The organism is Pseudomonas morbosilactucae (assembly GCF_023241715.1).
Taxonomy (GTDB): Bacteria; Pseudomonadota; Gammaproteobacteria; order Pseudomonadales; family Pseudomonadaceae; genus Aquipseudomonas; species Aquipseudomonas morbosilactucae.
In genome coordinates this window covers 1-94,617 of record NZ_JALQCW010000039.1, presented here as the reverse complement: position 1 = coordinate 94,617, position 94,617 = coordinate 1, and the positions used below count along the sequence as shown (strand labels likewise).

Annotated in this window: 84 protein-coding genes, 1 tRNA gene and 2 pseudogenes; 39 read left to right on the top strand and 48 right to left on the bottom strand. The window is 64.6% G+C overall.

All coding sequences use genetic code 11. From position 1 onward, the window contains the following. Window positions 1-112 precede the first annotated feature (112 nt). On the bottom strand, window positions 113-1,129 hold the full coding sequence (locus M1B34_RS17155; protein ID WP_123333676.1) for an ABC transporter substrate-binding protein: 1,017 nt from the start codon (window positions 1,127-1,129) through the stop codon (window positions 113-115). Between the two features lie 209 nt (window positions 1,130-1,338). Here M1B34_RS17155 and M1B34_RS17150 point away from each other — a divergent pair, with 209 nt between their 5' ends. After that, the gene (locus M1B34_RS17150; protein ID WP_268265723.1) at window positions 1,339-2,844 is read left to right on the top strand and encodes a PucR family transcriptional regulator; all 1,506 of its coding nucleotides are present in this window, start codon (window positions 1,339-1,341) and stop codon (window positions 2,842-2,844) included. On the opposite strand, the gene M1B34_RS17145 is transcribed toward M1B34_RS17150, so the two are convergent. The 3 genes from M1B34_RS17145 to M1B34_RS17135 form a co-directional block, all read right to left on the bottom strand. Continuing rightward, window positions 2,834-3,178, bottom strand: a complete 345-nt coding sequence (locus M1B34_RS17145; protein ID WP_268260939.1) for a cupin domain-containing protein — start codon at window positions 3,176-3,178, stop codon at window positions 2,834-2,836. The genes M1B34_RS17150 and M1B34_RS17145 overlap by 11 nt on opposite strands. Window positions 3,179-3,193: 15 nt before the next feature. Further along, window positions 3,194-4,579, bottom strand: coding sequence for an FAD-dependent oxidoreductase (locus tag M1B34_RS17140; RefSeq protein ID WP_268265722.1), 1,386 nt, complete (start codon window positions 4,577-4,579; stop codon window positions 3,194-3,196). 182 nt (window positions 4,580-4,761) lie between these two features. Then, on the bottom strand, window positions 4,762-5,700 hold the full coding sequence (locus tag M1B34_RS17135; RefSeq protein WP_268265721.1) for an alpha/beta hydrolase: 939 nt from the start codon (window positions 5,698-5,700) through the stop codon (window positions 4,762-4,764). Window positions 5,701-5,881: 181 nt separating this feature from the next. Here M1B34_RS17135 and M1B34_RS17130 point away from each other — a divergent pair, with 181 nt between their 5' ends. Beyond that, a complete protein-coding gene (locus M1B34_RS17130; RefSeq protein WP_268265720.1) occupies window positions 5,882-6,835 on the top strand; it encodes a bifunctional helix-turn-helix transcriptional regulator/GNAT family N-acetyltransferase in 954 nt (317 codons plus the stop codon). Between the two features lie 8 nt (window positions 6,836-6,843). On the opposite strand, the gene M1B34_RS17125 is transcribed toward M1B34_RS17130, so the two are convergent. Both M1B34_RS17125 and M1B34_RS17120 read right to left on the bottom strand, forming a co-directional pair. After that, window positions 6,844-8,097: a DUF4303 domain-containing protein gene (locus M1B34_RS17125; RefSeq protein WP_268265719.1), complete on the bottom strand. Its 1,254-nt coding sequence runs from the start codon at window positions 8,095-8,097 to the stop codon at window positions 6,844-6,846. Window positions 8,098-8,206: 109 nt separating this feature from the next. Further along, window positions 8,207-8,611 carry a winged helix-turn-helix transcriptional regulator gene (locus M1B34_RS17120; protein WP_123333662.1) on the bottom strand — a complete coding sequence of 135 codons (405 nt, stop codon included), beginning with the start codon at window positions 8,609-8,611 and terminating at the stop codon, window positions 8,207-8,209. 87 nt (window positions 8,612-8,698) lie between these two features. On the opposite strand from M1B34_RS17120, the gene M1B34_RS17115 reads away from it, so the two are divergent. Beyond that, window positions 8,699-9,553, top strand: a complete 855-nt coding sequence (locus tag M1B34_RS17115) for an SDR family oxidoreductase (RefSeq protein WP_268265718.1) — start codon at window positions 8,699-8,701, stop codon at window positions 9,551-9,553. Window positions 9,554-9,651: 98 nt separating this feature from the next. After that, window positions 9,652-10,659 (top strand): zinc-dependent alcohol dehydrogenase family protein, encoded by a 1,008-nt coding sequence (locus tag M1B34_RS17110; protein WP_268265717.1) that lies wholly within the window; start codon window positions 9,652-9,654, stop codon window positions 10,657-10,659. A gap of 39 nt (window positions 10,660-10,698) precedes the next feature. Here M1B34_RS17110 and M1B34_RS17105 read toward each other — a convergent pair whose 3' ends face one another. After that, on the bottom strand, window positions 10,699-12,462 hold the full coding sequence (locus M1B34_RS17105; RefSeq protein WP_268265716.1) for a sigma-54-dependent Fis family transcriptional regulator: 1,764 nt from the start codon (window positions 12,460-12,462) through the stop codon (window positions 10,699-10,701). Window positions 12,463-12,742: 280 nt separating this feature from the next. Between M1B34_RS17105 and M1B34_RS17100 the strand changes: the two genes are divergently transcribed. The 14 genes and pseudogenes from M1B34_RS17100 (at window position 12,743) to M1B34_RS17035 (ending at window position 28,607) form a co-directional block, all read left to right on the top strand. Next, complete coding sequence (locus M1B34_RS17100; protein WP_123333654.1) at window positions 12,743-14,218, top strand: benzaldehyde dehydrogenase; 1,476 nt, start codon at window positions 12,743-12,745, stop codon at window positions 14,216-14,218. A gap of 61 nt (window positions 14,219-14,279) precedes the next feature. Next, window positions 14,280-15,047, top strand: coding sequence for a coniferyl-alcohol dehydrogenase (locus tag M1B34_RS17095; protein WP_268265715.1), 768 nt, complete (start codon window positions 14,280-14,282; stop codon window positions 15,045-15,047). A gap of 82 nt (window positions 15,048-15,129) precedes the next feature. After that, window positions 15,130-16,077, top strand: coding sequence for a SphA family protein (locus M1B34_RS17090; RefSeq protein ID WP_268265714.1), 948 nt, complete (start codon window positions 15,130-15,132; stop codon window positions 16,075-16,077). Window positions 16,078-16,260: 183 nt separating this feature from the next. Next, window positions 16,261-17,196, top strand: a complete 936-nt coding sequence (locus M1B34_RS17085) for a helix-turn-helix domain-containing protein (RefSeq protein ID WP_268265725.1) — start codon at window positions 16,261-16,263, stop codon at window positions 17,194-17,196. 78 nt (window positions 17,197-17,274) lie between these two features. Further along, a pseudogene (locus tag M1B34_RS17080) lies at window positions 17,275-18,206 on the top strand (SphA family protein). Window positions 18,207-18,216: 10 nt separating this feature from the next. Further along, window positions 18,217-19,497, top strand: a complete 1,281-nt coding sequence (locus tag M1B34_RS17075) for an MFS transporter (protein WP_268265713.1) — start codon at window positions 18,217-18,219, stop codon at window positions 19,495-19,497. A gap of 16 nt (window positions 19,498-19,513) precedes the next feature. Then, window positions 19,514-20,974 carry an amidase gene (locus tag M1B34_RS17070; RefSeq protein ID WP_268265712.1) on the top strand — a complete coding sequence of 487 codons (1,461 nt, stop codon included), beginning with the start codon at window positions 19,514-19,516 and terminating at the stop codon, window positions 20,972-20,974. 416 nt (window positions 20,975-21,390) lie between these two features. Next, a complete protein-coding gene (locus M1B34_RS17065) occupies window positions 21,391-22,062 on the top strand; it encodes a GntR family transcriptional regulator (RefSeq protein ID WP_268265711.1) in 672 nt (223 codons plus the stop codon). 80 nt (window positions 22,063-22,142) lie between these two features. Beyond that, window positions 22,143-22,949 carry an ABC transporter substrate-binding protein gene (locus M1B34_RS17060; protein WP_268265710.1) on the top strand — a complete coding sequence of 269 codons (807 nt, stop codon included), beginning with the start codon at window positions 22,143-22,145 and terminating at the stop codon, window positions 22,947-22,949. Window positions 22,950-22,961: 12 nt separating this feature from the next. Beyond that, window positions 22,962-23,735: an amino acid ABC transporter permease gene (locus M1B34_RS17055; protein WP_268265709.1), complete on the top strand. Its 774-nt coding sequence runs from the start codon at window positions 22,962-22,964 to the stop codon at window positions 23,733-23,735. A gap of 2 nt (window positions 23,736-23,737) precedes the next feature. Continuing rightward, a complete protein-coding gene (locus M1B34_RS17050; protein WP_123333634.1) occupies window positions 23,738-24,517 on the top strand; it encodes an amino acid ABC transporter ATP-binding protein in 780 nt (259 codons plus the stop codon). Between the two features lie 20 nt (window positions 24,518-24,537). Beyond that, window positions 24,538-25,629 (top strand): polyamine ABC transporter substrate-binding protein, encoded by a 1,092-nt coding sequence (locus tag M1B34_RS17045; protein ID WP_279653343.1) that lies wholly within the window; start codon window positions 24,538-24,540, stop codon window positions 25,627-25,629. A 17-nt stretch (window positions 25,630-25,646) separates the two neighbouring features. After that, on the top strand, window positions 25,647-27,257 hold the full coding sequence (locus M1B34_RS17040) for a gamma-glutamyltransferase family protein (protein ID WP_268265708.1): 1,611 nt from the start codon (window positions 25,647-25,649) through the stop codon (window positions 27,255-27,257). Window positions 27,258-27,707: 450 nt separating this feature from the next. After that, on the top strand, window positions 27,708-28,607 hold the full coding sequence (locus M1B34_RS17035; RefSeq protein WP_268265707.1) for a polysaccharide deacetylase family protein: 900 nt from the start codon (window positions 27,708-27,710) through the stop codon (window positions 28,605-28,607). Between the two features lie 145 nt (window positions 28,608-28,752). Here the strand turns inward: M1B34_RS17035 and mhpT are convergent. Next, window positions 28,753-29,969: pseudogene (mhpT, locus tag M1B34_RS17030) on the bottom strand (3-(3-hydroxy-phenyl)propionate transporter MhpT). A 324-nt stretch (window positions 29,970-30,293) separates the two neighbouring features. Between mhpT and M1B34_RS17025 the strand changes: the two are divergent. Next, window positions 30,294-31,604: an OprD family porin gene (locus M1B34_RS17025; protein ID WP_268260921.1), complete on the top strand. Its 1,311-nt coding sequence runs from the start codon at window positions 30,294-30,296 to the stop codon at window positions 31,602-31,604. Between the two features lie 45 nt (window positions 31,605-31,649). On the opposite strand, the gene M1B34_RS17020 is transcribed toward M1B34_RS17025, so the two are convergent. Beyond that, a complete protein-coding gene (locus tag M1B34_RS17020; protein ID WP_123333625.1) occupies window positions 31,650-32,138 on the bottom strand; it encodes a MarR family winged helix-turn-helix transcriptional regulator in 489 nt (162 codons plus the stop codon). 213 nt (window positions 32,139-32,351) lie between these two features. Here M1B34_RS17020 and M1B34_RS17015 point away from each other — a divergent pair, with 213 nt between their 5' ends. From M1B34_RS17015 to M1B34_RS16995, 5 genes are all read left to right on the top strand, one after another. Continuing rightward, window positions 32,352-33,182: a p-hydroxycinnamoyl CoA hydratase/lyase gene (locus tag M1B34_RS17015; protein WP_123333623.1), complete on the top strand. Its 831-nt coding sequence runs from the start codon at window positions 32,352-32,354 to the stop codon at window positions 33,180-33,182. Between the two features lie 117 nt (window positions 33,183-33,299). After that, window positions 33,300-34,748: an aldehyde dehydrogenase gene (locus M1B34_RS17010; RefSeq protein ID WP_123333621.1), complete on the top strand. Its 1,449-nt coding sequence runs from the start codon at window positions 33,300-33,302 to the stop codon at window positions 34,746-34,748. 160 nt (window positions 34,749-34,908) lie between these two features. Beyond that, on the top strand, window positions 34,909-36,792 hold the full coding sequence (locus M1B34_RS17005; protein ID WP_268265706.1) for a feruloyl-CoA synthase: 1,884 nt from the start codon (window positions 34,909-34,911) through the stop codon (window positions 36,790-36,792). Further along, window positions 36,789-38,030, top strand: coding sequence for a thiolase family protein (locus M1B34_RS17000; protein WP_268265705.1), 1,242 nt, complete (start codon window positions 36,789-36,791; stop codon window positions 38,028-38,030). Before M1B34_RS17005 ends, M1B34_RS17000 begins: the two co-directional genes overlap by 4 nt. 72 nt (window positions 38,031-38,102) lie before the next feature. Beyond that, window positions 38,103-39,860, top strand: a complete 1,758-nt coding sequence (locus M1B34_RS16995; RefSeq protein ID WP_268265704.1) for an acyl-CoA dehydrogenase — start codon at window positions 38,103-38,105, stop codon at window positions 39,858-39,860. 6 nt (window positions 39,861-39,866) lie between these two features. Here M1B34_RS16995 and M1B34_RS16990 read toward each other — a convergent pair whose 3' ends face one another. The 24 genes from M1B34_RS16990 to M1B34_RS16875 form a co-directional block, all read right to left on the bottom strand. Further along, window positions 39,867-40,454, bottom strand: a complete 588-nt coding sequence (locus M1B34_RS16990) for a biliverdin-producing heme oxygenase (RefSeq protein ID WP_268265703.1) — start codon at window positions 40,452-40,454, stop codon at window positions 39,867-39,869. Between the two features lie 117 nt (window positions 40,455-40,571). Further along, window positions 40,572-42,689: an HlyD family efflux transporter periplasmic adaptor subunit gene (locus tag M1B34_RS33870; RefSeq protein WP_268265702.1), complete on the bottom strand. Its 2,118-nt coding sequence runs from the start codon at window positions 42,687-42,689 to the stop codon at window positions 40,572-40,574. Next, a complete protein-coding gene (locus M1B34_RS16980) occupies window positions 42,686-44,026 on the bottom strand; it encodes an efflux RND transporter periplasmic adaptor subunit (RefSeq protein WP_268260913.1) in 1,341 nt (446 codons plus the stop codon). The genes M1B34_RS33870 and M1B34_RS16980 overlap by 4 nt, the downstream gene beginning before the upstream one ends. After that, window positions 44,023-44,826 carry an efflux RND transporter periplasmic adaptor subunit gene (locus M1B34_RS16975; RefSeq protein WP_268265701.1) on the bottom strand — a complete coding sequence of 268 codons (804 nt, stop codon included), beginning with the start codon at window positions 44,824-44,826 and terminating at the stop codon, window positions 44,023-44,025. Before M1B34_RS16975 ends, M1B34_RS16980 begins: the two co-directional genes overlap by 4 nt. Window positions 44,827-44,889: 63 nt before the next feature. After that, on the bottom strand, window positions 44,890-46,578 hold the full coding sequence (locus tag M1B34_RS16970; protein ID WP_268265700.1) for a TolC family protein: 1,689 nt from the start codon (window positions 46,576-46,578) through the stop codon (window positions 44,890-44,892). 149 nt (window positions 46,579-46,727) lie between these two features. Beyond that, entirely contained in the window at window positions 46,728-55,046 is an 8,319-nt protein-coding gene (locus M1B34_RS16965; protein WP_268265699.1) for a beta-propeller fold lactonase family protein, read from the bottom strand. Continuing rightward, entirely contained in the window at window positions 55,004-56,188 is a 1,185-nt protein-coding gene (locus tag M1B34_RS16960; RefSeq protein WP_268265698.1) for a lactonase family protein, read from the bottom strand. Before M1B34_RS16960 ends, M1B34_RS16965 begins: the two co-directional genes overlap by 43 nt. Window positions 56,189-56,241: 53 nt before the next feature. Continuing rightward, window positions 56,242-57,831, bottom strand: coding sequence for a Tad domain-containing protein (locus M1B34_RS16955; RefSeq protein ID WP_123333605.1), 1,590 nt, complete (start codon window positions 57,829-57,831; stop codon window positions 56,242-56,244). After that, entirely contained in the window at window positions 57,828-57,992 is a 165-nt protein-coding gene (locus tag M1B34_RS16950; protein WP_185039256.1) for a hypothetical protein, read from the bottom strand. The genes M1B34_RS16955 and M1B34_RS16950 overlap by 4 nt, the downstream gene beginning before the upstream one ends. A gap of 131 nt (window positions 57,993-58,123) precedes the next feature. Then, entirely contained in the window at window positions 58,124-58,558 is a 435-nt protein-coding gene (locus tag M1B34_RS16945) for a YbaN family protein (protein ID WP_123333603.1), read from the bottom strand. Window positions 58,559-58,645: 87 nt separating this feature from the next. After that, window positions 58,646-59,119 carry a hypothetical protein gene (locus tag M1B34_RS16940; protein WP_268260905.1) on the bottom strand — a complete coding sequence of 158 codons (474 nt, stop codon included), beginning with the start codon at window positions 59,117-59,119 and terminating at the stop codon, window positions 58,646-58,648. A 124-nt stretch (window positions 59,120-59,243) separates the two neighbouring features. Next, the gene (locus tag M1B34_RS16935; protein ID WP_123333600.1) at window positions 59,244-59,789 is read right to left on the bottom strand and encodes a TadE/TadG family type IV pilus assembly protein; all 546 of its coding nucleotides are present in this window, start codon (window positions 59,787-59,789) and stop codon (window positions 59,244-59,246) included. 9 nt (window positions 59,790-59,798) lie between these two features. Next, window positions 59,799-60,662 (bottom strand): tetratricopeptide repeat protein, encoded by an 864-nt coding sequence (locus M1B34_RS16930; protein WP_123333598.1) that lies wholly within the window; start codon window positions 60,660-60,662, stop codon window positions 59,799-59,801. 34 nt (window positions 60,663-60,696) lie between these two features. Beyond that, window positions 60,697-61,656: a type II secretion system F family protein gene (locus M1B34_RS16925; RefSeq protein WP_123333596.1), complete on the bottom strand. Its 960-nt coding sequence runs from the start codon at window positions 61,654-61,656 to the stop codon at window positions 60,697-60,699. Further along, window positions 61,653-62,654, bottom strand: a complete 1,002-nt coding sequence (locus tag M1B34_RS16920) for a type II secretion system F family protein (RefSeq protein ID WP_221178425.1) — start codon at window positions 62,652-62,654, stop codon at window positions 61,653-61,655. The genes M1B34_RS16925 and M1B34_RS16920 overlap by 4 nt, the downstream gene beginning before the upstream one ends. Further along, window positions 62,654-64,018 (bottom strand): TadA family conjugal transfer-associated ATPase, encoded by a 1,365-nt coding sequence (locus M1B34_RS16915; RefSeq protein ID WP_123333594.1) that lies wholly within the window; start codon window positions 64,016-64,018, stop codon window positions 62,654-62,656. Before M1B34_RS16915 ends, M1B34_RS16920 begins: the two co-directional genes overlap by 1 nt. 15 nt (window positions 64,019-64,033) lie before the next feature. Further along, entirely contained in the window at window positions 64,034-65,266 is a 1,233-nt protein-coding gene (locus M1B34_RS16910; protein ID WP_268260900.1) for a CpaE/TadZ family protein, read from the bottom strand. A gap of 17 nt (window positions 65,267-65,283) precedes the next feature. Next, window positions 65,284-65,940 (bottom strand): CpaD family pilus assembly lipoprotein, encoded by a 657-nt coding sequence (locus M1B34_RS16905; protein ID WP_268260899.1) that lies wholly within the window; start codon window positions 65,938-65,940, stop codon window positions 65,284-65,286. A 17-nt stretch (window positions 65,941-65,957) separates the two neighbouring features. Continuing rightward, complete coding sequence (locus M1B34_RS16900) at window positions 65,958-67,466, bottom strand: type II and III secretion system protein family protein (protein WP_268260898.1); 1,509 nt, start codon at window positions 67,464-67,466, stop codon at window positions 65,958-65,960. Window positions 67,467-67,531: 65 nt separating this feature from the next. Then, window positions 67,532-68,437 (bottom strand): Flp pilus assembly protein CpaB, encoded by a 906-nt coding sequence (gene cpaB / locus M1B34_RS16895; protein WP_268265697.1) that lies wholly within the window; start codon window positions 68,435-68,437, stop codon window positions 67,532-67,534. Between the two features lie 15 nt (window positions 68,438-68,452). Then, a complete protein-coding gene (locus M1B34_RS16890) occupies window positions 68,453-69,013 on the bottom strand; it encodes an A24 family peptidase (RefSeq protein ID WP_268260897.1) in 561 nt (186 codons plus the stop codon). 23 nt (window positions 69,014-69,036) lie between these two features. Continuing rightward, window positions 69,037-69,237 (bottom strand): Flp family type IVb pilin, encoded by a 201-nt coding sequence (locus M1B34_RS16885; protein WP_123333582.1) that lies wholly within the window; start codon window positions 69,235-69,237, stop codon window positions 69,037-69,039. A gap of 137 nt (window positions 69,238-69,374) precedes the next feature. Next, window positions 69,375-70,766 carry a sensor histidine kinase gene (locus M1B34_RS16880; RefSeq protein WP_123333580.1) on the bottom strand — a complete coding sequence of 464 codons (1,392 nt, stop codon included), beginning with the start codon at window positions 70,764-70,766 and terminating at the stop codon, window positions 69,375-69,377. Next, window positions 70,753-71,418 (bottom strand): response regulator transcription factor, encoded by a 666-nt coding sequence (locus tag M1B34_RS16875; protein ID WP_123333578.1) that lies wholly within the window; start codon window positions 71,416-71,418, stop codon window positions 70,753-70,755. The genes M1B34_RS16880 and M1B34_RS16875 overlap by 14 nt, the downstream gene beginning before the upstream one ends. Before the next feature lie 448 nt (window positions 71,419-71,866). Between M1B34_RS16875 and M1B34_RS16870 the strand changes: the two genes are divergently transcribed. Further along, window positions 71,867-72,925 (top strand): aromatic ring-hydroxylating oxygenase subunit alpha, encoded by a 1,059-nt coding sequence (locus tag M1B34_RS16870; protein WP_268265696.1) that lies wholly within the window; start codon window positions 71,867-71,869, stop codon window positions 72,923-72,925. A gap of 86 nt (window positions 72,926-73,011) precedes the next feature. Then, a complete protein-coding gene (locus M1B34_RS16865) occupies window positions 73,012-73,962 on the top strand; it encodes a PDR/VanB family oxidoreductase (protein WP_268265695.1) in 951 nt (316 codons plus the stop codon). A 27-nt stretch (window positions 73,963-73,989) separates the two neighbouring features. Here the strand turns inward: M1B34_RS16865 and M1B34_RS16860 are convergent, their stop codons facing one another. Next, the gene (locus tag M1B34_RS16860) at window positions 73,990-74,703 is read right to left on the bottom strand and encodes a GntR family transcriptional regulator (protein WP_268265694.1); all 714 of its coding nucleotides are present in this window, start codon (window positions 74,701-74,703) and stop codon (window positions 73,990-73,992) included. A gap of 310 nt (window positions 74,704-75,013) precedes the next feature. Here M1B34_RS16860 and M1B34_RS16855 point away from each other — a divergent pair, with 310 nt between their 5' ends. The 3 genes from M1B34_RS16855 (at window position 75,014) to M1B34_RS16845 (ending at window position 78,951) form a co-directional block, all read left to right on the top strand. Beyond that, window positions 75,014-75,523: a sigma-70 family RNA polymerase sigma factor gene (locus M1B34_RS16855; RefSeq protein WP_268265693.1), complete on the top strand. Its 510-nt coding sequence runs from the start codon at window positions 75,014-75,016 to the stop codon at window positions 75,521-75,523. After that, window positions 75,520-76,470, top strand: a complete 951-nt coding sequence (locus M1B34_RS16850; protein ID WP_123333568.1) for a FecR domain-containing protein — start codon at window positions 75,520-75,522, stop codon at window positions 76,468-76,470. Before M1B34_RS16855 ends, M1B34_RS16850 begins: the two co-directional genes overlap by 4 nt. A gap of 69 nt (window positions 76,471-76,539) precedes the next feature. Further along, window positions 76,540-78,951 (top strand): TonB-dependent receptor, encoded by a 2,412-nt coding sequence (locus M1B34_RS16845; RefSeq protein WP_268265692.1) that lies wholly within the window; start codon window positions 76,540-76,542, stop codon window positions 78,949-78,951. 40 nt (window positions 78,952-78,991) lie between these two features. Here the strand turns inward: M1B34_RS16845 and M1B34_RS16840 are convergent, their stop codons facing one another. Then, window positions 78,992-80,140 (bottom strand): MalY/PatB family protein, encoded by a 1,149-nt coding sequence (locus M1B34_RS16840; RefSeq protein ID WP_268265691.1) that lies wholly within the window; start codon window positions 80,138-80,140, stop codon window positions 78,992-78,994. A gap of 449 nt (window positions 80,141-80,589) precedes the next feature. Between M1B34_RS16840 and M1B34_RS16835 the strand changes: the two genes are divergently transcribed. Continuing rightward, window positions 80,590-80,663: transfer RNA gene (locus tag M1B34_RS16835), tRNA-Cys, on the top strand. 100 nt (window positions 80,664-80,763) lie between these two features. On the opposite strand, the gene M1B34_RS16830 is transcribed toward M1B34_RS16835, so the two are convergent. The 13 genes from M1B34_RS16830 to M1B34_RS16770 form a co-directional block, all read right to left on the bottom strand. After that, window positions 80,764-81,831 (bottom strand): tyrosine-type recombinase/integrase, encoded by a 1,068-nt coding sequence (locus M1B34_RS16830; protein WP_268265690.1) that lies wholly within the window; start codon window positions 81,829-81,831, stop codon window positions 80,764-80,766. A 3-nt stretch (window positions 81,832-81,834) separates the two neighbouring features. Next, entirely contained in the window at window positions 81,835-82,071 is a 237-nt protein-coding gene (locus M1B34_RS16825) for a DUF4224 domain-containing protein (protein ID WP_268265689.1), read from the bottom strand. Beyond that, window positions 82,071-84,164 carry a DNA cytosine methyltransferase gene (locus M1B34_RS16820; protein ID WP_268265688.1) on the bottom strand — a complete coding sequence of 698 codons (2,094 nt, stop codon included), beginning with the start codon at window positions 84,162-84,164 and terminating at the stop codon, window positions 82,071-82,073. Before M1B34_RS16820 ends, M1B34_RS16825 begins: the two co-directional genes overlap by 1 nt. Continuing rightward, window positions 84,161-84,808 carry a hypothetical protein gene (locus M1B34_RS16815; protein WP_268265687.1) on the bottom strand — a complete coding sequence of 216 codons (648 nt, stop codon included), beginning with the start codon at window positions 84,806-84,808 and terminating at the stop codon, window positions 84,161-84,163. Before M1B34_RS16815 ends, M1B34_RS16820 begins: the two co-directional genes overlap by 4 nt. A gap of 71 nt (window positions 84,809-84,879) precedes the next feature. Next, window positions 84,880-85,692 (bottom strand): DUF2303 family protein, encoded by an 813-nt coding sequence (locus tag M1B34_RS16810; protein WP_268265686.1) that lies wholly within the window; start codon window positions 85,690-85,692, stop codon window positions 84,880-84,882. A gap of 39 nt (window positions 85,693-85,731) precedes the next feature. Beyond that, window positions 85,732-86,082, bottom strand: coding sequence for a hypothetical protein (locus M1B34_RS16805; RefSeq protein WP_258718218.1), 351 nt, complete (start codon window positions 86,080-86,082; stop codon window positions 85,732-85,734). 52 nt (window positions 86,083-86,134) lie between these two features. Beyond that, complete coding sequence (locus M1B34_RS16800) at window positions 86,135-86,377, bottom strand: pyocin activator PrtN family protein (protein WP_268265685.1); 243 nt, start codon at window positions 86,375-86,377, stop codon at window positions 86,135-86,137. Further along, window positions 86,374-86,748 carry a hypothetical protein gene (locus tag M1B34_RS16795; RefSeq protein ID WP_268265684.1) on the bottom strand — a complete coding sequence of 125 codons (375 nt, stop codon included), beginning with the start codon at window positions 86,746-86,748 and terminating at the stop codon, window positions 86,374-86,376. Before M1B34_RS16795 ends, M1B34_RS16800 begins: the two co-directional genes overlap by 4 nt. Continuing rightward, window positions 86,745-87,020, bottom strand: a complete 276-nt coding sequence (locus M1B34_RS16790; protein WP_268265683.1) for a hypothetical protein — start codon at window positions 87,018-87,020, stop codon at window positions 86,745-86,747. The genes M1B34_RS16795 and M1B34_RS16790 overlap by 4 nt, the downstream gene beginning before the upstream one ends. Window positions 87,021-87,030: 10 nt before the next feature. Further along, window positions 87,031-87,606, bottom strand: a complete 576-nt coding sequence (locus tag M1B34_RS16785; protein WP_268265682.1) for a deoxynucleotide monophosphate kinase family protein — start codon at window positions 87,604-87,606, stop codon at window positions 87,031-87,033. Further along, window positions 87,603-87,803 (bottom strand): hypothetical protein, encoded by a 201-nt coding sequence (locus M1B34_RS16780; RefSeq protein ID WP_268265681.1) that lies wholly within the window; start codon window positions 87,801-87,803, stop codon window positions 87,603-87,605. Before M1B34_RS16780 ends, M1B34_RS16785 begins: the two co-directional genes overlap by 4 nt. Window positions 87,804-87,946: 143 nt before the next feature. Further along, window positions 87,947-88,300 (bottom strand): hypothetical protein, encoded by a 354-nt coding sequence (locus M1B34_RS16775; RefSeq protein WP_268265680.1) that lies wholly within the window; start codon window positions 88,298-88,300, stop codon window positions 87,947-87,949. Beyond that, on the bottom strand, window positions 88,297-88,437 hold the full coding sequence (locus M1B34_RS16770; protein WP_268265724.1) for a helix-turn-helix domain-containing protein: 141 nt from the start codon (window positions 88,435-88,437) through the stop codon (window positions 88,297-88,299). Before M1B34_RS16770 ends, M1B34_RS16775 begins: the two co-directional genes overlap by 4 nt. Before the next feature lie 122 nt (window positions 88,438-88,559). Here M1B34_RS16770 and M1B34_RS16765 point away from each other — a divergent pair, with 122 nt between their 5' ends. The 9 genes from M1B34_RS16765 (at window position 88,560) to M1B34_RS16725 (ending at window position 94,566) form a co-directional block, all read left to right on the top strand. After that, window positions 88,560-88,754 (top strand): helix-turn-helix domain-containing protein, encoded by a 195-nt coding sequence (locus M1B34_RS16765; RefSeq protein WP_268265679.1) that lies wholly within the window; start codon window positions 88,560-88,562, stop codon window positions 88,752-88,754. 167 nt (window positions 88,755-88,921) lie between these two features. Further along, window positions 88,922-89,410, top strand: coding sequence for a phage regulatory CII family protein (locus M1B34_RS16760; RefSeq protein ID WP_268265678.1), 489 nt, complete (start codon window positions 88,922-88,924; stop codon window positions 89,408-89,410). Then, entirely contained in the window at window positions 89,403-89,609 is a 207-nt protein-coding gene (locus M1B34_RS34325) for a TraR/DksA C4-type zinc finger protein (protein WP_268265677.1), read from the top strand. The genes M1B34_RS16760 and M1B34_RS34325 overlap by 8 nt, the downstream gene beginning before the upstream one ends. Further along, window positions 89,606-90,643: a PriCT-2 domain-containing protein gene (locus tag M1B34_RS16750; RefSeq protein ID WP_268265676.1), complete on the top strand. Its 1,038-nt coding sequence runs from the start codon at window positions 89,606-89,608 to the stop codon at window positions 90,641-90,643. The genes M1B34_RS34325 and M1B34_RS16750 overlap by 4 nt, the downstream gene beginning before the upstream one ends. Continuing rightward, window positions 90,644-92,137 carry a primase-helicase family protein gene (locus tag M1B34_RS16745; protein WP_268265675.1) on the top strand — a complete coding sequence of 498 codons (1,494 nt, stop codon included), beginning with the start codon at window positions 90,644-90,646 and terminating at the stop codon, window positions 92,135-92,137. Window positions 92,138-92,384: 247 nt separating this feature from the next. Then, entirely contained in the window at window positions 92,385-92,768 is a 384-nt protein-coding gene (locus tag M1B34_RS16740; protein ID WP_268265674.1) for a hypothetical protein, read from the top strand. Next, window positions 92,765-93,247, top strand: coding sequence for a hypothetical protein (locus M1B34_RS16735; RefSeq protein ID WP_268265673.1), 483 nt, complete (start codon window positions 92,765-92,767; stop codon window positions 93,245-93,247). Before M1B34_RS16740 ends, M1B34_RS16735 begins: the two co-directional genes overlap by 4 nt. A 372-nt stretch (window positions 93,248-93,619) precedes the next feature. Next, on the top strand, window positions 93,620-94,111 hold the full coding sequence (locus M1B34_RS16730; protein WP_268265672.1) for a hypothetical protein: 492 nt from the start codon (window positions 93,620-93,622) through the stop codon (window positions 94,109-94,111). A 110-nt stretch (window positions 94,112-94,221) separates the two neighbouring features. Then, on the top strand, window positions 94,222-94,566 hold the full coding sequence (locus M1B34_RS16725) for a phage holin family protein (RefSeq protein ID WP_268265671.1): 345 nt from the start codon (window positions 94,222-94,224) through the stop codon (window positions 94,564-94,566). Window positions 94,567-94,617 lie beyond the last annotated feature (51 nt).

Sequence of the window (94,617 nt, the reverse complement as noted above, 5' to 3'; positions counted from 1 at the left end):
TAGGCGCTGGCGTGCCAGCGATGAGGCCTGCAAGACCGCCATCGCCGGCAAGCCGGCTCCTACAGGATTTCACGCGGCATCTTGCTGCTCGTAGGCGCTGGCAAGCCGGTTCCTAGCGGGCCGCCCAGGCGTTGAAGCGCTGTTCCAATTGTTCGCCATGGTCGGCCCAGAAGCCGGGGTTCATCGCCAGTTGGTGGGTCAGGTCGGGCAGTACGTTTAGCCGTTGTTCGCCCAACAGGGCGTTGGCCTGCTGGTTCACCGGGGCATAGGCGATGTGCTCGGCGTAGGCTTTCTGCTGTTGCGGCTGCAGGCTGTGGGTGATGAATTTCAGGCTCTCGGCGCGGTTCTTCGCGCCCCGGGGAATGGCCCAGGCGTCCATGTCATACAGGCCGCCGTCCCAGACGATGCGCAGGTTGCTCTGGGCTTGCACCGCGCTGATCCGGCCGCTGTAGGCGGAGCTCATGACCACGTCCCCGGAGGCCAGGTATTGCGGCGGCTGGGCGCCGGCTTCCCACCACTGGATGCTCGACTTGATCTGGTCCAGCTTGCGAAAGGCCCGGTCCTGGCCCTCGGGGGTGCCCAGCACCTGGTACACCTCCTGGCTGGGTACGCCGTCGGCCAACAGGGCGAACTCCATCGTGTACATCGCGCCTTTGCGCAGGCCGCGTTTGCCGGGGAATTTCTTCAGGTCCCAGAAATCCGCCCAGCCCTGGGGCGTGCCTTGCAGTTTGTCGGCGTTGTAGGCCAGCACCGTGGACCAGACGAAGAAGCCCACGCCGCAGGTCTGGGCCGCGCCGGGCAGCAACTGGGCGGCCAGTTGCGGGTCGACACTGAATTCTTCCAGCAAGCCTTCGTCGCAGGCCCGGGCCAGTTCCGGCAGCTCCATTTCCACCACGTCCCAGGAGACGCTGGCGGTGTCGACCATGACCTTGATCTTGGCCAGCTCGCCGTTGAATTCACCGGCGATGATCCGGGTGCCATGCTCGGCTTCGTAGCTCTTGTAGAAGGCCGCCACCTGGGCGTCCTTGTTGGCGCCGCCATGGGACACCACGGTGAGGTCGGCCAGGGCCGAGGTGCAGCCGAGGGCCGAGGCCAACAGCATGAGGGGCAGAGTCAGTTTCTTATTCATTATTGAGATCTCCAGAAGGGCGCGACGCAGGCCTGGCAGGCAGTGTGGTCCTGCGGCTTGGAGTCTCCGGGGTGTGGGGCTGGGGCGGCAATCAGACCAAGTTAAGATTCCGCAGGCGGCCTTAGTACCTCCGTATGAGGGGCTGTGCGGGCCGCTGCGGCGGTGGCATTCTGCTCGCCCCGGTACCCTGTCCACCCTGGAAACAGCCCATGCCCCTGACCATCAGCGACCTTGTCGAAACCCCCGAATTGCGCACGCGGCTGATCAGCGGCGCCGAGGGGCGCGGGCGTACTGCGCGCTGGGCCCATGTCTGCGAGTTGGCGGACCCGGCCCAGTGGCTCGGCCCGGGGGATTTACTGATGAGCACCGGTATCGGTATCCCGGTGGCGCTCGAGGAGCAGCGCCGTTATGTGCGCGACCTGCAGGAAGCGGGGCTGGCCGGGTTGATGATCGGCGAGGGCATGCAGGCCCCGGCCGACTTGCAGGGCTTGCAGGAGGCGGCCGAGGCCTTGGGCTTTCCCTTGCTGATGACCGAGTACGGCGTGCCGTTTTCTTCGGTGACCCGGGCCATCATCGAGGCCAACCAGCAGCAGGAAGCTGAGCGTCGGCAAGCCATCAGCCGGGTGTATGAAACGGCGCGCATGGGCATTCAGGGGCTGGGCCTGGAAGCACTGTTGCAACGCCTGGAAAAAGACCTGCGGGCGCGGCTGACACTGCTCGATCCGCTGACCCTGGAACCCTGGTTGCCCAGCCTGGAAGGATTGGCCACATCTGACCACGAGGCCTTGCGCGGGCGCCTGGACACGCCGGGCAGCGTGCCGGTGGTGCAACGCTGGCGCGGCGCCGAGGCTGAAGGTTTGTCGATGGCGGTGCCCAGCCGCCGTCCCTGTGTGCTGGTGGCCCAGGGCGCGGACCTGCCGGATTACGGCCTGTTGCACCATGTGGTGGCGGTACTCGGCATGGAGTTGGCGCGTTTGCAGGTGGAGCGCGAACGTCATCTGCGCCTGGCCTCGGAGTTGCTCGACGACCTGTTCCAGCAACGCTTGTCGGCGCGTCAGGTGAGCGAGCGCCTGGCGCCCTTTGGTGCCGAGTTGCAGAACCTGCGGGTGGCAGTGGCGCCGCGGGCCGGGCGCGAGCTTAGCGAATTGGATGATGGCCTGTGCCGCGACGGTGTGCAGGCGTTGTTGCGGGTCCAGGGTGAAGAATTGATGGTCTTGCTCTGGCAGGAATCGGCCCCGGCCCAGGTTCAGGCGCGGTTGCAGAGCTGGCTGGGGCTGAGTAATCCCCTGGGGCATGCCGAACGTTGCCTGGAGGCCCTGCGTGAGGCGCGTCTGGCGTTGGCCCATGCCTGTGCCGAGCAGCCCCTGGCACGTTACGAACACATGGGCGCCACGGCGCCGTGGCTGGCCCAAAGCCTGGACGGCGCGGTGCAGACTTTTCGCCGGGTCCTGGGGCGCCTGGCGGATTACGACCAGCAGCAAGGCGCGCCGTTATTGCGCACCTTGCGGGTGTTCCTGGAGCACAACCGCTCCTGGTTGAGCGCGGCCCGGGAGCTGCACGTGCACAAGCAGACTTTGGTTTATCGCATCCGCCGCATCGAGGAAATCACTGGGCGCTCCCTGGACACCACCGAGGACGTGGCGATTCTCTGGTTCGCCCTGCGCAGCGCCGAGGTCGCGGGCATCGAGCCGGGCGCCGTGACACTCAAGGAATGATCACAAAGCTCTTGCGCAGGGTTTCCCGCACCTCCCAGATGCCCTGGCAGTTGGCCGGAAACAGCACCGCGTCCCCGGCGCGCAGTTCCAGGGCCGGGCCGTCATCGGGAATGAACCGGCAATGACCGGCGATGATGTGGCTGAACTCGCGCTCCAGCACTTGGCGGCGCCAACGTCCGGGGGAGCACTCCCAGACCCCGGTCAGCAGTGACTGGCCGGCGTCTTGGGCCAGCAGGCGGGTTTCGGCAACGGGCGTGCCGAGGGGCTCCTTGACCGGTTCGGGCCGGCCCAGGGGCAGGTGCGCGGTGTCGCTGAACAGAATGGGTGAGGGCATGGTGTTTCTCCGGGGTCAGATGGCTTTGTCTTCGAGGCCCGAGGGGGCCAGGCTCGCCAGGCTGCGGTCGAGCCACGAGGGCGCGCGGCCTTGGGCTTCGGCCCGCTCCTTGCGTTGCACTGCGTTGCGCACCAGTTGCCCGCCGCAGTAGCGCAGGGGCTCCGGGGGGAAGTGGCGCACCGGGCGATTGACCAGGCCGCAGTGGCTCCAGGCATCGTCCAGGCCCAGGGCCAGGCTGGCCAGGATGCGCCCGCCGAGGCGGCTGGGGCCGACACCGTTGCCACTCCAGCCCAGGCCGTAGACCACTCCCGGGCAGCTTTTCAACTGGCCGAAGATCGGCAGGCTGTCGTAGGTGCGGTCGATCGGCCCCGACCAGCTGTGCTCGATGGCCACGTCCGCCAGTTGCGGGTAGGTGCGGCGAAAGTCGGCTTCGACCTCGGCGTGCAGTTGCGGCAATTGGTCATAGCGCTGGCCGACCCGGCTGGCAAAGGACATCAGCCCGGTGCCCTTGCCGAAGACGATGCGCCCGTCGCGGGTGGTGCGGTAATAGTCGACCATCAGTTGCGAGTCGGTGATCGCCTCGCCACCGGTCCAGCCAATCTCCTGCAGACGCTGGGGGATGGGCGCCGTGGCGATGATGGTGCTGCTCACCGGCAACAGGCTGCGGCGCAGTTCCGGCAGCTCGGCGGCCCAGGCATTGGTGGCCAGGACCACGCGCTGCGCCTGTAACTGGCCGTGCTCGGTGTGCAGCCGGGTGGGTTGGCCGGGTTCCATCTTGCTGACCCGGCTGTTCTCGAAAATCCGAACCCCTTGTTCCAGGGCCACTCGCCGCAGGCCGCGGACCAGGCGCGCCGGCTGCACCGTGGCGTTGCTGGCTTCCAGCACACCCTCCAGATGCCGGGACGAACCGCTGCGGCGAGCCACGTCGGCGCTGTCCAGGGGGCTGAACACCTGTTCACCCAGTTGCCCGCAGGTGCGCCGCACACCTTCCCAGGCGCCGCGCTGGGCCTCGCTGGTGGCGGTCCAGAGCCAACCGGCGCGGCGAAAGTGCGCGTCGATGCCATGGGCCTGGCAAAACCCTTCGATCTCATCGATCGCCTGCACCGACGCCCGGGCCAGGCGCAGGGCTTCTTCGCGCCCGCAGAGGGCCGTGAGGGAGCTGATCTTCGGCCACCAGGACATGACAAAGCCGCCGTTGCGCCCCGAGGCCCCGCCACCGCAGATGTCCTGTTCGAGGATCGCCACGGTCTTTTCCGGGGCCAGCTCACGGATGCGCAAGGCGGTCCACAGCCCGACAAAACCGCCGCCGAGAATGGCGATGTCGACCGAGTGCCGACCCTCAAGTGCCGGTGCCGGCGTCAGTTCATCGGCTATTTCCTGGAGCCAGAGTGACCGCTTCATCGTCGTGCCCATTGCTGTTGATCGAAGGCTGACTGTGCGCGGGCAGGGCGCGGCCGGGCAATTGTGCTTAGCGCAGAATCCGCCGGGGTGGCTTGTGCGAAGGTACGAACGCTTAAGCGCGCGCCCGGTCGCGTGACCGGGGCGAGGCGCCTGGGTGGGATGGCGTCGGGGCGGCTGACGCCTTAGCCGGTTGGAGCCAGCACCGCAGAGGGGCCCGCGACTTTAGCGGGGCGTGCCCGCAACAGAGCGTCGATGGCCTGGCGATAACTGCTGCCCGCCAGGTTCATGCTGTTGTTGTGGGTGGCGCCGGGCACCAGCAGGAGTTTTTTCGGTTCCAGGGCGGCGTTGAACAGTTGCTGGCTGAAGCGCGAGGGCACGTAGCGGTCGTCCAGGCCGTGGACCACCAGCAGCGGCATGCCGATGTCGCGGATCTTGTCCAGGGAGTCGAATTTCTGCGACAGCAGCCAGCGCACCGGCAGCGACGTCTTGGCCACGGCTGCGGCGGCGTCCCCCAGGGAGGTGAAGGTGGATTCAATGATCAGCCCGCGGGCCGGGATGGGTGTGCCTTGCTGGCGCGCCTTGTTGCCCAGTTCGGCGGCCAGGTCCACGGCCACGGCGCCGCCCAGGGAGTGGCCGTAGATCAGGCGTTTCTCCGGGTTGGGCTGCAGTTGCTGGAAGCGTTCCCAGGCGATGCGTGCGTCTTCGTAGACGGTGCGTTCCGAGGGCAGGTCGCCGTGGCTCTTGCCAAAGCCGCGGTAATCGATGGCCAGTACCGAGTAGCCCAGGGCATGCAGTTGTTCGATGCGAAACAGCTGCCCGGTGAGGTTCCAGCGCACCCCGTGCAGGTAGAGGATGGCCGGCGCGTCGGCGCGGGCGGCGGGCCACCACCAGGCGTGAATGTTCTGCCCGGCCTTGAGGCTTTTCGGCGTCAGCTCCAGTTCCTGGACGCTCTTGGGCAGGCCGCGGTACCAGCTGGCGGTGCCGGGCTCGATGCGAAACAGCAGTTCGCGCTCCTTGTGTTGCAGCACCGCGCAACCCACGGGCAGGCCGACCAGCAAGGCGGCCATGCATAACAGGGAGAGCCAGCGCCGGCCGGCACGCTTGAGCAGGGAGGCAGTCATGAAGGTGCAGCCATGAAGAGGGTCACCACCGGGGATCAATGTCGCGTTTTAACAGAACTGTCAGCGTCGCGCGTATGGATTTCGTCGGTGGGCGGGCGCGGATGTTTTACAAAATGCTGGGCGGTTGACGGATATATAGTTGCACAGTACAACTAGTCATCATTTTTACGAGGTCTCCGCCATGCCCAGTCATCCCTACGCTGTGATCGACCAACTGCGTTCGGCGTCGCGTTTGATGGTGCGCGAGCTGGGGTTTATGCGCAGCACCCTGGCAGCCACCGACTACCCGCCGTCGGCGGTGCATGCCCTGGTGGAGATAGGCGAGCGCGGCACCTTGACCGGCGGCGAGTTGGCCCAATTGCTGGGGCTGGAAAAATCCAGCGTCAGCCGCCTGCTGCGCAAGCTGGTGGAGGCCGGTGAAATCGAGGAAATCCCCCACCCGGATGACGCCCGCTCCAAGACCTTGCGCCTGACGCCGAGTGGTCGTGGCACCCTGGACGGGATCCAGGCTTTTGCCCGGGCCCAGGTCGGCGCCGCTCTGGAACACCTGACCACCGAGCAACAACACCGGGTGCGCACGGGCATCGCCGATTACGCCGAGGCGTTGCAGGCCCAGCGCCTGGGGCAAGGCCTGCCGGTTACCGAGACCGCGCAGATCGTTGCCGGTTATCGACCGGGCATCGTCGGCCACATCACCCAGATGCATGCCGTGTACTACGCCCGCAAGGCCGGTTTCGGACAGCCTTTTGAAAGCCTGGTGGCAACAGGCCTGGCGCATTTGACGGGGCGCCTCGACAACCCGCGCAACCAGGTGTGGTTGGCCCTGGACGGCGAGCAGGTGCTGGGGGCGATTGCCATTGACGGTGAAGGCGAGGGTGGGGAGGCGACGCTGCGCTTCTTTATTCTCGATGAGTCGGCCCACGGCCGGGGGCTGGGTAAGCGTCTGTTGGCCGAGGCGCTGGCGTTCTGTGACCAACAGGGTTTTGTGGCAACGCGTTTGTGGACCTTCAAGGGCCTGGACGTGGCGCGTCGGTTGTATGAAGCCAATGGCTTCGGCCTGGTGCAGGAACAGCCCGGGGAGCAGTGGGGCGCACCGGTGATCGAGCAGTGCTTTGTGCGCCCCGGCCCCGTTTGAGCAGCCGTTCAGCAGTGACGCAAGCCGTCGAGGCTCAACTGCGCCAGTTCGCGAACCCGCACGTCTTCATCCTGCAAGGCCCGTAGCAAGCCCTGGATGGCCTCGGCCTGGGCAGCCTCGCTGAGCCAGCGGTTATCCAGCACGCAGGCGGCGTGGCGCCGGATCACCCGGTGCGGTGATGTCAGGCCGAGCAGGGCCTGGGGCAGGTCCTGATCGTTGAGGGTGATGAACGAACGGCCGGGCTTGAGTGCTTCCTCCACGTCAGCGGTGAGGCCCGGGCGTTGTTCGAGCAGGGTGATCAGCGCGGAGTAGTCCAGGGGCGCCGGCTGGGCACGCTGATCACTGAGGGCGCTCAGGGGCGCACACAGCCCTTGGACCGCGATGTCATCGGCTTGCTCCAGCAACCACGCCACATCACCCAGACAGGCCAGGGCCCGGGCGCACCAATGGCGGGTCGGTTGTTCCTTGGCGTTGCCCAGGCGCTGGCGCAGCGCCTCGATCACTGCTGCGTCGGCATGCCCGGCCAGGCCGAGGATGCGTGCGATAGCGTAGGCGTCCTTGACCGTGTGCAGCCGTTCGATCAAGGCGCTGCTGGCGGCGGCGCCCTGGGCGATCAACCAGGCCTCGGCTTCTTCGGAGCTGATGCTGTGCACACGTTGCAGGCGGTCCAGGTAAAAGCTCACCTGCTCGGCGTGGGGCAAGGCGGCGATCTCTTCGCGCAGGCGGTCTTTGGCGACTTCTTCGGGGAAGTGCCAGGCAAAGAGTTCAGCGGTCAGGCTGGCCCGGGCCAGGCCCACCTCATCATTGAAGTCATGGAACAAGGCCACAAAGTGTGGATCCACCCGGGGATCGTCCTTGTAGTGCTCGCGCAAGGCCCGTGCGGCCTGGACCACGCAATCGACGAACTGCGCTTCGACCGCCTGCCAATGCTGCGGGCCGGCGCGGTTGGCCTCGTTCTGCAAAGGCAAGTCCCAGGCCTGTAGCGCCGGGTTGGCGTAGTCATCCAGTTCCCAGTCCCAGCGCCAATCGGCAGGGTTCCAGCGTACGCCGCTGATGTCCCCGGGCTGTTCCGGGCCGTGATCGTCCTCCAGGGTCGCGGCGCTGCTGACGGCGAGGGAGGGCAGGTCGATCACCCGCTCTTCTTCGCGGTAGCTGGCATGGAACGCGATGGCGTAGGGGGCAGGGATGCCCTGCTCCAGCAGGGTGTCGAGGGCCGCTCGGGCGCTGTCGAACAGGGCGTTTTGCAGGTCGTTCCAGTCCATGGGGGCATCCTTGGCAAGCAGGGGGCAGGCGCTGCGTCGCGCGCGGTGGCGAACTTTGGCTCAGGCGCCCGGCCCTGTAAAGCCGGTGTTTGAGCCCTGGGCGGGGTGCCTACGACTGAACCAGGGCCTTGTCGCGGCGGATCTGCATGATGGCCGGCAGTTGTTCTTCGATCCAGTCCACCAGGGCTTCGACCCGCACCGCGGCTTCCCGGCCCAGGGGCGTGAGGCTGTACTGCACGTGGGGCGGCACCACCGGCAGCGACTCGCGATGGATCAGCCCATCCCCTTCCAGGCCTTGCAGGGTCTGGGCGAGCATTTTCTCGCTGACGCCGCCGATCTTGCGCCGCAGGTCGCTGAAACGCTGGGTGCCGCTGATGAGGATGACCAGCACCAGCACGCCCCAGCGATTGGTCATGTGCTTGAGCACTTCACGGGAGGGGCAGTGCGCATCCAGCAGCTCGCCGCGGCGCAATTTGGCGGACAAGGGCGAGGCAGGGGCTTGGGGGAGGGTCATGACACTTACCTTTTTGTACGTACTTACTAAAAGTTAGTTAGGGCGCTAGGGTGAGCGCTCATTCTTTTACAGGCAAGGATTTTTCCGATGATTGCGATAACAGGTGCAACCGGCCAATTGGGCCGTCTGGTGGTCGAGGCGCTGCTGCAACGGGTGCCGGCCAGTGAGCTGTTGGCCCTGGTGCGTGACCCGTTGAAGGCCCAGGACCTGCAAGCCAAGGGCGTGACCGTGCGCCAGGCCGATTACGACCAGCCACAGAGTTGGGCCAGTGCCTTGCAGGGGGTTGAGCGCTTGCTGCTGATTTCCTCCAATGCCATCGGCCAGCGCTTGGCCCAGCACCAGGTGGTGATCGACGCCGCCAAGGCGGCCGGGGTGCAACTGCTGGCCTACACCAGCGTGCTGCGCGCCGACACCTCGAGCCTGGGCCTGGCCGCCGAACACGTGCAGACCGAACAGGCCCTGGTGGCGTCGGGCCTGGATTACGTGCTGCTGCGCAATGGCTGGTACCACGAGAACTACACCGCGGGGGTAGGCCCGGCGGTGGAGCATGGCGCGCTGATGGGCAGTGCCGGCAACGGGCGCATTGCTTCGGCCAGCCGCGCCGATTACGCCGAGGCCGCCGCCGTGGCCCTGACCCGCGACGACCAGGCCGGGCAGGTCCATGAGTTGGCCGGTGACAGCGCCTACACCCTCAGCGAACTGGCCGCCGAAGTGGCCCGTCAATCAGGCCGGCCGGTGGTTTACCAGGACCTGCCAAAGGATGATTTCCAGGCTGCGCTGCTGGGCCTAGGATTGCCTGGGTTCGTGGCCGAGTTGCTGGCCGATTCGGATGCCGCTGCCGCCCAGGGCGCCTTGTTCGACGAAGGCCGGCACCTGAGCCGCTTGATCGGTCGTGCGACCACACCGATCGCCGACGCGGTGGCCGTTGCCCTGCGCGGTTGATGGCCTGACCCGCCTTCAAGGCCGGCGTCTTTGCACTGGAGCGGACGCGCTCTTATGCTGGACGCCGGTTTTATTTCAGCCTGCCGGAGAACCTTCGTATGAAAGCCATCAAGCTCAGCTTGCCCGCGACCCTGGACAACCTGCACAGCGTCGAGCTGCCCGACCCGGGCCAACCCGGTGCCGGGCAGATCCGTGTGCGCCTGCATGCCTGTTCGCTGAACTTCCACGATTACGCGGTGGTGACCGGGGCCCTGCCCACCGCTGATGGCCGCATTCCCATGGCGGATGGCGCCGGGGTGGTGGAAGCCGTGGGCACGGGTGTCAGCGAGTTTCAGGTGGGTGACCACGTGGTGTCGTGTTTCTTCCCGCATTGGCATGACGGCGGTGCGGCCATTGCCGACTTCAGCACCACTCCGGGCGACGGCGTTGACGGTTACGCCCGGGAAGTGGTGGTGCAGGCCAGCCACTGGTTCACCCGCGCGCCGGCCGGCTACAGCCACGCCGAGGCCGCGACCCTGACCACCGCCGGGCTGACCGCTTGGCGCGCTTTGGTGGTGGACGGCGGCCTCAAGGCCGGGGACAGCGTGTTGGTGCTGGGCACCGGCGGGGTGTCGATCTTCGCCCTGCAATTGGCCAAGGCCATGGGGGCGACGGTGATCGCGACCTCATCCTCCGATGAGAAGCTGGCGCGGGTGCGTGAGTTGGGCGCTGACCACACGATCAATTACCGCCAGCAGCCGGAGTGGGGCGCCGAAGTGCTGAAACTCACAGGTGGTCGAGGCGTCGATCATGTGGTGGAAGTCGGTGGCCCGGGCACCTTGCCGCAGTCCATCACGGCATGCCGCATCGGCGGGCATATTGCCCTGATTGGCGTGCTCACCGGCTGGGCCGGTCCGGTGCCCACCGCAGCGCTGATGGCCAAGCAACAACGCCTGCAAGGGCTGATTGTCGGCAGCCGCCAGCACCAGTTGGAGATGATTCGTGGGCTGGAAGCCACCGGCATCAAGCCGGTGATCGACAGCACCTTTACCCTCGACGACATCGCCAAGGCCTTCGCCCATGAAGCCTCGGGGGCGCACCTGGGGAAAATTTGCCTGAGTTTCTAAACCCTGCTTCACGGCCGGGCGCCAGGCCCGGCCAACGCTTCAGGCTTCGGCGCGCTGGTGCTTCTTCAAGCGGTAGGCAAACTGCGCCCGGCTCAGCCCCAGCAAACGGGCGGCAGCGGCCAGGTTGCCGGCGCTTTTTTCCAGGGCCTCGTTGATCAGCCGTGACTCCAGGCCGTCGATGGAGAAGTCCGGGTCGCGCTGATTCAGGCTGTCGAGCAGCGTCGCCTGGGCCTGATCGCTTGCCCCTTGGGTCAGGGACAGACCGCCATGGCCATCCAGGGAGTAGACCTCTTCGGGCAAGGGCTCATTGCGAAACAGGTGCACCAGATCTATCGCCTGGCCGTCTTCGCTGGCGATCAGGCCACGTTCGATCAGGTTCTGCAGTTCCCGCACGTTGCCGGCAAAGTCATAACGCAGCAGCACCTTCAGGGCACGCATGGTCAGCCCGGCCGGGGTGCGCGCGTACTCGTGGCAATAGCGCTGCAGAAAGGCGTTGATCAGCAGCGGAATGTCATCGCGGCGCTCGCGCAGGGGCGGCAGGGCGATGGGGTAGACATTGAGGCGGTAGAACAGGTCGGCGCGAAACTCGCCGTCGGCCACCGCTTTACGCAAATCAATGTTGGTGGCCGCCACCACCCGTACGTCCACGGCAATCCCGTGGCCGCCGCCGACCCGTTCGATTTCCCGCTCTTGCAGGGCACGCAGCAGCTTGCCTTGACCGGCCAGGCTCAGGCAGGTGATTTCATCCAGGAACAGGGTGCCGCCCTGGGCCCGTTCAAAGCGTCCGGGCCGCGAGTGGGTGGCGCCGGTGAAGGCGCCGCGCTCGACGCCGAACAGTTCGGCTTCCATCAGGTTGTCGGGGATCGCCGCACAGTTAAGGGCGATAAAGGGCCCGGCCCGGCGCTGACTGAGTTGGTGCAGTTGGCGGGCGAAGAGTTCCTTGCCCACGCCGGATTCGCCGCTGATCAGCACCGTGGCCGGGGTCGCCGCCACGCGCTGCAGGGCTTGGGTGGCGGCATTGAACGCTGCGCTGGTGCCGATCAGCGGCTGCTGGCTGGAGGCCGGGGCGATGACGGCGGACGGTTTGGCCGCTGGGACCGGGGCGGCCAGCGCCGGCAGCGGCGAGACATTCAGGTAGCCGAGGTCCTGCTCGACATCGCCCCACTGGGCGGCGGTCTTGCCCAGCACCCGGCAGTTGGCGTGGCCCATGCCGCGGCATTCCACCTCGCGGAAAATCACCATCTGGCCAAACAGGCAACTGACGAAACCGATGGCGTAGCCCAGCTCGGTCCAGCACACCGGGTCCTGGCCGATGCCGTAGGCGGCCACGTGTTCGTCGGCTTCGCAGGAGTGATGCCAGAGAAACTCGCCTTCGTAGAAGCCCGAGTCGGCGTCGAACTTGAAGTGCAGCGGCTCGACCTTGGTCATGCCTTCCAGGCTGTGCAGGTGGGTGCCGGCGCGAAACACCGCCGCCGCATCGGCCTGGGGCCAGCGCTCACGGATCAGCCGCGCATCCCGCGCCCCGGAAGCATAACCGGTGCGGGTGAACAGCCCGCGCGCCTGCTCCAAGCCTTGGCGCTCGATGATCTCCCGGCGCAGGGCGCCAAAGGAGGAGCTGTGCAGCAACAGCATGCGCTGGTCGTTGAGCCAGATGCGCCCGTCGTCGGGGGAGAAAAACAGGCAGTCATTGAGTTCGGCCGGTGTCGGTGAGCTGCTGGCGCTGAGTTCGCTGCTGTCGCCCCGTGGGCGGTAGGGTTCGCTGGCCACCTGGTGGTCGGGCAGCGGGCAGTGGGGAGTTGTCATTGTGATGCCCCTGAAACGGAGTGATCGATATGAGCAATTGGCGAGATAGTTATTAAACATAACTTTATCAATTGAACAAGCGCAGCCAACGCACGAGCCACCCGGGACGGGCGATGAGTCACTGGCTCCATCGTGCAAAGGCTTGAGCTAGAGCGGTCGGCGTGTCATCTGCAAGCGCCGTGGCGAAACCGGCACAGCCCTTGCTCAAGGCCTGGTACGGCGTTGTGTGAGCCCTTGGGGCCGCGACGACGAAGACAATTACAAGAACCGGGAGTGTGCAATGTCTGTGTCTGAAACCCCTCAATTTCTGCGGCGGGCCCTTGAGTCCCAATGCCTGTTCAATGGTGACTGGGTGCCCGGGTCGGCCCCGGTGCAAGCGGTGATCGAGCCGGCGACCGGCGAGGTGCTGATGCACAGCGCCATGGCCGACCCGGCCGATATCGCTGCCGCTTGCCGTGCAGCATCCCTGGCTCAGCCGGCCTGGGCGGCCCTGGGCCCACGCCAGCGTGCCGAGGTGTTCCGCAAAGCAGCTGGCTGGGCCCAGCAATCCTTCGACGAACTGGCCCTGTATGTCGCCCGGGAAACCGGCGGCGCGCTGTTCAAGGGTGAGCACGAAGTGCGCGAAGCCATTGTGTTGCTGCACCAGGCGGCAGGGTTGCTGTCCCAGCCCCACGGCTTGGTCTTGCCCAGCGAAGCGGGGCGTTTGTCCTATGCGCGGCGCCAGCCCCACGGCGTGGTCGGGGTGATCTCGCCGTTCAATTTCCCGCTGATCCTGTCCTTGCGTTCGGTGGCCCCGGCCCTGGCGGCGGGCAATGCGGTGGTGCTCAAACCCGACCCGCAGACCCCCATCAGCGGCGGCTTGCTGATTGCCCGTTTGTTCGAGGCCGCCGGCTTGCCCAAGGGCCTGTTGCAGGTGTTGCCGGGGGCCGCGGATGCCGGCGAGGCGCTGTGCCGTGACCCCAATGTGCGGATGATCGCCTTTACCGGCTCCACCGGCGCCGGGCGCAAAGTGGCCGAGGTGGCCGGGCGGCACCTGAAAAAGGTCGCCCTGGAGCTGGGAGGCAAGAACCCACTGATCATTCTCGAAGACGCCGATCTGGACCTGGCCGCCAGCAATGCCGCCTGGGGCGCCTGGCTGCACCAGGGGCAGATCTGCATGGCCAGTGGCTTGATCCTGGTGCATGAATCCATCGCCGCCGCCCTGACGCGCAAGCTGGTGGACAAGGCCCGGGCCCTGACCGTGGGCAATGCCGCCCGGGGCGAGGCGGCGCTGGGGCCGTTGATCAACGCCCGGCAGTTGCAGCGGGTGGAGCAGATTGTCAGGGACACCCTGGACGCCGGCGCGCGCCTGGAAGCGGGGGGCGAGTCCCACGGCCTGTTCTATCAGCCGACGGTGCTCAGCGGTGTGCGCCCGGGCATGCGCGCCTTCGAAGACGAAGTGTTCGGCCCGGTGGCCACGGTGGTGAGTTTTGCCAGCGATGAAGAAGCCATCGAGTTGGCCAACCGCACTGAATACGGCCTGGCTGCCGCGGTGATTTCGCCGTCGGTGGGTCGCGCCATGGCCATCGGCGAACGCCTGCAGTGCGGGTTGCTGCACATCAACGACCAGACCGTGGCTGATGAGTGCGTCAACCCCTTTGGCGGGCGCGGCGCCTCGGGCAATGGCGGCAGCGTCGGCGGCCCGGCGGACTGGGACGAGTACAGCCAATGGCAATGGGTCACGGTGAAAAACACCCCGCCGGCCTATCCGTTCTGACGTTCACCGTCGCGCATGCCTGCACCACACCCTGCCTAGACAAGAATAAGAGGGCTTGAACATGAACCTGCATAACAAAACCCTGGTGGTCACTGGTGCCGCTTCCGGTATCGGCGCTGAACTGGCGCGCCTGGCGCAGTTCCAGGGGGCGAGGGTGATCGGCATCGATCGCCACGAACCGCAACTGACCCTGGACGGCTTCTTCCAGGCTGACCTGGGCGACCCGGCCAGCATCGATGATTTGGTGGCACGCCTGCCGGAGCGTATCGACGCCCTGTGCAACGTCGCCGGCGTACCCGGCACCGCGCCGGTGCAGGCGGTGGCCCAGGTCAATTACCTGGGCCTGCGCCACCTCAGCGAGGGATTGCTGCCGCGCATGACTCCGGGGGGCAGCATCGTCAACGTGGCGTCGATCCTGGGTGCCCAGTGGCCGGAACGACTGGCGCTGCACAAGGCCCTGGCGGCCACTGAGTCCTACGCGGCGGGGCAACAGTGGCTGGCGGCCAACCCGGTGCCCCAGGGCAGTTGCTACCAGTACTTCAAGGAGGCGCTGATCGTCTGGAGTTACCAGCAATCCCACAGCTGGTTCCGTGACCATTCGGTGCGAGTCAACTGCGTGGCGCCGGGGCCGGTGCTGACGCCGATCCTCGGGGATTTCGTGAGCATGCTGGGGGAGGAGCGGGTGGCCCGCGACAGCGTGCGCATGAAGCGTCCGGCCCTGGCCGACGAGGTGGCGGCGGTGATTGCCTTCCTCTGCTCGGATGCAGCGCGCTGGGTCAACGGCGTCAACCTGCCGGTGGATGGCGGCCTGGCCGCGACCTACGTGTAAAGGTCGCACTGGCGTTAAACCCCGGTCGCGGGCTCACCGCGCCGGGGGTCTTGAACAACAACAAAAATACAGGACTTTCACGATGCTCAAGCCATGCTTGCGGACCGCTGCGGCCGCGATTTCCGTTGCCCTGTGCGCCAACGCCCAGGCCTATGACCTGCCGGGCCTGAACCTGGGCACTACCAGCTTCTATGACGGCTCACCGGCACCGGCCGGGCCGGGCTGGTACCTGGAGGAATACCTGACCTATTCCCGGGCCAACCGTTTCAACGACGCCAACGGCAACAAACTGGCGTTGCCCAAGCAGCAACTGGAAGTGGTGGCGCCCACCACCCAGATCATTTACGTCGGCCAGCCCCTGGCCAATGGCGCCATGCCCGGCGTCACCCTGATCAACACCTCCCTGGCCCATGTCGATGTCGACGATGGCCTGAACAACGCCGCCTTGAGTTCACGCGCCGGGTTTGGCGACGTGATCCTTGGCGCTTTCCTGCAACTGCCAACCCTGACCCGCGCCGATGGCAGCCCGCTGCTGACCCAGCGCGTCGAGGCCGATCTCTCGGTGCCGGTTGGCGCCTACGACCGCAACCGCTCGATCAACCCCGGCAGCAACTTCTGGTCGTTCAACCCCTATTACGCCGCCACCTACTGGTTCAGCCCGAAGTGGTCGGCCAGCGGCCGCTTCATGTACCTGTGGAACGGCAAGAACGACGACCCGGCCGCCGGTTTTGGTGACGTCAGCGACACCCAGGCCGGCCAGGCCCTGCACGCCAACCTGACCCTGCAATACGCCTTCAGCGAGCAATTCAGCGCCGGGCTCAACGGCTACTGGCTCAAGCAGATCACCGACACCGAAGTCGACGGCCACGCCGTCAGCGGCCGCCGGGAAAAAGTCTGGGCCATCGGCCCGGGCGTGCTCTACGCCTTCAGCAAAGAAAACGTACTGTCGGTCAACGCCTACTTCGAACAGCAGGCCGAGAACCGCACCGAGGGCAACAAACTGGTGTTTAACCTGTTGCACAAGTTCTAAGGCGCAACGGCCGGGCAGCGTGGCATGGCTGCCCGACTAGCCGTTTTCGGCACAACTGCGCCTGCACCGGGCGCGGCGGAATGGAATTTGCGTCGTGTAGCCCCAGTCAGCCTTGCGGGCCTTACAGGACAGCTTGATGAACCGTTCTTTTTGCGCCGTTGCGGCGCCCGTCGCGCGGCGTTGATGACCGCGCCGTTGCAGCGTTTCCACACCAGCGACATCGACCAGCACGCGCAGAACATGGGTGGCTGGCAGGTGCGTTATGACCAACTCAGCCCCGGGCGTTTCGACGGTGAGCTGATCGAACTGCGGGCCGATTGGATGCAATTGGTCCGCGACCGCTCTAATCAGGCCATGCTCAAGAGTGGCGCCGCCTGGGAGGGCGCCATTACCTTCAGCGTGCCCTTGAGCGCCCAGGGCCCGGTGTTCTGTTCCGGGCACCCGATTCATGAGCCCAGCCTGCTCGTAGCTCACGGCAGTAACCTGCCGGATCTGCGCACGCCCGAGCACCTGGACTTGCTGGGTGTGGCAGTGGAGGAGCAGGCCCTGGCCCATTTGTTGGAGCGCCAGGGCGCGGCGTTTCGAATTACCGATCTTCCCAAGTGTTACCGCCTTGCGGGCTCCTCGGTGCAAGCCGAGCTGAGCGCGCTGTTCGATGAACTGGCCGGCGCCGACCAGGACCGGGCCAACCTCCTGGGTTACGAGGCGATCCGCCACGGCATTCGTGATGCGGTGATGGTGCAGTTGCTGGAGCTGGTGGCGCCGGACCAGGCGCCGCCGCTGAACCCCACGGCGCGCAAACGCATGGTCGACCGTGCCCGGGAATACGCCTTGGGGCACCTGGACCAGCCGCTGTCGATCCTTGACCTGTGCAACCACATCGGCGCCAGCCGGCGCAAACTCCAGTACTGCTTCCAGGAAACCCTGGGCATCAACCCGGTGGCGTATTTGCGGGCGCTGCGCCTCAATGCAGTGCGTCGTGAACTGCGCGACAGCACCCGCGAACACGGGGTGCAAGAGGTGGCGGCACGCTGGGGGTTCTGGCATTTGAGCCGTTTTGCCAGCGATTACCGCACCCTGTTTGGCGAGACCCCGTCGCAGACCCTGCACCGTCGCTAACTGTGCTGAAAACGGATAACCCGCCGACCGGGGGCGTTACTAGGATGGCCCACACCACTTGATTGGGAGGGGCCTTCGATGAACGACAAGAATAATTCCAAGCTGAGCCGCATCGGCTGTTTCAGCCTGCTGTGCCTGGGCCTGTGCGCCACGGCGCAGGCCACTGAAAATGGCGCGCCGACCACCGCCGTCGGGGTCTACGACTTCGGCGCCGGGATGATGCCGCCGGCCACGCCATTCGGCACCCTGGGCCTGCGCACGGCGTTCTACTCGGCCAACGTGCAGAAGGACCGCCACGGGCGGTCCCTGGACAACCATTTCTCCCTGGACGTGCTGTCCATCGGCCTGGCCTACATGCGCATGACCGACCACGAAATCTTCGGCGCCAAGTACGGCTTCGGCACCGTGGTGCCGTTCTTCAAGATGGACGCCTCGGTGGAGGTGCCGACCCCGGGCGGGCCGCTCAAGCTGGAGGCGACCCGTTCCGCCTGGCCGACGTGCAGTTGTTGCCGGTGATCCTGCAATGGACCCTGTCGCCCAACCTGTTCGTCAACACCCAGTTGCAGATCCAGGCGCCAACCGGCGACTACGACAAGAACCGGCTGATTTCCCCGGGGCTCAACCACTGGACCTTCTCGCCCATCGTCAACGCCACCTGGATCAGCGACAGCGGTTTCGAGGTGTCGTCGAGCTTTGAAGTGGACATCAACACCCGCAACCCGGACACCGACTACAAGAATGGCGTGGAGTATCGCCACGAGTTCGCCGTGGGCCAGCACTTCGGCCCCTGGACGGCGGGCATCGGCGGCTACTACTACCGCCAGTTCAGTGACGATGACGCGCCGGGGCTGACCAGCGGCAACCGCGCCCGGGTGTTGGCGGTGGGCCCGGCCCTGAGCTACTTCAAGCCGGGGCTGCCACCGATCTGGCTGCATGCCTACAAAGAGACCGACGCCAGTAACCGGGCCGAGGGCTACACCGTGGCCTTGCGCGTCTCGCAAAGTTTCTGAGGAGCTCACCATGACTTCTGTGCATTCCACTGCCCATGTGGCGCCGGCGGCTGCGCGCCAGGCGACCGGACGTCGAGAGGGGCTGGTGCTGATGCTGGGCAGCAGCCTGACCATCATGGGCTCGGTGATGATCGCGCCGATCCTGCCCAAGCTCGGCGCCGAGTTCGGCCCGATCACGCCCCAGGCCGACCTGCTGGTGCCCCTGGCGGTCACCGGCCCGGCCCTGGCCATTGCCCTGTGCGCACCGTTGGCCGGCTGGCTGGCCGACCGGGTCGGGCGCAAGGCGCTGCTGGTGATCGCCACGGTGCTGTATGCCTTGCTCGGCGCGGTGCCGGCGCTGCTGGGTGATTTGTCGTCGATCGTCTTGGTGCGTTTGCTGTTCGGGGTGGCGGAGGCGGCGGTAATGACCAGCTGCGCCACCTTGATCGCCGACTACTGGCAGGGCGAGGAACGCTTGCGCTACATCAACCGGCAGGTGGTGACCATCGGCCTGGTGGGCGCGTTGTTTTTCATCATCGGCGGGGCCCTGGGCGAGCAGTCCTGGCGCTTGCCGTTCTTCCTCTACCTGCTGCCGCTGCTGTTGGTGCCGGCGATGATCAAGGTGCTGTGGGAACCCCAGCGCGACCCACCCCAGGTCGCGGAACAGGGGGCTGGACAGGCATCTGCACAGGTGTATGAACAGAGTCCGGAGCGGGTGGCGCTGCTGCCCTTGCTGCTGGGCTATGGGTTGATCCTCGGCGGCATGGTTTTGAGCTTTGTGGTGCCGGTGCAGACGCCGATCCTGTTGGTCAGCCTGGGCGTCACCTCCAGCACCCTGATCGGCTTGTCCGCCGGCCTCAGCCTGCTGGCGACACTGGGCGGCTCCCTGGCCTGGCCCTTATTGCGCCGACGCCTGGGCGGCGCCGGCACCAACGCGCTGCTGTTGTTTCTGCTGGGCCTGGGCCTGTGGTTGCTGATGCGCGGGCAGAGCTACGCCGAGGTGTTGCCCGCGGTGCTGATCCACGGCCTGGGCGCCGGGCTGCTGGTGCCCAACGTCATGGCCCCTGTGATGGAGGCCTTGACCGCCCGCACCCGGGGTCGCGGCCTGGGCGGGTTTACCGCCTGCCTGTATTTCGGCCAGTTCGTCAGCCCCTTGGTGGTGGCCGCCGCCACCGCGCTGGCCGGTGACTTGCGCCACGCCATTGCCTGGCTGGCCCTGGCCAGTGTCGGTGCCGGGCTGCTGTGGGTCCTGGCCGCGGTGCAGCGTCGGTTCAAACCCGGTGCGCCATCCCCTTATTCGTCGTTGAAGTAGCGTTGGAGAAATCGCCATGCAAGACATCCAGCACCTGTTGGATCAACAAGACGCCACCGGCCTGGCCGGGTTTGTCCGCCGGGGTGAGGTGCAGCCGGTGGAACTGCTGGACGGGGTCATCGCTCGCCTGGAACAGGTCGAACCGCAACTCAATGCGCTGGCCGAGCGCCTGTATGCACCGGCCCGCGCAGCCGCCCTCGATCCGCAAGCACGCAGCGGCGTGTTTGCCGGGGTGCCGACCCTGATCAAGGACTTGTTTTCCCCGGTCCAGGGCGCGGCCATGACTAATGGTTCGTTGGCCCTGGGGCCGTTCCGCGCGGATTTTGAATGCGAAGTGGTGAGCCGCCTGCGCCGCGCCGGCTGCCTGATTCTCGGCACCAGCACGTCGCCGGAGTTCGGCACCTCGTACTCCACCGAGTCGCGGCGTTTCGGCGCCACCCGCAACCCCTGGAACACCGCGCACAGCGCCGGCGGTTCCAGCGGTGGCGCGGCGTCCCTGGTGGCGGCGCGAGTGATGCCCTTTGCCCACGGCAATGACGGTGGCGGCTCGTTGCGGGTGCCGGCGTCCTGCTGCGGGGTGTTCGGTCTCAAGCCCAGCCGTGGCCTGTTGCCGTCCGGGCCGATGGTGGGCGAGGGCTGGGCCGGCATGGGCACGCCCCACGCCATCACCTTGTCGGTGCGTGACAGCGCCGGCTTGCTCGACGCCACCGCTGGCATCGACCTCGGCGCGCCCTATGCCGCGCCGCTGGCGGCCACGTCTTACAGCAGCGCTGTGCAACGCCCGCCCAAACCCCTGCGCATCGCCCTGGTGGAGCAACTGGGCCCTTGGCCCACCTCCGGGCAAGCCCTGGAGTCGGTGCGCGATGCCGCACGGCTGTGCGAAAGCCTGGGGCACCGGGTCGAGCCGGCGCAGTTGCCGGTGCACTTGCCGGCGTTTCTCGACCAGGTGTTCACCATCATCGGCGCCAGCACCCGCCACTACCTGGACTTGCTGGGGCAGATGCGCGGCGTTGCGGTCCAGCCCGAGGAGCTGGAAGCCCGCACCCGCATCATCCTGCGCGACAAGGGCCAGGTCAGTGGCGCGCAGTACGCGGCGGCGGTGGAGTGGATCCATGCCCTGGGGCGTCAACTGGCGGTGTTTATGCAGGATTACGACCTGATCCTGACCCCCACCCTGGCCCGAGAACCGGTGGCCATTGGCGAGCTGGACCTGCAAGACGACAGCCTGAGCCTTGAGCAACTGATTGAGTGCTTCCACAGCTACTCGCCCTTTACCGCCTTATTCAACGCCAGCGGCCAACCGGCGATGTCTGTGCCTCTGTATTGGAGCGATAACGGCCTGCCCATGGGCGCGCACTTTGCCGGGCGGTTTGGCGAGGAACACACGTTGCTGGCCCTGGCCGCGCAACTGGAACAAGCCCGGCCCTGGCGCCACCGGCTACCCCCGGTGAATGCCTGCCTACCTTCCCACCTCTAGCTCCCCACCCGGGCGCCGCCACCCACGGCGCCGATCACCCCGTTGCGCCCCATAGACGCTGGCTTCTGTAGGCGCTGGCTTGCCAGCGATCACGCTGGCACCTGCGTTGAAAATAATGGCTGGTGTCCATATCCATTGCTGCGGCAACCGCTGCCCAGGGTGTCGGCCTTACGGCGAGCCCCTGTGATCACCCACTGTTACCCAACCCCCATGCTGCACCGTTATGGGCCTTCCACTGAGCCATTTGGTAGCAGTCCCCCCAGCCTTCACGCACCCGCTTTCAGGCGACCTCGCCTGGGTTTGAGTGGTTGTTCGTTCTGAATCAGTCACTTGAGTGTGAGTGCGCAAACCTGGCACGGCTTCTGCATTTTTGAATTTATGGATAATTGGATACAAAAATTCAAAAGGTGCTGCCCATGCAATTCGCTCCCGCTTACGTTGAACGTCAGCCTCTGACGGCCGAGGAGGAGGCTTACAACTTTCTGTTGGAAGCCATTTGCTGCGGCCGTTATTGCAAGGGCGATCGGCTGATTGCCGAAGACATTGCCGGGGAAATCGGCATGAGCCGGATGCCGGTGCGTGAAGCCTTTCGCCGTCTTGATGCCCAGGGCCTGGTGACGCTGCGGCCCAACCGCGGGGTGATTGTCAGTGGCTTGGACATCGACGAATTGCACGAAGTGTTCGAGATGCGCAGCGCCCTGGAAGGGCTGGCGGTGCGGGTGGCGGTGGCCCACATCGGCGAGCGCCAGTTGGCGGCCCTGGAGCGCTTGCTCGACGAAATGGATGACTACCGCGACGAAAGCGCCGAGTGGGTCAGCCGCCACCGCAAGTTCCACGAATACCTGTGCAGCCTCAGCGGCCGGCCACGGTTGCTCAAGCAGATCTCGGCCCTGTACTCGCTGATCGAGGCGCCCATGCGCCTGTGGCTGCAACACGTCGACAAGCCCATGAGCGCGCGCCAGGAGCACGCGGTGATCCTCGACGCGATCCGCGCCGGCCATGCCGAGCGGGCCGAGGCGGTGGTGCGTGAGCACATCGAAGGCACGGTGCCGGAGCTGATCAAGTTTCTGCAAAGCGAAAAAAAGTAGACCCAGAAGCGGGCCCGAGCCCGACGGTGTTGTGACTTTGAGTACTGCCCCCGTTAATCAACGAACTGGAGTGTCTGGTCATGCATAAACCAAGCGCCTTGCTGGCTGCGCTATCCCTAGGCCTTTGCGCACAGTGGGCGCTTGCCGCGCCCGTGGTGCCGGAGCGGCTGCAAAAGGTCGACAAGCTCACCTATTGCTCGGGCATGGATTCACCGCCCCTGGTGTCCTTTGACGAGGCGCAGAAACCCAAGGGCCTGACCGTCGACCTGGGCCTGGAAATCGCCAAGCGCCTGGGCAACAAACAGGTGCAGTGGCGGGTGATTCCGTTCTCCGGGTTGCTGCCGGCGTTGCTCGCCCAGCAGTGCGACATGATCGTCGACCAACTGTTTGACAAGCCCGAGCGCCGCGAGGTGATCGACATCGTCAATTACATGTATTCCAGCCAGTCGGTGGTGGTGCCCAAGGGCAACCCGAAAGGCATCAAGACCCTGGACAGCCTCTCCGGGCACAAGGTCGCGGTGCTCAACGGTTCGACCATCAAAACCTTGCTCGATGCGCAGAACGAAACCCTGGCCAAAGCCGGCAAGCCCCCCATGAAGCTGGTGGTCTACAACACCGACACCGACGCCTTTCAGGCCCTGCGCATCAGCCAGGTTGACGCCTACGGCACCACGGTGGAAACCGCCGGCTATTACGCGGCCATGGCCCCCGAGTTGTTCGAAGAAGGGGTGCCAGCCTTCAGTCGGATTCTCACCGGGCTGGGCATTCGCAAGGACGACCCACAACTAACGGAGGCTGTGCAGCAGATTGTCAGCGACATGCGCGGCGACGGCAGCTATGCCCAGTTGCTCGCCAAATGGCACGTGGCCAGCGACACACTCGACTGAGGCGGGCCCCTGATGAACTTCAATTGGGATGTGTTCTGGCAGTACCTGTTGCAGCCCAGCGGCGTGTACCTCACCGGGCTCTGGCTGACTTGCCTGATCAGTGTGCTGGCGATGTTGATGGGCTGCGCCCTGGGTCTGGCGGCGGCGCTTATGCGCCTGTCGCGCAACCCTTTGCTCAACTGGCCGGTGCGTTTTTATGTGTGGCTGATGCGCGGCACGCCGCTGCTGGTGCAGATCGTCTTTCTCTACACCGCCCTGGCGGCCGGGGGGATTTTCCGCTTCGAAGACCTGGAGCTGTTCGGGCTGGTGGTGCCGGGCAATATCCAGGCGGCGATCATCGCCCTGGGCCTGAATGAAGGCGCCTACATGTCGGAGATTATCCGCGCCGGCATTGGCGCCGTGGACAAGGGCCAGTACGAGGCCGGGCGTTCCCTGGGCATGACCTTCGGCAAGCTGATGCGGCGCATCGTGCTGCCCCAGGCCTTCCGTGTGATCGTTCCGCCCCTGGGCAATGAATTCAACGTGATGCTCAAGAACACCACCTTGGTCAGCGTGATCGGCGTGCAGGAGTTGCTGCTGAGCACGCAGATGGTGACCTCGGCGACCTTCCGTGTGTTCGAGTTGTACCTGGTGGTGGCGCTCTATTTTCTGTTGTTGACCACGCTCTGGGGCTTCTTCCAGCGCTGGCTGGAACAGCGCTTCGGCCAGTCGGACCGGCCCACGCCACCGCCGGCCAGCAGCCGCATGTTCGGCCGCCACACCCTGAAACTGCTGCGGGGACGCTAAGCATGGCGCACAAGAGTGAAGAGCTGATCATTGATGCCCAGGACATTCACAAGTCCTTCGGCGACTTGCAGATTCTCAAGGGCATATCCCTGCAAGTGCGGCGCGGTGAAGTGGTGGTGCTGATCGGTGCCTCGGGCTCGGGCAAGACCACCTTTATCCGCTGCATCAACCTGCTGGAAGACATCCAGGGCGGACGCATCCGCGTCAACGGCCGGGCCATGGGCTACCGCGAGCGCGCCGACGGTCGTCTGGTGCGCGACTCGGAACGCAACATCGCCCGCCAGCGCCGGGACATCGGCATGGTGTTCCAGCGCTTCAACCTGTTCCCCCACATGACCGCCCTGGAAAACATCATCGAAGCGCCGATCCAGGTGCTCGGTGTGCCCCGGGCCGAGGCCCTGGAGCAGGCCCGGGGCTTGCTGGCGCGGGTGGGTCTGGCGGACAAGGCCGGGCATTACCCGTCGATGCTTTCCGGCGGCCAGCAGCAACGGGTGGCGATTGCCCGGGCGTTGGCGATGAAGCCGCAAGCCATGTTGTTCGACGAACCCACCAGCGCCCTGGACCCGGAAACCGTGGGCGAGGTGCTGCAGGTCATGAAAGAACTGGCCGAGGAGGGCATGACCATGGTCGTGGTCACCCACGAAATGGGCTTTGCCCGGGAAGTGGCGGACCGCGTGGTGGTGCTCGACCAGGGCGAGTTGATCGAACAGGGGCCGCCGGAGCAGATCTTCAGCCGCCCCAGCCATCCCCGTACTCAAGCCTTTCTCAGCCGTGTGCTGTGATTGTTATCAGGGAGTTGACCATGCGTGTATCCAGTCTTACCGCGGCCTTGTGCATGGCCGCCGTGTTGCCCCAGGTGCAGGCCGCCGACGCGGTGGTGAAAATGTACAACTGGTCCGACTACATCGCCCCGGATACCTTGAAAAACTTTGAGCAAGACAGCGCGATCAAGGTCCAGTACGACATCTTCGACACCAATGAAATGCTTGAGGCCAAGTTGCTCTCCGGGCACTCGGGGTATGACCTAGTGGTGCCCTCTAGCCAGTTTCTGTCGAAGCAGATCCGCGCCGGCGCCTACCAACCGTTGCAGCGCAACCTACTGGGCAACTGGCAGCACCTGGACCCGCGACTGATGCAGCGCCTGGAAGCCGCCGACCCGGGCAATCGGTACGCCGTGCCCTACATGTGGGGCACCGTGGGCATCGGCTACAACGAGGCTAAAGTCCGCGCGGTGCTGGGCAAGGATGCGCTGCTCGATTCCTGGTCCATGGTCTTCGACCCAGCCAACCTGGCCAAGCTCAAGGGCTGCGGCGTGGCGTTTCTCGATGCGCCGGTGAAGATCATTCCCCAGGCCTTGCTCTACCTCGGGCTGGACCCCAACAGCACCCGTCCCGAGGACTATAAAAAAGCCTCGGCGCTGCTGACCCAGCTCAAGCCTTCGGTGACCTACTTCAACTCGTCGAAATACACCGCCGACCTGGCCAACGGTGATATTTGCGTGGCCATCGGTTACTCCGGCGACGTGATGCAGGCCCAGACCCGGGCGCGGGAAGCCGGAAAGAACATCGACATCCGCTACCTGATTCCCAAGGAGGGGGTGAACCTGTGGTTCGACATGCTGGCCATCCCCAAGGACGCCGGCAACGCGGCCAATGCCCATAAGCTGATCGACTACCTGCTGCGCCCCGAGGTGATTGCCCCGGTCAGCGACTACGTGGGCTACGCCAACCCGAATAAGGATGCCACCGCGCTGATGGACCCCAAGGTCAGCGGCAACCCAGGCATCTACCCCAGCGACGAGGTGATCAGCCACACCTTTGTGTCCGCCGATTTGCCGGACAACATCCAGCGCCTGATCACCCGCGAGTGGAATCGCATTAAATCTGGCCAATGAATGGACGAGTGTTTGCCATGTTGAAATTTTCTGCCCACGAATACCCCTATCCGTCCCAGCGCCAGAGCGTGTTCGCGCGCCGTGGCATGGTCGCCGCGTCCCAGCCCCTGGCGGCCGAGGCCGGCATTGAAATCATGCGCCAGGGCGGCAATGCCATCGACGCGGCAATTGCCACGGCGGCGGCCCTGACCGTGGTCGAACCCACCGGCTGCGGTCTGGGCGGTGATGCCTTTGCCCTGGTCTGGAGCCAAGGCCGTTTGCACGGTTTGAACGCCAATGGCCAGGCGCCGGCGGCCCTGAGCATCGAGGCGGTCAAGGCTGCCGGGCATGAACAGATGCCGCTCTACGGTTGGACCCCGGTCACCGTGCCGGGCTGTCCATCGGCCTGGGCCGAGTTGTCCCGGCGCTTTGGCAGGTTGCCGTTTGCCGACCTGTTGCAACCGGCCATCAGCCTGGCCCGGGACGGTTTTCCGCTGTCGCCGGTGGTCGCCCATCAATGGCAGATCGCCCTGGATGAATTCAGCCCCCACCGTGACCCGGTGCTGGAGGCCTGGTTCGAGACCTTTCTGATCGACGGCCGTGCGCCTAAGGCCGGTGAGCTGTTTCGCAACCCGGCCCAGGCCCGGACCCTGGAAGAACTGGCCGCCACCGCTTGCGAAAGCCTGTATCGCGGCGCCCTGGCCCAGCGCCTGGACGCCCACTCCCGAGCCACTGGCGGTTACCTGCGGGCCAGCGATTTGCAGGATTATCGCGCCCAGTGGGTGGACCCCATCAGCATCAATTACCGGGGCTACGACGTCTGGGAAATTCCCCCGAGCGGGCAGGGGCTGGTGGCGCTGATGACCTTGCAGATTCTTCAGGGCTTCGACTTCGACCACCGTGACAGCCAACAAACCTGGCACCGCCAACTGGAGGCCATGAAGCTGGCCTACAGCGACGGCCTGCACCACATCACCGACCCGCAGCACATGCGGGTGGCCGTGGCCGACTTGCTCAGCGAGGCCTACAGCACCCGGCGTCGCGAGCAGATCGGTGAACAGGCGCAAGCGCCGCAACCCGGCGACCCCCACGCCAGTGGCACGGTGTACCTGGCCACTGCCGACGCCGAGGGCAATATGGTGTCGTTTATCCAGAGCAACTATCACGGCTTCGGTTCCGGCGTGGTGCTGCCCGACAGCGGTATCGCCTTGCAGAACCGCGGCCAGGAATTCAGCCTCGACCCGGCCCACGCCAATTGCCTGGCCCCGGGTAAAAAGACCTTTCACACCATCATTCCCGGGTTCCTCAGCCAAGGCGGCGAGCCCCTCGGGCCGTTCGGGGTCATGGGCGGCTACATGCAGCCCCAGGGCCACGTGCAGATGGTGATGAACCTGGTGGACTTCGGCCTGAACCCGCAAGCGGCGCTGGATGCGCCACGCTGGCAATGGCTGGGGGGGATGAAAGTCGGGATCGAGCAGGGGGCTTCCCGGGACTTGGCCAACGCCCTGGCACGGCGTGGGCATCAAGTGGAGATCGCCAGCGACTTGACCGACTACGGTCGAGGGCAGATTATCCTGCGCGACCCGGTCAGCGGGGTGCTGTGCGGCGGCACCGAACCGCGAGCGGACTCCCATATCGCGGTGTGGTGAAGCTGTAGGGTGGCGCTGTACGCAGGTAGGCGAACCGCCTCGCCTAGCCACCTGGGCAGATCCGAGGATCCCCCGCGTACAGCCGCCATTGAGGCCCGCGAGACTATGTCGTTGAGGGGCTGGAGAGGCAAGTCAGATGATTCTGTAAGCCTTGTAGGAAATTTATACAGCCGGGCCTGCCGGCCGGGTTTGAATGAGTGCCCGGGCCCGTTGAACTCCGGGCCCGGGCGCCAGTCCTATCGGTCGCGCAGGGCTTGCTCATTGGGCCCTGGGGCTCAAGCGTCATTGCACACATACACTGTTGGCCCCGCTCAAGGAGAGAGTGATACCGCACCTTGAGTGACCGTCGCGAGCGACGGAGCAGGGTGCCGACCTGGCACCCGTCCGGGCCACAACGCCACGCCGGCGTTGCATCGGGTGTCGTACTCGCTCCGGATTGACGCCACCACCATGAAACACCTTGTCGCCCTGTTAGGGGCATTGGCCATCGCCGTGGGCCTGGGCGGTTGCATCAGCGCGCCGATCGAGTTGACCGCGCAAACCCAGCAACGCTTGCAGGCGCAACCGCCGATCCGTTTTTTGCTGACCTTCGATGATGGCCCCAGCGCCTCCAGCCTGTTCAACCCGACCGAGTCGGTTCTCAACGACCTGGCGCACAACCCCTTGTTGCCGGGGATCAAGGCGGTGTTTTTCCTCCAGACCCGCGCCCCGCGTGCCGGTGGCAGCGAAATCGGGCGGGCACTGATGGCCCGGGAACATGCGGACGGGCACCTGTTGGGGTTCCACACCGCCACCCCGTGGCACAGCAACCACCGCTCCCTGAACCCGCAGCAACTCGAACAGTCGCTGAGCGATGGCACTGGCGACCTTGCAGCGATCACCGGCGCGCCGCCGAGCCTGCTGCGCCCGCCGTTCTGGAATTACGACAAGCGCACCTTTGCCGCCTACCAGCGCCATGGGCTGCACGTGTTGCTGACCGACTTGAGTGCCAATGACGGCAAGGTCTGGGGCATCACCGCCAGCCCGCGCCGCCGCGCCAACCTGCTGCGGCAGTTGTCCGAGGTGCGCGAGCAGATCGCTGTCGGCGCCTTGCCGGAGGTGGACGGGGTGATTCCAGTGGTGGTGACCTTTCATGACCTGAACCGCTACACCGCCCGGCATCTGCAGGAGTATTTGCAGATCCTTATGGACAGTGCCCGCGCCACCGGCGTGACCACCGCCGCCATGCCCTTCTACGACGACACCGCCCAACTGCAACGCGCCGCCATGGCCCGCACCGTGCGCAGCAGTGGGCAAAGTGTGCACCTGCCGGGGCTGTGGAACTGGCTGTGGGCGGGTGATTCCCAGTAACTCGCCCTTGCATAACGCCAGCGCTGCTCCTCGTTCCCACGCTCCGCGTGGTCACGCCACCAAGGACGCTCCGCGCTCCGCCTATACCGCCGGGGACACCGCCGCTCAGCCCTCGCCGGCAGCGGTGCTGGCACTAGGCAGAGAATCAGCCGGTGGTGTTGGCGTTGGCCGGACGACTGGCCTGTGGCTGGGCAATCACGGTGATCACGGCCAGGGCGGCGATGACCAGGCCGGGGGAGGTGGCCAGCAGCACGCCGGTGGTGCCGGCGCCCGCCGCGAGGATTTGCCCGGCCGCCAGGGGCCCGGCCACCGAACCCAGGCGGCCGATGGCGACTGCCGCGCCCACCCCGGTAGCCCGCACAGCGGTGGGGTAGGACGGTGGTGCCAGGGCGTACAGCACCAGTTGCGCGGCCATGACGAACAGGCCGGCGGCAAAGCCTGCGCTGGCCATCGGCACAATACCCACCGACAGCCCGACCCCGGCCAGGGCGGCGAGCAGGCCGGCGTAGACGAACAGCACCACCTTGATGGCGTTGCAGCGGTCCAGCAGCAGGCCGCCCAGCAATGAGCCCAGGGTGCCGCCGATGTTGAACAGCATCTGCACCATGCCCGCCTGGGGCTTGCTGAAGCCTTGCTCCAGCAGCAGCGACGGCAGCCAGTTGAGCAGCATGTACATCACGGTCAGGGTGAAGAAGTAGCTCATCCACAACGCCAGGGTGGTGCGCGCCCGGCCTTCGCCGAACAGCGCCTGGCCGGTGGAGCTGCGGGCCACGCCGGGGTTGCCCTGTTGCTGGCGAAAGGCGCTGGACTCGGGCAGCAGCAGGATCATCAGCGGCGCCACCAGCAGGGGCGCGAGGCCGCCGATGATGAAGGTCGCTTGCCAATGATCGGTGAACAGCATGGCCACCACGGCAGCCAGGGCACCGCCCAAGGGCACCCCGGCGTACATGATGCTGATGGCAGTGCCGCGGCGTTGCTCGCCCACCGCTTCGGCGCACAGGGCGATCAGGTTGGGCAGGGCGGCGCCCAGGCCCAGGCCGGTCATGAAACGCACCAGCAGCAGGCCCGAGTAACTGCCGACATAGGCGGTGCACAGCGAGAACACGCCGAACAGCAGTACCGCGCCCACGAGGATTTTCTTGCGTCCGATACGGTCGGCGATCCAGCCGCCGAAGAAGGCCCCGGGGAGCAGGCCGATGATCCCGGCGCTGAACACCCAGCCCATCATTTTCGGGTCCAGGGCAAAGGTCTGGCGCAGGCCCGCGGCGCCGTGCCGGCGGCTTGCAGGTCAAAACCTTCGATCAGCGCTACGATAAAACACAAAGCGATAGTCAGCGTCGTACGACGTGATGGGTGATCCATGGCGGAACCTCGTTATTGTTTTTGTTGTGGTGCTGGGCCTGGGGCGAACGGGCGCCGTGACAGGTCGAAATTAAGATTAACAAAGATAACTAAAAAAAGAACAGAATCTATTTTATGTCTAATATTGCGTGTTAAACCTATGTAAATCAGTAGGTTGAGTATCTGTATGAAATATATTTGTTAAATAGATAACAATATTAATGTTCGATTATCGGCTACTGGCGATTGACGACATCCCCCGGCTGTTTCCATTCTCTGTCCACGGATCGGCCCGACCCAGGCCGGGACCGAGCGAAAAACAACAACAATAAATGGACATCGAACATGCCAAGACTCCCTCAGGACGCCCTCGCGGCGCCCTTCGCCATACCTCTACGCGCCCCTTGCCTGGCCTTGCTCGGCTTGAGCCTGTGTTCCCCGCAGTTGCTGGCCGCCGGCTTTATCGATGACAGCCACGGCACCCTGACGCTGCGCAATTACTACCTGGACCGTGACTACAAGGACGATGGCGCCAAGACCGCCGCCCGGGAATGGGCCCAGGGTTTTATCTTCAACATGGAATCGGGCTACACCGAGGGCACCCTGGGGTTCGGTCTTGATGCCCGGGGGCTGATGGGGCTCAAGCTGGACTCCTCGCCGGACCGCAGCGGCACCGAGTTGCTGCCGGTGGGCAAGAGCGATAAGCGCGCCGCCGACGAATACTCGCGCCTGGGCCTGACCGCCAAGGTGCGCCTGGCCCAGACCACGGTAAAGACCGGCGACGTGTCGATCTTCCTGCCGTTTGCCTTTGCCAGCCCCTCACGCCTGCTGCCCCAGACCTTTCGCGGGACCATCCTCAGTTCCAAGGACATCGAAGGGCTGACCCTCAACGCCGGCTACATCGACCGCATCAACAAGCGCGATTCCACCGACTACCAGCCCATGAGCATTGCCTCGCCCAACGGGCGTTTCAAGGCCACGGCGACCACCTCGCACATGGCCTACCTGGGGGGTGATTACCAGGTCAATCCGGACCTCAGCCTGCGCGCCTACCACGCTGAAGTGGCGGATCTGTACCAGCAGAACACCCTGGCCCTGCTGCACAACCTCAAGCTCGGCGACGGCGTGCTGACCACCGACCTGCGCAGCTTTTTCAGTGACGAGGACGGCAGCGCCAAGGCCGGCAAGGTGGACAACCGCAACCTCTCGGCGCTGTTCGGCTACCGTTTCGGGGGCCACCGGCTGAGCCTGGGCTACATGCACGCCAGCGGTGACACGGCCACGCCTTATGTGTCCGGCACCGAGTTGATGGGCATGAGCGAACTGACCATGAGTTCGGACTTTCTCAACGCCAAGGAGCGCACCTGGCAGGCCATCTACGACTACGACTTTGCCGCCGCCGGGGTGCCCGGGCTCAAGAGCCGCCTGCGCTATGTGCGCGGCGACCACATCGAGCTGGCGTCGTTGAACGCCGAGGACCGCAAGGAGCGGGAGTTCCAGATGGAGTTGGGGTATGTGGTGCAGAGTGGCCCGCTGAAAAACGTCGGGCTGGTGGCGCGCAAGTCGATCTACCGCAATGACTTCCCGGCCGGTGCGGCCTTTCGCGATGAAAACCAGACCCGTTTCCTGGTGACCTACAGCCTGCCGATCTGGTAAGGCAGGGGGCCGGCCGCTCCGTCAGGGGCGTGCCGGCCTCGCGCTTCAGTCCTGATAGACCTTCTTCAACAGCCGCAGCAGTTGCTCGCGCTCTTGCTCGTCGAGGGCGGCCGTGGCGTCCAGGTCGCTCTGGGCGGCGATCTGTTTGAGTTCCTTGAGCAGGGTCTCGCCGGTCTTGCTGAGGAAAATCCCGTAGGAGCGTTTGTCCGGCTTGCAGCGCACGCGGACCGCCAGCGCCCGTTCTTCCAGTTTGTTCAGCAGCGGCACCACCTGGGGCGGCTCGATAGCCAGCGCCCGGGCCAGGTCCGCCTGCATCAGCCCCGGGTTCTGCTCGATGATCGCCAGGGCCGAGAACTGTGCGGGGCGCAGGTCGTGGGCAGACAGGCGGCTGATGAGGTTCTGGAACAGCTTCAACTGGGCCCGGCGCATGGCGTAGCCGATCAGGTCGTCCAGCGCGGAGTCCAGCGGCGCCTGGGTGTCGGCGGCGACGGCGAGGGCTTCGGTGGGGGCGACGAGCTTGGACGACTTGGCCATTGCGGGGGTAATCCTCAGGTGGGCGGTTAACAAGGCTATCTAGTTTGCCGAGGTTGCTCGGCGATAGCTACGGCTTGTCGCACATCCATCTGCCCTTGCCGTGATCCGGGTGCTGAAAATATTTGGTTAATTTGATTAATAGTTAATTGACATAACTAATTCGCCGGTTTAGTTTTTACCCATCGTCAAGCCAAGAACAAGAGAGCACACACCATGAGCAAATACGAAGGCCGCTGGAGCACCGTCAAAGTCGAACTCGAGGAAGGCATTGCCTGGGTGATCCTCAATCGCCCGGAAAAACGCAACGCCATGAGCCCGACCCTGAATCGGGAAATGATCGATGTGCTGGAAACCCTGGAGCAGGACGCGGACGCCGGCGTGCTGGTGCTGACCGGTGCCGGTGAATCCTGGACCGCGGGCATGGACCTCAAGGAATACTTCCGTGAAGTCGACGCCGGCCCGGAAATCCTCCAGGAAAAAATCCGCCGCGAAGCCTCCCAATGGCAGTGGAAACTGCTGCGCATGTACGCCAAGCCCACCATCGCCATGGTCAACGGCTGGTGCTTCGGTGGCGGTTTCAGCCCGCTGGTGGCTTGCGACCTGGCGATCTGCGCCGACGAGGCCACCTTCGGCCTGTCGGAAATCAACTGGGGCATCCCGCCGGGCAACCTGGTGAGCAAGGCCATGGCCGACACCGTGGGCCACCGCCAGTCGCTGTACTACATCATGACCGGCAAAACCTTCGGCGGGCAGAAAGCCGCCGAGATGGGCCTGGTCAACGAAAGCGTGCCCCTGGCCCAGCTGCGGGAAGTGACCATCGACCTGGCGCGCAACCTGCTGGAGAAAAACCCGGTGGTGCTGCGTGCTGCCAAGCACGGCTTCAAGCGCTGCCGCGAGCTGACCTGGGAGCAGAACGAAGACTACCTGTACGCCAAGCTCGATCAGTCGCGTCTGCTGGACACCGAAGGCGGTCGTGAACAGGGCATGAAGCAGTTCCTCGACGACAAGAGCATCAAGCCCGGCTTGCAGGCCTACAAGCGCTGAGACCGAGCGGGGCGCGCCGGTGAACCTCGAGGGGCGCCGGCTGTTCGCCCCCGTGCCTTGGCGCTACTGTGAGCCCCTCGAACGAATTCCCGATAAAGACAATAAAGAGGAATCACCATGCTGGACGTGCCCCTGTTGATCGGCGGCCAGTCGTGCCCCGCCCGCGACGGTCGAACCTTTGAACGGCGTAACCCGGTGACCGGTGAAGTGGTGTCGCGGGTCGCCGCGGCCACCCTGGACGATGCCGACGCCGCCGTGGCCGCTGCGCAAGCGGCGTTCCCCGCCTGGGCCGCCCTGGCGCCCAATGAGCGGCGCACCCGTTTGTTGCGTGCCGCCGAACAATTGCAGGCCCGCAGCGGCGAATTCATCGCCGCCGCCGGCGAGACCGGCGCCATGGCCAATTGGTATGGCTTCAACGTGCATTTGGCGGCCAACATGCTGCGTGAAGCGGCCTCCATGACCACCCAGATCAATGGCGAAGTCATTCCTTCCGATGTGCCGGGCAGCTTTGCCATGGCCCTGCGCCAACCCTGCGGCGTGGTGCTGGGTATCGCCCCGTGGAACGCCCCGGTGATCCTTGCCACCCGTGCCATCGCCATGCCCCTGGCCTGTGGCAATACGGTGGTGCTCAAGGCGTCGGAATTGAGCCCTGCGGTGCACCGCTTGATCGGCCAGGTGCTGCAAGACGCCGGCCTGGGTGACGGCGTGGTCAACGTCATCAGCAACGACCCCAAGGACGCCCCGGCGATTGTCGAGCGACTGATCGCCAACCCGGCAGTGCGCCGGGTCAACTTCACCGGCTCGACCCATGTCGGGCGGATTGTCGGTGAACTCTCGGCCCGCCACTTGAAACCGGCGTTGCTGGAGCTGGGGGGCAAGGCGCCGTTCCTGGTGCTGGCGGACGCCGACTTGGACGCGGCAGTGGAGGCCGCGGCCTTTGGCGCCTACTTCAACCAGGGGCAGATTTGCATGTCCACCGAGCGCCTGATCGTCGATGCCCAGGTGGCCGATGCCTTTGTCGCCAAGCTGACGGCGAAGATCGCCACCTTGCCCGCCGGTAACCCCAACGCCGAAGGCTCGGTGCTCGGCTCCCTGGTGGACAGCCACGCCGGTGAGCGGATCAAGTTGCTGATCGACGATGCCGTCGGCAAAGGCGCAACCCTGGTGGCTGGCGGGCAGTTGGCCGGCAGCATCCTGCAAGCGACCCTGCTGGACGGCGTGACCCCAGAGATGCGCCTGTACCGCGAAGAGTCCTTCGGCCCGGTGGCAGTGGTGCTGCGTGGCGAGGGTGATGAAGAGCTGCTGCGCCTGGCCAACGATTCCGAGTTCGGCCTGTCGGCGGCGATCTTCAGCCGTGACACCGGGCGGGCCCTGGCGTTGGCGCAGCGGGTCGAGTCGGGCATCTGCCACATCAACGGCCCCACCGTGCACGACGAGGCGCAAATGCCCTTTGGCGGCGTCAAGTCCAGTGGTTACGGCAGTTTTGGTGGCAAGGCGTCCATCGAGCATTTCACTCAGTTGCGCTGGGTGACGTTGCAGAACGGCCCACGGCATTACCCGATCTGAGCAGGCGTCGCCGCGTTGGGCGCGGGCTGGCTAAAAAGCCCGTCGCCCCCGTGCAAGGCAGAAATAACAATAACAAGGCTGCAGCCACCGGCTGCCACGCCAGGACAGCCCGTCGCCCCGTGCGGCTTGGCGCCGGCGTGCCTTGATGGAGGACAAGCACGTGAGTTCCGAATTCAGATCGCCATCCCACACCCCGGCCAGCGCCCCGCGCTATCGCCAGGTGTCCATCGGTCGCGCGGCGGTCGAGGTCACCGAAGAGCAGGGCGTGCTGCACATGCGCTCCCAGGAAGCCTTGGGCGAATTGCCCAAGCGCCTGCTGGACCGCTTGCTGCATTGGGCCCTGGTGCGCCCGCAACAGACTTTTATTGCTGCCCGCCAGGCCGACGGTGACTGGCGTCGGGTCAGTTACGCCGAGATGCTCGACAGCGTCCGCGCCATTGCCCAAAGCCTGTTGAGTTACGGCTTGTCCGCAGAACGGCCCCTGGCCTTGCTCTCGGGCAATGACATCGAACACCTGCAGATGGCCCTGGGCGCTATGTATGCTGGGATTCCCTATTGCCCGGTGTCGCCGGCCTATTCGCTGCTGTCCCAGGACTTCGCCAAGCTGCGCCATGTCTGCGACCTGTTGCAGCCGGGGCTGGTCTACGTCAGCGAGGCGGCCGCCTTCGAGCGGGCGATCAACGCAGTGCTGCCGCCTGAGACGCCGTTGATTACCCTGCGCGGGCAGATCGCCGGGCGCACCCAGGCCAGTTTCGCCAGCCTGCTCGAACAACCCGGTGCGGCCGAGGCGGAAGCGGCCTTTGCCGCCACCGGACCGGACAGCATCGCCAAGTTCCTCTTCACCTCAGGTTCGACCAAGCTGCCCAAGGCGGTGGTCACCACCCAACGCATGCTCTGCGCCAACCAGCAGATGCTGTTGCAGACCTTCCCGGTGTTCGGTGAAGAACCGCCGGTGCTGGTGGACTGGCTACCGTGGAACCACACCTTTGGCGGCAGCCACAACGTCGGCATCGTGCTCTACAACGGCGGGACCTTTTACCTGGACGACGGCAAGCCCACCGCCCAGGGCTTTGCCGAAACCCTGCGCAACCTCAAGGAGGTGTCGCCCACCGCGTACCTCACCGTGCCCAAGGGCTGGGAAGAGTTGGTCAATGCCCTGGAGCAGGATGCCGAACTGCGGGAGCGCTTTTTCGCCCGCATCAGCCTGTTCTTTTTCGCTGCCGCCGGCCTGTCCCAGAGCATCTGGGACCGCCTCGATCGGGTCGCCGAACAGCATTGTGGCGAACGCATCCGCATGATGGCCGGGCTGGGCATGACCGAAGCCTCGCCGTCGTGCACTTTCACCACGGGGCCGTTGTCCATGGCCGGTTACATCGGCCTGCCTGCACCGGGCTGTGAAGTGCGCCTGGTGCCGGTGGACGGCAAGCTCGAAGGGCGTTTTCGTGGGCCGCACATCATGCCCTGCTACTGGCGTGCGCCGCAGCAAACCGCCGAGGTGTTCGACGAACAAGGCTTCTACTGCTCCGGCGATGCCCTGAAGCTCGCCGACCCCCGGGACCCACAACTGGGCCTGATGTTCGACGGGCGCATTGCCGAGGACTTCAAGCTGTCTTCCGGGGTGTTTGTCAGCGTCGGCCCGCTGCGCAATCGCGCGGTGCTGGAAGGCTCGCCCTATGTGCAGGACCTGGTGGTCGCGGCGCCGGACCGTGAATGCCTGGGCGCCCTGGTGTTCCCACGGCTGTTCGAGTGCCGACGCCTGTCGGGCCTTGGAGCCGAGGCCAGCGATGCCCAGGTTCTGGCCAGCGTGCCGGTGCGCCAGTGGTTCGCCGAGTGGCTGCAACGCCTGAATCGCGATGCCAATGGCAACGCCAGCCGCCTGGAATGGATTGCCTTGCTCGACGAGCCGGCGTCCATCGACCGTGGCGAGATCACCGACAAGGGTTCGATCAACCAGCGGGCGGTGTTGCAGTGGCGCGCGGACAAAGTCGAGGCGCTGTATCGCGGCCTGGAGCCGTCGATCCTGCGTGCCGGGCCGCGGCCATGAGCCCGGGCGGCCAGTACTCGGCCTTCGCCGATGCCGCACTGCTGGACGCCGTGCGCACGCCCTGGGTCGACCTGGGCGGGGCGCTGGCCCAGGTGTCGCCCATCGACCTGGGGATCAAGGTCGGGCGCGAGGTCCTGGCCCGGGCCGCCCTGGACCCGGCCGGCGTGGACAGCGTGCTCGCCGGCTCCATGGCCCAGGCCAGTTTCGACGCTTACCTGCTACCGCGGCATATCGGCCTTTACAGTGGCGTGGCGCAGGGGGTTCCGGCATTGGGGGTGCAGCGCATCTGCGCCACCGGTTTCGAACTCCTGCGCCAGGCCGCCAGGCAACTGGATGACGGCGTGCAACTGGCGCTGTGTGTGGCTGCCGAGTCGATGTCGCGCAACCCGATTGCCGCCTACACCCACCGCGGCGGTTTTCGCCTGGGGGCGGGTGTGGAGTTCAAGGACTTTCTCTGGGAGGCGCTCTACGATCCGGCGCCTGCCGTGGACATGATCACCACCGCCGACAACCTGGCGCGGCGCCACGGCCTGAGCCGCGAGGCGGTGGACCAATACGCCCTGGACAGTCATCAGCGGGCCCTCAAGGCCCAGGCCGACGGCTGGTTCGCCCCGGAACTGGTGGCGGTCAAGGCGCAGACATTCGAGTTGCCGGGCTATGCCTCGCGGGGTATTCGCCTGCCACGGGGCGTGGACGCGGTGAGTGTCGACAGCCACCCCCGGCCCACGGACATGGCCGCCCTGGCGCGCCTGCGGGCGGTGCATGAGGGCGGGGTGCAGACCGCCGGCAACAGCTGCGCGGTGGTCGATGGTGCGGCGGCGGCCCTGGTCGGGCGTGCGTCTTCAGCCCGCCGCCCGGTGTTGGCGCATCTGCTGGCCAGCGCTGTAGTGGGCGTGGCACCGGAGTTCATGGGCATCGGCCCGGCCCCGGCGATCCAGTTGCTGTTGCAGCGCAGCGGCCTGAGCCTGGGCGATATCGGCCGGGTGGAAATCAACGAGGCGCAATCCGCCCAGGTGCTGGCCGTGGCCCAGGCCCTGGAATTGGACCTCGATCGGCTTAACCCGCGTGGCGGTTCCATCGCCCTCGGCCATCCCTTGGCCGCCAGCGGCCTGCGCCTGGTGCTGACCCTGGCCCGGCAGTTGCGCGAGGACAACCTGCGCTACGGCATCGCCGCTGCCTGTGTCGGCGGCGGCCAGGGCATGGCCCTGTTGATCGAGAACCCGGCCTGGCGCGGCTGAAGGTTCGGGCCCGTCCCACGTGGCGGGCCCGGCGCTGTTTCATTCCCTATCTACCCGTCGATGAGGTTGCCCATGTGGAGCTATCAGGCGCCCCTGCGCGATATGCAATTTGTCCTTGAACACTGGTTGCAGGCCCCCGAGGCCTGGGGCCGCAGCCCGGCCTTCGAGAGCCTGGACCTGCCCCTGGCGCTGCAGGTGCTGGAGGAGGCCGGGCGTTTCAGCAGCGGCGTGCTGGCGCCCTTGAACGCTAGCGGCGACCGCCAGGGTTGCCGCTTGAGCGAGGGCCGGGTCAGCACCCCGGACGGTTTTGTCGAGGCCTATCGGGCCTATGTCGAGGGCGGCTGGCCGGCCCTGGCCTGTGCCGAAGCCCTGGGTGGCCAGGGCCTGCCCCAGGTGTTGGACGCGGCGCTGCAAGAAATGCTCTACGCCAGCAACCACGGCTGGGCCATGTACACCGGCATAGCCCACGGCGCCTACCTGTGCCTCAAGAGCCACGGTGCGCCGTGGCTGCAAGCGCGTTATCTGCCGGGGATCGTCAGCGGCGAAACCCTGCCCACCATGTGCCTGACCGAGCCCCAGGCCGGCAGTGATGTCGGCCTGCTGCGTTGCCGTGCCGAACCCCAGAACGATGGCAGTTACCGGCTTACGGGCAACAAGCTGTTTATCTCCGGCGGCGAGCACGACCTGACGGCGAATATTGTCCATCTGGTGCTGGCTCGGGTACCGGGGGCGCCCGCTGGCAGCCGGGGTATTTCCCTGTTCCTGGTGCCCAAGCTCGGGGAGCAGGGCGAGGCCAACGGGGTGACCTGCGACGGCCTCGAACACAAGCTGGGGATCAAGGGCAGCGCCACCTGTTCCCTGGTGTTCGAAGGGGCCCGGGGCTGGTTGATCGGCGAGGTCAATCGCGGTTTGGCGGCGATGTTCGTGATGATGAATTCGGCGCGTTTGCATGTCGGCCTACAAGGCCTGGGGCATGCCGAGGCGGCTTGGCAAAACGCTGCCAGCTATGCCCGGGAACGCCGGCAGATGCGTGCGCCGCTCCGTCCTTCAGGGGTGGCGGCCGAGGCGGCCGACCCGATCCACTTTCACCCGGCCATGCGCCGCACCTTGCTGGAGTTGCGCGCCCTCAGCGAAGGCATGCGCGCAATCGGCTATTGGGCCGCGCACCTGCTGGATGAGGCCGAGCACGGTGCCGAGGCGCAAGCCCGTGAGCGTGCCGGGCAGTTGAGTGAACTGCTGACTCCGGTGATCAAGGCGTTTTTCACCGAGCAGGGCTTTGTCCTGGCGAGCAAGGCCTTGCAGGTCTTTGGTGGTTACGGCTACGTCAGCGAGTTCGCCATCGAACAGACCTTGCGTGATAGCCGCATCGCCATGATTTACGAAGGCAGCAACGAAATTCAGGCCAATGACTTGCTGCTGCGCAAGGTTTTGGGGGACCAGGGCCGGGCCTTTGGGCTGTTGCTGGAGGTGTTGCAGCAGGAAGCTGTGGAGGGCCGTGACTGGCCCGAGTGTGCAGGCTTTGCCGGGCAGTTGGCTGAGCTTTGTGGGCAGTTGCGGCCACTGTACGCCGAGGTCGCCGAATACACCCGGCAAGACCCCGAGTACCCCTATCGGGCGGCGGGCGACTTTCTCGGCCTGTGTGCCCAGGCCTTGCTCGCCTTTGCCTGGGCCCGCAGTGCGCGGGTGGCCGGGGCGCTGGCGGCGGATGATCCGCAACGGTCGCTGAAGCGGGAAACGGCAGGGTTCTTCTTCAGCTACCTGCTGCCCCGGGCCGGGCAGGCCTTGCAGGGCGTGCGCGGAGCCCGGGCGAGCCTGGCCTTTGTCGACTGACAGGCGTCAGTAGAAGATCCGACGCAGGGTGTCACGGTAGAAATCGAAGGCGTCGATGGCGCCCTGGATGGCCTGGCGTTCCTGCTGTTCGTTCAGCTCCTGGCTGTCGAGCAGGGCGACGAATTGCCGCCAGTGCAGGCCACGGCCGTCCGGGTGGGCGGCGAGGTGGCTGGCGCCCTGGTCCTGGTCCAGGCCCAGTTGCTGGGTTTCCTTGAACAGGAAGGCCGCACCGAGGTTCGAGCCTTCGCTGCAGTACAGCCAGCCAAGGGCTTCGAAGGGGCCGTTGACCGGTGCCGGAGTCGGGTTGGCCGGCACCTCGAGGCCGAGGTCGCCGAGGTCGCGCTTGACCGCTTCGAAGCGCGGCAGTTGTGCCAGGCCTGGCAGTCGGCGGTTCAGCTCGGGGTCGTGGTACAGGGCATCGATGGCGCCATGGAAACCGTGCTGCAAACGCAGGAACTGGGCGTAGCGTTCACGGCTTTCAAAGGGCCGGGCTTGCATCACCAGGCTGTCGACGCTGTCGTGGTCGCGACGGGTGGCGGCTTTCAGGCGTTTGGCCCGGGACAGTTCAGGGGCCTCAAGGGTGGGCGTGGTCATGGAAAACGGCTCCGCAGCGCTGATCAAAAAGAGGGGTTCATGATGGCGACAGCCGCGCCTTGCGGACAATCGCCAAACCATTAAGAAGGCTTCATGTTGGCGTGAGGGTCGCGCCGCTCAAAACGCCGATTCGCGAATCAGGATGGCCAGCACACTGCGCCAGACGCGCATCGCCAGGCTTTGTGCCTGCCCCTCCAGCAGCACGGTGCCGCGCAGGCTGAGGGTCGGGCTCGGGGTGTTCGGGTCCGGGCGTAGCAGAGCACGGTACAGGGCTTTCTCCGGTTGCGGCACCCGTTCGTGATCCAGGGTCGCGGCAATCGCCCCCTGGTACACCGACGCCAGCTCCGGGGTCGAGGTCAGGCGTCGCACGGCGGTTTGCCCGAGGCTTTCCAGGTGCAGGTCGACGGGCGCGCGGGACAGGCTTTCCGGGTAGAAGCGCGCGCGGCTGCCGGGCTCCAGACGCGCCAGGTCCTGCTCTTCGACAAAGGCTTCGACCCGCGCTCCTTGCGTGCCGACCAAGGTGCCCAGCCATTCACCGGCGGCCAGCCATTCGCCGGGCTCCAGGGGTTCGGCCAGGTCCGCCAGCACCCCGTCGAAGGCCGCGTACACCGTGAGTTGCTGCATCTGCTGGCGCAACAGGCGCTGGCGTTCCTGGGCGGCGGCCAGTTCCTGGCGCACCACCAGCAGGTTGGCGGCGGTTTCCCGGTTGAGCACCTGGAAGCTGTTCTGCCATTGCAGGGTCAGGATCCGCCGGTCGAGGCTTTGCAGTTCCTGGCGCAGGTCCGGGGCGTCGAGGCGGAACAACGCCTGGCCGGCCTTGACCGATTGCCCTGGCGTCACCTCGATGCGCTCCAGGCGTGCCGCCACCGGCACATACAGCACGGCCTGCTGTTCGGCCCGCAGCAACGCCGGGGCATGCACGCTGCCGCTCCAGGGAATGCACGCCAGCAACAGCAGGCCGGCGACGACGAGCAGGGTGCTCAGGCTATGGCGATTCATTCGGTAGTCCTTGCGCCGGGCGTACCACTCGCGCAGTTCGTTGACGATGGGCATCAGCAGGAAGTAGAGGATTTCCACCACGAACAGGGCGATGCCCAGCAGCTTGAAGGCGAAGTGGTAGACCAGCAGGGCGATCCCCAGGAACAGGAAGAAACGGTAGATCCAGGTGCCGATGGAGTAGGCCACCAATGTCCGTTCCAGCCAGGGTTCGAAGCGTTCCGGGCGTGGCTCGTCAAAGGCGAACAGCCATTCGCGCACACGCCAGCGGGTCAGGCGGAAGGCCCGTTGTTGCAGGTTCGGCACCTCCAGAAGGTCCGACAGCAGGAAGTAGCCGTCAAAGCGCATGAAGGGGCTGAGGTTGATCGCCAGGGTGAGGATCCAGGTGGTGGTGGCGAGCATGAACGCTGCGCTGCGCAACATGCCGTCCGGCAAGAAACTCCAGAGCAGGGTGGCCCAGGCCGCCAGTGCCAGTTCAGTGAGCATGCCGGCGGCGCCGATGGCCAGGCGCTGCTGCTGTCGGCGCAGGCGCCAGGCCCCTGAAGTGTCGGTGTAGAGCACCGGCCACATCACCAGCAGGGCCACGCCCATGGTCGCCACCCGCCCGCCAAAACGCTTGCAGGTGTAGGCGTGCCCCAGCTCGTGCAGGACCTTGGTCAGGAACAGGGTCAGGCCGGCCAGGGCCGCGCCTTCCAGGGTGAAGAAGTGCAGGAAAGTGTGGAGGAAACTGTCCCATTGCCGGGCCACCAGGAACAGGCCCAGCAGGCCGGCGCCCAGGGTCAGCTGGAGAAAGCGCCGGCTGTAGAAGGGCTCGACCCAGGGCAGGCTGCGCTCCAGAAAACGGTCTGGGCGCAGCAGTGGGATGCGCACGAACAGGTAGTTTTTCAGTAGCCAGCGGCCCCAGCCGGTTTTCTGCCCGGCGGCCATCCGCGCCAGTCGGGCGTTGTCCTCCTGGCCCTGGCACTGCAACAGCTGGTTGTTGTGCAGGAAGCCCTTGAACTGCTCGACGTCGTCCTTCTCCACCTCCAGGGTGGTGGACTGGCTGATGGCCTGGGCAATCGCCTCGGGCTGGCCCAGGCCCCAGCGGCCGAGGATCTCCACCTCGACCCAACCCAGGCGAAAAAACTGCCCCCGGGCCGGGTCTTCCAGGGTCCAGGAGGGCGAGCCGTCGCGGTGTTGCGGGCCTTCGTGCAGCAGCAGTTCCTGACGCAGGGCCGGCAGGCTTGGCGCTGCGCTCACAGGGCCAGCCAGATGCGCGCGGTGGCCAGGGGCCGGCGCAGCAGGTAGTAGATCAGGCTGGCGCGACCGGCATAGACCTTGGCCGTGCCCTTGAGGCCGACGCGGATCCGTGGGTCGGTTTCATCGAACTCGGCCTTGAGGCGATAGGCCATGCTGCCGTCGGCGCTGGGGCTGGCGCGATAGGACAGGCGCTGCAAGGTCGCCGGCAGCGGCGCCGAAGGGTCGGTGTTGAGAAACAGCAAAGTCTGGGCACCGGGCGCCAGCTCGATGGCGTCGCCCACCGGCAATTGGATTTCCAGCTGCGCCTGCTGCGGTTCGGCCACCGACATGATGCGCTCGCCCAGGGACACCGGGCGGCCGATCCAATCGCTGGGGTCGTCGAACACCGCGACCCCGGCGCGGGGCGCCGTGATCAGGGTGCGTTTGAGGTTTTCCTGCAGGTAGGCGACGTCGCTCAGGGCCTGTTCGCGACGGCCTTGCAACACCGCCAGGCTGGCCTTGCTGCGCTCGTCGCTGAGGGCTTGCTGCTGGGCCTGGCGGAACTCGGCGTCGCTGATGGACAACGCCTGGCGCGAGGCCTCCAGGCGGCTTTGCAGTTCGCGGGCGTCCAGTTGCACCAGGGCCTGGCCTGCGCTGACCGCCTGGTTGGGCTGCACCAGGATGCGCTCCACCACCCCTTGCATGGGCGCGCGCAGCACGCTGGGGTGCAGGGCGACGATCTCCGCCGGGGCCAGCACCGACTGGCGAATCGGCACCAGCAGCAGGGCCAGGAGCAGGCCCAGGCCGATCAGCAGGTTGCGCCGGTTCAGGGCGGGTCTCCCCAGGGCGCCGCTGGCCGGTTTGAGCAAGGCCTGCCAGGCATGCCCGGCAGCGTCCAGCCACAACGTCAGCAACTGCTGCTGGGCATTGCTCAGGGCTTGCTCCCGGGCCAGCAGCAAGGCCCCCAGCAATTGGCCGTCGCGGCCCTTGATCGGTAACCACAGCAGCAGCCGGGGAAAGTGTTCGGCCCACAGCGGCGCGTCGGCGGCGGCCAGGTCGCGGCTGTCGATGGCGTTGATCGACTGCGCGTTATCCGCCGCCTGCCATTGCCGGCACAGGCCGTTGAGCCAGGTGCTGAAGGGCGCATCGCGCTCCACCAGGGCCAGGCCGGACAGGGCTTGCAGGCGCTGTTCGTCGCAGCGCCAGAGCAGCGCCTGGCGATAGTCCAGCAGCAGGCGGCTGTCGTTGACCAGGATAAAACCCAGCTCTTCGAAGCTGGCGGCGGCCCGTAGGCGCTGCTCCAGTTGCAGCAGCTCGGCCAGCACATTGTTGGCCGGCAGGGGCTGGGCGGCACTCATGATTGGGGGGCGTCGGGTGGCGTCAACAGGGCGTTGCCGCTCATGCCCGGCAGCAGGTGCGGGTCGTTGTTGGTGATGCGCGCGAAGACCTTGATCGACTGGCTGATGGGGTCGATCACCGAGCCCAGGCGGGTGACTTCGGCGGGGTATTCACCGGCGGTTTCTTCCAGGCGCACCTTGAACGGGTGGCCGGGCTTGAGCCAGGCCATCCAGCGCGAGGGCACGATCAGTTCCACTTCAAAGGCGCTGTCGTCATAGATCGCCAGCAGCTCCTTGCCTTCGGCCACGTATTCCCCGGGCTGCGCCTTGCGTTCGGCCACCCGCCCGGAAAACGGTGCGTTGATCGCGCAGCGCTGCACCATGACCTGGCCCACGCCACTTTGGGCCCGGGCCATGTTGGCTTCGGCCTGGGCCTGGGACAGGTCGGAAACGCTGATCGATTGCAGCTTGTCGAGGCGCTTGGCGACCTCGAGCTTTTTGCTCGCGGCGGCTTCGGCGGCCACCGAGTGGGTCAATTGCGCGCGGTGCACGGCGCAGTCGAAGGTCACCAGGCGCTGCCCCTTGGTGAAGCTCGCGCCTTCCTTGACGTTAAGTTCGAGAATCTTCCCCGACAGTTCGCTGGACAGCACCGTGCGCCGGCTGGCGCTGAGCTGCACCCGCAGTTGCGGCTGGCTGTCCACCAGGCTGCTGCCCAGGCTGGGCGGTGGCGCCAGGGGCGCGGGTTCTTCGGCCCGGGCCGTGGCGCTGGCGACGGCCAGCAACAGGCACAGGGGCGGGGCGATAAGGCGAAGGCTAGGCATGCTGGAGTGGATCTCGGGAATAACGGCAGAACCCCGGCCGTTCAGGGCCGGCCGGGGTGAAGGTCAACGTTGGCGGGTCGGTGCAGCCACCGGCAGCAGAGGCGCGCCTTGCAGGGAACCGAGGCTGTTCCACAGGTCCACCTGTTGCACCGGGGCGCTCACCGGACGCGACGGCTGGGCCACGGGGAACACACTGGCGACAGGGCTCGGCTGGCTGGCGGGCAGGGACGGCACCGGTGCCTTGCCTTGGGCCAGGGCCAGGCTGTTGTCGAGGATCGCCTGGCTCAGGCTGGCGATGCTGTCGCCACTCAGGCGCTCGGGCAGCGGGTCGAGGCCGGCGGCCTGGTACACCGCGCCGTAGGCGCTTTGCAGTTGGGCATAGCTGCGGTCGCGAATGCGTGTGGCGAGCACGGTCTCGGTGCGCGTACGCACCCGTTCCACCAGGGTTTGGGCGTCGCTTTGCACCGCGCTTTCGGTCTGGGTCAGGATGCCGCGCTGGATGCGTTGCAACTCATTAGAACGGTCGAACAGCACGCTGGCTTGTTGGTACTGCTGCCAGGCCACGTTGACCTGGGTCAGCACCGCCATACGCAGGGCCTGGCGGCGCATATCGGCGACGGCCGAGCGGGCTTCGCCAGCGCGGACGATGGCCGGGTAGGAGAGCACGCTCATCAGGTTCCAGCTGACCTGGACCCCGGCGTCGGCCCAGTGGTTGTTCACCGTGTAGCTGTTGCTGTCGTAATTGGTGCCGACGAACAGCGAAGCCCCGGGCAACAGGCGCAGCAGGGCGGAGCGGGTTTCCAGCACGGCGTTGCGCGCCAGGTAACTCTCTTCACGCACTTCCGGGCGCTTGACCATGGCCATGGCTTCCAGGTCATCCAGGCGGTAAGCCAGGGTCGGCTGGTTCAACTGCTGCTCGCTGGGCAGGACCAGGCGATAGTCGCTGGCCGGTGGCAGGTTCATCAGCGCCGCCAGGCGGGATTTGGCATTGGCCAGTTCACCGTCCACGGCCTCCAGTTGGCGGACCATTTCCAGCAGGCCTTTCTGGAAACGCAGGGCGTCCAGCGGCGCCAGCAGGCGTTGCTGCTCGGTCTGCCGGGCATGGGCCAGCGCCCCGCGGGCTTCCACCAGGGCCCGTTGCACGTCCGGCTTCAGGCGTTCGGCGGTGGCGGCTTCCCAGTAGGCGCTGCGTACCTGGGCAATGATGTCGGCGACGATCCGCCGACGACGCTCCTCGGCGGCCAGGCTCTTGTTGGCCTGGGCCTTGGCACTGAAGTAGCCGAGGCCGAAGTCCAGCACGTTCCAGGACATTTGCAGGTCGGCGCTGCGGGTGCCGCGGTCCTGGCTGGTGGACGGCTCCAGGGACTGGTTGCCGGTGCGGATCGACTGGCTGGAGGACGCCGAGATGTTGTCCCGGCCACGCCAGCCGGCGCGGGCGGCGAGCTTGGGCAGCATGTCGAGGTTCTGCACGTCCAGCAGGTTATCTTCCAGGGCGCGTTCCATCAGCCCCAGGCGTTGTTGCAGGTTGTACTTGACCGCCCGGGCCATGGCTTCTTCGAGGCTGATGGGGCGGGTCACCGGCTCCTGGCCGTCGAACATCGAGGCCCGGTCGGCGCTGGCCTGGGCTATCTGCTGGTCCAGGCTCACCGGTTCCGGCTTCACCGCGCAGGCACTCAAGGTGAACGCGGCCAGGCCGACGGCAAGGCGCAGCGGCAGGCGTTTGGCGGTGGCGGGCGGTTGCTGCTTGATCACATGTATTCCCCTGAAAAAAGGCTGGAGCGGGCCGCCCTCTTGGCGTGGCTGGGCCGAGTGGTGGCAAAGATAAGAATAATTCTCACTATCGGGCAATCCCGGGTTCATTAAGAATCCTTAATGAACCCGGGCGTAGGCGGGGCGGGGGCTCAGGCGGCGTTTTTATCGTCGCCCGGGGCCGTGCCGAACAGTGCTTGCAACAGTGCCTGGCCGCGCGCCAACACGCCGCTCTGGCCACTGGCTTGCAGATGGCTGTCGAGGGGCGCCTGGCTCGCGGCCTGGCTCTCGCTGGCCGGCGCTTCGGCGGGGCTGGCCTGGAGGGTGGCGGCGCCATCCTCGCTGACCTGCAGGCGCACCGGGATTTCCACCCGATGCCCGGCGGCATCACGGGCCACCAGCCGCAGCTGCAAGCGTTGCAGTTCCGCCAGTTGCCGGCTTTCGACCTGGATCAGGCCACTGCGCCCATCGAAGCGAATCCAGCCGGGCAGGGGCTGGCCGTTGGCCTGGTGCAGGCTGATTTCCAGTGGTCCGCCGGCGTGGCTGAACAAGCCGTCGGGCAACTGGAAACGGGTCAGCAGGCTGCCTTGCTCGACGCTCAGCAGGGCGCCGAGGCTGCTGCGGGTGGCGCTCAGGCTACTGCTTGAATCATCGCTCAGGCGAACCAGGCGACCGCTGTAGTCCTCCAGTGACGACAGGCCGCGATTGAGGCCGCTCAGGTCCTTATCGTCCGGCAGGCCATTGAGGCTGCCCAGGCCCAACCAGTTGGCGCTGGTACTGGCGCTGCTGCTGGACAGCGGGCTGCTCCACACCGGGGTCGGGGCAAAGCCGCCCATCGGTTGGTCGCGCCCGGCCACAGGGGCTGGGGCGCTCCAACCCTGGCCGTCGCGCGGTACCACCGGGGTGGTGCTGTCGACCGCGCGGCTGGTCACGGCGACAGCCTTGACGTTGAGGCTCAGCTCGCGGGACACGCTGTCCCCCGACGGATCCGTGGCCACCAGGGTCAGGGTCAGGCGGCCGACGCTCTCCAGGGTGCCGGACAGGGTGCGGGTGGCCGGGTCGAAGCTCAGGCCGTCGGGCAGGTTGTCCAGGCTCAGGGTCAGCGGGTCGCCATTGGGGTCGCTGAACAGGTTGGCCGGCAGTACCACCTGATACGGCTGGCCGACCACCGCGCTCGGCGGCACATAGCTGCCGGGGTTGACCACCGGTGGCAGGTTGGGTTCGACGCCGCGCACGTCCAGGGCCACGGCCTGGGCCGGGCTGTCGGCCTGGCCGTCATTGAGCACCACGCTCAGGCTCAGGCTGACGCTGGGTACATCCTCGGCGCTGTTGGCGTAGGTCAGTTGGCGCAGGATCGTGCGGGCTTCCAGGGTGCTGACGCTGGCGCTGAAGGTCAGGGTCAGTTGGCCGCCGTTGTCGACGAAGGTGCCGATCACCTCATTGCCGCGCAGCAACTGGCCGTCCACCAGGCGAATGCCGTTGCCATCGACAAAACCGAAGTGGTCGTCGCTGGAAGGCACCGGGCTGCGGCTGACGCTGATGCTCGCCCCCTGATAGTCGCCGGCGCCGTTGTTGGCGGCGTCCAACTCGGCGTCGGACAGGGTCAGGTGGTCGGCAAAGGGCACCGGCTCGGCGCCCAATTCGTACTGCACCGGGTCCATGGCCTCGGCTTGCAGCACGGCCAGGCCGCTGCCCAGCACCACCACGCCGCCGTCGTTGCTGAGGCTGATCTGCCCGGCGTTGACCAGGGCCGCTGCATCGCTGCCGCGCAGGGTGTCCACCAGGGTCAGTTGCTGGTTGGCGGTGCTGTAGCGCTGCAAGCTGCCGTCGCTGCTGCTGACGTAGAGCAACTGGCCGTCGGCCGACAGGGCCATGTCGCTGACGTTGCCCAGGCCGCTGGCGAGGATCCCCAGGTCGGTGAAGCTGCCGTCGGCAGCGTTGAAGCGCAGCACCTGCACCGAATTCGTCCCGGCCACGTAGATCAGTTGCCCGTCGGCGGAGGCCGCCAGGTGTTTCGGATCGGCCATGGACACGGTCTTGCCGCCGCTGTCGGTTTGCGTGTCGCGCACATAGCCGGCCACGCTCAGGCTGCCATCAGCCCCGCGCTTGTAGGCGATCAGGGTGTTGGCGAAGTTGCTCGAGGCCGGGTCGGTGACCACGAACACATAGTCGCCGGCCACCACCAGGGCCACCGGTTGGTGCTGGTAAGGCGCGGACCAGGCGTCGTTGCCCAGGTTCTCCAGGTAGCTCAACTGGCCGTTGCTGCGGTTGAGCACGGTGATGCCGTTGTCGGTGAGCAGGTACAGGTGCTTGCCGTCTGCCGACTCCTGCAGGCTGATGGGGTTGAACAGCGAATAGTTGTTGCTGTCCTCGTTGACCAGGCTCTGGCCGACACTCAAGGCTCCGGTGGCCGGGTCGCGCTGCAGCACCACAATGACGTTCTCGCCACTGCCGCCCACGGCGTAGACCTGGCTGCCGTCCTGGGACACCAGCAGTTGCTGGATCGACTCCAGGCCGGTGGCAGCCAGGGTTTTCACGTAGCTCAGTTGGCCGGTCAGCGGGTCCCGGGACAGTTGGGCGATGGCGCCGCTGCCATCGCTGACGTAGACGCTGCGCCCGTCCGTGGAGAAGCTGACCTGGGTCAGGGCTCCCAGCCCCGGGACCTGGGTCAGGTTCTGCAGGATCGCCAGGTCGCCCTGGGACAGCAGTGGGTCCTGGGTCAGCACAGGCAGATCGTTGATCGCGGTGATGGCGATGGTCAGGTTGAGGGTGCTGGAGGCCAGGCTGCGGTCGGCGAGGATCACGCTGATGGCGACGCTGGCCACCGGGGTGTGGCTGTCGTTGGCGTAGGTGATCTGGCGCAGGGCGTTCTGCACGTCGGCGGTGGTGGGAATGGTCCCGGCGTCGTCGTTGAAGCGAATGCTCAGCACGCCGTCTGCGTTGCTCAACTGGCCGATGGTCACGCCGTCTTTCTGCAGCGCGGTGCCATTGAGGGTCAGGCCGTTGCCGGCGTTGAAGCCCAGGTGGTCGAGGTTGGTGCTGCCGCTGCCCAGGGTGATGGTCAGGGTGGCGCCGTTGTAGTTGCCCAGGCCGTTGTTGAAACGGTCCATCTGCGCGTCCTGGACCACGACGCCCGGGGCGATCAGCACCGGTTCGCTGCGCTCGGTGTAGTCCACAGTGGCGCCGCCGCCCAGCACCGGTGGGCTGTTGGGCTCGCTGGGGCCGGTCAGGGTGACCTTGACCGACTCGGCCAGGGTGGTGCGGGTCTCGCCGCTCTGGCCATCGGTGTATTCATTGATGCTCAGGCCGATGGTGCGGGTGCCGCTCAGGCCGCTGCCGCTGTTGTTGTAGCCGATGCCGTCGATCAGGGCCGCGGTCTGCTCGGCGGAACGCATCAGGTACAGGGTCACGGTGGTCACGCCGCCGCTGATGGACACGCTGTAGCTCAGGCCGCTGGCGGTCTGGGCGGTGCCGCTGGTGGCACTGTCGAGGACGATCTTGTCGCCGCCGACCCGCAGCAAGTCGTGGGCGTTGGCGGCGTCCAGGGTCAGCACCACGTGCCAGATTTTCTGTTCGGCCTCGATGGTGTCGATCTGCGTGTCCTTGAACAGGCTGACGAACTCGTTGTCCTCGGCCAGGGTCGGGTCGAGCACGGTGCTGTCGAGGATCGCCGGGTCGTTGACCCCCACCAGGTTGACCTTGACCCGCACGCTGGCGCTGTTGTTGTCGCCGTCGTTGAGCTGGATCGCGAACTTCGGCCCGGCGCCCTGGGCGGTGGGGTCCTGGCTGCTGTTGCGGTAAGCAATCTGGCGCAGCACGTTGCGCGCATCCGCCGGGCTGGTGGCGGCAATAAAGGTCACCGTCAGCACACCGTTGTTGTCCACGAAGTCGGCGATCGTCACACCGTTCTTGAAGATCTGCCCGTTGCTCAGGGTCAGGCCGTTGTCGTCGATGAACCCGTAGGTGTCGGCGGCGTTGCTGCCGCCGTCGCGACCGATGGTCAGGCTGGCGCCGTTATAGTCGCCGGCCGCATCCAGTTGCGGGTCGCTCAGGGTGCCGCTGGGCAACAGGGCGATGGCGGCGTCGCCTTCGGTGTAGGTGACTTCCGGCAGGCCGATGTTGAGCACCAGCAAGGTTTCGTTCCAGTCCACCGAGCCGCTGATGTACAGCTGCTTGCCGTCCGGGCTCAGGGACACGCTGGTGAGGTCGGCAAAGCCGATGCCCCAGGGGTTGTCCCAGCGGTCGAAGCTGCCTTGCAGGGTCAGTTGGCCGCCGCTGTCGCGTTTGAACACCTGAATCTCGCTGCCGATCACGAACACCGCGCTGCCGTCGGCGGCCACCTGGATGTCGGTGACGCTGCCGTCCAGCGCCAGGCTGCTGACCAGGCTCAAGCGCCCGTCGGCGCCGATGGCGAGGATTTCCAGGGTCTGCTGGGTATCGTTGTTCAGGGCGTAGAGGGTCTTGCCGTCGGCCGATACGCTCAAGGCCTGGATGAAGAAAGTGCTGTCGGCGCTGCCGCCCACCAGGGTGTTGATCAGGGTCAGGCTGCCGTCGTTGTTGATGGCCATGGCCGTGGCGATGCTGTTGTCGCCCGAGGCGCCGATAAACAGGAAGCGACCGTCGGCGGACACCAGCAGGTGCTGCACCCCTTGCAGGCCGTCGATGCCGCCGACGCCGTCCTGATAGGTGCGCAGCAGGGTCAGTTGGCCGTCGCTCTGTTGCTGGTAGACCCGCACGCTGTCGCCGCTGGCCACATAGACCTGGTCGCCGTGGCTGGCGACGGCGGTGATGCTGCTGTCGGCCGGGCCGGCCAGTGTCGAGCGCAGGGTCAGTTGGCCGCTGTCGCTGTCACGGCTGAATACCAGCAGGCTGTTGGCGTCGCTGCCGATCACATAGAGGGATTTCTGGTCGGCGCTGACCACGACTTTCAGGGCGCCGGCCAGGCCGGCGATGGCACTGTCGGACAGGCTCTGGACCCAGGTCAGGCTGCCGTCGGCGGCGCGGCTGAAGACGCTCACCGAGGACGGGCCGTCCGGCGAAATGCTCACCACGTAGAGGTACTTGCCGTCCCCGGACACCACCGTGTCCTTGGCCCCGGCCAGCACGCTGCCGTCGCTGCCGGGGACGTTGCCATCGGTGTTGCCGCCGTACTCCAGGGAACTGGAGTCGCCACCCAGGCTCGGCACCTGGCTGGGGTCGGCGGTGACCTGCAGGCTGATCTGTCGTTCGGTGGCATTGCCCAGGCTGTCGACCACGCTCAGGGTCAGCAGATGCTCGCCCACACCCAACCCTGATGGGGTGCCGGACAGGGTCAGGGTGGCGGCGTCGAAGCTCAGCCCGGTGGGCAGGCCGCTGAGGTCCCAGGTCAGGCTGTCGCCCTCGGCGTCGCTGAACAGGTCGCTGGGCAGGGTCACGGTGTAGGGGCTGTTGCCGGTGGCGGCCGGCAGGCTGTAGCCCGGGTTGCCAACCTCCGGGGCTTGGTTGAGCAGCAGGGTCAGGCCGCTGCTGACGCTTTTGCTGCCGTCGCTGAAGCTGATTTGCAGGTCGACCCGGGCCGGCTGGCTGTCGGCGCCGTTGGCGTAGGTGAGCTGATGCAGGACCTGGTTGACCTGCTCCTGTGTGACCTCGGCGCTGAAGGTCACCTTGAGGGTGCCGCCGCTGTTGCTGACCTCGGCGATCGGCTGGTTGTCGAGGAGGATCTGGCCGCCTTCCAGGCTCAGGCCATTGCCGGTGCTGAAGCCGAACAGGTCGTTGCTGTTGGCGCCGCCGTTGCGCACCACGGTGATGCTCGCGCCCTGGTAGTTGTCGAGGGCATCGAGGTCGATGTCGGAAAAGTCCAGGTGTTCGGCGAAGACCGTCGGCTGTTGTTCGCTGTAGTCGCCGTTGGCCTTGGCCGAGAAGATGTCCAGGCCGCTGATGAAGCTGGAGGTGCCGGTGTACAGGTTGAGGCCGTCGCTGCTGACCGTCAGGTGGTTGTAGTTCTTGTTGCCCTTGAGGTTCTCGACGAAGGTCAGCTTGCCGGTGCTGAGGTCGCGGCTGAACACCAACAGCGACTGGCCGCCGTAGGTGCTGACGTACAGGGTCTTACCGTCGGCAGACAGGGCCATTTCCCGCAGGGCCAGGGAGTTGGAGTATTTAGTGTTGTAGGTGTCCACCGAGCCGACGTAGCTGAGGCTGCCGTCGGCCTGGCGTTGGAAGATCGAGACAAAGGCGTAGCTGCCCGAGGACACGTAGACGAAGTTGTTGTCGGGCGAAATCACGATGTCTTGCAGGTTCTGCAGGTAGCGCAGGTCGGTGGGCTGGTTGGCCGCGTCGGCGCTGGCGGCGATGCTGGCCTGGGTGATCGCGCTGACGTAGGTCAGGACGCCGCTGGCCGGGTCCCGGGAGAGCACGGTGATCATGGCGCTGCTGGCGTTGCTGATGTACACCGACCGGCCATCGCCGGACACCACGATGCCGGTGGGCACGTTGAGCCCCAGGGCCGCGCTGCCGCCGACATAGGAGCCGATAAAGGTCAGGGCGCCGCTGTTCGGGTCGCGGCTGAACATCGCCACTTCGCTCTTGCCGGTGCTGACGTCGTGGGGGTTGACGCCGTTGATGGTGTACAGCGATTGACCGTCGGCGGACAGCACGATTTCGCTGATCGGTGCATTGAGGCCGCTGGTGCCGCTGGCCGCCACCGAATCGAAGGTCAGGGTGCCGTTGGCGTCACGCTTGAACAGCAGCAGGCTGGCGCTGGTCACCGAGTTGGCGGTGCTGTAGCCGGCCACGTAGACCAGGCTGCCGTCCGCGGAAACCGTGACGGTGCTGATGGTGTTCAGGCCGTTGACTTCGATGGCCACCGTGTCCGGGTTGTCCACGCTGCCTTGGGTAAAACTCTGGGTCAGGCTCAGGGCGCCGGTCAGCGGGTCGCGGCTGTAGACCCGCAGGTAGCTGATGCCGCTGGTGTTGCTGCCGCTGTTGCCGATCACCAGCAGGGTCTTGCCGTCGCTGGACAGGGTCACGCCGCTGACGTAGTCGGTGTAGCCGCTGAGGCTGCCGTTGAAGTAGTAGAGGTTGGTGTCCACGCTGACGTCGACCTGGGCCTGGGGCGCGTTGTTCACGGCGATGGCCAGGGTGGTGCTGATGTTCAGGTCGCGGCTGTCGCTGCTGCCGTTGGCGGTGCCGCCGTCGTCGCGCAGGGTGGCCAGGGTGAAGGTGCGGCTGCCGCTGACCGCGCTGGCGCTGTCATTGACGTAGGCGATGCCGTTGACCAGGTTCTGCACGGCGGTGCTGCTGATGCCGCTGTCGCGGCTGATGTGCAGGGTGGCAGTGCTGCCGTCGCGCACATAGCTGTAGCTGTAACCGCTGGCCGTGGTGCCGCTGCCGGACTGGGACAGGTCGATGCGGGTGCCGTCGACTATCAGGAATTCGTTGGCCGGGTTTACCAGGCCGCTGACCTTGAGGTCCAGGGACAGGATGGTTTGCCCGACTTCACCGGTGTTCACCGCGGTGTCGCTGAACAGTGGGGTCTGTACCGTGGCGGTGTCGTAGGGGGTGTGGCTGACCACGGTGGTGGTCAGGGTCGGCGCACTGTTATTGCTCAGCAGCAAGGTCAGGACCAGGGCCTGGCTGTTCAGTTCGCCGTCGTTGGCCACCAGGTTCAGGCTGATCAGGGTGCCGTCGGGCGAGGTGCTGTTGTGGTAGGTCACCTGGTGCAGCACGGCATTGGCCTCGGCGCTGGTGAGCTGGGTGCTGAAGGTGATCGTGAGGGTGCCGCCACTCTGGTTGAAGGTGCCGATTTCCACGCCGTTCTTCAGCACCTTGTCGCCGGACAGGCTCAGGCCGCTGCCGGTCTTGAAACCAAAGCTGTCGTCGCTGGAGGCACCACCGGTACGTTCGAGGGTGACGCTGGCGCCCTGGTAGTTGCCCTGGCCGGCGTTGAGTTTGTCGAGGTTGACGTCGCTCAGGGTCACGCCGCTGGCGACTGTGCTGTCACTGCCGCTGATGTAGGTCTGCACGTCGCTGAAGCGGTTCAGGCCGGTGCCGCCTACCACCACCGACTGGCCATCGGGGGAGGTACTGACGGTGACGGCGCCGGGCACGTCGCTGAGGGTGCCGGTGAGGGTCAGGCGGCCGTCGCTGCCGACCCGGTACACGCTCAGGGTGCCGCCGCTGCTGGACGTGGCGAACAAGCGCTGGCCGTCGCTGGACAGGGCCAGGCTGCTGACCCCGCCGAGCAGGGTGCTGTCCACCAGCACCAGTTCCTTGCCGTCGCTGCTGTCACGCAATTCGAGCACCTTGATCACGCCGTTGCTGGCGTCACTGAGGTAGACGAAACGGCCGTCGGCGGAGGCGGTCAGGGTGGTCGGCGTACTGCTGCTGATGCCCACGCTGAGGGTGCCGTCGAGGAGCTTGGTGAGCTTGCCGTCGCTGCCCCGTTCCAGGGTCACCACGCTGGTGTTGGAGACCACGTACACGTAGTCGCCCACGGTGAGCACGGTGCGCGAACGGCCCCCCCAGCGCCTTCATTGAGGCGCTGCACGGCGGTGGTGCCCAGGGCCCCGGTCTCGGTGTTGCGTTCGAACACCGCCAGGCCGTCGTACTGGTTGGTGACATAGAGCTGCTTGCCGTCCTCGGACAGTGCCAGGCTGATCAGGTTGCCACCGGCGGAGGTGCTGGCGGCGTAGCTGAGCTGGCCGTCGCCGGCGACATTGAGGGTGATGATCTTGCTGCCGGACAAGGCGTACAGCGACTTGCCGTCGGCGCTCAGGGTCAGGTCGTTGAGGGTGCCCAGGTCGGTGACGTTCTTCAGCACCTGTTCGGTGGTCAGGTTGCCGTGTTCGTCCACGGCGAAGGTCACCAGGGTGCCGTTGGCGCCGGCGGCATACAGGTGCTTGCCGTCGGCGGAGTACACCACTTCCTTGCTGGTGCCCAGGTCCTTGATGTTTTGCGCCTGGGCCAGGTCGGGCACCCCGGCGTCCACCAGCACCGGCGGGCGGTTGGTGTCGTTGACCAGGTTGATGCTGGAGCTGAGGTTGAGCGCGGTGGTGTCTGTACCGCCATCGGCGGTGCCGCCGTCGTCCTTGAGGCTGCTCAGGGTGATGGTCCGCGCGCCGCTGTCGATGCTGGTGTCCAGGGCCTTGTAGCGGATGCCGTCGACCAGCGTCTTGAGGTCGGCGGCGCTGTTGGCGTCGGACGAGGAGAGGAAGAGCGACACCGTGGTCTGGCCGCCCGACGTGCTGACCTGATAGGAGTAAGCGTTATTTTCGGTGACGCCACTGAGTTCGCTGGTCAGCTGGATGGTCTTGCCATCAATCACCAGGGCTTCCTGGCTGTTGCTGCTGTCCACGGTGATCACCAGGGTGTCGAAGGCCTGGCCGCTGTCCACGGTCGAGGCGCTGGTGTTCTTGAACACCTCGACCCCGGTGGCGTCCGACTGGCCCACCGTATAGGTGGCGTGGCTGGCGTCGGCGCTGAGGGTCGGCGCCTGGTTGCCGGTTTGCTGGGCTTCGGCCTGGGCCGCGGTTTCGGCGCCGGTGGCGACTGCCGCCGCATCGAACATCATCCGTGGTTCGAGGGCCAGGGCCAGGGTCGAAAGGCGCGGGCGGTTGGAGCGAGTGGGCGCAGTCATGGCGGAATCCTTTGTTGAAGGGGGCGGGCAGGCGAATGGAAGAAGCGGGGCAATCACTCGATCAGGCGGGCGTAGCGCTCGTGTTTGATCTTGTCGGCGATGTCCTGGAGCAAACCGTTGATCTCGCGTTCGCCGTCGGCGAAGTTCTCGGCGTCGGCGAAGACCATGTTCTGTTCACCGTTGGTGCAGATGCGCAGGCCGGGGCTGGCGACCTTGTCGAACAGCTGGCGGCCGAAATCCTTGGGGTCGCCGGGGCGCACGCCGATGAAATAGAACTTCAGGTTGCGCGCGCGAAAGCTGTCGCACAGCCGCTGGAAGCGCCGACCGGCCACATCGTTGGCCGAGGTGGTGTTGCTCTGGCCGTCGATGGCCTGGCCGACTTCGCTGTTGTACGCGTCGGTGTCGAACCAGTTACCGGTGGTGTTGGCCAGCATGACAATGATCTTGACGTTGTCGGCGTTGCCGTCCTGGTTGAAATCCAGGGGCCGCTCGCTGTCGCCCCAGCCATTGAGGCCGCGCATGTTCGGTGACAGGGACATGGCGGCCCAGCCCATGGCGATCGCGTAGTTGGTGTTGAAGCGGGTGGAGAGTTGATCCAGGCGCTGGTCGATTTTCTCCCGGTCCTGGGTCAGGGGCAGCAGGGCGGCATTCGGGCAACCTTTGTCGGCGACCATCCAGCGGGTGTCCACCACGCCGTCGGCCTGGCCGAAGTCCGGATTGGGCCCGCGCCAGGAAATGGCCGGCGCACCGGGGCTGCCGTTCTCTGGCAGGTCGTGGCGGTAGTAGACCTTGAATTGGCCTTCGGGCGGTTGGTCCCAGTAGTAGTTCTGACCCAGGCCCAGGCCGCGGTACATGCACAGCAGGTTGGCCCGGCGATCGGGTATGCGCCGGTCGGCCAGGCTGGCGTAGCCGGTACGGAACAGGCTGCGCAGTTCCACCGGGTTCAACGCCCCGGGGGCGGCCCAGCGGTTGATCCGCTGCGGGTCCTTGGCGTCGTAGACATTCACCGCCTGGCTGTAGGGGATCAGTGACAGCCAGACTTTGTTGCTCTCGTCCTGCTCGCCGTCTTCCCCCAGCAGGTTGTCCGCCAGGGACTTGCCCAGGCGGCGCAGGGCGGCGAGGTCGGGTTCGGTTTCGGAGAGGGTGGTGGGCAGGATCAGCGCCACTTCGGTGGGCCGTGACAGCACTTCAGAGGTCGAATGCACCTGCTGTTGCACGGCACCGCCGCCGATCAGCGCGGCTTGGGCCTGGAGGTTGATGTCCACGCGCAGAGTCACCGGGCTGTCACCGCCACCACCGCGGGTGACTTTCATCGAGTCGTAGGTGATCTGTTCAAACAGGTCGCTGTCCATGCCCAGGTTGTTCTGCACATAACCCCAGGCCATTTTGCTCAGTTGCTCGGGGGTGCTGCGGCTGTCCATCAGCAATTGGTTGCCGATGGCGATGGCGGCGGCGTCGGTGGCACGCTTGATTTGCGCAGCATTGTTGGTCATGCGCGCCAGGTCGATGGCGTAGGCGGTGGCGAGCAGGGCGCCGCCAATGGCCAGGACCATGAACGGTGCCACGCCGCCGTGCTCTTCGACCGCCAGGCGCGCGGCCTGGCGGCGCAGGCCGGCCACCAGACGCTGGTAGCGGCGCGTCATGGCTGTTTGCTCGGCAGCAGCGTGTCGTAGGGGATGTACAGGCCCTCGTAGGCCAGGCCCGCGTTGACCAGCAACAGCAGCAGCGGCACCCGTTGCTGGCCGGCGCAGGCGTGCAGCTGGCGCAGCAGTTGGACGGGTAACCGGGAAAGCGGGAATGTCATGACGGGGCTCATCGTTGCCGGGGGATCAGGCCGAGCGGGAGGGGCATCCGCTGCTCGGCAGGTGGCGGCAAAGATAAGAATAATTCCCAATATCAGGCAATCGCCGGTTCATTAAGAATGCTTAATACGCCTCAGCAGCCGGCCCGGCGCTCCGGGCGCGACCAGATCCAGCCCGCACCCACCGCCATGCCGCTGCCGGCCAGGAGCAACAGCCACAAAGGCGGTGCGTGCCACAGCAGCAGGCCGAGGCACAGCAGCATGCTGAGGCTGGCGTAGAGTTTGTTCTTGCGCTCGATGACCCCGCCGTCGCGCCAGTTGCGCAGCAATGTGCCGAACACCCGGTGTTGCAGCAGCCAGCGATTCAGGCGCGGTGAACCGCGACTGGCGGCCCAGGCGCTGAGCAGGATGAATTCGGTGGTGGGCAGCCCCGGGACGAACAGCCCGAGGATGCCGCAGCCCAGGCTGGCGTAGGCCAGCACGACATAGGCCAGGCGTTTCAGGCCGCGACTGGGGGCGGCGGGCAGGGGTTCGGCGGGGACAGGGGCAACCACGGGTTTGGCGGGCATGACAGGCTCTGGCGGCAACGGCGGCGAGGGTCCGCAGTAAAAGTCAGATGCCGCCCGCGCACCAGTTAAGAAGCCTTAATAAAGGCCTTAACCGGCGTCGTCCTTTTCTTCGGCCTCAATGCCGGCTTCCCGGGACAGCTGTTTATCCAGTTCGGGCTCGTCATAGAGCATGCGGCTGAAGGCCAGGGCCTCCATCTCTTTATCCATCAGCAAGGCGCTGCCCAGCAGCAGCGCGCTGCTGTTGCGGCACAGTTGCACGACGATCACCGAACGCTGGCTGACGCCGTCTTCGTCTTTGTCGGCGTCCTGGGTCTCTTCCTCGGGCAGGCCGCCGACGTACTGCCGGCCCTGGCTGTAGCTGGGACAGATGCCGGTGACGCTGCCCCGTTGCAGGGGCTTCCAGGTCATGCTGCGGTCCAGGGAGACCTTGCTGATGACCATCTCGTAGTCCCCCAGGACCTTGGGCGAAGCGGCCTGGCGCACCAGGGCGTCGAGGCCGTCGGCGTCCAGGGTCGGCTGGGCGGCCAGCACCGAGGCGACGTTGTGGGCCGACTGCTCCATGTAGCCCGGGCCTGACTGACGTTGTACAGGTCGGCGCTGACCAGGGCGGTGCCCACCAGCAGGGGCATGACCAGCGCCGTTTCCAGCAGGGCGTTGCCGCGTTGGCGGCGGGGCAGGTTGCGCATCAGGCGTCGTCCTCGCTGGGGTCTTCGCTGGGCAGGTTGCCGAGCAGGTGGCGGTATTGGTACTGGAAGCCGTTGCCCAGGCCGAACAGGGCTGGCAACGGGGTGATAAAGGTCTGGGTCAGGTCCACGGTCACGCTGAGGATCGGCGGCGACTTGAAACTCTGGGCTTGCTGCTCCTTCTCCGCGGGCGTGGCCTCTTTACGGTCCTGGCCGAACAGGTGCAGGTTGTCGAACGGCAGGACATCGATCTCCAGGTTGTCCTCGGTCAGAAAGCCGTAGCTGTACTCCAGCATGCGGGTCTCGATGTCGGCCTGCAGGAGGTCGGGACTCTTCTGGTAGAAGCTTTTTTCACGGCGAAAATCCTGCACCGCGTGTTCCAGGGCCAGGCTGCCGATACCGATCATCATGGCGATGCGCGCCAGCTCGAAAAGGATCATCACCGCGAACAGCAGCACCGGCAGGATGAACGCGGTTTCGGTGGCGGTGACGGCCTGCTGGTCGCGACACAGGCGACGCAGGGGTGAAAGGCTTGAAGTTGCGGGCATGGGCGGGGCTCAGTTGTGCTCGGCCAGGGCCAGCGGGCGCTGGCTGGCGGCCAGCAGCTCACTGGCCAGGGGCGCGCCGTTGGCAATGCGTTCACGGGTGGCCTGGAAGTCCCGCAGGATCGGCTCGGCGTAGCTCGGGTCGAGGGTTTGCAGGAGCACCCGGCGCGCGGTGTCGTCGTGGCCGTCGAGCACGTAGGCCAGGGCCAGGTTCAACTGCAGCGAGGCTTCGCGGTCTTCCCGGGGCTGGTTGAGCAGGCCGATGGCCCGGGCGCTGTCGCCGCTGGCCAGCCAGCTCAAGGCCAGGTTGTTGGTGGCGGCGGCATTGGCCGGGTCGATGGCCAGGGCTTTTTCAAAGGCTTCGCGGGCGGCCTGGTTCTGCCCCTGGATGTTCAGGGCAACCCCCAGGCCGTTCAGGTTCTGCGGGTTGTTCGGCTCGACGTCCAGGGCGCACTGGAAGTCCCGCGCGGCCAGTTCCGCGCCGCCCATGGCCAGGCGTGATCGGGCCAGGCCGCTGCACAGGGCCAGGCGCTGGGGGGCGGCCATGGCTTGCAGGTTGCCGCCCAGTTCTTCGCGGGCGCGGTTGTACAGGGCGAAGGTTTCCCGGGGCGAGCGGACCTGGGCCGCGACGCTGGCGAACTCAATCAGGTACACGCCCTTGAGTTGCTGACGCTGGTCCATGCGCTCGTAGATTTCATAGGCCCCGCTGAGGCGCCCGTTGTCCCGCAGGACCCGGGCCAGGCGCAGGGCTTCCTTGGCTTCTTTGCCGGTGAGGGCGGCAACGCCGTTGTCCGCTGGGCCGAGGGCCGGCAGGCTGCTGCAACCGCCGAGGGTGAGCAGGCCAAGCAAGAGCAGGGAGGGCAGGTAACGAGGCATGGTATTCGGGCTCCGAAAAAGGAAAAAAAGGGGGTCAACTGCCCAGCAGGCGGACAATCCGCACCATGGCCGGGGCGCCCATCATCGCGATGATCGGCGGCAGGATCAGGGTCATCAGCGGCACGCTGAGTTGGGCCGGCAGCTTGCCGGCCTTTTCTTCGAGATTGAGGATCAGGGTCTTGCGGCTTTCATCCGCGATGGTGCGCAGGGCCTGGGACAGGGGCGTACCGTAGCGCTCGGCCTGGATCAGGGTCGCGACCATGGTTTCAATGCTGCGCACCCCGGTGCGTTCGGCCAGGTTGAGCAGGGCCTTGGGGCGGTCGCTGAGGATCTGCAATTCGGCCTGGGTGTAGCGCAGCTCGTCGGCCATCTCCACGGCGGACAGGCTCATTTCCTTGGCCACCACTTGCAGCACCCGGCCCAGTGGCAGGCCGGCCTCGGCGCAGATCACCATCAGGTCGAGGGCGTCCGGCAGGCTACGGTCCAGGCGGCCGCCGCGCTTGGCGGCACGCACCTTGAGCCAGAGCTCCGGCAGGGTGGTGCCGACAAACAATGCGATCAGGCCGCCGGCAATGCCGTTGAGGCTCATGCGCGAACCCGGCTCCAGGACCCCGAACAGCACCCCCAGCAGCAACGACAGGCCCAGGGCGTACTTGCCGCTCATCAGCAGGCCGAGGGCTTCGCGGCTGCGAAAGCCGGCCATGGACAGCAGGCGCTGCAACTGCGCACGGTCGCTGGCGGTGCCGGCCAGGCCATTGCCCAGTTGGGCGATGGGCAGCAGCAGCGCTTGCAGGCGCGGCGAGAGTTGCAAGCCCTGGCCGCGGAGGATGTTGTCGTCGCCCTTGGCCTGGGCTTCGGCGGCGGGTTTGCCGCCCAGGCGCAGGGCCAGGCCCGCCGGGCGCTGGCGCTGGTACAGGCCGATCAGGGCTATGCCCAGGCCGCACAACAGCAGGCCGAGGGCGGCCTGGGCCAGGGGATCGTCCAGCAGGCTCATAGCACTCTCCTTACCATCAGGTGGGTGATCAGCAGGCCCAGAGTGACGCTGCCAAAGGCGTAGAACAGCACGCTGTTGCCGGTGGGATCGTTGAGCAGGAAGTGAAAGTCCTTGGGCGAGTTGAGGTACATGTAGCCCAGGGACAGCGGCACCAGGGCACCGACGATTTTCGCCGAGGCGCGGGCTTCCGAGGTCTTGGCCTGGATCTTCAGTTGCAGCTCGTGGCGCTCACGCAGGGTTGCGGACAAGCGGTCGAGGGTTTCCCCGAGGCGCCCACCGGCTTCCTGGTTGATGATCAGGATCACCGCGAAGAAGCGGTACTCGTTGAGCGGTACGCGCAGGGTCGAGTCCTGCATCACCTGGCGCAGCGGCACCCCCAGGCGCAGCCAGTTGTCGATCAGGGCGAACTCCACGGCCAGGGGCCCGGGAATGTTTTCCGCCACCAGGGTAAAGGCGTTACTGATGGGCACCCCGGCACGTGCGGTGCGGGTGATGGCATCGATGGCCTGGGGCAGGCTCAGCTTGAGCTCCTTGAGGTGCTTGGCCAGGGCACTGCGGTACAGCAGGTTGCCGATGCCGAAGAACGCCAGCAGACCGAACAGGCTGCCGAACAGCAACGGCATCGGCGTGTCGCGGCCCAGCAGCACGGCAATCATCAGGCTGGCCATGACCAGCAGGGTCAGGCGCATGCGCAGGGTCTTGTGCCAGCCCAGCACCCGCAGGTTGAGCCACAGACGGGCAAAGGCCGGGCCCACCAGCGGCAGCGTGCCCAGGGGCGGGTTTTCCAGTTGGCGCAGCACGTCCTGGGCGTCGCCCAGCGCGCCGCTCGGCTTGGCGCTGGTGGTGTCGCGGTTTTCCAGCAGGGTCTTGAGCTGGCTCATGCGCAGCGCCGTGTCCTGCTCGCGTCGGCGCCGGCCGTTGAGGCTGCGGGCGATGAAGAACACCAGCAGCACCAGGGCAAACACCAGCAGGGTGAACAGATCGAGAAGGGCGTCCATCAGTGCTGCCCTTCGAACAGGTGAGCGTGGCTGGTGTAGAACTGCGGGCGCTGGCCGCTGGCGACGAACTGGCCGATCAGGTGGCCCTTGGCGTCGACGCTGCTGGTCTTGAAACCGAACAGTTCCTGGGTCTGGATCACGTCGTTTTCCATGCCGCAGATCTCGGTGATGGAGACCACGCGCCGGGCGCCGTCACGCATCCGCTCGATCTGCACGATGAGGTTCACCGCACTGGCGATCTGTCGGCGGATGGCTTCCAGGGGCAGTTGCATGCTGGCCATCATCACCATGTTCTCCATCCGCATGATGGCGTCACGCGGGGTGTTGGAGTGCACGGTGCACAGGGAGCCGTCGTGGCCGGTGTTCATGGCCTGGAGCATGTCGAAGCTTTCACCGCCCCGCACCTCGCCGAGGATGATGCGGTCCGGGCGCATCCGCAGGGCGTTGCGCACCAGGTCGCGCTGGTCGACCTTGCCGGTGCCTTCGGCGCTGACGGGGCGGGTTTCCAGGCGTACCACGTGGACTTGTTGCAGTTGCAGTTCGGCGGCGTCTTCGATGGTGATGATGCGGTCGGCGTCGCTGATCTTTTGCGACAGGGCGTTGAGCAGGGTGGTCTTGCCCGCGCCGGTGCCGCCGGACACGATGATGTTGAGCTTGGCCAGCATGGCCCGTTGCAGCACCTCGGCCATTTCCATGGACATGGCCCCGCGCTCGGCGAGGATTTCCAGGGACATGTTGCGGCGCATGAACTTACGGATCGAGATGGTGGTGCCGTCGATGGCCAGCGGGTAGGTGATGACGTTGACCCGGCTGCCGTCGGCCAGGCGCGCATCGACCATCGGGTGGCTTTCGTCGATGCGCCGGCCCACGGCCGCTGCAATGCGCTGGGCGGTGTTGAACACATGCTCTTCATCGATAAAGGTGATCGGCGACAGCTCCAGCTTGCCGAAGCGCTCGACGAACACCTGTCCGGCACCATTGACCAGGATGTCGTTCACCGAGTCGTCGGCCAACAGCGGCTGGATCGGCCCGATGCCGACCATTTCGTTGAGCATCTCCTCGGCGATGCTTTCTTCTTCCTGGCGCGACAGCTGCAGGCGGCTGTCGTCGCAGATGCGGCGGATCACCGACTCGATCTGTATCCGCAGTTTGTCGCGGCCCAGGCTGGCGGCTTTCAGCGGGTCGATCTGATCGTACAGCTGGCTGCGGATCAGCCGCCGATTGTGCGCGGCGGCGGGGTCCATGGCCTTGCTCGTCGGGTTGCGCTGGACGCTGGTGGCGCGCACTTCCTGCTGGCTTGGGGCTTGTGCCGCCGGGCTTGGCGCGGGCCGTGCCTGGGGCTTTTTCGGTTGACGGATGAGCATGCTGGTTTCCTTGACTCAGGCCGCTGAACGGCTGCGCCCCAGGGCGTGCTTCAAGCGGTTGATGATGCTCAGGGGCGCGGTGCCCCGCTTGTCGGGCTGGCGCCCGCAGGCCAGGTCGGCCAGCTCCAGCAGGGCGACCTGGAACCCCGGCGTGCTGTCCAGGCGCAAGGGCCCGCGCAGCAGGCTCTGGCTCAAGGCGTTGCCCGCATGGGGCAGGACCAGGTCGAAGGGGCGGCCGACGAAATCTTCGAATTGCCGACGCTCGACGATGCCGGCCTGGGGCTGACGCGACGGGTTGGCCACCAGCAGCAATTGCTGGCCGGAACTCTCGTCGCCGATCTCCCGCAGCAGGCGCAGGGTGTTGCGCGCGTCCTGCACGTTGAGGTCGGTGAGGATGATCCGCGTCTGGGCATTGGCCAGCACTTCCAGGGCACCTTGCGGGCGCCCGGCGGGCAAGTCCCAGAGCACCTGGTTGAACATGTGGCAGAGGTTGCCCCCCAGGTTCAGCAACTGCTCGATGGACAGTTCCGGCTGGGCGTGCAGTTGGGCTTCCTGGGCCAGCAGGAACAGGCGTTCGTTGATCTGGCCCATGGAGCGTTGCAGGAAGCGCGTGTCGATTTCCTCGCTGCCCAGCACCGCGGCCAGGCCGGCTTCGCCTTCGTAGCCCAGAAGCAAGGCCTGGTCGCCGTTGCCCCGGTCGAAGTCCACCACCGCGCAATGGGTGTGGCGCTGTTCCGAGAGCAGCCGGGCCAGGCCGCTGACCACGGTGCTGGTGCCGCTGCCGCCAGCGGCGCCGGTGACGGCGATGGTGCGCCCGGTGCGGGCAGGCATTTCCTGTTCGCTTCCGGCGGCACGGGTCAGGGTGTCGGCCAATTGATCCAGAGGCACGGGCTTGATCAGGTAGTCGAACAGGCCGTGGTGCAGCAGGGTGCGGTACAGGTTGACGTCCTGGCGGCTGCCCAGGGCGATGATCTGGCACGCCGGATCACAGCTCTGGTTGAGCTCATTGATGGCCTGCAAGGGCAGGGCTTCGCCGTCCAGATCCACCAGCAACAGCGCCGGCACCGGGTGCGTGCGGGTCCACTGGATGGCCGCGGCAATGCCACCGGGCAGGGCCCGTTCGGCCAGGTAGCCGAGGCGCGCCAGGTGCTCGCCGTAGAGTTTGGCTTGCTCGGCGGTGGAGGCGAACAGCATCAGTTCCGGCAGCTGGCCGGGGGTCTTCGACAGGGGTACCGAATGGTCGTTCATGGCGAGGCTCCCGGGGGTCAGTTTTTGCTGAAGTCGATGTCGAGCAGCTCGCGCGGCTCGTCGTCGTAGTAGCGGGTCACGCTGTTGACCGCGGCGGTGCCGTCGCCGCTGTCCAGGGCCTGGGCCCGGGTCAGGTCGCGTGGGTCGGCGACCATGCGCGCGATGTTGGCGCGGTTGGCGCAGCCCAGGGTGCCGGTGGCCTGGAACGGCTTGACCGTCCAGTTGCCGCCATCGGCGACCGCGCAGTCGGGCACGCTGACCACCATGGCTTCGGAGACCACCTGCAGGTCTTCGTTGTTGCCCCCGGCGGCGCTCAGTTGCACCGGCGCCAGGATCACCTGGTGGGCCGGGGTGCCGAGTTCCTGCAGCACACTGGCCAGGCGCCGGGCCAGGGTTTCCCCGGCGGGGGTGAAGGGGCGCAGGGTCAGGGTCTGGTTACGCAGGCGGCCCTGGCTGCGCAGCAAGGTGTTGAGGTTGGCCAGGGAGTCCGGGGTCAGGCTGCCACTGTCGCTGGCGTGCAACGCGGCCATCAGCGCCGAGGGCTTGACCACCGCGTCCTGGGCCTGGACGTAGGGGGCGAAACGGCTTTCGCGGAGGTTGTGCACCTGGTGGTCGCAGCCGCCGAGCAACAGGGTGGCGGCCAGCAGGGGCAGAAGGGGTTTGATCGCAGGCATGGGCATCTCTCCGTGACTCAGTACAGGTAGCCGGCGGATGCCTGGCTTGGCAGTTGGGTGTCCAGGGCGCGAATGCCGCGGCCTGGGACCTGCAAGTCGCCAGGGCTGGTGGGCTCGACCACGTAGGCGGTGGCGATGATCACCAGCTCGGTGTCGGCCTGATCGTTTTTCTCGGTCTCGAACAGGCGGCCCAGGCCGGGGATGTCCTTGAGCCCGGGAACCCCGCTGATGCTCTGGTTGATGTTGCTGCGCAGCATGCCGGCCAGGGCGAAACTCTGGCCGCTGGCCAGTTCCACGGTGGTGTCGGCGCGGCGCACTTTGAACGCCGGGATCACGTTGCCTTCCAGGGTCACGGCGCCCTCGTCGGAGAGGTCGCTGACTTCCGGGGCCACGTGCAGGCTGATGCGGTTGGGCGAGAGCAGGGTGGGGGTCATGCGCATGATGACCCCGTATTGCTTGTATTCGATGCTCACGTTGTTGTTGGTGATGATCACGATCGGCACCTCGCCGCCGGCGGCGAAACCGGCGGTCTCACCGGACATGGCGGTCAGGTTGGGTTCGGCCAGGACCGTGGCCAGGCCGTCTTCGGACAGCGCGGTGAGCAAGCCGGCGACGCTGGTCGAGCCCCGGGTATGGGAGCCGCCGGCCACCGCATTGGTGGCGGTGCGCAGCGGGGTGATGCCGGTGTTGGTGGCGGTGAACAGGCTGCTGGCATTGCTGAAGAAGTAGTTGTTGTTCTTCAGGGTGGCTTCCCAGTTCATGCCCAGTTCGCTGCTCAGGCTGCGGGACACCTCGACGATGCGCACGCTGATGTTGACCTGGGCCGAGAGCTCGACCTTGAGCTGGTTGATCACCCGTGGCGGAGGCGCGTCACCGCCGCCCGCACCGCCACCGCCGCCTCCCTGGCCGCCGTTCTTGTCGTCGCTGGAGCCCAGGTAGGCCTGGACGCTGCTGATCACTTGCTTGGCCTGTTGCGGGGTTCGCACCTGGCCACGCACGATCAGGCCGTTGCCCGAGGAGGGGCCGAACTCCACGTGGGCCCCGGGGATTTCGTTGTTGATCTGTTGGCTCAGGGCCGCCAGGTCATGGTTGGCCACCAGGCGGATCGCCACGATCACGTCGTCGTTGTCGTCGAGGGCGTACAGGGTGGTGGTGCCGGCGCCTTCGGCAAACAGGAACACGCTGCTGCTGGACGGCATCTGGAAGCTGGCGACCCGAGGATCGGCCACCAGCACCTTGGCGGCGGCACGGGGCAGTTGCAACAGGCGGCCTTGCTTGACCAGCAGCTGGATGTCTTCGGTCTCTTTGACCTGGGTCAGCTTGGCCGGCAGTTTCGGGCGTTTGACCGGCGGGCTGTAGAACTCCGCTTCCGGGGTGGGGGCCACGTCTTCATGGACCGGGCCAATGATTTGGTCTTCGGGGTAATCCTGGACGGGTTCTTCAGCAAGGGCGATCAGCGGCCAGGCCGTACTGGCGCTCAGGGCGCACGCCAGCGTCAACGCCGGAGTCTTCGAGGCGAACTTCATTGTGTTGGGTTCCGAGTGGGCGAGTGCGGCCAGTTCTGTGCTGGCGGTGAATAGGGGTGAAAGCGTTACTGTTTGACCTTGACCACTTGCACATCCTTGCCTTGGTAGGTGTGTACCGGTCGGCCCAAGGAGTTGTAGATGCTGGTGGCGTCATGCAGGGTGGTGGCCTGGCGATTGCCATCCAGGGGGTGACCGCTGCTGGGTTCGGCCAGGCCGCGCAACACCAGTTGCAAGGTGCCGATCTCGCGGGCGACGGCCAGGCGTTCAGCCTGTTGCGGCGGCACTTCGAGGGTCACGGTTTCGTAGAACTCGTTATCGCGGCGCTGCTTCTTTTTCGCCGCCTGGTCAGCGGCGCTTTCGCGCAGGCGCAAGTCACTGCGGGCCACGTTGTTCAAGGCCAGCACCCGCACATCACGGAGCAAGGTCTGGGAGGCCACCGGCGGCAAGCTGCCGGACGCCACGCCGCCGCGGTTTTCTTCCTGGGAGCGGTTGAGGCTGAGGATCACATCGACCCGGTCGCCGGCGGACACCAGGCCGGAGTTGCTGGCCACGGCGTTGGTCGGCACGGCGATGGCGCGCATGCCGGGCTTGAGCACCGCGGCGACGAAACCGGGTTCGCCGGCGTGCACCACCAGGTTGTTGAGTAAGGGCTGGCCCTGGGCGATGGGCTGGCGCACGGTGGCACCGAGCACCAGGTCCACGCTGTCCTGGTCCCGCAGGAAGTACAGCAGCGGCGAATGCTGGGTGTCGACCTCAAGCCACTGCACGGCGCTGTAGTCGAGGAATTCGCCAGGCTTGAGGTCTCGCGAGGTCACCAGGATCGCCTGCTTGGGCGGGGTGACTTCGACGGGCGGCGCGACCTGCACCACCACCGGGGCCGGCGGCGTGGCCAGCAGGGCCCGGGCCAGCAGCGCGGCACCGCCGGCCACTACCAGGGCACCGGCGAGCAGAAGAATGGAAGGGGTTTTCATGGGGTCGGCCCTGGGTCAGGAGTGAATAGGGAAGAGCAGGGTGTAGAAGGCGCCGCTGGCGATGGCCAGGCCGTAGGGAATGCCTTGTGGGCGCTCCGCTGTCAGCACGGTGGGCACTGGAATGTTCAGCCGCGGGTAGCGCAGGCCGAGTTTCAACCAGCCCTGGGCGCAGGCGTTTTCCACCAGGGTCAGGGCGGGCAGCGCCAGGGCCAGCATGCCGCCGGCCAGGGCGGTGACGATCAGGAACGCCATCAGGTCGTCGCAGTCGATCCACAGGCACATCACGGCCATCAGCTTGACGTCGCCGGCACCGACCCGGCCCAGGCTGAACAGGCCGTAGCCCACCAGTAGCACCAGCACGGCGCCAGTCAGGGAACCGGACACTTCATGGACAATCTGCCCCTGCTGCAACGCCGCCCAAGGGCCCTGGCCCAGCAGCGCCATCAGCGGCAATGCCAGCCACAGCGCGATCAGGGTCAGGATCAGGGTGTTGTGAATGCGCCGGTACAGCAGGTCGCTGCAGATGACCCAGCTCAGGGCAGGCACCAGCACGAGCATGGCGAGGGTCGAAGGCATGACTGATCTCCGCCGTGCTGCGCTTACTTGGTGCTGCCGGGGTTGTTGGTGTTGGTGATCTGGTCGGCGATGGTGGCGAAGCGTTCCTTGAGGGCAGTCACGAACACCCCTTCAGAGCCGAAGATCACGCCGATAGCAGCGGCCATGGCGGCAGCGAGAATGCCGTATTCGATGGCGGTCACGCCGCTTTCGTCGGCAAGGAAGGCTTTAAGACGGTTGGCCATGGGGGGGCTCCTGAAGGGTGGAACACTATGAAAAACCGGAAGGAAAAGGCCCTTCCGGCGGGTGGTGATATTAAGATTTATTCTCAATTGGCAAGCAACAACGGGATTATTAAGAATGCTTAAGGAACGACGCACGTTCAGGCTCTGGGGCGGTCCTTGAGCTGGATGATCGCGCTGAGCCCGGGGTGGTTGTCTTCCAGCATCAACTGCCCGCCGTGCAGCTCGGCAATGGCCTGGATCATGGTCAGGCCCAGGCCGTTGCCGGGGGTGTTGCCGCTGGTGTCCAGGCGCTGGAAACGCTCGATGGCCTTGGCACTGAGCTGGGCCGGAATCCCGGCGCCGCGGTCTTCCACGGCGAGGTAGCTGAAGCCCTGGCGGTTGTAGGCCCGCAGGGTGATCGGCAAGCCAGCGGGGGCGTACTTCAAGGCGTTGTCGATCAGGTTGGCCAGGGCCTGGAACAGCAGCGCCTTGTCACCGTAGAGCCAGCAATCCTGGCGGGCGCTGATCCGCAGTTCACAGTGCCGCTCCTCAGCCAGGGGCAGGTAGTACTCGATGATGTCTTCCAGCAGGGTGTGGGCCTGGATCGCCTCGAACTGGTAGGCCAGGCGCCCGGTCTCGACTTCGGCCACGCGCATCACTGCGCGGAACAGGTTCTGGATGCGTTCACTGTCTTGCACCGCCCGCAGCAATTCATCCCGGGCATCGCCGTCGACCATGTCCACCGCATTCAGCAGGCGGCTTTGCAGGCGGGTCAGCGGGGTGCGCAGTTCGTGGGCGATGTGGGTGCTGATGTTCTTCACCTCGTCCATCAGCTTGTTGATGCGTTGCAGGCCCTGGTTGATCTCGATGCCCAATTGGTCGAACTCGTCGCCGTGCAAGGCGTAGGGCACGCGCACGCTGTGGTCGCCGCTGGAATAGCGCACCAGGGCATCGCGGATGCTGTTGATGCGGTACAGGTTGCGCAGGCTGAAGGGCAGGCTGATCAGCACAATGGACAGTAGGATCACCAGCAGCCCGGCGCCGGCGATCAGCGGGATCATCCGCGTCCGTTCGAGCATGGGGCGCAGGTCGTAGGCGCTGAAGTACTGGCCGCCACCGGGCAGCGGCATCAACAGGCCAAGGATCTCCGATTCGCGACCCTTGGCGCTGCGCAGGGTGCCGTGGCGCCAGTTGGTGTTGCACGGTGCCGGGCAGTCGACCTGGGGCAGCAGCAGGGCATCGCCAAACAGGGCATTGCCGCGCTCGTCGAAGACGATGGAGTGACGGTCCTTGCGCACCTCCAGGGGCTGGCCGTCGCGCAGGGCCCTGGCAGCGGCTGCGGCGTCATTCAGGCGGCCGTGGAATTGCTGGGTGCGCACGTCGGTGAGGATCATGTCCCGTACATGGCTGCGCATCACCACCGCCAGCAGTTGGTTGCTGAGGATGATCGAGGCCAGGGCCACCAACAGGCAGATAAAGGCAATGGTGGTGGCTTGGCGGAAGTTGCTGGTGTTGAGCAGGTGTTTGAGGTTGCGATCAGCCAAATACATAACCGATCGCCCGCACGGTCCGAATCATCGCGCGCTCGAAACCCTTGTCGAGCTTGTTGCGCAGCTTGGACAGGTGAACGTCGATCAGGTTGGTCTGCGGGTCGAAGTGATAACCCCAGACTTTCTCCAGCAGCATGCCCCGGGTCACGGTCTGGCCGACGTGCTCGGCCAGTACCTGGAGCAGCTTGAATTCCTTGTCGGTGAGGTCGATGCGGCGCCCGGCGCGGGTCACTTCGCGGCGGGCCAGGTCGATCTGCATGTCCTCGACCTGGATCCGTTCCTCCTGGGCGGTCTGGTTGTGTCGGCGCGCCAGTAACTCCAGGCGCAGCAACAGCTCGGTGAAATCGAAAGGCTTGCCCAGGTAGTCGTCGGCTCCGGCGCGCAACCCCTCGACCCGGTCGCTGGACTGGTCGTTGGCGGACAGGATGAGGATCGGCGGATGGGCCTGGCCATTCAGGCGGTTGAGCACTTCGATGCCATCCATGCGCGGCAGGATGCGGTCGAGGATGACCACATCGAAGGCTTCGTCCTTGAGGATTTGCAGGGCACCTTCGCCATTGTCCACCAGGCGGCAATTATGCCCGCAGGCATGCAGCTTGCTTCCTAGCCAATGGCTGACCGAGTTGTCATCTTCGACCACCAGAACACGCATAAAGAACTCCTTTCTAGTGTGGGGAGAGGCAGGGGGAGGGCGTTTCTTGTACCAAGCATCGGGGGGATGCAGGGGTTAAGAATTATTAATTTAAGAAGATTGATAATCATTATCAGTTGGGTTTGGTTCCCGAGTAAATGATTTTTTTTGCCGGGGGATGGCGATGGGGGCGCTCTAGGTGGCGGCTTGACGTGTGCCTGCTTAAGCCCAGGTACGGCTCGATGCACGTGCTGCGCCTGGCAAGCGCTGGTTTTTCAGGGCGCGCAATGGGGGTTGCAGGGGGCTTTTAGCGAGTCGGAAGGCGCTTGCTGTGGATCCATTGGCTCGGTACTAGTGGAACCATTGGCTGTTATTTGTCAGATTTGTGCGCATTAATATTGACTTGATCCAGCGCATAAACATTTAATGGATCCATTAAATAAAAACAACAGTCGCCTGGAGAGTCCTCATGTATCCAAAGAACACCTGGTATGTCGCCTGCACCCCCGATGAAATTGCCGATAAGCCCTTGGGGCGGCAGATCTGTGGCGAGAAAATGGTTTTTTACCGCGGGCTGGAAGGCAAGGTCGCCGCGGTCGAGGACTTCTGCCCCCATCGCGGCGCACCGCTGTCCCTGGGCTATGTGGAAAACGGCAACCTGGTGTGCGGCTATCACGGCCTGGTCATGGGCTGCGACGGCAAGACCGTGGAAATGCCCGGCCAGCGGGTGCGGGGTTTTCCCTGCAACAAGACCTACGCGGTGGTGGAGCGCTACGGCTTTATCTGGGTTTGGCCAGGCGAACAGCAGCAGGCCGACCCGGCGCTGATCCACCACCTGGAATGGGCGGTCAGCGATGAGTGGGCCTATGGCGGCGGGCTGTTCCACATCGCCTGTGACTACCGCTTGATGATCGACAACCTGATGGACCTGACCCACGAAACCTATGTGCACGCCTCGAGCATCGGGCAGAAGGAAATCGACGAGGCCGCGCCCAAGACCACGGTCGAAGGCGACGAGGTGGTCACGGCCCGGCACATGGAAAACATCATGGCCCCGCCGTTCTGGCGCATGGCCCTGCGCGGCAACAACTTGGCCGATGACGTGCCAGTGGATCGCTGGCAGATCTGCCGCTTCACCCCGCCCAGCCACGTGCTGATCGAAGTCGGTGTGGCCCATGCCGGCAAAGGCGGTTACCACGCCGAGCCGCAGCACAAGGCGGCGAGCATCGTGGTGGACTTCATCACCCCGGAAACCGAGACCTCGATCTGGTACTTCTGGGGCATGGCGCGCAACTTCAACCCCCAGGACGAAACGCTGACCGCAACCATCCGCGAAGGCCAGGGCAAGATTTTCAGCGAAGACCTGGAGATGCTCGAGCGCCAGCAGCAGAACCTCTTGGCCCACCCCGAACGCAACCTGCTCAAGCTCAACATCGATGCCGGCGGCGTGCAGTCGCGACGGGTGCTGGAGCGCTTGATCGCCGAGGAGCAGGCACCGCCATCGCCGTTGATCGCCAGCGCCCATTAGTCGTCCGGCAAGCCTTTGCCGTGCGCGATTTTTACCCCCACAAGCAGAAGTGACCGCCCCAGGCGGCAACACTCAAAGGACCGACCATGATCGAAGTAACGGTGCTCGCCCGCCATCACGAAGCCCAGGACATTTGCAGCTACGAGCTGGCCCGTGTCGATGAGCGCCCCTTGCCCGCTTTCAGCGCCGGGGCCCATATCGACGTGCACCTGCCCGGTGGCCTGGTCCGCCAATATTCCCTGTGCAACCACCCTGAAGAGCGCCATCGCTACCTGATTGGCGTGCTCAAGGACCCGGCGTCGCGGGGCGGCTCCCAGGCCATGCATGAGTTGATCAAGCCGGGTGACCGCTTGCACATCAGCGAACCGCGCAACCTGTTTCCCCTGGCCCACGAGGCCCGGCGTAGCCTGCTGTTTGCCGGTGGCATCGGCATTACGCCGATCCTCTGCATGGCCGAGCGCCTGGCCCACAGCGGTGCGGATTTCGAGCTGCATTACTGTGCCCGCAGCGAAGCACGGGCGGCCTTTGTCCAGCGCCTACGCCAGTCGCCATTTGCCGATCGGGTGTTCCTGCATTTCGATGAGCTGCCGCAGACCGCACTGGATACCGCCCGGGTGCTGGCCGAGCCTGGGGAGGACCTGCACCTGTACGTCTGCGGCCCCGGGGGCTTTATGCAGCACGTGTTGGACAGTGCCCAGGCCCAGGGCTGGAAGGACGCCAACCTGCACCGGGAATACTTCGCCGCTGCGCCCGTGGATACTCGCGACGACGGCAGTTTTTCGGTCAAGCTCGGCAGCAGTGGCCAGGTGTTTGAAGTGCCGGCCGATCGCAGTGTGATCCAGGTTTTGCAAAGCCACGGTATCGAGGTGCCGATGTCCTGTGAGCAGGGGATTTGCGGCACCTGCCTGACTCGGGTGCTGGAGGGCGTGCCGGAGCATCGTGACCTGTTCCTGACCGAGGACGAACAGGCCGCCAACGACCAGTTCACGCCCTGCTGCTCACGTTCGAAAACCCCGATGCTGGTGCTGGATATCTGAAGCCCGGGCTGGCCTGAGGGGCTCGGGTTATTCCGAGGGCAGGATGACCTTCATGCGCTCATTGGCCAGGGCCGAGCCGAAGATTTCGGCGTAGCGCAAGGTGGCGTTGGCGTGCTCGCGCATGATGGCTTCGGCGCGGGCACCCTGGCGGTTGACCAGGGCATCGAACACCGAGTGATGCTGCATGTGGGCATAGTTGAAGCGCCGGTATTCCCGGGCCATGTCTTCGCGGTCCACGGCCAGGGCGGTGACCGAGGCAAAGGGCAGGTGATCGTTGCGGGCCAGGGCGTCGGCGATGGCTGGGTTATGGCTGCCGTCGACGATCACCTGGTGAAAACGCATATTGAGGTCGTGGTAGGCCTCCAGGTCTTCTTCGGTCACGTAGCCCTTGTCGAACAGGGCATCGCCCTGGATCAGGCAACGTTCGAGGATCGCCCGGCCTTCGCTGGACAAACCGCGCTCGGCGGTCTGCCGCGCCGCCAGGCCTTCCAACACGCCGCGCACTTCCACGGCGCCGGCAATGTCATCGGCGCTGACCGAGCGCACCTGGAACCCACGCCCGCCAAACCGCACCAGCAAGCCTTCCTGTTCCAGGGTGCGAAAGGCCATGCGCACCGGCATCCGTGACACGCCGAACAGTTCCGCGGTGGGGATCTCCATCAGGCGCTCGCCCGCCGCCAGTTCGCCCGAGGCGATCATCTTGCGCAGTGCGACCAGAACCGTTTGACCGGGCTTACTCATCCAGACAGCTTCCAGAACAGGTGGGCGGCCATGTTACCCCAAGGTTCGGCGCAACTGGACCTTCGGTAAGGGCGATTGCCGTCGAAGGTTTTGAACGCTGGTCAGCCGGCAGCATGGCGCGCCTATTTCGCCTCGGCCCGGGTGGGGCCATGGGCAGCGGCGGCCGGCTTCAGGGGGGAGGGCACAGGCCCGCCGAGCGAGTGACGCGCATAAATGAAGGGTGGGCCTGCGCGGAAAAGCCTTGGTGTCGCCAACGACATTAAATAGAATGAGTCTCATTTGAATTATTTCTTCCCCCCGAGCCCATGCCATGAATGACGCCGTGACGCCGCCGGAGCAATCCCTGCACGCCCTCTATCGCGATCATCGTGGCTGGCTGGAGTGCTGGCTGCGGCGGCGCATGGGCAACGCCTGGGATGCGGCGGACTTGAGCCAGGACACCTTCCTGCGGGTGCTGGCCAGCTCTCAGCAACTGACCGACCTGCGCGAACCCCGGGCCTATTTGCTGACGGTGGGCAAGCGCTTGCTCAGCACCTTCTACAGCCGTCGCAGCCTCGAACAGGCTTACCTCGAAGCCCTGGCCCGCTTGCCCGAGGCCAGTGTGCCGTCCCCCGAACAGCGCTGGTTGCTGCTGGAAACGCTGCAAGCCCTGGATGAAGTGCTCGATGGCTTGCCCCGACCCGTGCGTCGGGCGTTTCTCTGGAGCCAGCTGGAAGGTTTGGGTTACCAGCAGATTGCCGAGCGTTTGCAGGTCTCGGAGCGCACAGTCAAACGCTACATGGCCCAGGCCTATGAACACTGCCTGTTGGTGGAACTGTGAGCGCTACGGCGCCGTCGGCCCAGGCCCGGGAAGTGGCGCGGGCCGCCGCCCAGTGGCTGACGTTGGTGGAATCCGGCGAGGCTGACGCTGCAGACCTGGCCCGACTGCAACAGTGGCGCGAGGGCAGCAGCAGCCACGAGCAGGCCTGGCAGAAAGCCCAGTTGTTGCGCCAGCGCTTTGCCCAGTTGCCCTCGGACCTGGCGCTGGCCAGCCTCGACCGCCCTGACCCGCAGCGTCGGCAATTGCTCAAACGGGCCTTGGTGGTGTCGGCGCTGGTGCCGGGGACCTGGTTGCTGGCTCGGCAAATGCCCCTGGAAGCCTGGCGTGCCGATTTGCACACCGGCACCGGCGAGCGTCGGCAATTGCCCCTGGTCGATGGCAGCAGCCTGCAATTGAACACCGCCAGTGCGGTGGACGTGGACCTGGCAGCCCGGCGCCTGACCCTGATCCGTGGAGAGATGGCCCTCAAGGTGCCGGGCACCACGCCGTTGTTCCTCGACTCGCGTTATGGGCGCCTGAGCATCAGTCAGGCTGAAGTCTGCCTGCGCCTGGATGCCGATGACTGTCAGGTGGCAGTGGTCAGCGGCGTGGTGCAGGTGCAGCCGCTGCAGGGGCCGGCCTGGCCGCTGGAAGCCGGGCGCCAGGTGCGCTTGCGGGCCGCTGGAGCCGGGGCGGTGCAGCCGTTCGACAGCCAGCAGCCGGGTTGGCGTGAAGGGGTGTTGCTGGCCCAGAACCAGCCGTTGGCCGAATTTCTTCAAGAGTTGGGGCGTTATCGCCCCGGCGTGTTGCGTTGGGCGCCGGAGCTGGAAGCGCTGCGGGTGACTGGCAGTTTCCGCCTGGATGACACCGATCGGGTGTTGAACCTGCTGGCGGCCAGCCTGCCGCTGGAGGTGCAAGCGCGCACCCGATTCTGGATCACCCTGGTGCCGAAAAAAAATATCGGTTGAAGGCTGTCCCTTTTTTTCAAGTCGCTGGTCATTCCAGGTCAGTGAACCGAAAAACGAGAGCTTCTTCCCATGCCCGCAGTTCGTCCTAGTCGTTTACGCCCCTTGTTGCAGCTGAGCCTGATGCTGAGCCTGGGGACCAGTCCGTTATTCATGGCCAGCAGTTGGGCCGAGGAAGCGCCGCGGCGCAGCTACCAAGTGCCGGCTGGCAGCTTGAGCGCAGCCCTGACCCGTTTCGCCGGCTTGGCCGGGGTCAGCCTGTCGGTGGACCCGGCGCTGGTGAACGGTCGCAACAGTGCCGGGCTGTCCGGCGAGTTTGCGGTGGAGGAAGGTTTTGCCCGGTTGCTGCAGGGCTCGGGCCTGCAATTGCAGGCGGTGGGTGAGCAGGCTTACATGCTGATCCCGCAGCCGGAGCAGGGCGCGGCCTACCAGTTGCCGGCGACCTCGGTGGTGGGGGCCACCACCACTCAGGCAGACACCGCTTACGCTGGCGGTCAGGTCGCCCGGCGCGGTGCCCAGGGGCTGCTGGGCGAGCATGACTTTATGGACACGCCGTTCAACCTGACCTCCTACACCAGCACCACGGTGAAGAACCAGCAGGCCCGGACCTTGGGCGACCTGGTGGCCAGCGACCCGTCGGTGCGCACCACTAACCCGGCCGGTGGGCGTTTCGAGCAGTTCTCCATTCGCGGTTTCAGCCTGTTCAACAGTGACGTGTCCTACGGCGGTTTGTATGGGCTGCTGCCCACCTATGCCATCGACATGGAAATGGTCGAGCGGGTGGACATCCTCAAAGGGCCGGGTGCCTTGCTGGGTGGGTTGGCCCCCCGTGGCAGCGTCGGCGGCGGGATCAACCTGGAGCCCAAGCGCGCCGGTGACAAACCCCTGACCGAATTCACCGGCAGTTATGCTTCCGCTGGGCAGTTTGGTGGCGCGGTGGACATTGGCCGGCGCTTTGGCGACAACCAGCGTTTTGGCGTGCGCTTCAACGGCGTGCGCCAGTCGGGCGACACCGAGTGGGATCACCAGGAGGTCAAGCGCGAGCTGTCGGTGCTTGGCCTGGATCTGCGTGATGAACGCTTGCGCCTGTCCCTGGACGTGGGGCGCCAGGAGCGTCATGCCGACGCGCCGATCGAGCGGGTGGAGATGGCCTCTGGGGTGACCCAGATGCCCAAGGCCGAGGACATTCGCCACAACTTCGCCCAGCCCTGGACGTACTCCCATTCCAAGGACAGCTTCGGCGCGGTGCGCGGCGAGTACGACCTCAGCGATTCGTTGATGGTGTATGCCGCCGCCGGTGCGCGCAAAGGCAACTATGACTTCCTGCGGCACACGGTGGCGGCGGTGGACGCCCAGGGCAACTTCACGGTGACGCCGCGGACCTTCCGTCGCGACGAAGACGTCAAGACCGCCACGGTCGGTCTGCGCAGCTGGTTTCACACCGGGCCGGTGGGCCACGAGCTGAACCTCAGCCTGAACCGCTTCAACATGGACTTCGACAACGCCGGCGAGCGCTACCTGCGGGGCACTAGCAATCTCTATGACCCGGTGGTCCTGCCTTACCCAGGGACGCCTAACCGCATCGATACCAACACCCACACGGAAAACCGCTTCACCAGCCTGGCCCTGGCCGACACCCTGAGCTTTGCCGAGGACCGGGTATTGCTGACCCTCGGCGCGCGCCTGCAACGGGTGGCGGTGACCTCCTGGAGCGACGACGTGCGTGACGAGCCGGCCTATGACGAGCAGGCGTTGTCACCGGCCGTGGGGCTGGTGGTCAAGGTCACGGACCAGTGGTCGCTGTACAGCAACTACATGGAAGGCTTGAGCGAAGGGCAGACGGCGCCCACCAGCAGTTCGACGCTGACCAACGCGGGCGAGATCTTCCCGCCGACCCAGACCAAGCAAGTGGAAGTGGGCACCAAGTACGACCTGGGCAGTTTTGCCATCAGCGCGAGCCTGTTTCGTATCGAACAACCGTCCTACGTCACCACCAACAACACCTTCAAGCCCGATGGCGAGTTGCGTAACCAGGGCCTGGAACTGAACCTGTTCGGCGAGCCGACCCCCGGGGTGCGCCTGCTGGGCGGGGTCATGGTGCTGGACAGCGAGCAGACCAAAACGGCCAACGGCCAGTTTGATGGCAACCGTGGCACCGGTTCGCCGGTGCTCAATGCCAACCTGGGGGCGGAGTGGGACATCGACAGCCTGCAAGGCCTGACCTTGACCGCCCGGGCCATTCACACCGGTGCCCAGTACCTGGACGCGGCCAACCAGCAGAAAATCGACAACTGGGAACGCTACGACCTCGGTGCGCGCTACGCCTTCAAGCTGGATGAGACCGACATCACCCTGCGTGCCAGCGTGGAAAACGTGCTCAATACCACCTACTGGGCATCGGCTGCGACTTCGGCCGACAGCGCTGCCGGCCTGACCCTGTCGACCCCGCGCACCTGGCTGGTCTCGGCCACGGTGGGGTTCTAAGGCCAGGGCGCGCCGCCTGGAACGGCGGCGCGCCTTGCGTTCAGCGTTTGCTCAGGCTGTCCTGCAGGCGCTGGATGCCTTCTTCGAGCAGCGCCCGCGGGCAACCGAAATTCAAACGCACGAACTGCCCGCAGTCATCGCCAAACTCAAGGCCCGCGCTAAGCCCTACCTTGGCCTGCTTGAGGAAAAAGTCGTGGGGGTCGGCCAGCCCCAACGCGCTGCAATCCAGCCAGGCCAGGTAGGTGCCCTGGGGCGCGTGCATACGGATGCCCGGCAGCCGAGTCGCCACCGCCTGCACCAGGTAATCACGGTTGCCTTGCAGGTACTCCATCAGCGCCGCCTGCCACGGCCCGCCCAGGGTGATCGCGGCGAGGGTCGCTTCCAGGCCCAGGGGGCTGACGCTGTCGACCATCCCCGCCCGAGCGTTATTGAAGCGCAGGCGGGTGGCCGGGTCCTGGATCACCGCAAAGCAGGTTTTCATCCCGGCGATGTTGTAGGCCTTGGTCGCCGACATCAGGGTGATGGTGCGGCGGGCAATCTCCGGGCTGAGGGACGCGGTGGGAATATGCCGGCGACCGTCGAAGCACAGCTCGGCGTGAATCTCGTCAGAGATGATCAGCGCCCCCTGGTCCAGGCAGGCTTGCGCCACCGCCAGCAGTTCATCGCGGGGGAAGACCTTGCCCAGGGGGTTGTGCGGGTTGCTCAGGAGCAGGGCGCCAGCCCCTTGCAAGGCGTGGCGCAGTTTCTCGATGGGGGTGTGGTAGGTGCCCTCGGCGTCGACCTCGAAAGCCAATTCGGTCTTGGGCAACTGCCAGTTGTCCGGGGCCATGCGCAGCGGCCGGTAATTCGGGGTCTGCACCACCACCGTTTGCCCTGGCTGGACAAAACCGTGCAGGGCCATGTTGAAGCCCGGCTCCACCCCCGGCAGAAACACCAACTCATCGGCCTGCACGCGCCAGGCGTACTTGTGCCACAGGTCGGCGACGATGGCTTCCCGCAGTTCGTCCTGGGGCACGCTGTAGCCGAGCAACGGATGCTCCAGACGCTGACGCAGAGCCTGGATAATCTCCTCAGCCACGGCGAAGTCCATATCGGCCACCCACATCGGCAGCACATCCTCCGGGTAACGGCTCCATTTGGTGCTGCCAGTGCCGTGGCGCGGGTACAGGGTGTCGAAATTCAGGCTCATCAAACGCGTCTCGTCGAGTCGGGGAAAAAGCCGGCAACCATCCGGCGGCTGGCCGGATTCTAGCGCTTGCCGAAAGCGCCGGGGGAGCGATTAAGGAGGGCTGTGCCAGGCAGTCGGCACAATCCGCCGACCATCTGGGGGGGAGGGCAACGGCCTAGGCGCGTCAACGAGGCGAGCTATCTGCCCGAGATTGTGCAATCATCCGGCCCCGATACAGGGCCCCAAGGCCCGCTCGAACGCCCGTATTCTTGGGGGCTCGCAGCGTTACTGGAAAAAAATTCGAATAGGAGTTGCCAGGACTGTAAAACGCGTCCATAATTGCGTCCATTCCTGAAACGGAAAAAGCAAAAACTCTTTAGAAAACAAAGAGTTACGAGATCAAAGCGATCTTGGTGGCGTTAAAGTTTGTTTGTGTTAAGCGCTGTGTTACAGCAGCATTTGACACTTGGGGCCGAGTAGCAAAATGGTTATGCAGTGGATTGCAAATCCACCTACGCCGGTTCGATTCCGACCTCGGCCTCCACCCTTGAAAGCCCCGTAGATCAACGATCTACGGGGTTTTTTATTTGCCTGAAAAAACTGATCGTTTCCGCAATTCTGACAATCGTTTCCGCAACCCGCTGTTATTTTGTGGGCTTCACGATCTCGCCAACCCGTCGATAAACCTTCTTCGTCATCTCCTGAGTCGAGTGGCCCAGCAGTCGGCTTGCGTGTTCGATGTCATCGATTTCACTTGCTGCTTTCGGGCGTATATCCCGGAATTGGAACTGACGGATCGTTGCTGCCAGGGCAGTGTCTCCATCGGACAGCGCCTTGGTCGCCGCTTTCTCCCTGGCCTCGTCCCAGCGGTTGCGTAACATCGGATAGCTCATTCTCATTCCGGATTGATTAGTGATCAGGCTTGAAGTTTTGATTCCGGCCTGAGCTTTACGCTCGATGAGGTCATCTAAAAATGCACTCAAAGCGGATGCGTCAGCGCCGTTATGCAGCTGGATGCGCAAACGCTTCTCTGTCTTACCCTGGGATACCATCAAGAATCCATTGCTGAGGTCATTGGTCGAGGCGTTGAGGACGTCTGACGGGCGTTGGCCGGTCAGATATGCAAGATCCATTGCGTCCTTAAGCTCGGGCGGGGCTTGGGCGTAAACCGCATCCCACACAATCTCGCCGGCGTAAAAGTCGCGAGGTGTCTCTTTGTTGCGGCGCAGGCCTGCGCATGGGTTTGCCTTGTCGGTAAGCCCCCATTCTCTAGCAAACGTGAAAATGGAAGAGAGTAGGGCGAGCTCCCGGTTCGCCCGTACCTTTGCTGTTCTGACATCGCGATACTGAGCGAGTACTTGCGGGGACATTGCGTCAATAGGCGCAGCCTCGAAAGCCTGGCGAAGCTGCTTCAGTCCCTTTTGATAATCTTTCTGGGTTCCTGGCTTCAACCCTGGGATGATCCTTTCTTCGTAATCGTCAAATAAACGGCCCATCAGATGGACCGTCTTTGGTACTGCTTTGCGGTCCAGGCGTGCCCACTCGATCTTCGCCTCGTTCAAATCGCCGCCAAGAGCTATTTCAACTCTCCGGCCTTCGGCGTCCTTGCCGTTGTAGTAGTACCCAACCCATATTTTCCCGCTCTTCAGTTTCCGGGTTCGCCGCAACATGCGTGGCGGCAAGTCCCGGTTTGATGCCTTTTTATGACGCATTTCTTAGCTCACACGCGATAAATCAAGGGTCCAGGTTTCCGCTACAGCACTGGATTCTGACGGCCTTACGCCGGCCAGTTTCAGTCGGGCGTATACGCGGCCAACGATAGGGCGTTGAGCTCCTGTGAGGACGAAAACCCAGCCGTTGTTGAGCAGCCATTGGCGTTGATGGGAGGGTGTTTTGTAGCCAGTGATGGTGGCCAGCTCGTCGTCGGTCAAGGTTTCGCTTTGGAGTTCCATTATGCTGCCTCCTGGATCTGCTCGATTTGGCGCCATGGATCATTGGCGCGTGCAAGTGCAGCCATCGGCGGTGGGCTGACACTGTTGCCGCACATGTGGACCTGCTGGGTCTTAGTGAATGGTTTGCCGTCGGCGCCGTGACTGATGATGTAGTCGGCCGGGAAGCCTTGGGCCTTGTACAGCTCGGCCGGTTTGAGCATCCGCAGGCAGATGTCGACGATCACATAGGGTGTCCCCTTGACCATCACCGTGACCATGGCCAAGCGGTCCTTGGTGGTGATGGTGGGCGTCGGCGCATCGCAAGCGCTGATGTTCTCGGTGCCGTAGTAGCTGATCAAGAATGCGGCAACGCGCAGGGCGCCGGCTTCGTGTTCAGGCGACAGGGTGAGCGACACCAGGCAGCTCTTGCCGCCGCCACCGGCGGTGATAGTTGGTGCCGGGTCTTGCAGGTGCTGGCCCACACTTCCGCCGAATGCACGCTCCATGAAGGCGCTGACCAATCCGTGGTGCTGCCCGCCGGCGCTGATGGTGTGCAATGGGTCGTTGAGATCCCGTGCATCACAGTTGCCGCGCATGTGCACAAGGTGCGCCACCGCCAGTTGCTGCTGGCTGCCTGTGTTGGTCACCGTGGTCATGGGGTCACGAATATCTTTAGCGTGCGTTGTGTTGAACCCGCCGTTGGCCTGGATCATCACCGCGGTGCTGACGGACTGGCCGCCGCCGCTGGCAGTGATTGTTCCCACTGGCCCGCAGATGTCGTTCACCCCATGGCTACGTCGCTTGTTTGCGCCAGAGCCCTCACCATGCCCTGCCTGGACGATGCAGGCTGCTGCTAGCGCGTGCTTCACGCCGCCGGCGACCACGGTGCCCAGGGGTTGATCCAGGCCCGGCACTCGCGGCTCTTGGCCGGGCCGCTCGCCATACCCCGACTGAATAAGCGTGGGACTGATCAGCGTTAGTTCACCGCGATTGGCGCACGTCACGGTTGGCAGTGGATCAAGTGGGTCATTGATCCTGTCACTGCCCTGGTGGGTTGCTGGTGCGATCACCGGGCTCACCACCGAGAAGGCGCCGCCTTTGGGGTAAGAGGTGATGGTGCGCAACGGCTCACCGGCGGATTGCACGGACTCACCTGACCAATTAGCAATCGGCACAATGAACGGCGTCGGGTTGTCGATGACGAACTTCTTCATGCCCTTTGCAACGCGGCGCAGGGTGGCCTGTGCCAGGTCTTTCTTGCGGCCGAAGATGCTTTTGCCCAGGTCGGTGAAGTCGATGCAGTCTGCGGCGGTTTTCCACTTCTGCTGACCCTTGACCGGGTTCTTTGCGTGGGTTGGCTCCGGCCATACGATTGGCTGGCCGTCGCACCGGGCAATCATGAACAGGCGCTCTCGGCTTGTCGGCGCGGCGAAGTCGCACGCCTTGATCACCTTCCACTCAACGACATAGCCCATGCCTTCCAGCAGGACCACGAAGCGGCGCCAAGTGCGGCCTCGATGTTTCGGGTCGGGCACCAGGAACTGATTGGAAACCGGTACCCATTCGCCCGGTGAGGCTACCCGATTGGTGGTCTTTCCTTTTTTCGTTGGGTGCGGGACCCGGTCTAGGGTAACCACCCGGCCTGTTGCCTTGTCGCGTTTGGCGATCAGGCGGCCCCACTGCAGGATCTGCTTAACGTTCTCCAGGCTGATCACCCGGGGCCGCTTTTTGCCTGCCCACTTGCAACCGATCCACGACAAGTTTCGGATTTCGCGTTTGCGCGGCTGGCCACCGGCAGCCTGGCTGTGATGTGTGCAGTCCGGTGACATGTGGAACCAGCCCACGGCCTTGCCGCCGCACTCTGTGTCAGGGTCCCCCTCGAACACGTCGGTGGTGAAGTGCTGGGCGGCCGGGTGATTCACTGTGTGCATGCTGATTGCTTGCGGGCTGTGGTTCTTCGCCACGTTCACAGGCCGGCCCAGACCCATTTCGAGGCCGGTACCGGCGCCGCCGCCACCGCAGAAGAAGTCGACAACGATCTCATCGTCTTGCGTGTTGAAACCTAGGGCGTACTGGGTCTTGAAGTCGAAGGGAGGTTTCTTGAGGCAAGTCATGCCGCATCCTCCGCACTTCCCACGCCCAGCTCCTGCTCTTGGCGCTGCTTGTCGTGCTCATACGCTTCGCGGAGGGCGTCACGCAGGTGGTTGTAGCCCTGGGTGTCCGCCTGATGCGGGAAGGCGATGGTGCTTTGTTCCAGGTCGCCCCAAAGATCGCCGCGGCTGTTCAGCCACTCGATCAATTGGGTGTCGAGGGGGTCGATGATCAATGCGTTCGCTGCGGTGACGTTGCAGAAGGTCCGATAGGCCAGTGCCTGCGTGTGCTTGACCAGTACCGCGGTTTTAACCTGGACGGCTTCGGTTCCTTGAATTAGCTTCCACGTTTCATGAGCCAGACGCAGCGCCTGTGTGACATCCATTACAATCTGGTGGTCGGTCATGGTGAAGGGGGTGGCTCTCAGGAACAGGGCTTTCTCCTGGTATGCCTGGAGCTCGGCGCCTTGCGCTTCACGGATTCCGTTGAGCCGGATGATGTCCTGGTTCAGCGCCTCGATCCGCTGGCGACCTTCCGCCTGGGCTCGGGCATGGCCGGCCTCCAGTCTTGCAAAGGCTTTGAGGACCGCTTTGCGGATGAAGTAGCCCATCAGCAGCAGGCCAATGAGCAGGCCGACTGTGATGATGATCAGGTGTTGAGTTTGCATGTGCTGTGATCCTCGTTAGAGCCCGCCGCCGGATACGTGGTGAGAGGACGGCGGCGGGGTGTTGCAGGTGGTTACGCCAGCTTGAAGCTGCCGATGGTCAGCGTTGCGGCGGTGCCCACATCGGCCTGGACGACTTCCTTAAATTCCTGGGCCAGGTCTTCGCGCAGTTGTTCCTCGCCGATCCAGCGCAGCTTGAGCAGTGGCTTGTCGCCGCCGGTCAGTACTGCCACACGCAGGCGGATAGTTCTCGCCGTGAGCCCTTCGTAGGGCTCGACGGTGAAGCGGAATTCGGCGGGCAGCCCTTCGGACGACTTGGCCTCGATCTGATCCATGGCGGAGCGCGATGCGCTCAGGTCGCCGACGACGTGCTCACTCTTGCGGGCCTGCTCGATGCTGATCGAGCGAATGGCGCTCGCTGCTTTGCGCAAGTCGATAGGGGTGTCGTCGGCGGCTAGGGAAACCAGGTTGGGGGCCCAGTCTTCGATCCAGTCACTCAGGTCTTTCTGCTGGAACGTCGAGCTGGCGGCGCGCTCCAGGGCCACAAACCCGGCGGTCTTGCGCAGGTTCAGCGTTGCTGTGAAGTCGCCGTGCCCGGGGTTGTTGATGTCACCCAGGTTGAAGTACACGGTGCAGCGCATCTGTTCCGCGTCCACGAAGCCAACGGCTGCGGCTTCGGTGGTGTGGTGTTGCACGTAGTTGCCGAAGTCGTGCAGCGAATGGGTGACCAACTCGCCGCGGAAGCGGCTGCGGAGAATCTGGAACTTTTCGATGCTGTGAATCTTCTGGTCCGCCGGCAGCACCAGGGTTGGGGTGTACGTGTCCAGGGGTTTGGCGTAGGCGAGGAGGGCTGTGTCCTGAATCAACTTAACTGCTTGAGCTTCCATTGAACGGTTCCTTCTGTGGTGAGAGGTGTGGATCTTGGGTTACGACTTGGCGTGAATCGGTGCGTCGTTTCGGTCGAACAACTGCCCCGGGCCTGGGGCCTCTGCGAATAGGGTCAGGCGGCCGCCTTCGTTGACATGCATGGGCGTGTCGAGGGTGGTGTCTTCGCTGCGGCTGCCGCGTTTGGTGGGCACCTTGTAGGCAAGCTTGTGGTTGACGGTCACCTGGTGGCTGGACGCGATTTGGCTCAGCGTGAAGGTGATGGTCACCGTGCCGACCTTGCTGTGATCGACCACGCCTGCAGCGACCTCGGAAAGTGCGTGGCCGATCTGATTGGCGAAGACTCCGGCGTTGAGTTCGCCGATGAATTCGGCGGTATCGGTTGGTTTCATGTGCTGTGTCTCACTGGTTGTTCGCTCCTGATCGGCAGGGGCTACCGTTGAATCAGGCCGCTGCTTTCTTTGCCTGGGCGTCGAGAAAGGCCGCCAGGTCGTGCAGGTAAACCACCCGCGGCGCCCGTTCCGTGCGGTGAACGCGTTTTACCTTGAGCGCGATGCGGCCCTTTCTGATCTCTTCAAGCAGGTACTTGTCGGTATGGATGTGCGGGAAGTACTGCTCCCGCACAGCGGCCAGGGTTGGGCACGGTGTCGCGAACTGGCGTCGCAATTGGTCGAGGGTGGCACTCATGGGCTGGCCTCCCCGCACCCCGCCTGGAGTGGCTGGAGCTTCAAACGGATCAGTTCGGCGAGACCTTCTTTGCTCTTGCCTTTGGCCGCTGCCAGGACGTTGCCTTTGGCGTCGGCCACAACCGCGCCGTAGGGGTATTCCGGGCACTTGACGGGAGTCACGTAGGCGATCTGGTCAGGCCCGACGACGGCATCCACGCAGCGGAATACTTCGGCTAGTTCGACTGATAAGGCGGGCAAGGCTTCCAGCAGAGAGACAGCTTCCGACGAGGCGCCGATGAGAGTGGCGCGGCTGATAACCGTGGGGTGGTTGATGTACATGGGCACCAGTTTCAAGGCGCCTACAGCAGAGTTGATGGCATTCTGTTTCATGCTGCGGCGTCCTTGTTCGTGATGGTGATGTCGAGCTTCTTCGCCAGCCAATGCACACCGGCCTCGGTGACCATCACCACGGCGTAGTGCTTGAGGCGGGTGGTTTTCCCGATCTGGACGCTGCGCGGGTCTGAGAACAGATGGCCGCCGTCACGGTGGTTACTGGCAAGGTCGCCATCCTTGGTTAGGATGCGCAGGTCGCGGAGCTTTGTGCGGAAGGCTCGGGGCTTGATCCCGAGCACTGCCGCTGTCTGGTCCAGGGTGCGGTTCATAGCCAAGTCCTCAGGCAGCGGTTTGGTCCAGGGTGCAACGCCGGATATCCGCAACGCAGTCGTCGATCAGGCACCGCAAATGCTCTCGGTCCCCGGTGTTGCGAACGATAAGGTCGGGCTGCTTGACGTGAATGCCGGCTTCGCTGATATGCGGATTCACTGGCGCTGCGTCGGGCCGCGAAATGTGGATGATCGTGCCGCCGCGCTGGCGGATGAACTCGGCTTCGTTTTCGAAGCGCACGTCGCTAATGACAAAGCCGACGACGCTCGACAGCGAGTTCTGCAGGTAGTTGAGGTTCTGCTCGGCGATCTTCACCCAGACGTCCGGGTTAACCATTTGGCGCGCCCACTCGGTTCCCATGGACTGCATCAGCTCACGCGGAGAGCGGCCCAGCCACGGCAGTTGCTGCTCTTTGCGCTCTCCTTCGAAGTCGTCTGGGTCGAGGTTGAAGATCTCCATGAGCCCAGAGCGGAGCGGGTCAGCGAAGGCGTAGTGTTCCAGCAGGTGGTTGCGCACCAGGTGGTCAGCGGCGGTGGATTTGCCTGAGCGGGCAGGGCCGGCGAGGCCAATCAGTAGACGCTTCATGCTGCGTCACCCCCGAACGGGCCGGGTTCGAAGGCTGTCGGCTGTGCGGCTGCGGTTGGTGCGCGGTGGCCGGGGGTGATGATCACCAGCAGGCCGGTCTGGCGCTGGATGGCGTCAACAGCGGCGGGGCTGGTGCAGGCCGCGGGGTGTAGGTACACCGGGCAGCGGTTGGGGCTGTGCTGTGTGGGCGTGTGCATGCTTCGTACTCGTGGTGAGAGGAGTACGAGCGAGGTTATACATACGTTTTTGTGTTGTCTATACGTTATCGAATAAATTATGCGTTTTAAGCGGTTCGTATAGAGATGCTGGTGTAGGGCACATCCTTCCGGCGGATTGTGCGTTACTCGGGGAGGGGTGGAGTCAACAGAAGCTTCAGTTCAGCAATCCGATAGGTTTTCAGGGCCTCGATAAGCATCGGCTCTTCCTGATATATCTCCTTGATGTAGTCGTTTAGGAGTTCTTGGACTGCGCTCTTGAGTAGTTTCTCGGGTTCAAGAGAAGTGAAAGTACTACTGGATTCAGAGTTCCTAACTACCTTAATTTCAAGCTTTGTCGTGTCAGCTCGAGCCCTACGGCGCTTAGGGTTTGAACCAGTATTTGCGGGCTCTGGTGCTGTAAGGAGTGGTTCTTCAATGGGTTTTTTGGGGGGGAATGGTAGATCCTTTTTTCCTGTCCACAGCCAATTCGCACTCACTCCAAGCGCTTGGCAATCTTTTCAATATTTAGCTGCCGTGGGCTCAGGGATTCCCCGGTGATGATCCTATGGACGGTCGGTTGTGGTACTCCAGCCCGGCGACCTAGTTCAGATTCAGAAAACCCTTGCTCGGCCATGCGCTCGGCTATTCGTTTACCAATCATTTTAGGACCCTGATTTTTAGATGCATCAGCGATTGTATTGCATGGGGCTATTCGTTTGCGTATGATTTGTTGCAGGCAAACGCATGGTGAACAACATGTCCATCCAAGAAATGCTGAAAGCGCTTTTAGCCCTTGGTTTATCTCAACAGGCTATTGCTCTGGAGGTTGGAACAACTCAACCCACTATTAGCAGGGCCATTAAAGGGGCTGATGTAAGGCACGAGCTTGGCAAAGCCATCGAGCGGTTTTATGCCGAACGGGTAATGCAGCCCAGGAGAAGTGCGGCTTAAAAGTATAAATCTACAAGATTAGAGATAAGGGTGCCGGGCTGGGGCCTCTCACCACAAGAATCCCCCAGGCCGGCTACGACGATACACAGCACATGCACATCGGTCGTGGTCGTAGGATAGGGCGTGCCTGTTTCTATGGCTAGACCGTAAAAGGGGTATTTACGGTTATGAATCGTACAGATCAATCACCGGCCGCTGCGCCGGTTCTTTCGCTTCGCAAGGCCATCTACCGCGCTGCCCATGACTACCGGGGCGGCGTGACCGCACTGGCGCTGGACATGGTGATGGAGTACGACAGCCTGCAGAAGAAGGTCAAACACGACTTCGAACAGCGCTGGCTGGATCCTGATGAATTGGAAGAGTTGATCCGGTTGACGGGCAATCCAATGCTGCTGGATGCGCTTATGCGTCCCGCTGGCATGGTCTGGTACAAGCCAGAAGCGGCGGCACCGACTAAGGCTGCGTTGCTGGCGGTGAGCAAGGTGCTGCACCAGACCGGTCTTTTCGTTTCCAGCATGCACGAAGGCGCTGCCGACAATATCTGGGAGCCGCACGAAGTCGAATGCCTGGAGAAGCACGGCAACGACGTGATTCGCGCAGTGCTGGGGATCATGGCGGGCGCCCGCGAAGCGATGGAGGCCCGCCAACATGGTTGATACCGTAGATACCGCAAACGACCAGGCCGACTACTTGCTTCAGGTGGCACTTGAGCGTTGCCAGCGCCCAGCGACGGGCGTCGCCAGTGCGGAGTTCTGCATGGACTGCGACGATCCTATCCCGTTGCTTCGCCAACAGACGATTGAGGGTTGCCAGACCTGCGTCAGTTGCCAGGGGTTGCGGGAGGCTCGGCGATGAGCGGCGATAAGATCCCGTTGCAGCTCTTCGATCTCCCAGCTTTGCTTCAGTACATTTCACCTGATCAGCGTGATACCTGGGTCGAAGTCGGAATGGGTTTGAAGTCCGAGTTTGGCCAGGAAGGCTACGGGCCCTGGAACATCTGGAGCCAAAGCAGCAAGACCTACGACGGTAAAACAGCATTGTCGGTGTGGAAGTCATTCAAGAAGGCCGGTACCGGTATGGGGACGGTCATAAAGATGGCGCTCAATGCCGGCTGGCGGCCGGATAAGACCGAGATGACTGCCGAGGAAAAGCGGGTATTCGCGGCTGAAGCTGAGTTTCGGCGTAAACAGCGCCAGGCCGAGGTTGAAGCTGATGAGGCTTTGCTCGAGGAAATGCGGGCTCTCGTCGCTGACTGCTGCCAGAAAATCTGGATTGAGCATTGCCAGTCGGAAGGCCATAGCCCTTACCTGGATCGAAAACAGGTCGGTGCGTTCGGTATTGGCTTCTTCAAGACCACCGTAATTCTATCGATTGACGATCACAACAAGCGCTGCCAGATCTGGTCGGGCAGCAACACTATGCAGTTCTTCGACAGCTTGCCCAAGCCTCGGCCTGACTCACTGAGCTTTCTTGTGTTCAAGCCGGGCACAGTTGCTGTGCCGTTGCGAGATGCCTCAGGAAAGCTCTGGAGCTTGCAGGCGATCAATGCGCAGGGCACCAAGCTGTTTCCCAAGTACGGACGTAAGTCTGGATGCTTCCACGTTCTTGGCCCAGTCGATGACCCGCTAGACATAGCGCTTGCCGAGGGATACGCCACGTCTGCCAGTGTGCACATGGCTTTGGCCTGGCCCGTGGCGATGGCTGTCGACTCGGGCAACTTACCTGCTGTTGCTCGAGCGCTTCGTGGCCAGTTCCCCGATGCTCGTTTGCTGGTGGCCGGTGATGATGATCCGGATGCGAAAGGTAACCCAGGTAGGACCAAGGCCGAAGCAGCTGCCTCGGCCAATGGCGGCTTTGCGGCCTTTCCGATTTCGTTGGAGCAGGCATAAATGGCAATCGACTGGAACGACCTGCACTGCAAGTCTGGTTTGGACGCAGTACGTGAACAACTGCTGGGGTCCTTGAAGCCCGGAGCATCCGCACAACCTCCCGATCACTCTAGTGATATTAACGAAACGTCCCCCGACCTTCTTCCCCGCGCCCCTTCTTCTGAGTGCGAAGGACCAGGTGAAAAAGCGCTTACTCACACCCTCGGGGAGGGGGGAGGATTCCGCATCAGCGAGCAGGAGCTGCTTCGTGACTTCGTAGTGATCTATGGAATGGACGTGGCGTGGGATTGCGCACGCTCGCGGATGATCAAACTGTCGGCTATCCGTGAGGCCGTTGGGCGGACCCGCTACAAGTGGTGGCAGGAAAGCGAGCATCGGCGCATGGCTCAAGATGTCGTATTCGATCCGACCGAGCAATGCGGGCCGCTCATGTTGAACCTTTACGACGGCTTTCACGCAAAACCCGATCCTCGGGGGGCGGATGGGTGTTTGCTGATTCGCAAGCACTTGGGGCTGCTCTGCAACAACCGGGCTGACGAATACCTATTCCTGTTGAAGTGGATTGCTTATCCGCTCCAGCATCCAGGGACAAAAATGGCGACCGCAGTGGTGATGTTCGGTGCAGAGGGTCCAGGTAAGAGCTTGTTATGGGAAAAAGTCTTGCGCCGCATTTATGGCGACTATGGCACCACCATCGGTCAGGCACAGTTGGAAAGCCAGTTCACCGGTTGGCAGAGTCGCAAGCTGTTTGCCCTTGCCGAGGAGGTTGTGAGTCGCGAGGAGATGCGTCACTACAAGGGTGTGCTCAAGCACCTTGTGACGGGCGAGACGTTGCAGATCAATGAGAAGAACATGCCGGTTAGGGAGGAGCGCAACCACCTCAACTTCGTGTTCCTGTCCAACTCGACGGTGCCGTTGGCACTGGATGAGGGGGATCGACGCTACCTGGTGCTTTATGTTGATCGAGTACCTCCACCGGATTATTTCAGCGCCTTGGTGCATGAGATCGATAACGGCGGCATTGAGGCGTTTTATCACTACTTGATGAATCTGGACCTGTCTGGTTTCAACCCGCACACCAAGCCTCCCTTGAACGAAGAGAAGCAAGGGCTGATCGATGGCAGCCTACCAGCGCCGCGATACTTCGTAAGGCGCTGGCTGGCTGGAGAGACGGAGTTCCCAGTGACGGCTGCCGTGACCCAAGATGATCTATGGCGGGCGTTCTGTAAGTGGTGCGACGGTGCCAATGAGTTCAAGCGACGACAGCGAGACTTCACCCAAGAGGCAGTGCGAGATCTGAAGCAAGCTCGGCCTGATATCCGCTATCCGACCCAGAGTGATGACTTCAAGACAACTCGGATCTATGTGACACCCGCGTTCCTTGCGGAGAAACAGACCTTGGGCCGCGAGTGGGCAGGCAAGGCTGCGTTGGAGTGCCGGAAGTTTGCCACGGCTTTCGACAGGCGTTCATTGCCTATGCCGGGGGAGTTCTGATTCCGACAATCCGACAACATTCCGACATGGCTAAAACACGGGTTTCGCCCAATGGATATTGGGGTTCCGACATTCCGACAAGCTTTTTAGGTTTGCTCATGTGCACGTATACACAGGCGAGAAACTCCCTAAATACCTGTCGGATTGTCGGAATCTATACCTAAATAACTGTTTTTATTGATTAAAAGTGTTCCGACAGTATTCCGACAAAAAAACCGACAGTAAAAACTCAGCAGGAATCGAACAAATGGCGATTTACACAATTAAGCAAGGGCTTTTTTCCAAGGTGGCCGATGGTATTGAAGAGCTCCTCAAAGCACGAATCGTTCATTGGAATAGTTTTGGGGAGCTGTTCGGTGGGTTTCGGTTCGTCCTGCATGATGAAGTTCCAGAGGTTTACGAGACTTATCGCCGGCTAGCCTTTGAGTCCGGCCAGCAGAAAATCCAAAGCTGGATGCCCGCAATCCAATGGGTGTTTGTTGTCAGTACATCGGATGACGGTGTTGACCTGATTTTGATCGAGGATAGTCTGCCCGATTACCTGGAAGCGCTCCGACAGTTGCAGCCATTGGCTCAGAGGGCGCAGCAGCGAGCTGATGAAGGTCGCGTCGAGTCGGGTGTGCGGCGATGATTCAAGAAATTGAAGAGCTGATGAAGCATTGGGGGCGCCAGATCTGCCAACTTGGTGATGGCGGCGGGCTGGGCAGTCCAATGGCGACGATCATGGAGTGGGGTGGCAGCGCTCCCCGTGGCACGCCGGGGCCTCGTTTGCCTGGCAGTGGTGCTGGTATGGATCACGTTGCTTCCGAAGTCGCAGCAGCGCTTGCTCAACTTGAGCGTCAATCAGCGAAGGGTGCCCAATTGGCAAAGCTGGCCTATAACCGGTACCTGCCGGAAAGACCGCTGACTGTTCGTGCTCAGTTGGCATTGCTGGGACTGTCTGAGGATGCTGATCGGACCTACCGTAACTGGGTTCATTGTCTTCATCAGCAGGTGCAGCTCATTCTCACGGTGCGAAGCGCTACGACACGCGGTATCACACGCCGCAGCGGGCAAGCTAAAACGGATCTGACCCGCGTTTCAATGGTGAGGCGGCGGCAAACCTGCTAACCGTTCGTCGGGACGCTTTGCGTCAGGTTGGCGGCGAGTCGGCGTCGAGTTGACGGTAAGTTGAAGCACCGAAAATGACCTCTTTTCGGTTTTTCCGGACAGGGGTAAAAAGTCTCCACGATATGCAATTTGCGCCTTGGCGCTGACCTCGCACGTGCTGTGCACGCTTCACCCGGGTTCCCTCACCCGGTCACCTGGCCTCGCTTCGGCGGGGCTTTTATTTGAGGACCTGTCAGCAGTCGGCATAGTTTGCAGTGACCGATTCGCAGCAGGTTGGCACGATCTCCGAGTTCTTGAAAAAGGCTGCGACAGTCCCAATTATTTAGAAGTAGCTGGTTTAAAGGCTCAACGCAACGGATTGAGGAGTTGGGAATGACTGATGACGTAGATGGCAAGCTTGATGAGATTTTTAATGCGCTAGCTGAAAAACAAGCTGCGGCTGCGCGTAGACAGCAAGAAACGGAAATAAAGCAGGATGCAACCCTTCAGGAGTTCAACGCTTTGAAGGAGACTTTAATCCGTCCGACTCTTGAGGGACTCGCCCAAAAATTAAGTGGCAGGGGTCATGCAAGCAAGGTATTTGAAACTGAAGAAGGTGGGCCAGGTAACGGAAGCACGCGGGACGCAAGGGTCGGTATACGCTTTCTATTCGATGAGAAAGCCCTTAATGGGCGTGATAGCGAATATCCGCATTTGACCTTGGCGCTCGACAAATCCGCCGGAAAGATACAGTTCTACTCAAGCACTATGTCTCCGGGAAAGGGAGGTTCGGCAGGAGGCGCTGGTTCGGTAGACCTTGGCTCCTTAACTCAAGAGCTAATCAACCAAAAAGCTTTGAAGATTATTGCTGAGGTTTATAAGTAGGTGTTCGGTTTCACTTATTACTCGGCCTAAGTAAGCCGATTTTTCAGCCCCGCCTAGTGCGGGGTTTTCTTTTTAGGCGCCGGTCCGCGCTCACTCCTCTGGGGCACTACATGACTAATGAGCAACAAGCGCTGGCAGAGATGCCGATCTGGTTGGTGATCGTTCTTTCCCTAGTGGGCGGAGTTTCCGGGGAGATGTGGCGAGCAGACAAGGAAGGCGCGCGAGGTTGGGCCCTAGTGCGGCGTCTCGCGCTGCGGTCCGGTGCCTGTATCGTCTGCGGTATGGCGGCAATGATGCTGTTGATAGGCGCCGGCGTGTCGGTCTGGACGGCGGGCGCTTTTGGCTGCCTGACTGCGATGGCCGGCGCCGATGTTGCCATCGGGTTGTACGAACGTTGGGCTGCCAAGCGGCTGGGCGTGTGCGAAGTGCCGCCCAGCGATGGCGGTCAAGCATGACAGCGCCGGGCGGGCCGGGGCGGGGGCCAGAATTTTTGGGTCCTCCCCCGG

Bases quoted from the DNA above. Each gene is read 5' to 3' on its own strand.
- M1B34_RS17125 (WP_268265719.1), bottom strand. From the start codon at position 8,097: ATGGACTGGAACGACCTGCAAAACGCCCTGTTCGACAGCGCCCGAGCG.
- M1B34_RS17050 (WP_123333634.1), top strand. From the start codon at position 23,738: ATGGCGCACAAGAGTGAAGAGCTGATCATTGATGCCCAGGACATTCAC.
- M1B34_RS16865 (WP_268265695.1), top strand. From the start codon at position 73,012: ATGATCGAAGTAACGGTGCTCGCCCGCCATCACGAAGCCCAGGACATT.
- M1B34_RS16785 (WP_268265682.1), bottom strand. From the start codon at position 87,606: ATGAAGCGTCTACTGATTGGCCTCGCCGGCCCTGCCCGCTCAGGCAAA.
- M1B34_RS16765 (WP_268265679.1), top strand. From the start codon at position 88,560: ATGTCCATCCAAGAAATGCTGAAAGCGCTTTTAGCCCTTGGTTTATCT.
- M1B34_RS16885 (WP_123333582.1), bottom strand. From the start codon at position 69,237: ATGGCCAACCGTCTTAAAGCCTTCCTTGCCGACGAAAGCGGCGTGACC.
- M1B34_RS16735 (WP_268265673.1), top strand. From the start codon at position 92,765: ATGATTCAAGAAATTGAAGAGCTGATGAAGCATTGGGGGCGCCAGATC.
- M1B34_RS16740 (WP_268265674.1), top strand. From the start codon at position 92,385: ATGGCGATTTACACAATTAAGCAAGGGCTTTTTTCCAAGGTGGCCGAT.
- M1B34_RS17075 (WP_268265713.1), top strand. From the start codon at position 18,217: ATGACTTCTGTGCATTCCACTGCCCATGTGGCGCCGGCGGCTGCGCGC.
- M1B34_RS16915 (WP_123333594.1), bottom strand. From the start codon at position 64,018: ATGCTCATCCGTCAACCGAAAAAGCCCCAGGCACGGCCCGCGCCAAGC.
- M1B34_RS16840 (WP_268265691.1), bottom strand. From the start codon at position 80,140: ATGAGCCTGAATTTCGACACCCTGTACCCGCGCCACGGCACTGGCAGC.
- M1B34_RS16875 (WP_123333578.1), bottom strand. From the start codon at position 71,418: ATGCGTGTTCTGGTGGTCGAAGATGACAACTCGGTCAGCCATTGGCTA.
- M1B34_RS17065 (WP_268265711.1), top strand. From the start codon at position 21,391: ATGCAATTCGCTCCCGCTTACGTTGAACGTCAGCCTCTGACGGCCGAG.
- M1B34_RS17115 (WP_268265718.1), top strand. From the start codon at position 8,699: ATGATTGCGATAACAGGTGCAACCGGCCAATTGGGCCGTCTGGTGGTC.
- M1B34_RS16950 (WP_185039256.1), bottom strand. From the start codon at position 57,992: ATGACATTCCCGCTTTCCCGGTTACCCGTCCAACTGCTGCGCCAGCTG.
- M1B34_RS17135 (WP_268265721.1), bottom strand. From the start codon at position 5,700: ATGACTGCCTCCCTGCTCAAGCGTGCCGGCCGGCGCTGGCTCTCCCTG.
- M1B34_RS16945 (WP_123333603.1), bottom strand. From the start codon at position 58,558: ATGCCCGCCAAACCCGTGGTTGCCCCTGTCCCCGCCGAACCCCTGCCC.
- M1B34_RS16845 (WP_268265692.1), top strand. From the start codon at position 76,540: ATGCCCGCAGTTCGTCCTAGTCGTTTACGCCCCTTGTTGCAGCTGAGC.
- M1B34_RS16810 (WP_268265686.1), bottom strand. From the start codon at position 85,692: ATGGAAGCTCAAGCAGTTAAGTTGATTCAGGACACAGCCCTCCTCGCC.
- M1B34_RS16860 (WP_268265694.1), bottom strand. From the start codon at position 74,703: ATGAGTAAGCCCGGTCAAACGGTTCTGGTCGCACTGCGCAAGATGATC.
- cpaB (WP_268265697.1), bottom strand. From the start codon at position 68,437: ATGAAAACCCCTTCCATTCTTCTGCTCGCCGGTGCCCTGGTAGTGGCC.
- M1B34_RS16815 (WP_268265687.1), bottom strand. From the start codon at position 84,808: ATGCAAACTCAACACCTGATCATCATCACAGTCGGCCTGCTCATTGGC.
- M1B34_RS17045 (WP_279653343.1), top strand. From the start codon at position 24,538: ATGCGTGTATCCAGTCTTACCGCGGCCTTGTGCATGGCCGCCGTGTTG.
- M1B34_RS16730 (WP_268265672.1), top strand. From the start codon at position 93,620: ATGACTGATGACGTAGATGGCAAGCTTGATGAGATTTTTAATGCGCTA.
- M1B34_RS16750 (WP_268265676.1), top strand. From the start codon at position 89,606: ATGAGCGGCGATAAGATCCCGTTGCAGCTCTTCGATCTCCCAGCTTTG.
- M1B34_RS16800 (WP_268265685.1), bottom strand. From the start codon at position 86,377: ATGAGTGCCACCCTCGACCAATTGCGACGCCAGTTCGCGACACCGTGC.
- M1B34_RS17095 (WP_268265715.1), top strand. From the start codon at position 14,280: ATGAACCTGCATAACAAAACCCTGGTGGTCACTGGTGCCGCTTCCGGT.
- M1B34_RS16820 (WP_268265688.1), bottom strand. From the start codon at position 84,164: ATGACTTGCCTCAAGAAACCTCCCTTCGACTTCAAGACCCAGTACGCC.
- M1B34_RS16980 (WP_268260913.1), bottom strand. From the start codon at position 44,026: ATGAGTGCCGCCCAGCCCCTGCCGGCCAACAATGTGCTGGCCGAGCTG.
- M1B34_RS17130 (WP_268265720.1), top strand. From the start codon at position 5,882: ATGCCCAGTCATCCCTACGCTGTGATCGACCAACTGCGTTCGGCGTCG.
- M1B34_RS16760 (WP_268265678.1), top strand. From the start codon at position 88,922: ATGAATCGTACAGATCAATCACCGGCCGCTGCGCCGGTTCTTTCGCTT.
- M1B34_RS16805 (WP_258718218.1), bottom strand. From the start codon at position 86,082: ATGAAACCAACCGATACCGCCGAATTCATCGGCGAACTCAACGCCGGA.
- M1B34_RS17010 (WP_123333621.1), top strand. From the start codon at position 33,300: ATGCTGGACGTGCCCCTGTTGATCGGCGGCCAGTCGTGCCCCGCCCGC.
- M1B34_RS16770 (WP_268265724.1), bottom strand. From the start codon at position 88,437: ATGGCCGAGCAAGGGTTTTCTGAATCTGAACTAGGTCGCCGGGCTGGA.
- M1B34_RS17020 (WP_123333625.1), bottom strand. From the start codon at position 32,138: ATGGCCAAGTCGTCCAAGCTCGTCGCCCCCACCGAAGCCCTCGCCGTC.
- M1B34_RS16920 (WP_221178425.1), bottom strand. From the start codon at position 62,654: ATGGACGCCCTTCTCGATCTGTTCACCCTGCTGGTGTTTGCCCTGGTG.
- M1B34_RS34325 (WP_268265677.1), top strand. From the start codon at position 89,403: ATGGTTGATACCGTAGATACCGCAAACGACCAGGCCGACTACTTGCTT.
- M1B34_RS16960 (WP_268265698.1), bottom strand. From the start codon at position 56,188: ATGACTGCGCCCACTCGCTCCAACCGCCCGCGCCTTTCGACCCTGGCC.
- M1B34_RS17145 (WP_268260939.1), bottom strand. From the start codon at position 3,178: ATGCCCTCACCCATTCTGTTCAGCGACACCGCGCACCTGCCCCTGGGC.
- M1B34_RS16830 (WP_268265690.1), bottom strand. From the start codon at position 81,831: ATGCGTCATAAAAAGGCATCAAACCGGGACTTGCCGCCACGCATGTTG.
- M1B34_RS17090 (WP_268265714.1), top strand. From the start codon at position 15,130: ATGCTCAAGCCATGCTTGCGGACCGCTGCGGCCGCGATTTCCGTTGCC.
- M1B34_RS16925 (WP_123333596.1), bottom strand. From the start codon at position 61,656: ATGAGCCTGCTGGACGATCCCCTGGCCCAGGCCGCCCTCGGCCTGCTG.
- M1B34_RS17085 (WP_268265725.1), top strand. From the start codon at position 16,261: ATGACCGCGCCGTTGCAGCGTTTCCACACCAGCGACATCGACCAGCAC.
- M1B34_RS16995 (WP_268265704.1), top strand. From the start codon at position 38,103: ATGTGGAGCTATCAGGCGCCCCTGCGCGATATGCAATTTGTCCTTGAA.
- M1B34_RS16795 (WP_268265684.1), bottom strand. From the start codon at position 86,748: ATGAAACAGAATGCCATCAACTCTGCTGTAGGCGCCTTGAAACTGGTG.
- M1B34_RS17100 (WP_123333654.1), top strand. From the start codon at position 12,743: ATGTCTGTGTCTGAAACCCCTCAATTTCTGCGGCGGGCCCTTGAGTCC.
- M1B34_RS16890 (WP_268260897.1), bottom strand. From the start codon at position 69,013: ATGCCTTCGACCCTCGCCATGCTCGTGCTGGTGCCTGCCCTGAGCTGG.
- M1B34_RS17040 (WP_268265708.1), top strand. From the start codon at position 25,647: ATGTTGAAATTTTCTGCCCACGAATACCCCTATCCGTCCCAGCGCCAG.
- M1B34_RS17070 (WP_268265712.1), top strand. From the start codon at position 19,514: ATGCAAGACATCCAGCACCTGTTGGATCAACAAGACGCCACCGGCCTG.
- M1B34_RS16930 (WP_123333598.1), bottom strand. From the start codon at position 60,662: ATGCCTCGTTACCTGCCCTCCCTGCTCTTGCTTGGCCTGCTCACCCTC.
- M1B34_RS16880 (WP_123333580.1), bottom strand. From the start codon at position 70,766: ATGTATTTGGCTGATCGCAACCTCAAACACCTGCTCAACACCAGCAAC.
- M1B34_RS16870 (WP_268265696.1), top strand. From the start codon at position 71,867: ATGTATCCAAAGAACACCTGGTATGTCGCCTGCACCCCCGATGAAATT.
- M1B34_RS17055 (WP_268265709.1), top strand. From the start codon at position 22,962: ATGAACTTCAATTGGGATGTGTTCTGGCAGTACCTGTTGCAGCCCAGC.
- M1B34_RS16940 (WP_268260905.1), bottom strand. From the start codon at position 59,119: ATGGAGCAGTCGGCCCACAACGTCGCCTCGGTGCTGGCCGCCCAGCCG.
- M1B34_RS16935 (WP_123333600.1), bottom strand. From the start codon at position 59,789: ATGCCCGCAACTTCAAGCCTTTCACCCCTGCGTCGCCTGTGTCGCGAC.
- M1B34_RS16725 (WP_268265671.1), top strand. From the start codon at position 94,222: ATGACTAATGAGCAACAAGCGCTGGCAGAGATGCCGATCTGGTTGGTG.
- M1B34_RS16910 (WP_268260900.1), bottom strand. From the start codon at position 65,266: ATGAACGACCATTCGGTACCCCTGTCGAAGACCCCCGGCCAGCTGCCG.
- M1B34_RS17035 (WP_268265707.1), top strand. From the start codon at position 27,708: ATGAAACACCTTGTCGCCCTGTTAGGGGCATTGGCCATCGCCGTGGGC.
- M1B34_RS17000 (WP_268265705.1), top strand. From the start codon at position 36,789: ATGAGCCCGGGCGGCCAGTACTCGGCCTTCGCCGATGCCGCACTGCTG.
- M1B34_RS16900 (WP_268260898.1), bottom strand. From the start codon at position 67,466: ATGAAGTTCGCCTCGAAGACTCCGGCGTTGACGCTGGCGTGCGCCCTG.
- M1B34_RS16825 (WP_268265689.1), bottom strand. From the start codon at position 82,071: ATGGAACTCCAAAGCGAAACCTTGACCGACGACGAGCTGGCCACCATC.
- M1B34_RS17105 (WP_268265716.1), bottom strand. From the start codon at position 12,462: ATGACAACTCCCCACTGCCCGCTGCCCGACCACCAGGTGGCCAGCGAA.
- M1B34_RS16990 (WP_268265703.1), bottom strand. From the start codon at position 40,454: ATGACCACGCCCACCCTTGAGGCCCCTGAACTGTCCCGGGCCAAACGC.
- M1B34_RS17155 (WP_123333676.1), bottom strand. From the start codon at position 1,129: ATGAATAAGAAACTGACTCTGCCCCTCATGCTGTTGGCCTCGGCCCTC.
- M1B34_RS17060 (WP_268265710.1), top strand. From the start codon at position 22,143: ATGCATAAACCAAGCGCCTTGCTGGCTGCGCTATCCCTAGGCCTTTGC.
- M1B34_RS17150 (WP_268265723.1), top strand. From the start codon at position 1,339: ATGCCCCTGACCATCAGCGACCTTGTCGAAACCCCCGAATTGCGCACG.
- M1B34_RS16790 (WP_268265683.1), bottom strand. From the start codon at position 87,020: ATGAACCGCACCCTGGACCAGACAGCGGCAGTGCTCGGGATCAAGCCC.
- M1B34_RS17110 (WP_268265717.1), top strand. From the start codon at position 9,652: ATGAAAGCCATCAAGCTCAGCTTGCCCGCGACCCTGGACAACCTGCAC.
- M1B34_RS16745 (WP_268265675.1), top strand. From the start codon at position 90,644: ATGGCAATCGACTGGAACGACCTGCACTGCAAGTCTGGTTTGGACGCA.
- M1B34_RS16955 (WP_123333605.1), bottom strand. From the start codon at position 57,831: ATGACGCGCCGCTACCAGCGTCTGGTGGCCGGCCTGCGCCGCCAGGCC.
- M1B34_RS16975 (WP_268265701.1), bottom strand. From the start codon at position 44,826: ATGCCTAGCCTTCGCCTTATCGCCCCGCCCCTGTGCCTGTTGCTGGCC.
- M1B34_RS17015 (WP_123333623.1), top strand. From the start codon at position 32,352: ATGAGCAAATACGAAGGCCGCTGGAGCACCGTCAAAGTCGAACTCGAG.
- M1B34_RS17120 (WP_123333662.1), bottom strand. From the start codon at position 8,611: ATGACCCTCCCCCAAGCCCCTGCCTCGCCCTTGTCCGCCAAATTGCGC.
- M1B34_RS16855 (WP_268265693.1), top strand. From the start codon at position 75,014: ATGAATGACGCCGTGACGCCGCCGGAGCAATCCCTGCACGCCCTCTAT.
- M1B34_RS16905 (WP_268260899.1), bottom strand. From the start codon at position 65,940: ATGCCTGCGATCAAACCCCTTCTGCCCCTGCTGGCCGCCACCCTGTTG.
- M1B34_RS16780 (WP_268265681.1), bottom strand. From the start codon at position 87,803: ATGCACACGCCCACACAGCACAGCCCCAACCGCTGCCCGGTGTACCTA.
- M1B34_RS17140 (WP_268265722.1), bottom strand. From the start codon at position 4,579: ATGAAGCGGTCACTCTGGCTCCAGGAAATAGCCGATGAACTGACGCCG.
- M1B34_RS17025 (WP_268260921.1), top strand. From the start codon at position 30,294: ATGCCAAGACTCCCTCAGGACGCCCTCGCGGCGCCCTTCGCCATACCT.